Genomic DNA, 112301 nt, shown 5'->3' with positions numbered 1-112301 from the left:
CGTCCTGCGGCGAGCGCAGCTGGCCGAGCGCGCGCGTCATCGCGACCACGTGCATCAGCGTCACGCCCGGCTTGAGCTTGGCGTTGAGCATCACCGAGCTGGCCACCGTACCCACGGGCCGGTCGGCCGCGCGCTTGAGCACCTGCATCACGCGGTTGAAATGCATCAGCAGGAACATCACGATCGCACCGGCCGCCAGGGCCACGCCGCCCCAGCCATAGCTGCGCCAGGCCACGCCGAGCACGACGAGCGCCCCGACGGGCACGAGAAACTTCTGGAAATTCATGGCCCGCATTGTCGCCGCGCCGGCGCGCCGGGGTAGCGAGCCCGGCTACCGCCAGGCGCATCTCGCGCTACCGGGCCACAAAGCCGCCCGCGCCGCGGGCCGTCGCGGGCACATTTCGCCGCACGGGCATCGGCCCGGGCCCCGCGGACACCGCAGATGAACATTCCACGCTCCGTCACCTTCGTCCGGCTCAGCCTCGCCGCCCTGCGCGGCACCGGCGAATCCCGGCACGAACCAGGCGGCCGCGGCGGCCCACGTTGTCAGGGAGAGGCCGCCGTCGGCGGCCGGAACGCGATGAACCCGGCCCCGTCGCCCGGCGGCCAATGCCGGCGCGACGGCGGCCCGGCGTTCACGCCACGCAGCGACGCACGAATCAGGGGGTAGGAGGTTGGGAGCTCGCCGGGCGCGCCGCCACCGATGCGCCAGGCGTTTTTTCACGGGCCGTTGCGGCCCGTTTTTTTTGGGCGCTCGCTCACTCGAGCTCGCGCACCACGTCCATCGCCTCCTCGATGCGGTCCACCGCGTGGATCGTCAGGCCCTCGATGTCCTTCGTGCCCTTGCGCGGCGCATTGGCCCTGGGCACCACCGCGATGCTGTAGCCCAGCTTGGCGGCCTCGCGCAGCCGCTCCTGGCCGCGCGGCGCGGGCCGCACCTCGCCCGCCAGGCCCACTTCGCCGAAGGCGATGAAGCCCTTGGGCAGCGGCTTGCCGCGCAGGCTCGAGGTGATGGCCAGCATCACCGCGAGGTCGGCCGCCGGTTCGCTGATGCGCACGCCGCCGACCGCGTTGACGAACACGTCCTGGTCCATGCAGGCCACGCCCGCATGGCGATGCAGCACCGCCAGCAGCATCGCGAGCCGGTCGCGGTCCAGGCCCACCGACAGCCGGCGCGGGCTCGGCCCGCCGTCGTCGACCAGCGCCTGGATCTCGACCAGCATCGGCCGCGTGCCCTCGAGCGTGACCAGTACCACGCTGCCGGGCACCGGCTCGGTGTGCTGGCTCAGGAAGATCGCGCTCGGATTGGCCACGCCCTTCAGGCCGCGCTCGGTCATCGCGAACACGCCGATCTCGTTGACCGCGCCGAAGCGGTTCTTGATCGCGCGCACCAGGCGGAAGCTCGAGTGCGTGTCGCCCTCGAAGTACAGCACCGTGTCGACCATGTGCTCGAGCACGCGCGGCCCCGCGAGCGCGCCCTCCTTCGTGACGTGGCCCACCAGCACCACGGCCGTGCCGCTGGTCTTGGCGAAGCGCGTGAGGTGCGCCGCGCATTCGCGCACCTGCGCCACCGAACCCGGCGCCGAGGTGAGCTGGTCGGAGTAGACGGTCTGGATCGAGTCGATCACCGCGATGGCCGGGCGCGTGGCGTCGAGCGTGGCGATGATCTTCTCGAGCTGGATCTCGGCCAGCACCTGCACCTGCGAATGGTCCAGGCCCAGACGCTTGGAGCGCAGCGCCACCTGCGCGCCGCTCTCCTCGCCCGTGACGTAGAGCGCGTTCTGCCCCGCGCGCTGCAGCGCATCGACCGCCTGCAGCAGCAGGGTCGACTTGCCGATGCCCGGGTCGCCGCCGATCAGCGTGACGCCGCCGGCCACCACGCCGCCGCCGAGCACGCGGTCGAGCTCGTCGAGGCCGGTGGGCGTGCGCGCGACGTCGCTGGCCTCGATCTCCGAGAGCACCGCGAGTTCGGAAGCCCCGGCGAGCGACGCGAACTGCGTGCCGAAGCGGTTGTTGGCCGGGGCGTTCGCGCCGCCGGCCGCTTGTTCGATCAGTGTGTTCCAGGCGCCGCAGCTCGGGCACTTGCCGAGCCACTTGGCGCTGGTGCCGCCGCATTCGCTGCAGACGTAGATGGATTTGTCCTTGGCCATGGCCGGGAGTTTAGGGCGTGGCCCCGCGCCACCGCGGCGCGGGGACGCTCGCTCAGCACACGCGGTTGACCAGCGCGCCCACGTCGCCCGCCGCCAGGGCCGCCGCGTTGTCGAGCAGCATCGGCAGCACCTGCTGCGCATAGACGTCGCTCAGGCCGCCGATGTGCGGCGTGGCGATCACGTTCGGCAATCGGCGCAGCGGATGGCCGGCCGCGAGCGGCTCGGTCTCGTAGACGTCGAGCCCGGCACCGGCGATGGTCCCGCTCTCGAGCGCCGCGAGCAGCGCGTGCTCGTCGACCACGCCGCCGCGCGAGAGGTTGACGAGGAAGGCATGCGCCGGCATCGCCGCGAGCACCGGCGCATCGATCAGGTGGTGGGTGCGCGCATCGTGCGCGGTCAGCACCACCACGAAATCGGCCTGCGCCACCACCTGCGGCAGCCGCTCGCGCGCCTGCACGTCGTCGAAGCCGTCGATAGGCGCGGGCGTGGCCGAGATGCCGCTGACCCGCATGCCCATCGCCTGGCAGCGCCGCGCCAGCTCGCGCGCGACATGGCCGGTGCCGACCAGCACCGCGTGCCGGCGCCACAGCAGCGGCTGCGGCCAGCGGTGCCAGGCGCCTTCGCGCTGGTCGCGCAGCATGCGCGGCAGGTCGCGCGCCAGCGCCATCATCAGCAGCAGCGCGAGCTCGGACATCTGTGGGCCATGCACGCCGCGCGACGAGGTCACGAGCGTGCCGGGCCGCAGCGCGGGCGAACCGGTGATGGTGTCGGTGCCCGAGGTCAGCGCATGGACCCAGCGCAGCGCGGGCCCGGCCGCGAGCATCGCGTCGTCGACCCACGGTCCCGAGACCACCAGCGCCTCGACCTCGGCCAGCAGGCGCAGCGCCTCGGCGCGCTCGGTGGTGGCGTGCACGGCCAGCGCCGGGCAGCGCGCGCGCAGGGCCTGCGCATAGAACCCGGCCTCGCCGTTGAAGACCAGCAGCGAGCGCAGCGGCGGCGCCGTCATTCGAGCTTGATGCCGGCGGCCTGGATCACGGCGCGCCACTTGGCATTCTCCGAAGCGATGAACTCGGTGAAGCGGGCCTGCGAGGACGGCGCGGGCTCGACGCCGATGAGCGCGAGCTTCGCGCGCACGGCCGGATCGGCGATGACCTTGTTGAGCTCGAGCGCCAGCCGGTCGACGATGGGCTGCGGCGTGCCCTTGGGCACGGCCAGGCCGGCCCAGGTGTCGAAGTCGATCTCGCCGACGCCCGCCTCGGCCAGGGTCGGCGCCTCGGGATAGAGCGCCGAGCGCGTTTTGCCCGCGGTCGCGATGATCTTCGCGCGGCCGCCCTGCACGTGCGGCAGCGCGGCCGGCAGGTCGGCGAACATGAACGACACGCGGCCGGTGGCGACCTCGGGCGCGGCCTGCACCATGGCCTTGAACGGCACCGCCGTCATGTCGGCCTTGAGCTGGCGCTTCATCAGCTCCGAGCCCAGGTGGCCGCCGCTGCCGCTGCCGCCGATCGCGAACAGCAGCGGCTGGCTGCGCGCCGCCGCGAGAAACTTGGGCATGGTGTCGAGCGGCCCGCCGGCCTCGACCATCAGGAACAGCGGGAAGTGCACCAGCTGCGTCACCGGCGTGAGCGCATCGCTCGCATAGGGCAGCTTGTCGTAGAGGTTCGGGATCACGGCCATGGTCGACAGCGCCGCGAAGAACACGGTGTAGCCGTCGGGCGCCGCGGAAGCAGCCGCGGCCGCACCGATCACCGTGTTGCCGCCGGGCCGGTTGTCGATCACGATCGGCTGACCCAGTGCCACCGAGAGCTTCTCGGCAATGATGCGCGAGCTCTGGTCGGTGCCGCCACCGGGCGTGTAGGGCACCACCCAGCGGATCGGCTTGCTCGGCCAGACGGCCTGCGCACCGGCGCTCGTGGCGCCCGCTGCGAGTTGCAAGGCCACGGCGGCCATGCCCAGCAGCGCGGCCGCGCGGCGCGGCCATCCAACGGTCTTCTTCTTCGTCATCGTGTGTCTCCTGTCGTTCTCGTTGGGGCTGCCGGCTTCAGGTCGCGTACGACGGATCGATGCGGTCCAGCAGCCGGCGCAGCGCCGGCCAGTCGTTGTCGCGCGCCGAGCGGCCGGGCCGGTCGAGCGCCTGCGCCACCTTCTCGGCGATCTCGTCGCTGCATTCGATGAGTTCGGCGCCGCCCGACTGCGCGCGCACCTGCGCCTCGCAGGCGCGCTCGAGGTAGTAGAGGCGCTCGAAGGCCTCGCGGATGGTGTCGCCCGCGGCCAGCAAGCCGTGGTTGCGCAGGATCATCACGTTGTGCGGGCCGAGGTCGCGCACCAGCCGGTCCTGCTCGCTGAAGTCGAGCGCCACGCCTTCGTAGTCGTGGTAGCCGATGCGGCGATGGAAGCGCATGGCGTGCTGCGACAAGTTGAGCAGCCCGCGCCGCTGCGCCGCCACCGCGATGCCGGCGGCGGTGTGGGTGTGCAGCACCGCGTGCAGGTCGGGCCGCGCGCGATGGATGCAGCTGTGGATCAGGAAGCCCGCGGGATTGATGCCGATGCCGGTCGGGTCGAACACCACCTCGCCGTCGATGTCGACCTTGACCAGGCAGGAGGCCGTGACCTCGTCGAACAGCACGCCGTAGGGGTTGATGAGGAAATGCGCCTGCGTGCCCGGCACCTTGGCCGTGAGGTGGGTGTAGATCTGGTCCGTCATGCGGTAGTAGCCGGCCAGCCTGAAGGCCGCCGCCAGATCGACGCGCTGCTGCCACTCCGCGTCGGACACGGCGGCGCGCGTGTGCGCGAATGAAAAGCCCGAGCCGTTCATCGAGTCTCCTGTTGTCGTTGGCGCCCTCCGGATGCAGGGCATGGGCGCGATTGGAGCGGAGGACGCAGCGCGAGAGAATCGAAACTTATTTTGCAAGCGTCGAAATAAATTCATGAATCACGATGGCTCGATCCCCGGCACCAGCCTGCGCCAGCTGCGCGCCTTCGTGGAGGTCTATCGCTGGCGCAAGCTCAGCGCGGCGGCCGACCGGCTCTACCTCACGCACTCGGCCGTCAGCGTGCTGGTCCGCCAGCTCGAGGCCGCCACCGGCACCAGCCTGTTCGACCGCACCACGCGCTCGCTGAGCCCGACCGAGGCCGCGCACGAGATGCTGCCGATCGCGGAGCGCATCCTGCGCGACGTGCGTTCGCTCGAGACCGGCTTCCGCGGCCAGGCCACGCCCAGCGGGCGCATCGGCATCGCGGTCACGCCGACCATCGCGCTGACGCTGGTGCCGCCGGTGATCCGGCATTTCAACGACCTGCATCCGGGCGTGCGCGTGCAGCTGGTCGACTGCGAGACCGAGCAGTTCGTGCCGCGCATCCTCTCGGAGCAGGTGGACTTCGGCATCGGCTCGCCCGACCAGGAGGTGGCGGCGCTGAGCCAGCGCACGCTGATCCACGACCACCTCGCGCTGGTGTGCCTGCCCAGCCATCCGCTGGCGCGGCGCCGCCAGGTGCGCTGGAGCGACCTCGCGGGCCATGCGCTGATCACGGTGAAGGCCGGCTACGGCATCCGCAATGCCATCGACCGCACCGCGCGCGCGGCCAACGTGGCGCTCGACATCCAGCAGGAGGTGTCGCTGTTGACCACCGCGCTCGCGATGAGCGCCTCGGGCCTGGGCGCGTCGATCGTGCCGGCCGAGCTGGTGGCGCAGTGCGGTTTCAAGGAACTGGTGGCGCGCAAGATCCACGCGCCGGTGGTGACGCGCAACATCTCGGTGGTCGCCAAGCGCGACCGCACGCTCTCGGTGGCGGCCAAGACCTTCATCGAGACCATGCAGGCCTACCTGGCGCGGCCTCGCGCCTGAGCCTTCAGATCGCGAATTCGCTCGCCAGCAGGTCGGCGAAGGCGGCCGCGGCCGGCGACAGCGAACGGCCCTGCCGCGTGACCACCGCGATGTTGCGCGCCACGGTCGGCCGGATCAGCCGGCGCGCGACCAGCCGCGAGGGATCGGCATGCGCGAGGATCGAGGCCGGCAGCAGCGCCGGCCCGAGCCCGCCCGCGGCCATCGCGAGCGCGGTGGTCAGCAAGGTCACCTCGTAGGCGATCTCGAGCCGCACGCCGGCCTCGGCGGCCGCGGCATCGATGCTGTTGCGCACGCCGTAGCCGGGCTTGACCGTGATGAGCCGCAGCGCCGCGAGCTGGCGCCAGGTGATGCCCGCGGCGCCGCCGGGCAGCGGCAGGTCGCGGTCGGCGATCACGGCGAGGTGGTCGTGCACGAACACGCGCTCGTCCAGGCCCGGCGTGCGCGCCTGCAAGGTGCCGACGCCGAAGTCGACCTGGCCGCTCAGCACGGTCTCGACGAACTGGCTCGGCGCGCAGTCGTCGATCGCCACCTTCACCTCGGGATGCTGCTGCGTGTAGCGGCGCAGCGCGCGCGGCATCAGCGTCTGCGCGATGGTCGAGGTGACGGCGATGCGCAGGCGGCCGCGCCGCCCGGCCGCGAGCTCGGCCATGCCGCTGCCCAGCGCGTCGAGCTCGGCCAGCACGCGCTCGGCATGGCCGATGGCCTCGTCGGCCGCGGCGGTGCGATGCAGGCTGCGCGTGGTGCGGTCGAACAGCCGCACGCCGAGCCGGTCCTCGAGCTCGCGCAGCAGCACGCTGACCGCCGGCTGGGTGAGCGACAGCGCCGCGGCGGCGCTCGACAGCTGGCCGCTGTGATAGACGGCCGCGAAGGCGCGCAGCTGGCGCACCGAGGGCACGCCGCGCATTGATAAAGGCTTTTTATGAATGGCCATGAAAGTTTCACTTCTGTCGGATGGCACTTCGGCACTGTAATGGCCGCCGTCCACAACGAGAGACAAACGAACCCATGACAGAACCACTGCAGGCGCAGGTGCTGATCGTCGGCGGCGGGCCGGTCGGCCTCACGCTGGCCATCGACCTGGCGCAACGCGGCATCGACGTGCTGGTCACCGAGATCCGCCACCGCGGCGAGCCGCCGAACGTCAAGTGCAACCACGTGTCGGCCCGCTCGATGGAGATCTTCCGCCGGCTCGGCGTGGCGCAGGCACTGCGCGACGCGGGCCTGCCGGCCGACTATCCGAACGACGTGGCCTACCGCACCACGGTGACGGGACCCGAGCTCTCGCGCATCCCGATCCCCGCGCGGCGCGAGCGCTACACCGCCACCGGCGGCCCCGACACCTGGTGGCCCACGGCCGAGCCGCCGCACCGCATCAACCAGATCTTCCTCGAGCCGGTGCTGTTCGCGCATGCCGAGGCCACGCCGGGCCTGCGCATCCGCAACCGCACGCGCATCGACGATTTCGAGCAGGACGACGAGGGCGTGTGGGCGACCGGCGTCGACCTCGACGACGGCAGCGCGGTGCGCATCCGCTGCAGCCACCTGATCGGCTGCGACGGCGGGCGCTCGACGGTGCGCAAGAAGATCGGCGCCAACCTGCGCGGCACCGACGTGGTGGGTCGCGTGCAGTCGACCTACTTCCGCGCGCCCGCGCTGCTGGGCCTGCTGAAGAACAAGCCGGCCTGGGCCACCTTCGCGCTCAATCCGCGGCGCTGCGGCAACGTCTATGCGATCGACGGGCGCGAGACCTGGCTGCTGCACAACTACCTGCTGGCCGACGAGACCGACTTCGAATCGATCGACCGCGACTGGGCGATCCGCCAGATCCTCGGCGTGGGCCCGGACTTCGAGTACGAGGTGATCTCGAAGGAGGACTGGATCGGCCGCCGCCTGGTGGCCGAGCGCTTCCGCGATCGCCGCGTCTTCATCTGCGGCGACGCGGCCCACCTGTGGATCCCGATGGCGGGCTACGGCATGAACGCCGGCATCGCCGACGCGATGAACCTGTCGTGGCTGCTCGCGGGCCACCTGCGCGGCTGGCTCGCCGAGGTCGCGCTCGGCGCGCACGAGGCCGAGCGCCAGCCGATCACCGAGCAGGTCTCGAAGTTCGCGATGAACCATGCGCTGGCCCTGCAGAAGCAGCGCGAGGGCGTGCCCGAGGGCATCGAGGCACCGGGCCCCGAGGGCGACGCGTTGCGCGCCGCGCGCGGCCAGGCGCTGTACGACCTCAACGTGCAGCAGTACTGCTGCGGCGGGCTCAACTTCGGCTACTTCTACGATGCCTCGCCGCTGATCGCCTACGACGGCGAGGCCGCGCCGGCCTACACCATGTACGACTTCAAGCCGTCGACCGTGCCCGGCTGCCGCACGCCGCACCTGTGGCTGGCCGACGGCCGCTCGCTCTACGACGCGATGGCCGCGCTCGGCGAGGGCTACGTGCTGCTGCGGCGCGATCCGGCGCTCGATGTCGCGCCGCTCATGGCCGCGGCCGCCGCGCGCGGGCTGCCGCTGCGCGTGCTCGACATCGACGGCCCCGAGGCCGCCGCGCTCTACGACCGCGCGCTCGTGATCTCGCGCCCCGACCAGCACGTGGCCTGGCGCGGCGATGCCGTGCCGGCCGATCCCGAGGCGCTGGTCGATCTGCTGCGCGGCGCCACACCAGCCGCTGCTTCCGAATCCAACGAAGAAAGAGAGACATCCGCATGAACCGCCGCCACGCCCTGCGCCAGCTCGGTGCACTGTCCGCCGCCGCCTGCGCCGCCGGCCCGCTCGCCGCGCTGGCGCAGAACGACAGGCCCATCACCATCGTCGTGCCCTACGCGCCCGGCGGCACCACCGACATGCTCGGCCGGCTGATCGCGCAGCAGCTCGGCACGGCGCTCGGCCGCACCGTGATCGTCGACAACAAGCCCGGCGCAGGCACCGCCATCGGCGCCTCGCAGGTGGCGCGTTCGGCGCCCGACGGCTCGACCCTGCTGGTGGCCACCAGCACCACGCTCGCGATCAATCCGTGGCTCTACAAGAAGCTCTCGTACGACCCGGCGAAGGACTTCGCGCCCGTGGGCCTGATCGGCGCGGTGCCGCTGATGGTGGTGGTGCATCCCTCGGTGCCCGCGCGCACGTTGGCCGAGCTGGTGGCGCTCGCCAAGTCCAGACCCGAAGGCCTGAGCTACGGCTCGGCCGGCAACGGCAGTCCGCAGCACCTGGGCGCCGAGATGTTCAAGTTCGCCACCGGCACCGCGATGACGCACGTGCCCTACAAGGGCAGCGCGCTCGCGCTCACCGACCTGCTCGGCGGCCAGCTGCAGCTGATGTTCACCGACATCGCGCCGGCGCTGCAGCACGTGCGCAGCGGCAAGCTGCGCGCGCTGGCCGTGACCTCGAAGAAGCGCCAGCCCACCTTCCCCGACGTGCCGACGGTGGCCGAGTCGCGGCTGCCGGGCACCGCCGATTTCGAGGCCGTGGCCTGGCAGAGCATCGTCGCGCCCGCGGGCACGCCGGCGCCGGTGGTCGAGCGGCTGAGCCAGGAGATCGCGAAGGTGATCGCCCAGCCCGCGCTGCGCCAGAAGCTAGAGAACGACGGCTTCGAGCCCGGCTCGAGCACGCCCGCGCAGCTCGCGGCCTACATCCGCAGCGAATCGGAACGCTGGGGGCAGGTGATCCGCGCCTCGGGCGCGACCGTCGATTGACGCAAGCCACCCTGGCCCGCGCGGGCCAGGGTTATCCCGTAGCCGTGTTTTTTTGCCGATCATTTAACATGTTAAATAAATCGATCGACATGAGCACCGCCTTCACCCACCGCAACCTTCCGCGCCTGCTGCTGCAGGCGCGCGAAGCCGTCATGGCCCACACCCGGCCCAGCCTGCGCGTGCATGCGCTGTCGGACCAGCAGTGGCGCGTGCTGCGCGTGCTCGGCGAACACGGCGCGGTCGAAACCGGCCGCGTGGCGCGCGAGGCCTTCATCCTCGGGCCCAGCCTCACGGGCGTGCTCGCACGCATGGAGCGCGACGACCTGATCACGCGCAGCCGCGACCCGGCCGACCAGCGCCGCACCGTGGTCGAGGCCACGCCGCGCGGCATGAAGCTGGTCACCAAGCTGTCCTCGAGCATCGAGGCGCACTACCAGTGGATGGAGCAATCCCTGGGCAAGGACAAGCTCGGCCAGCTCTACGAGCTGCTCGACGAACTGATCGCACTGGAACAGCCATGAGCCCCCCTTCTTCACCTTCCCATTTCCTTCCCGCCGGCACCGTCTACGGCACGCTGCTCAACTTCCGCGCCGAGGTGGAAGCGCTCGCGCCGCAGATGAGCGCGCCGCCCTACAAGGCGCCGCCCAAGGCCCCGGTGCTCTACGTCAAGACCGCCAACACCTGGAGCCCGCATGGCGCCGCGATCCCCGTGCCGGCGAACGTGCCCGAGGTCGAGGTGGGCGCGAGCATCGGCATGGTGGTCGGCGCCGACGGCGACATCGAGGGCTTCGTGCCGATGAACGACCTGTCGGTGCCGCATGCCAGCTTCTTCCGCCCGCCCGTCAAGTTCAAGTGCCTCGACGGCTTCCTCGGCATCGGCCCCGCGCTGCGCGACGCGCAGGAGGTGGACGATCCCGCGGCATTCCGCGTCGAGGTGCGCATCAACGGCGAAGTCAGGCAGACGCTGGACTTCTCCACGCTGGTGCGCCCCGCGCGCCAGCTGCTGGCCGAAGTCGGCGAATTCATGACGCTGGCGCACGGCGACGTGCTGATGCTCGGCTGCGGCGCGGGCCGGCCGCTGGCGCGCGTGGGCGACCGCATCGAGATCTCGGCGCCGGGCTTCGAGACGCTCACCAACACCCTGGTTGCAGAAGAGACGGGAGCCGCCGCATGAAGCACGCACGCATCCGCTACGAGAACGCCGTGCACGAGGCCGTCGAACACGACGGCGCGCTGCGGCTGGCCGATGGCCGCGTGGTCGGCTTCGACGCCGTCGACTGGCTGCCGCCGCTCGCGCCCACGCCGCGCCCGCGCACCATCCTCGCGCTCGGCCTCAACTACGCCGACCATGCGAAGGAACTCGAGTTCAAGGCGCCCGAGGAGCCGCTGGTCTTCGTCAAGGGCCAGAGCGCGCTGATCGGCCACCGCCAGAAGACCTTCCGCCCGGCTGGCGTGCAGTTCATGCACTACGAGTGCGAGCTCGCGATCGTCATCGGCAAGACCGCGCGCCATGTGAAGCGCGACGACGCCTACGACTTCATCGGCGGCTACACCGTGGCCAACGACTACGCGATCCGCGACTACCTCGAGAACTGGTACCGCCCCAACCTGCGCGTGAAGAACCGCGACACCTGCACGCCGATCGGCCCCTGGCTGGTCGATGCGAAGGACGTGGCCGACCCGATGGCGCTCGCGCTGCGCACCACGGTCAACGGCCAGGTCACGCAGCAGGGCAACACGCGCGACATGATCTTCGACGCGCCCTTCCTGATCGAGTACTTCAGCCGCTTCATGACGCTGTCGCCGGGCGACCTGATCCTCACGGGCACGCCCGACGGCGTGGTCGACTGCCAGCCCGGCGACGAGGTCGTGACCGAGATCGAGGGCATCGGCGCGCTGGTCAACACCATCGCCGCGGCCTGATTTTTTCCAGCGCGCCGGCGCGGCGCGCTCTCCTTTTCCATTCACACGCCCAAGAAATCAGCGGAGACGACACGACATGATCACCGGCAAGAAGCTTCTCCAATCCGTGGCCACAGCCACGATGGCGCTGGCCGTCTCGGCCCTCGCCGTCGCGCAGACCGCCTACCCCGCCAAGCCGGTGCGCTGGGTGGTCGGCTATCCGGCCGGCGGCGGCACCGACTTCCTCGCGCGCACCGTGGGCGCGCAGGTGTCGCAGCAGCTGGGCCAGCCGGTGCTGGTCGACAACCGGCCCGGCGCCGGCGCGATCATCGCGTCGGAGAACGTGGCGCGCTCGGCCGGCGACGGCTACACCGTGTTCTCCGCCGACAACGGCGTGCTGGTCTACAACCCCGCGCTCTACAAGAAGCTGCCCTACGACGCCGAGAAGGACTTCGCGCTGGTCGGCATGATGGGCCGCTCGCCGCTGATCATCACGGCCGCGCCCAATGCGGGCATCGCCGATGCGAAGGCGCTGCTGGCCGCGCTCAAGGCCTCGCCCGGCAAGTACAGCATCGCGACGCCGGGCACCGGCAGTCCGCACCATCTCGCCTACGAACTGTTCCAGCGCGAAGCCGGGGTGTCGATGCTGCACGTGCCCTACAAGGGCGGCGCGCCCGCGCTGCAGGACCTGATGGGCGGCCAGGTCGCGCTGATGATGCTCGACCTGCCCAGTGGCGTGAGCGCGGTCAAGGCCGGCAAGGTGGTGCCGCTGCTCGCCATGTCGGCCGAGCGCGTGCCGCAACTGCCGAACATTCCCACCGCCAGGGAACTGGGCTTCGCCAACGTCGAGGCCTACACCTGGCAGGGCCTGGTCGTGCCCGCGGCCACGCCCAGGGAGGTGCAGGCGAAGCTCGGCACCGAGCTGCAGAAGGCCATGGCCGATGCCGGCGTGCGCCAGAAGCTCTACGACGCCGGCTGGGAGGCCCGCCCCGCCGACGCCACCGAAATGACGCGCTACACCGATGCGGAGCGCAAGAAATGGCATGCCTTGATCAAGGCGCGCGACATCAAACTGGACTGAACCGGATTCCCTCATGCAACAGATCGACCATCTCATCGGCGGCAAGTCCGTCAAGGGCTCGGACTACTTCGAGACCGTCAACCCCGCCACGCAGGAAGTGCTGGCCGAAGTCGCCTCCGGCGGCGAGGCCGAGGTGAACGCGGCCGTGGCCGCCGCCAAGGAAGCCTTTCCCAAGTGGGCCGGCATGCCCGCGCCCGAGCGCGCGAAGCTGATCCGCAAGCTCGGCGACCTGATCGCGAAGAACGTGCCCGAGATCGCACAGACCGAGACCAACGACTGCGGCCAGGTCATCGCGCAGACGGGCAAGCAGCTGGTGCCGCGCGCGGCCGACAACTTCTACTACTTCGCCGAGATGTGCACGCGCGTCGACGGCCACACCTATCCCACGCCCACGCACCTGAACTACACGCTGTTCCACCCGGTCGGCGTGTGCGCGCTGATCAGTCCGTGGAACGTGCCCTTCATGACCGCCACCTGGAAGGTCGCGCCCTGCCTGGCCTTCGGCAACACGGCCGTGCTGAAGATGAGCGAGCTCTCGCCGCTCTCGGCCGCGCGCCTCGGCGAGCTGGCGCTCGAGGCCGGCATTCCGCCCGGCGTGCTGAACCTGGTGCACGGCTACGGCAAGGAAGCGGGCGAGCCGCTGGTGGCGCACCCCGACGTGCGCGCGATCTCGTTCACCGGCTCCACCGCCACCGGCAACCGCATCGTGAAGAGCGCGGGCCTCAAGAAGTTCAGCATGGAGCTCGGCGGCAAGAGCCCGTTCGTGATCTTCGACGACGCCGACCTCGACCGCGCGCTCGACGCGGCCGTGTTCATGATCTTCAGCAACAACGGCGAGCGCTGCACGGCCGGCTCGCGCATCCTGGTGCAGCAGTCGATCTACGCCGACTTCGCCGCCAAATTCGCCGAGCGCGCCAGGCGCATCACGGTGGGCGATCCGCTCGACGAGAAGACCATCGTCGGCCCGATGATCTCGCAGGCCCACCTGGCCAAGGTGCGCAGCTACATCGAGCTGGGCCCGAAGGAAGGCGCCACGCTGCTGTGCGGCGGCCTCGAAGCACCGAACAACCTGCCCGACCGCGTGAAGAAGGGCAACTACGTGGTGCCCACGGTGTTCGCCGACGTCGACAACCGCATGAAGATCGCGCAGGACGAGATCTTCGGCCCCGTCGCCTGCCTGATCCCGTTCCGCGACGAGGCGCATGCCATCGAGCTCGCCAACGACATCCAGTACGGCCTGTCGAGCTACGTCTGGACCGAGAACATCGGCAAGGCGCACCGCGTGGCCGCGGCCGTGGAGGCCGGCATGTGCTTCGTCAACAGCCAGAACGTCAGAGACTTGCGCCAGCCCTTCGGCGGCACCAAGGCCTCGGGCACGGGCCGCGAAGGCGGCACCTGGAGCTACGAGGTGTTCTGCGAGCCGAAGAACGTGGCGGTGTCGCTGGGCTCGCACCACATCCCGCACTGGGGCGTGGCATGAGCCTGGGTCGCCGCACGTTGCTGCAAGGCACGGCCGCGCTCGCGGCACTGCCGATGCTGGCGCGCGCCCAGGCCGCGTGGCCGGCCCGGCCGGTGCGCATCGTCGTGCCCTTCCCGCCCGGCGGCACCACCGACTTCGTCGCGCGACTGGTCGGCACCGAGCTCGCGAAGACCTTGGGCCAGCCCGTGGTGATCGAGAACAAGCCCGGCGCGGGCACGGTGATCGGCGTCGACACGGTCGCCAAGGCCGCGCCCGACGGCTACAGCTTCGTCTGCGTGGCCAACAGTTTCGCGGCCAACCAGACGCTGGTGCGCAAGCTGCCCTACGACACGCTGAAGGACCTGCGCCCGGTGGCGCTGATGGGCATGTCGGAGCATGTGCTCGCCACCCATCCGGGCAGCGGCCTGAAGACGCTGGCCGACCTGCGCGACCAGGCCAAGGCCAGGCCCGGCACGCTGAGCTTCGCCTCCTTCGGCAACGGCACCTCGGCCCACCTCTCGGGCGAGATGCTCAAGCTGCAGATGGGCCTGGACATCGTGCACGTGCCCTACAAGGGCCAGGGCCCGGCGCTGACCGACCTGCTCGGCGGCCAGGTCACGATGATGTTCGGCAACTGGCCCGAGTTCCGCGGCCACGTCGAGGGCGGCAAGCTGGTGGCGCTGGGCATGGCGACCGCGCAGCGCTCGCAGTACGCGCCGAACATTCCCACACTGGCCGAACAGGGCGTGGCGATCGAGTCCAATTCGTGGAACGGCCTGCTGGCGCCCGCCGGCACGCCCGACGCCGTGGTGCAGCGCGTGAACGCCGAGGTCAACCGCGCGCTCGCGGGACCGGTGGTGACCGAGGCCTTCCGCAAGGGCGGCATCGCGTCGCTGTCGGGCTCGCCCGAGCGCTTCGCGGTCTTCGTCCAGAGCGAGATCGCGAAGTACGGCGACGTGATCCGCAAGGCCAACATCCAGATCGAGGGCTGACCATGAGCCTCTATGCGATGCAGAAATTCCTGTTCGCGCTCAACCGCGATGCCGAGGTGCAGCGGCGCTATGCCGAAGGCGGCGACACGCGCAAGGCGCTGCTCGGCGGCTACGACCTCAGCGACGAGGAGCGCGAAGCGATCGACGGCGGCGACGTCGGCAAGCTCTACGTGCTGGGCTGCAACGGGCAGCTCTTGATGCACTTCGCGCCGCTGCTGGGCATTCCGTGGGCCGACTACCTCGAGGCCATGCGCGAGGGCGTGCGCAAGTACGGGCCGGTGCGCGCCGGCATCTATGCAATGACGACAAGCACAGACGAAAAGGTGGCGGGCGTATGAGCCTCGTATTCGCAGGCGTGTGCAGCCACGCCCCCGGCATCACCGGCCGCGCGCATCTCGCCGACCCGGCGGTGAAGGACGAGTTCCACGCGCAGTTCCATCGCTTCGGCGAGGCCATGCGCGCGACCAAGCCCGACGCGGTGATCGTGATCGCGGCCGAGCACTTCGCGAACTTCTTCATGAACAACATGCCGGCCTATGCGATCGGCATGGCCGACAGCTACGAGGGCCCGATCGAGGACCCGAAGTGGCTCGGCATCGAGAAGCACACCATCCCGGGCGACGCCGCGCTGTCGCAGCGGCTGATCCGCGAGGTGATGCAGACGGTGGACGTGGCCTATGCCGAGGAGTGGAAGTTCGACCACGGCATCATGGTGCCGCTGAACTTCCTCACGCCGGACTTCGACACCAAGGTGATCCCGGTCAACATCAACTGCCAGGGCCCGCCGCTCACGCCGCTGCACCGCGCCTGGGCCTTCGGCGAGGCGCTGCGCCGCGCCTGCGACAAGGTGCCCGAGCGCATCGCGCTGGTGGGCACCGGCGGCATCTCGCACTGGCCGGCCACGCCCGATTCGGGCAAGGTCAACGCCGAGTGGGACGCCGAGTTCATGCGCCGCTGGTGCGCCAACGACCGCGAGGCGCTGCTGTCGCTCGACGACTACGGCGACGAGGCGACCTACCGCGAGGCCGGCCAGGGCGGCTTCGAGATCCGCACCTTCCTCAGCGTGGCCGCGGCCGCGCGCGGCCAGGGCGAGATCTTCCACATGAAGGCCATTCCGATCTTCGCGGTGACCTGCACGGCCGCGACGATGTCGGTGGTTTGAACGGAGCACGACCATGCCGCACCTGGTGATCCTCTACACGCCCAACATCGAGGCCGAGACCGACATGTCGGCGCTGTGCCGCACGCTGGCCGACACCATGCTCGAGCAGCGCGACGAGGCCGGCAAGCCCGTGTTCCCGATCGGCGGCACGCGCGTGCTGGCCTACCCGGCCGCGCACTACGCGGTGGCCGACGGCAAGGCCGACTACGCCTTCGTCTACCTCAACCTGCGCATGGCCGCGGGGCGCTCGGAGGCAGTGAAGAAGAAGGCCGGCGACGAGCTGCTGGCCAGGGTGCGAAGCCACTTCGAGCCCGTCTTCTCGCAACGCCACATCGGCATCACGCTGCAGATCGACGAGAGCCCCGGCCAGGTCTACGACGGCAAGCACAGCAACCTGCACCCCCTGTTCAACAAGAGCTGACCCCCACACACACCGCCATGCTTTCTTCCGACACCATCGCCCGGCTCGCGGCCGAACTGCACGAGAGCGAACGCTCGCGCGTGCAGGTCGAGCATTTCTCCAAGCGCTTTCCCGAGATGACCATCGAGGACGGCTATGCGATCTCGCGCGAATGGGTCCGGCAGAAGATCGCCGAGGGCCGCGTGGCCAAGGGCCACAAGATCGGCCTGACCTCGCGCGCGATGCAGCAGTCGAGCCAGATCACCGAGCCCGACTACGGCACGCTGCTCGACGACATGTTCTTCGAGCAGGGCTCCGACATCCCGTTCGCGCGCTTCATCGCGCCGCGCATCGAGGTCGAGCTGGCCTTCATCCTCGGCAAGCCGCTCAAGGGCCCGGGCGTGACCATCTTCGACGTGCTCGCGGCCACCGACTACGTGGTGCCGGCGATCGAGATCATCGATGCGCGCATCGAGCAGTTCGACCGCCACACCAAGGCGCCGCGCAAGGTCTTCGACACCATCGCCGACAACGCGGCCAATGCCGGCATCGTGATCGGTGGGCGGCCCGTGAAGCCCGACGCGGTCGACCTGCGCTGGGTCAGCGCGCTGCTCTACAAGAACGGCGTGATCGAGGAATCGGGCGTGGCCGCGGCCGTTCTCAACCATCCGGCCACCGGCGTGGCCTGGCTCGCGAACAAGCTCGCGCCCTGGGACGAACACCTGGAGGCCGGCGAGGTCGTGCTCGGCGGCTCGTTCACGCGCCCGACCACCGCGCTGCCCGGCGACACCTTCCATGCCGACTACGGCCCGCTGGGCGCCGTGTCGTTCCGCCTCGTCTGACCTTTTCGGAATCCTCCATGCACACCCCCATCAACCTGTTCAAGAAGGCCATGGCCGAGAAGCGCGCCCAGATCGGCCTGTGGGTCGGCCTGGCCGACGGCTACGCGGCCGAGATCCTGGCCGGCACCGGCTACGACTGGCTGCTGGTCGACGGCGAGCACGCACCCAACGACGTGCGCTCGGTGCTCGCGCAGCTGCAGGGCATCTCGAGCGCCTGGTCGGCGCTGCCCGAGGGCGCGACCCGGCCGCAGCCGATCGTGCGCGTGCCCGTGGGCGACACCACGCTGCTCAAGCAGTACCTCGACATCGGCGCGCAGACGCTGCTGGTGCCGATGGTCGACACCGCCGAGCAGGCCGCGCGCATGGTGCAGGGCATGCGCTATCCGCCCGAAGGCATCCGCGGCATGGGCAGCGCGCTCGCGCGGGCCTCGCGCTGGCAGGCCTATCCGAACTACCTGCACGAAGCCAATGCCCAGACCTGCCTGCTGGTGCAGGCCGAGACGGTGGAGGCGATGAAGAACCTCGACGCGATCGCGGCCACGCCCGGCGTCGACGGCGTGTTCATCGGCCCGGCCGACCTGTCGGCCTCGATGGGCTTCGTGGGCCAGCCGAACCATCCCGAGGTGCAGGCGGTGATCGCCGACGCGGTCGCGCGCATCCAGAAGGCCGGCAAGGCCGCGGGCATCCTCTCGACCACCGAGGAGCAGGCACGCAAGTGGCTCGCGGCCGGCGCCACCTTCGTGGCCGTGGGGGTGGACACCATCGTGCTGGCCGCGGCCGCGCGCCAGCTCGCCGCCAAGTTCAAGAACGGCGCCGCCCCGGCCGCGCCCGCTCCCAGCAGCTACTGAAGCAACGACAGGAGTCCGCATGCGCCGCCTCGCCCTCAAGTTCCTCGCCGCCGCCGCCGTGCTGGGCCTCGCGGCCTGCGCCCAACTCCCCGCCACCGGCCCCGGCGCGCAGCAGGAAGCCAACCGCCAGGCCGTGCTGGCCTTCTACGAGAAGGGCCTGAACCAGAAGGACGCCGAGGCCGCGCTCCAGTACGTGGGCAACCGCTACGTGCAGCACAACCCGACCGCGGCCGACGGGCCCGAGGGCTTCCGCAAGTTCATCGCCTTCCTGCGCGAGAAATTCCCGAACTCGAAAAGCGAGATCAAGCGCAGCTTCGCCGAGGGCGACTACGTGATCCTGCACGTGCACGCGGTGCGCGAGCCCGGCACGCGCGGCAACGCGATCGTCGACATCTTCAAGCTCGAGAACGGCAAGATCGTCGAGCACTGGGACGTGATCCAGCCGGTGCCCGAGACCGCCGCCAACAGCAACGGCATGTTCTGACCCTTTTCCCCCACCCGAGCCAGCCCGCCGCCAGCCGATGACCACGCCCACCGATCCCAAGCCGCCGCGCTTCCGTTCCGCCACCATCCGCGAGGGCACGATCCGCGCGACCACGCGCAGCTTCCTGCATGCGCTGGGCCAGGACGACGAGGACATCGAGCGCCCGCACGTCGGCGTGTTCCACACCGGCGGCGAGATGAGCCCGTGCAACCTGAACCTGCGCGAGCAGGCGCAGCATGCCAAGACCGGCATCTACGCGGGCGGCGGCACGCCGCACGAATGCCCGGTGGTGTCGGTCAGCGACGGGCTGACCATGGCGCACTCGGGCATGCGCTTCTCGCTGATCTCGCGCGAGCTGATCGCCGACAGCGTGGAAGCCTCGGTGCGCGGCCACCAGTGGGACGGCATCTTCGCGATCGGCGCCTGCGACAAGAACCTGCCGGGCCTGATGATGGGCATGGTGCGCTGCAACGTGCCGAGCGTGTTCGTGCACGGCGGCTCGGCGCTGCCGGGCCAGATGCCCGGGCCCGACGGGCGCGACCTCAACGTGGTCGACACCTACGAGACCATCGGCAAGGTGCTGGCCGGCACGGCCACGCACGACGAGCTCGACGCCATGAGCCGCGCCTGCCTGCCCACGGCCGGCGCCTGCGCGGGCCAGTTCACGGCCAACACCATGGGCATGGTGTCGGAGGCGCTGGGCCTCGCGCCGATCGGCTCGAGCATGGTGCCGGCCGTGTTCAGCGAGCGCGCGCCGCTGATGCGCCGCGCCGCGAAGACGCTGATGAAGGCCGTGATGGGCGACAGCCCGCTGCCGCGCGAGATCGTCACGCGCAAGGCGCTCGAGAACGCCTGCGCCGTGGTCTCGGCCACCGGCGGCTCGACCAATGCCGCGCTGCACCTGCCGGCGATCGCGCACGAGGCCGGCATTCGCTTCCACCTCGACGACGTGGCCGAGGTGTTCGCGCGCACGCCGCTCATCGCCGACCTGCGCCCGGGCGGGCACTACCTCGCGCGCGACGTGTTCTACATCGGCGGCGCCGGCGTGATCCTGCGCACGCTGCTCGAGCAGGGCTTCCTGCACGGCGACGTGCTCACCTTCACCGGCCGCACCATGGCCGAGGAACTGGCCGACGCGCTGGCGCCCGACGGCCGGGTGGTGCGCGAGGCCGGCAACCCGATCACGCGCGACGGCGGGCTGGCGGTGCTCAAGGGCAACCTCTGCCCCGACGGCGCGCTGCTCAAGACCGCCGGCCTGCAGACGCTGGTGCACCGCGGCCCGGCACGCGTCTTCGATTCGGAGGAACAGGCGCAGACGGCGGTGCAGAACCGGCTGTACGAAGCGGGCGACGTGATCGTGATCCGCAACGAGGGCCCGAAGGGCAGCCCCGGCATGCGCGAGATGCTGGGCATCACCGCCCTGCTCTACGGCCAGGGCATGGGCGACAAGGTGGCGCTGCTGACCGACGGCCGCTTCTCGGGCGCCACGCGCGGCCTGTGCATCGGCTATGCCGGGCCCGAGGCGGCCGACGGCGGCCCGATCGCGGCGCTGCGCGACGGCGACCTGATCGCGATCGACGCGCGCGCGGCGGCGCGCACCATTTCGGTGGAACTGACGGACGAGGAGATCGCGCGGCGCCTCGCCGGACGTGAGGTAAACGCGGGGGTCCCGCGCGGTGGCTTGCTGGAAAAATACGCGCTCACCGTGCGCCCGGCCCACCAGGGCGCGGTGACCCATTCGGGCGCGGTCACCTGGCTGCGCGACGAGTCCTGACCCCCAACCACCGTTACCCGGAGACAGAACCATCATGAGCTTCACCCGCCGCCAGCTGCTGCAGTCCACCGGCGCCTCCGCGCTGCTTGCCGGCATCGGCCAACGGGCCTTCGCGCAGGCCGGCATCGAGACCGCGACCATCGTCACCGGCTTCGCGGCCGGCGGCACCTCGGACACGATCTGCCGCCGGGTCGCGACCAAGCTGAGCCCCGACTACGCGCGCGCGGCGGTGGTGGAGAACCGCACCGGCGCGGGCGGCCAGATCGCGGTCGGCTACGTCAAGGGCCGGCCGGCCGACGGCACCACGATCCTGCAGACGCCGACCTCGATCCTCACGATCTACCCGCACATCTACAAGAAGCTGCCGTACGACCCGATGGTCGACCTCACGCCCGTGACCATCGGCTGCATCTTCGACTTCGGCTTCGCGGTCGGCCCGGCCGTGCCGGCCAGCGTGAAGACCGTGCCCGAATTCCTGGCCTGGGCCAAGGCCAACCCGGCCGGCGCCAACTACGGCTCGCCGGCCGCCGGCTCCACGCCGCACTTCATCGGCGCGCTGCTCGGCAAGAAGGGCGGCGTCGAGCTCAAGCACGCGGCCTACCGCGGCACGCAGCCGGCCATGCTCGACCTGCTGGGCGGCAACATCTCGGCGGTGTCGGGCCCGATCGGCGACATCACGCAGCACCTGCCCACGGGCAAGGTGCGCATCCTCGGCGTCTCGGGCGCCAAGCGCAGCCGCTTCGCGCCCGACGTGCCGACCTTCGGCGAGCAGGGCATCCAGGACATGGCGCACAGCGAGTGGTTCGCCTTCTTCCTGCCGGCCAAGGCCTCGCCCGAGCTGGTCGCGAGGCTCAATGCCTCGATGAAGAACGCGTTGGCGCAGAAGGACGTGGTCGACGGCCTCGGCACCTTCGGCCTGGAAGCCATGTCGTCCACGCCCGCCGAGCTGACCGAACTGTTGAAGAAAGACACCGCCAAGTGGGCGCCGATCGTCAAGGAAGTCGGCTTCACCGCGGAAGGCTAACCCCATGAAGGAACTGCAATGACCCCTCTCGCCACCACCACGCCGTCGTCCGCGTCGGCCCTGGTCCATCCCTCGATCCATCCCGACGAGCGCGCCGCGCGCGAGGAGCTCGCGGCCTGCTATCGCATCTTCGCGATGCTGGGCTGGACCGAGATGATCTACAACCACATCACGGTGCGGCTGCCCGACAGCGTGACCGGTGGCGAGAAGCAGTTCCTGATCAATCCCTTCGGCCTGCACTACAGCGAGGTCACGGCGAGCAACCTGGTGAAGATCGACCTGCAGGGCCGCGTGCTCGACGGCTCGACCTTCCCGGTCAACCCGGCCGGCTTCACGGTGCATGCCGCGATCCACGACGGCCTCGAGGGCGCGCACTGCGTGATGCACACGCACACCACCGCGGGCGTGGCCGTGGCCTGCCTGCAGGGCGGCCTGCAGCAGACCAACTTCTATACCGCGCAGCTGCACGGCATGGTGGCCTACCACGAGTTCGAGGGCATCACCATCCACGCCGACGAGGGCCCGCGCCTGCTGCAGAGCATCGGCGACCGCAACGCGGTCATCCTGCGCAACCACGGCCTGCTGGCCTGGGGCCAGACCTTGCCGCAGACCTTCGCGATCCTCTGGACCCTGCAGCGCGCCTGCGAGATCCAGATGGCGACCTTCTCGATGGGCGCCGCGATCCCCGTGAGCGAGGAGATCGCGCGCCGCTGCACGCGCGACGCGCTGCAGTTCAGCCCCGCGCATGGCGCCGGCCAGGACGTGTTCAATGCCCTGGTGCGCCAGGTCGACCGCATCGATCCTTCCTACCGCGCCTGACCGCTACGATCCGACCATGAAGATCTGCATTTACGGCGCCGGCGCGATCGGCGGATGGATCGGCGTCGGCCTCGCACAAGCGGGCCAGCGCCTCAACGTGGTGGCGCGCGGCGCCACGCTCGAAGCGCTGCAGCGCGACGGCCTCTCGCTGATGCGCGGCGACGTGCGCACGCGCGTGCCGGTGAACGCGGTGGCCGACCCGGAAGAACTCGGCGTGCAGGACCTGGTGGTGATCGCCGTCAAGGCGCCGGCGCTGGCCGGGGTGGCCGAGCGCATCGCGCCGCTGATCGGTGCCGACACCATGGTGCTGACCGCGATGAACGGCGTGCCCTGGTGGTTCCTCGAGGGCGGCTTCGGCGGCCCCATCGCGGGCCACCGCCTGGGCGCGGTCGACCCCGACGGCGCGATCGCGCGTGCCATTCCAGCGGCCAACGTGATCGGCGGCGTGGTGCACTGCAGCTGCTCGCTCGACGCGCCCGGCGTGGTGCGGCATCACTTCGGCAACGGCCTGATCGTGGGCGAGCCCTCGGGCGAGGCCACGCCGCGCGTGAAAAAGCTGGTCGAGCTGCTGCAGGCCACGGGCATCGAGACCACGCTGTCGCCGCAGATCCAGCGCGACGTCTGGTTCAAGCTCTGGGGCAACATGACGGTGAACCCGATCAGCGCGCTGACCGGTGCCACCACCGACCTGATCATGGGCGACGACTACGTGCGCGGCTTCATCTCGGCCGTGATGCTCGAGGCCAAGGAGATCGGTCGCCGCATCGGCATCGAGATCGCGCAGAGCCCGGAAGACCGCCACGCCGTCACGCGCAAGCTCGGCGCCTTCAAGACCTCGATGCTGCAGGACGTGGAGGCCGGCCGCTCGGTCGAGCTCGACGCCCTCGTGACCGTGGTGCGCGAGCTCGGCGAACTGACCGCCGTGGCGACGCCGTTCACCGATGCGCTGCTGGGGCTGGCGCGCCTGAAGACGCGGCAGCTCGGCCTGTACTGAGCTGTACTGAGCGGCGCTGGCCCTGGCGCTACGCCAGCGTGCGCAGCGCGGCCTCCAGCACGCGCGCGTGGTCCCGCGGATGCGCGGGCAGCCATTCGTGCAGCTTGTGGCCCGCGCCCGCGAGCCGCAGCACTTCCACGCTCTTCGCGCGCCGCGCCCGCTGCGCGTACTGCGCGAGCACCGCGGCGGGAATGACAGCGTCCTCGTCGCCGAGCACCAGCAGCAGCCGGCCCTCGAAGCGATCGAGCGCGGCGAAGGCCGGCGAGGCCGCGTAGTCCTCGTCGCGGGTCGCGCGCAATATGCCCTGGAAGCGCGGGCCGAAGGGCGCGCCCTCGGCCTCGGCCACGTAGGCGGCCGGGCAGAACAGCACCAGCGCGGACGGGTTCAGCACCGGGATCAGCGCGCAGGCGATGTGGCCGCCCATGCTGCTGGTGATCAGCGACATCGACCGGCCCGGTGCCACCCGCTCGGTGACCGTCCGCGCCTGCGCCACGCGGTGCGCGAGGCTCGAGCCCTCGAGCTGCCCATCGCTCTCGCCATGGCCGCAGAAGTCGAAGGAGGCGCAGGGCACGCCACCCTGCACCAGGCCGTCGAGCAGGTAGCGGATGCCGCGCCGCGAGGCCTGGACGCCGCCGCCATGCAGCGCCAGCACGCGCGGCGGCTCGCCCAATGCATTCGGAAGGATCGAGCCCCGCAGGGTGTGGGGGCCATGGGCCACGGAGAAATCGGTCATGCACGCCGAGGATGCCATGCCCGGCGGGCTCAAGCCCGGCGCGGCGGCAGCGTGACCCACCACGCGGCCGCGACGATCATCGCGCCGCCGATCCAGCCGCCGGGGCCGACCCGTTCGCCGAAGCCCCAGACCGCGATCAGCGCGCCGAACACCGGCTCGCTGCCCATCAGCAGCGACACCCGGCTCGGGCTGGTGCGCGAGGCCGCATGGTTCTGCGCGAAGAAGGCGAACACGGTGCACAGCAGCACGAGGTAGGCCATGCCCCACCAGAACGAGGCCGTGGCCGGCGGCACATGCCAGGCGCCGCCCGACACCGCGAGCGCCAGCACGGCCGCGCCCAGGGCCATGGTGCCCGCCTGCACCGCGGTCAGCGTGAGCGCCGGCAGCGCATGGCGGCCCGCGAGGCGGCGCGTCAGGCAGACCATGAGGGCGCGCAGCACGGCGGCCGCGACCATCAGCGCATCGCCCCAGCCCAGGCCAGCGGACGTCGCCGAGGCATGCGCGCTCAGCGACAGCAGCGCGGCGCCCGCGAGCGAGATCGCCGCGGCCGCGAACACGCGCGGCGCGGGCCGCTCGCCGAGCAGCCACCATTCGGCCAGCGGCGTGAAGGCCACGCACAGGCTGATCAGGAAGGCGGCGTTGCTCGCGCTGGTGAGCGAGACGCCGAAGGTCTCGCAGACGAAGATCGCGAGCAGGTTCGCGCCCAGCAGCCCGCCCACCGCGAGCCCCTGCCGCCATTGCGGCCCGACGAGCGGGCGCAGCGCGGGCAGCAGCACGAGGAAGGTCAGGCCGAAGCGCAGCGCGACGAACTCGAGCACCGGCAGTTGCAGCGTGGCCTGCTTGGCGACCGCATAGCTGCCGCCCCAGACCGCCGCCACCAGCAGCAGCATGAGTTCGGCCATGCCGAAGCCGGGCCGGGCCGGCACGCCGCCGGGGGTGAGGGCGACGCCGCCCGCGCGCTTTGAATCCATACTCCGCCTGTTCGATGCCGGTGCCCGCGCGCCATGCGCGGGACCGAGGCGGAATTGTTCCGGGCATCGATCGCGGCGAGTAGCCATCCGCAGGAACAGGACTGTTGCACCGTGGGACCGAATTCATTCCTCAAGGTACTGCCCGAGATGGTGGCCTTCCTGCGCGTGGCCGAGCTCGGCAGCTTCTCGGCCGCGGCCGAGCTGCTGGGCATCACGCCCTCGGCCGCGAGCCGGCAGGTGAAGCGGCTCGAGAAGGAGATCGGCGTGCAGCTGCTGCAGCGCACGACGCGCCAGCTGCGCCTGACCGAGGCCGGCGCCGAGGCCTTCGAGCGCTGCCGCGAACTGGCGGCCGCGGCGCAGGACACGATGGCGCTGGCGCAGCGCTTCTCGGCCGAGCCGCGCGGGCTGGTGCGGCTGAGCGCGCCCAAGGCCTTCGCGCGCCGGGTGCTGCATCCGCTGGTGCTGGACTTCCTCGCGCGCCATCCCGCGGTCGACGTGCAGCTGATCGTGGAGGACCGCGACATCGATCCGATCCGCGAGGGCGTCGACCTCGTGGTGCGGCTCACCACCGAGCCGCCCGAGGGGCTGGTGGCGCGGCGGCTGATGGCGGTGGCGCACATCCTGGTGGCCGCGCCCGCGTACCTCGAGGGCCATGCGGCCATCGCGCACCCGCGCGACCTCGCGGCCCACAGCTGCCTGTCGCTGGGCGAGCACGAGCGCGACAACCACTGGCGCTTCAGCCGCCCCGGCGAGGACGACGTGGAGGTGACGGTACATGGCCGCTACATCGCCAACCACAGCGAGATGCGCATGGAGGCCGCGACGGCAGGCCTGGGCGTGGCCTGCGTGCCGGCCTTCTCGGCGCAGCAGTCCCTGGGCGAGGGCCGCGTGGCGCGCGTGCTCGGCGACTGGGAGTTCCGCGGCAACTACCACGGCCATGCCTGGATCCTCTATCCGCCGAACCGCTTCACCGTGCCCAAGTGCCGGGTACTGATCGACCACCTCGTGGCGCACCTCGGCACCGAGGGCTGAGCCTCACTGCGGCTGCAGCCCCGCCTGCTTCATCATCGTCTCGGTCAGCGCCATCTCCTGCGTGAAGCCGCGCGTGTACTCGCGCGCGCCCTGCGGGCTGGCCAGGCCGCCGTTCTCGGCCAGCGTGGCCTGCACCGCGGGCTGCGCGAGCGCCTTCTCGAAGGCCGCGCGGATGCGCTCGGCGATCGCATCGGGCGTGCCGGCCGGCACCGAGATGCCGCCCCAGGAGGTCAGCTCGACGCCCTTCACGCCGAGCTCGGCCAGCGTGGGCACCTCGGGCAGTGTGGGGTTGCGGCGCGCGCCCGCGATCGCGAGCGCCTTGAGCCTGCCGGCCTGGATCTGCGGCGCGGCCACCGACAGGATCGGCGTGCCGAACACCACCTGCTGGCCGAGGATGGCGTTGACCAGCTCCGAGGCGCCCTTGTAGGGCACGTGCGTGGCCTGCGCGCCGAGCGCGTTCAGCAGCAGTTCCACGCCGAGGTGCGAGGGCGTGCCCACGCCGCCCGAGGCGTAGTCGAGCTTGCCGGGGTTCGCGCGCGCCTTCGCGGCCAGCTCGGCCAGGCTCGCGATGCCGGCGTTGGCGTTCACCACCAGCACGATGTCGGAGGTGGTGAGCCGCATGAGGTGGCGGAAGTCCTTGAGCGCGTCGTAGCCGGGGCTGCGGTACATGCGCATGTTGGCGGCCATCGGCGCGGCCGAGTAGATCCAGGTGTAGCCATCGGCCGGCGCGCGCGCCACCAGCCGCGCGCCGATGTTGCCGCCCGCGCCGCCCTTGTTCTCGATCACCACCGGCTGGCCCAGCAGCGGGCCCACGGCCTCGGCCAGCACGCGCGCCGTGATGTCGGGACCGGTGCCCGCGAGGTAGGGCACGACCCACTTGATCGGGCGCTCGGGCCAGGGCGCGGCGGCCGCGCGGGCGCGCGAGGCGGCCGGCAGCGCGAAGGCGGCCAGCGCGGCGGAAGCGGTGCCGAGGAAGCGGCGGCGGTCCGTGAAGCACATGGGGTTGTCTCCTTGTCGTTCTTGGTTGATGCGTTCAGCCCGGAAGCTCACCGAGCAGCTCGCGCGCGATGGTGTTGCGCTGGATCTCGCTGGTGCCGGTCAGCACGCGGTACATGCGCAGCATGCGGAACAGGAACTCCACGCGCCGGCCCTGCACGATGCCCTCGCCGCCATGGATCTGCACCGCGCGGTCGGCGATGCGGAAGGCCGACTCGGAGCAGAACAGCTTGGCCATCGAGGCCTCGGCGCGCGCCTCGGAGCCGGCATCGATCTGGCGCGCGGTCGCGAGCATCAGCGCGCGCGCGGCCGCCAGCTCGGTCGCCATGTCGGCCAGCAGGTGCTGGATCGCCTGGAACTGGCCGATGGCGCGGCCGAACTGGCGCCGCCGGCTCGCGTACTCGCAGGCATCGCGCAGCGCCACCGCGGCCAGCCCCACCATCGCGGGGCAGTGCAGCAGCCGGTTGACCGTGATGCGACCGAGCGCGAGCGCGAGGCCGCGGCCGGGTTCGCCCACGAGGTTCGCCACCGGGATGCGGCAGTCCTCGAGCACGATGTCGCCGGTGTGCGACTGGCCCGCCATGGTCTTGTAGCCGGCCTCCACGCGCACGCCGGGCTGCGCGAGGTCGACGAAGAAGGCGCTGACCTCGCGCTGCGCCGGGTCGCTCGCGGTGGAGGCCATCAGCACCGCGAAGTCGGCGAAGGGCGAGCCCGAGATGAAGCGCTTGCGGCCGTTGAGCACGAAGTGTTCGCCCTCACGCACGGCGCGTGTCTGCACCGCGCCCGCGTCGGAGCCGGCCTCGGCCTCGGTCAACGCGAAGCAGATCGCCTTCTCGGCGCGCGCCACCGGCACGATGAAGCGCTCCATGTGGTGCGGCGTGGCCTTGCGCACCAGCGCACCCACGCGCGGCGGGCCGCTGAGCTCGCCGAGCACGTGCGGCGCCAGCGGCGAGCCGCTCGCGTAGATCGCTTCCTTGACGAGCACGTGGTCGAGCACCGACAGACCGAGCCCGCCCATGGCTTCGGGCAGGGTCATGCCGTAGAAGCCCAGCGCCTGCGAGCGGCGCCAGACCTGCTGCAGCAGCTCGCGGCTCGCGCCGTGCTCGTGGTCGATGCCGTGCGCGCGCACCAGGTCGGCGAGTTCGCCGTGCAGGAAGTCCTCGATGCGCGCGATCAGCTCGGCCGCGCGCGCGGAACCTTCGAAGGGGCGCGCATGGGCGCCGGACGACGGGAGGGATGCGTTCATGTCCGTCCCCGCCTTCAGTTGACCATGCGGCTCTGGCCGGCCCAGTACGGCGCCTGGATCGCCTTGCGCGCGACCTTGCCGTTCGGGTTCTTCGGCAGCGCGCCCACGAACTCCACGCGGCGCGGCCGCTTGAAGCCGCCGAGCCGCTCGGCGCAGAAGGCATCGAGCGCGCCCGTGTCGAGCGCATGGCCGGGCTTGAGCACCACGTGCGCGGCCACGGCCTCGCCCCACTTGTCGTCGGGCACGGCGAACACGCAGGCATCGGCGACGGCCTCGTGCTGGTAGAGCACGGCCTCGACCTCCGAGGGATAGACGTTGAAGCCGCCGCTGATCACCATGTCCTTCTTGCGGTCGACGATGTAGACGAAGCCCTGGTCGTCGGCGCGCGCGAGGTCGCCCGTGTGGTAGCGGCCGTTCTGCAGCACCTCGGCCGTGAGCTCGGGCGCGCGCCAGTAGCCGGCGAACACGTCGGGGCCGCTGACCACGATCTCGCCGATCTCGCCGCGGGCCACGGGTTGGCCCGCGTCGTCGACGATCTCCACCAGCGACTCGAGGAAGGGCCGGCCGCACGAGGCCAGCCGCCCGGGCGCGGCGGCGCGCGCGAACAGGTGGTCCTCCACGCCGAGGCCGCAGACGCCCGAGGTGGTCTCGCCCGCGCCGTAGCCCTGCGACAGCACCGGGCCGAACACGTCCATGGCGCGCAGGATGCGCGCGGGCGCCATCGGCGCGGCGCCGTAGCCCAGGCGCTGCAGGTCGGGCAGCGGGCGGTAGCGGCCCTCGAGCTCGGCCAGCAGCATGTTGATCATGGTCGGCACCATGAAGGTGTGGGTCACGCGCTCGGCCTTCATGTCGGCGAGGAAGCGGCCGGGCTCGAAGCCCGCGAACAGCCGGATGGTGGCGCCGCTGCACAGCGCGGGCACGATCTGCATGCCCGAGGCATGGGTGACCGGACCGACCAGGCCCAGCAGGTGGCCTTCGCGCATGCCCTCGGAACGCACGAGGAACTTGCGCAGCTGCGCGAGCCGGTTGCCGAAGGTCTGCATCGCGGCCTTGAGCACGCCCGAGGAGCCCGAGGTGTAGTGCAGCACGGCGATCTCGTCGGCCTCGACGCTCGCGGCCTCGAAGGCATCGCTGGCGCGGCCGAGCGCGCCCTCGTAGGAAGCGGCGTCGCCTTCGGGCACGTCGACGAACAGCAGCATGGGGCGCGCGTCGCCCTTCAGGTGCGGCAGGAAGCTTTCGGCGCGTTCGGCCGTGGTGACGATCAGCGCGGCGCCGCTGTTGGCGACGATCTCGCCGACCTCGGCGGGCGAGAGCCGCGCATTGAACGGCGCCTTGACCAGCGCAGCCTTGTAGCAGGCCAGCTCGACCTCGACGATCTCGATGCAGTTCGGCAGGTAGATGCCGACGCGGTCGCCGCGCGCGAGGCCCAGCCCCAGCAGCGCGTTGGCGAGCCGGTTGGAACGGCGGTCGAGCGCCTCGTAGCTGAGGCTGCGGGATTCGGTGCGCAGCGCGATCCGCGGGCCGTGCAGGCGCGCGCAGCGCGAAACGAGTTCGCCGACGTTGGCGACCCGGGGGGTGGTCTGTGGCAAGGGGTGTCTCCTGGGGGCAGGCATGCGTTCGTGCATGCGATGCGCCACTGTCCGCCAAAGCGGCCCAGCACGGGAAATACCGTTTGCTGATGCCGAGCCATCAATCGCATTGATGGCCTCGGTTGCAAGACCGGCGCCGCGCTATGCCTCGGGCTCGACCTCGGCCAGCAGCTCGGCCTCCCAGCGGCCCTCGGCGATCAGCCGCGCGGCCTGCCGCACGAGGGCGCGCGCCACCACCTGGGCGGCGGGATCGGGGGCGCGGTCAGCCGGCGTGGCGATGGCGTAGCTGCGCTGCAGCGCGGGCCGCACCACGCGCGCCGCGATCCAGCCTTCGCCCGCGGGCGGGTTGTCCGACAGCGCGCAGGCCGGCGTGAAGGTGAAGCCGGCGCCGCAGACATAGAGCGAGCGGATCACGCGCGCCGAGTCGTGCTCGTGCGCGAGGTTGAGCGCCACGCCGAGCGTGGCCGCGGCCTCCTCCACGCGCTGGCGGATCGCGAAGCGGCGCGACTGCAGCACCAGCGGCAGCCGGGCCGCGTCGGCGAAGTCGATCTCGGGCCGCGGCGCGGGCCGGGCCTTGCTGCGCCGGCCGGCGCGCAGGCGCGGCGCCACGCTGCCGTCGCGGTCGAAGCCGCAGGCGAAGATGGCCTCGCGCGCGAGCGGGCGGCAGGCCAGGCCCTCGACCTGCGGCGTGTCGACCAGGATGCCGACGTCGGCGCGGCGGTCGAGCATGGCCTTCTTCACCATCAGGCTCAGGTCGTCGAGCACGAACACGCGGATGCGCGGATGCGAGGCCTTGAGCTCGGCCAGCACCGGTCCGAGCAGCAGCGAGGCCAGCAGGAAGGGCACGGCCACCGTGACCGAGCCCTCGGGGCCCTGGGGCAGCCGCTGGATGCGCTCGCGCACCGCGTCGGCATCGGACAGCAGGCGCCGCGCGTCCTCGTAGAGCTGCAGGCCCGCGGGCGTGGGCGTGACGCCCGCGTGCGAGCGGTCGAACAGCTGCGCGCCGAGCTCGGCCTCGAGCTTCTTGATCTGCGCCGTGAGCGCCGGCTGCGCGATGTAGAGCGTGCCCGCGGCGCGCGAGAGGCTGCCGGCCTCGAGCACGGCGATGAAGTAGCGCAGGGTGCGCAGGTCCACGGTGCGGGCCTCGCCTCAGCGCCCGAGCAGCATGCGCACCGCCTCGGGCAGGCTGCGCGCCTCGGGCAGGAAGTGGTCGAGGGTGGCGCCGAGGAGCACGGCGCAGGCGACCGCGCCCAGCAGCGGCTTCCAGGTCAGCCGCACCGCCGCCAGGAGCCAGCCCTCGCGCGCCACGCGCACCGCGGCGCGCGCCGAGACGTACGAGAACGCCACCTCGATCGCCACGGCCAGCAGCGCGTCCCAGCTGAAATACAGCAGCACCAGCGAGCCGGCGCCGAGCACGACGGCGATGCAGACCAGGAAGATCGCGACCACCGGCACGACCACCACGGCGCCCTCGTCGGCACCGCCGGCGACCTCGAGCGCGCCGCTGGCGGCATCGGACAGCAGGCCGCCGTCGGCCCTGGCACCCGAGCGCGCGAGCGCGCTGCCCGCGTCGAAGGCCAACTCGCCGGCATCGCCCGCATCGACCGCGTCACCGAGGTCGGCGCGCCCCTCCACCAGCCGCTGCGCCCACCAGCGCAGCACCAGCAGGTAGCCGAGGTAGCCCACGCCCAGGGTCATGAAGTAGCGCACCGCGAGCGACTGCACGCCCAGCAGGTGCATCTGCAGCGCCGAGGCGCCCCACATCAGCAGCAGCGTGAAGCTGCCGATCAGGATGCCGTGCGTGCGCAGGCTGTGGTGGCGGTGCAGGTCGCGCTCGACCTGCGTCTCCCAAAGGCGCACCGAGCGCCAGTTGGAGAGGACCTTCATCGGTCGTGGTCGACGGTCTCGGGTGCGAAGGGCACGCGCTGGGCCACCGCGCACATCAGCTCGTAGCCCACGGTGCCCGCGGCCCGCGCCACCTCGTCGATGGGCAGCACCGCATCGTTGACGGCCGAGCGGCCCCACAGCGTGACCTCGGTGCCGAACTGCGCGTCGGGCACGGGCGTGAGGTCGACCGTGATCATGTCCATGCTGACGCGCCCGACCATGCGCGTGCGCACGCCGTTGACCAGCACCGGGGTGCCGGTGTCGCAGTGGCGCGGATAGCCGTCGGCATAGCCGACCGCCGCGATGCCGATCCGAAGCGGCGCATCGGCCGTGAAGCGCGAGCCGTAGCCGATGGTGTCGCCGGGCTGCAGGGTCTGCACGCCGATCAGCTTCGTCGACAGCGTCATGGTGGGCTGCAGCTGCCAATGGGCGGCATCGTTGGCCGGGAAGTCGGGGGCGCTGCCGTACAGCACGATGCCGGGGCGCACCCAGTCGCCGCGCGTGCGCTCGGCATGACGCAGGGTGGCGGCGCTGTTGGCGATCGAACGCTCGCCCGGCAGGTCGCGCGCGGCGCGCTCGAAGACCTCGACCTGGTGCGCGATGCCGCGCTCGCCGTCGGCGTCGCTGAAGTGGGTCATCAGCGAGATCTCGTCGACCTGGGTCAGCGCGTTGAGGCGGGTCCAGGCGGCGGCGAAGCGCTCGGGCGTGAAGCCCAGGCGGTTCATGCCCGAGTTCATCTTGAGGAATACGCGGTGCGGCTGCAGGGTCTTGTGGGCCGCGAGCATGTCGATCTGCTCGTCGCAATGCACCGTGTGCCAGAGATCGAGCCGCGAGCACAGCTCGAGGTCGCGCGCCTCGAACACGCCCTCGAGCAGCAGCACCGGGCCGCGCCAGCCCAGCGCGCGCACGCGCTGCGCCTCGGCCAGGTCGAGCAGCGCGAAGCCGTCGGCGCCACGCAGCCCCTCGTAGACGCGCTCGATGCCGTGGCCGTAGGCATTGGCCTTGACCACCGCCCAGACGCGGGAATCGAGCGCATTGCGGCGCACGCGCTCGAGGTTGTGGCGCAAGGCAGCGGTGTGAACCGTGGCGAGAATGGGGCGGGGCATGGCGAAGGGTCTTTGAAAACGATTTGCAGACCACGTTTTAGCATCTTCGGGAATGGGGTCGAATACGCAGAAGCTGCCTGCAGGGCCTGTCGTACCCCCATGCTATAACCGCCCACTCGCCTTCCACGCGACACTTTTTCACTACTGCCAGCGACCCCCCTGGCCAGCCAGCCCATCGATGAAGCGCGGTTTCTACACGATCATGTCGGCCCAGTTCTTTTCGTCGCTGGCCGACCAAGCGCTCTTCGTCGTTGCGGTCGATCTCATGCGAAACGCCGGCGCGCCCGAATGGCAGCGCGCGGCGCTGGTGCCGATCTTCGCCGTCTTCTACGTGGTGCTCGCGCCGCTGGTGGGCGCCTTCGCCGATGCGCTGCCCAAGGGGCGGGTGATGTTCGTCAGCAACGCCATCAAGGTGTTCGGCTGCCTGATGATGCTGTTCGGCTCGCACCCGCTGTTGTCCTATTCGATCGTCGGCCTGGGCGCGGCCGCCTATTCGCCGGCCAAGTACGGCATCCTCACCGAGCTGCTGCCGGCCTCGCAGCTGGTCAAGGCCAACGGCTGGATCGAGGGTCTGACGATCGCCTCGATCCTGCTGGGCATCGTGCTCGGCGGCTCGCTGGTGGGGCACGCGGTGTCGAGCAAGCTGCTGGCCTTCGACATGCCCTTCATCGACACCGGCATCGATTCGCCGGCCGAGGCCGCTCTCTCGGTGCTGATCGTGGTCTACATGGTCGCGGCCTGGTTCAACACGCGCATTCCGCACACCGGCGTCGAGATGCGGCCGATGCGCTCCAACCCCGAGCACAGCCTGGCGCGCAACCTGGTCGGCCTGCTGCCCGACTTCTGGCACTGCAACGCCCGCCTGTGGCGCGACCGCCTGGGCCAGATCTCGCTGGCCACCACCACCCTGTTCTGGGGCGCGGGCGGCAACCTCAAGTACATCGTGCTGGCCTGGGCCTCGCTGGCGCTGGGCTACAACACCACGCAGGCCTCGATCCTCACGGGCGTGGTGACCATCGGCACCGCCGTGGGCGCCATCGTGGCCTCGATGCGCATGCGGCTGGACATGGCCACCCGCGTGATCCCCATGGGCATCGCGATGGGGCTGATGGTGATCTGCATGAACTTCATCGGCAACGTGTGGCTCGCGGTGCCCTTCCTCATCATCCTGGGCGGCCTCGGCGGCTTCCTGGTGGTGCCGATGAACGCGCTGCTGCAGCACCGCGGCCACAACCTGATGGGTGCCGGCCGCTCGATCGCGGTGCAGAACTTCAACGAGCAGGCCTGCATCCTGCTGCTCGGCGGCTTCTACAGCGTGTGCACCGGCCTGGGCCTGTCGGCCTACGGCGCGATCAGCGCCTTCGGCTTCGTGGTGGCGGGCTGCATGTGGATCATCAAGCGCTGGCACGAGAACAACCTCAAGAAGTACCCCGAGGAAGTCGAGCACCTCCTGGCCATCGCCCGCAGCGACAAGCACCACTGAGGGCCCGGCTATGCTCGGCGGTTTGCCCGCCCGATGCCCGCCCTCGCCCTGATCTTCAATGCCTTCGTCTGGGGGCTGTCGTGGTTTCCGTTCCGCCACATCGAAGGCCATGGCCTGCATCCGGTGTGGACCACCTGCCTGATCTACCTCGCGATCGCCACCGTGGTGGGCCTGCTGCGCCGCGGCGCCTGGGCCGGCTTCGCGGGCCATCCGATGCTGGTGCTGCTGGGCCTCGCGGCCGGCTTCACCAACGTGGGCTTCAACTGGGCCGTGACGCAGGGCGACGTGGTGCGCGTGGTGCTGCTGTTCTACCTGATGCCGCTGTGGAGCGTGCTGCTGGGCTGGGCCGTGCTGGGCGAGCGGCCCACGGGTGGATCGCTGGCGCGCGTGGCGCTGGCGCTGGCCGGCGTGGCGGTGGTGCTCAAGACGCCGGGCACCGACTGGCCCGTGCCCTCGAGCCTGCCCGACTGGCTCGGCGTGGCAGCGGGCTTCGGCTTCGCGGTCACCAACATCGTGCTGCGCCAGCTGCGCGCGGCGCCCGGCGAATCGCGCGCGCTCGCGATGTTCTGCGGCTGCGCGGTGGTGGCGGGCACGGCCGCGCTGACCGGCACCGCGCTCGGCGCCTTCGCGCCGCCGACCGCCGCCGCGCCGGGCTGGATCGGCTGGGCCGCGCTGCTGGGCTTCGGCTTCGTGATCGCCAACGTCTGCCTGCAGTACGGCGCCGCGCGGCTGGCGGCCAGCGCGACGGCGGTGATCATGCTGTCGGAGGTGCTGTTCGCGAGCGTGTCGTCGGTGGCGCTGGGCGCGGCCACGATGAACTCGCGCATCCTCGCGGGCGGCGCGCTGATCGTGGCGGCCGCGGTCTGGTCCTCGTTTGCGCGAACGCCCGCCGCGAGCGAAGATCGCGCTCCTTCGACCCCTTGAGGAAATCCCCATGACCAGCGTCTACGACTTCGAGGCCAGACAGATCGACGGCCAGCCGGTGAGCCTCGCCGCCTACAAGGGCAAGGTGCTGCTCATCGTCAACACCGCGAGCAAGTGCGGCTTCACGCCGCAGTTCGCGGGCCTCGAGGAACTGCACGAGAAGTACGCCGGCCAGGGCCTCGCGGTGCTGGGCTTCCCGTCGAACCAGTTCGGCGGCCAGGACCCGGGCACCAACGAGGAGATCGGCGCCTTCTGCATGAAGAACTACGGCGTGAGCTTCCAGATGATGGAGAAGATCGACGTCAACGGCAGCGGCGCCGCGCCGCTGTACCAGTGGCTGGTGAAGGAGAAGCCGGGCCTGCTGGGCAGCACCGCCATCAAGTGGAACTTCACCAAGTTCCTGGTCGGGCGCGACGGCCAGGTGCGCAAGCGCTATGCGCCGCTCGACACGCCGGCCTCGCTCTCGCGCGACATCGAGGCGGCGCTCGCCGCCTCCGCCTGACGCTCAGTACCTGAAGCTCGCGGTCGTCGAGCCGCTGCCGACCGTGACGGCCTGGCTCTTCGACTCGCCGCCCTGGGTGGTCGCGACCACCGTGTAGCGGCCCGCGGGAATGTCGACCAGACAGACCGGCCCCGAGGCGCGCAGCGAGAGCGCGGCGGCGCCGTCCGCGCCCTTGATCTCGACCTGCAGGTCGGCCAGGTAGGCGCCGTCGGCACGCGCGAACAGCAGCGCCAGCGGATGTTCCTTCATCGCGGCGCGCATGGCCTTCGACTCGTCGGAGCCGATGCCGCCGCAGACGTAGCGCGTGGCGCCCTCGCCCTTCCAGGCGGGCATGGCGGATTGCGCCTGGGCGCTGGTGAAGGCACCGGCCGCGAGCGACAGGAAGGCGGCCGCGAACGCGGCACGGGTGGGAAAGCGGGACATGGGACGTACTCCTTGGCGCGATGGATGCAGAAATGATGCGCCGGCGCCACAGTCGAGCGAGTCGGACCAGGGCGCGGCAGCGTGTGCGGCGGTGGCGCAGCCGGCCGGAAGCGCCAGGACGACCGGAACCGCTACAGTCGGCGCTCCCGCACTTCCACGCCGCCGTCCTGGCGCCCGTCACGCCATGCGCCATCGCGCCACTCCGCTGATCCTCCTGGCCCTGGCGGCCGTTCTCGCCGGCTGCGCGACCCGCACCGCGCCGCGCGTGACCATGCTCGGCGACGGCGTGCTGCGCTCGCCGAGCCCCGAGGAGGCCGAGGCCTACTGCCGCAACTTCGGCGCGCCGCTGCGCTTCGTGCCGCCGACCAAGGGCCGCGCGCCGCAGGGCGAGGTCACCTACCGCTGCGATTGAGGGCTCAGCCGGCCGGCTGCAGCGCCGCGTCGAGCAGCTCGACCCAGTGCCGCACCGGCAGCTCGCCGCTGCCGCTCTGCAGGTGCGTGATGCAGCCGATGTTGGCCGAAGCGATCGCCACCGGCTGCAGCTGCTTGAGGTGGCCCAGCTTGCGGTCGCGCAGCGGATAGGCGAGCTCGGGCTGCAGCACCGAGTAGGTGCCGGCCGAACCGCAGCACAGGTGCGATTCGTTCATCGCCACGCGCACGTCGAAGCCCAAGGCACGCAGATGGGTCTCGATGCCGCCGCGCAGCTTCTGGCCGTGCTGCAGGGTGCAGGGCGGGTGGTAGGCGATGGTGCCGGGCGTCGCGCGCACGCGTGGCTTGAGCGCGGGCACCAGGTCGGGCAGCAGTTCGCCGAGGTCGCGCGTGAGCTCGCTGATGCGCGCGGCCTTCAGCCCATAGGCCGGGTCGTTGCGCAGCACGTGGCCGTACTCGCGCACGGTGACGCCGCAGCCCGAGGCGTTCATCACGATGGCCTCCACCTCGTTGCGTTCGACCAGCGGCCACCAGGCGTCGATGTTGGCGCGCATCTGCGCCTTGCCGCCCTCCTGGTCGTTGAGGTGGAACTTCACCGCGCCGCAGCAGCCGGCCTCGGGCGCGAGCACGGCCTGGATGCCGCCCGCGTCGAGCACGCGCGCGGTGGCGGTGTTGATGTTCGGCATCATCGACGGCTGCACGCAGCCCGCGAGCATCAGCACCTTGCGCGCGTGCGTGACCGTGGGCCAGGCACCGGCCGCCTGCTTCGCGGGCACCTTGGCCTTCAATGCCTCGGGCAGCAGGCCGCGCACCGACTGGCCCAGCTTCATCGCGGGGCCGAACAGCGGCGAGGGCAGGCCTTCCTTGAGCACCCAGCGCGTGGCCGACTCCATCGCGGGGCGCGGCACCTTCTCGTCGACGATGCGCCGGCCGATGTCGACCAGGTGGCCGTACTGCACGCCGCTCGGGCAGGTGCTCTCGCAGTTGCGGCAGGTCAGGCAGCGGTCGAGGTGCAGCTGCGTGCTGCGCGTGGGCGCCTGGCCCTCGAGCACCTGCTTGATCAGGTAGATGCGCCCGCGCGGGCCGTCGAGCTCGTCGCCGAGCAGCTGGTAGGTCGGGCAGGTGGCGGTGCAGAAGCCGCAGTGCACGCACTTGCGCAGGATGGCCTCGGCCTCGCGGCCGTCGTCGGTGCCGCGGAATTCGGGAGCGAGCTCGGTTTGCATCGTGGGATCGGTTCTTGTCGTTGTCTCGTGAAACTCGCCGGCCTCAGGGGCCGGAGGACGCGTCGTTCTTGCGCCGCGGGCGGATCGCGCCGAGCAGCTGGCGCAGATGGGCCGAACGCCGCACGTCCTCGATGAAGGGCGGCAGCGACAGCGCCAGCAGCAACGCCGCCAGCGGCACCACGCAGACGAAGCCGACGTAGGTGAAGCCGGCCGCGCCGACGATGCCGCCCGTGACGAACATGCCGACCAGCCCCGCGAACAGCCGCAGCCGCGCGGCGTTGTGGCGCACCGGTCCCGCCAGGGTTTCGCCGGGCTTCGCGCGGCGGTTCCAGTACAGCAGCTTGCCGAGCTCGATGCCGAGGTCGGTGAGGTTGCCGGTCATGTGGGTGGTGCGGATGCGGCCGCCCGAGGTCTTGGAGCCCACCGCGTTCTGCAGCCCCATGATGAAGGACAGCAGCAGCACCGTGAGCGGCACCGCGAAGGGCGTGTGCCAGGTCAGCGTGATCGCGCCCATCAGGCCGAAGGGCAGCATCAGCGCCGACTCGAGCAGCAGCGGCAGCGCATAGACGCTGCGCAGGTGGTGCTGGCGCGCCCAGTTGACCAGCAGCGCCGAGACCGCCGCTCCCGCCACGAAGGCCAGGATCGCGCCCAGCGCATTGAGCAGCAGGGTCGCGTTGCCGAGCACCAGGCCGTCGGCCACCTGCGAGGTGAAGCCGGTCATGTGCGAGGTGTACATGTGCAGCACCAGGAAGCCGCCCGCATTGACGGCGCCGGCGTTGAACGCGAGCAGCAGGCCGAGCATGTGGTTGGTCGAGGGCGCGCGGTGGCGGCCGGTGAGAAAGCGCAGGCGCCGCATGGGGGTCGTTCAGTCGAAGGCGTGGAGCCGGCCGCGGTCGAACACGGCATGCGGATCGAACTCGCGCATCAGCGCGCGGTGGATGCGCTCGACCGCGGGCTCGAGCCGGTCGAAGCGCGGCGCCGCGGCCTCGTGAGCTTCGCCGTGCGCGGGCAGGCGGAACAGCGTCGCATGCCCGCCCGCCGCGCGCGCGGCCTCGCGGATGCGCGCGGCCGCGGCCGGCGTGGGCGGTGCCTTGTACCAGCGCTGGCCGCCATGCCATTCGACCAGCGGCGCGCCGAATGCCTCGAGCCCCAGCACCGGCGCGGTCTGCGGCACCGACAGGCGCCATAGCGCATCGGGCCCGGCCGCGGTGTCGAACCACGGCAGGCTCTGCTCGCGCAGCGACTGCCAGTCGGCCGCGGCGCGCTCCTTGTCCTTGCGTTCGCCGCCGAGGTGCGTGCACGCGGCCTCGACCGCCGCCACCGCGCCGCGCAGCCGCAGGTAGAGCGCGCCGGTGCCCGCGTACTCGAACCAGCAGCTCGCGTTGAGCGGCAGCGGCCGGCCGCCCCATTCGTTGAGCAGCCGCAGCGCATCGGCCTGGTCGCACGCGAACTCCAGCGTGGCCTCGGCCGGCGGCACCGGCAGCACCTTGAGGCTGACCTCGGCGATCAGGCCCAGCGTGCCGAGCGAACCCGCGAGCACGCGCGAGACGTCGTAGCCCGCCACGTTCTTCATCACCTGGCCACCGAAGCTCAACACCTCGCCGCGGCCGTTGACCAGCGTGGCGCCGAGCACGTAGTCGCGCACATTGCCCACGCTGGCGCGCGACGGGCCCGCGAGGCCCGCGGCGACCATGCCGCCGACGGTCGCATCTGCCGCGAAGTGCGGCGGCTCGAAGGCCAGGCACTGGCCCTTCTCGGCCAGCGCCGCCTCGAGCTCGGCCAGCGGCGTGCCCGCGCGCACGGTCACGACCAGCTCGCTGGGTTCGTAGCTCGCGATGCCCGCGAGCGCGCGCGTGTCGAGCAGCTCGCCGCGCGGCGCCTCGCCGTAGAAGTCCTTGCTGCCGCCGCCGCGGATGCGCAGCACGGTGCCGTCGGCGGCCGCGGCGCGGATGCGCTCGACGGCCTGGCCCAATGCGTGGTCGATGCCGCTGCTCATCAGAACCTCGGCAGCTCGGGATGCGGCAGCCGGCCGCCGCGCACCACCTGCTTGCCGTACTCGGCGCAGCGCTGCAACGTGGGGATCACCTTGCCGGGGTTCAGCATCCCCTCGGGATCGAAGGCGCGCTTGACGCCGAACATCTGCTCGTTCTCGGCGGCCGTGAACTGCACGCACATGCTGTTGAGCTTCTCCACGCCCACGCCGTGCTCGCCCGAGACGGTGCCGCCCATCGCGACGCTGGTCTCGAGGATGTCGGCGCCGAACAGCTCGCAGCGGTGCAGCTCGTCGGGGTCGTTGGCATCGAACAGCACCAGCGGATGCAGGTTGCCGTCGCCCGCGTGGAACACGTTGCAGCAGCGCAGGCCGTACTTCTGCTCCATCGCCTGGATCGCGAGCAGGATGTCGGCCAGCCGCTTGCGCGGGATGGTGGAGTCGAGGCACATGTAGTCGGGGCTGATGCGGCCCGAGGCCGGGAAGGCGTTCTTGCGCCCGCTCCAGAAGCGCATGCGCTCGTCCTCGCTGTTGCTGACCGCGATGGCGGTGGCGCCGCAGCCGCGCAGCACGGCTGTCATGCGGCCGATCTCCTCCTCGACCTCCTCGGGCGTGCCGTCGGATTCGCACAGCAGGATGGCGGCTGCGTCGAGGTCGTAGCCCGCGTGCACGAAGTCCTCGACGGCGGCGGTCATGGGCTTGTCCATCATCTCGAGCCCCGCGGGGATGATGCCCGCGGCGATCACCGCGGCCACCGCGTCGCCGGCTTTGCGCACGTCGTCGAAGCTGGCCATGATGCAGCGCGCCAGCTGCGGCTTGGGCACCAGCTTCACCGTGACCTCGGTGGTGACGGCGAGCATGCCCTCGCTGCCGATCACCAGCGCCAGCAGGTCGAGGCCGGCGGCATCGAGCGCCTCGCTGCCGAACGCCACCGGCTCGCCCTCGGCCGTGAAGCCGCGCACCTGGAGCACGTTGTGCAGCGTGAGGCCGTACTTGAGGCAGTGCACGCCGCCCGAGTTCTCGGCCACGTTGCCGCCGATCGAGCAGGCGATCTGGCTCGAGGGATCGGGCGCGTAGTAGAGGTTGTAGGGCGCGGCGGCCTCGCTGATGGCGAGGTTGCGCACGCCGCACTGCACGAGCGCGGTGCGCGCGACCGGGTCGATCTTGAGGATGCGATTGAACTTGGCGAGCGACAGGGTCACGCCCATCTCGTGCGGCATGGCGCCGCCCGACAGCCCCGTGCCCGAGCCGCGCGCCACCACCGGCACGCCCAGCCCGTGGCAGGTGCGCAGCACGGCCGCCACCTGGTCCTCGGTCTCGGGCAGTGCCACCACCAGCGGCCGCTGGCGGTAGGCCGTGAGGCCGTCGCACTCGTAGGGCGTGGTGTCCTCGGCATGCCAGATCAGCGCGTGCGCCGGCAGGTGGGCCTGCAGCGCGCGCACGACCTGCGACTGGCGTTCTGTCTTCTGGAGCGACGCATGCTGCGTCGGGCTCGGGGGCGCGTTCATGGGCGAAGTCTCTTCTCGGTGTTCTTCTGCGGATGGCTGGCGGGGGCCGGCCCCCCACTCTAAGGAAATGCGCGGCCTCCGGGTTGAAGGATTTTTGCGGCGGACTTGAGGAATCTTCGCCGCGCCGCACGGGCTCAGCGCAGCGCCTGCACCAGCCAGTCGGCGAAGGCCGCGCACTCCCAGCGCTCGAGCGCGCCCGGCTGCCAGCACAGCGTGTGGCGGTGCGGCGAGCGCACGGCATGCTCCGACAGCGCCACCAGCCGGCCCGACTCGAACCAGGCCGCGCCCATCTTCTGGCGCACCAGCGCAACGCCGAAGCCGCTGGCGGCCGCGTCGTAGACCAGGCCCAGGTCGTTGAACTGCGAGCCCAGCTGCGGCTCGGGCTGGTCGATGCCGCAGCTCGCGAACCAGGTGCCCCAGGGCTCGAGCGGGCTGCGGATCAGCCGCGCGGCCGCGATCTCGGCCGCGGTGCGGAAACCGTGGAACGGGCCGAACTCGTTGAGGTAGCTCGGGCTGCAGGCCGGCACCACCAGTTCCTCGAGCAGCGGGCGGTGCTCGCAGTCGGCGTAGTTGCCGCCGCCGTAGCGCACCTCGAGGTCGGCCGGCTCCGCGGTCACGTCGAGCAGCGGGATCGACACCTGCAGCACCAGGTCGATGTCGGGATAGATGTTGCGGAACAGTTCGAGCCGCGGCATGAGGAACTGGCGGCTGAAGGTCGGCGTGACCGCGAGCCGCAGCCGCGTGGCCGCGCGCTGGCCCGCCGCCGCGCTGGCGCCGCCCGCATGCGCCTGCAGCGCCGCCAGGCCGGTGCGCACGTTGGCGAGATAGGCCGCACCGTCGGCCGTGAGGCTGAAGTCGCCGCGGCCGAACAGCTTGAAGCCCACGTGCGACTCGAGCTGGCGGATGCGGTGGCTGACCGCGCTGGCGGTCACGCAGAGCTCGTCGGCCGCGCGGCCTGCATGGCGCAGCCGCGCCAGCGCCTCGAAGGTCACGAGGCACTGGATCGGCGGGATGTGCTGCAGGGCCATGCGGCGCGGGCTAGTCCTCGAAGAAATGGACCGGCAGGCCGGGCGTCTCGACGCGCATCGACAGCACCATGCCCGAGGCGGGTTTCTGCGCCAGTTCGGCATCGGGCCGGCCCTTGCGCGCGGTGGTGACGAACAGCGTGCGCAGGTCGTCGCCGCCGAAGCAGGGCATGGTCGGGCACTGCACCGGCAGCGCGAAGGCGGCCACGACCTCGCCCGAGGGCGCGAGGCGCAGCAGCTGCGCGCCCTCGAACATCGCGACCCAGTAGTGGCCCTCGGCATCGACCGTGGCGCCGTCGGGCCGCCCGCCGTAGGCCAGCGCCGAGCCGGGCGCCCAGCCTTCGGGCTTGGCGTCGAACCGCTTGAAGACGCGGCCGTGCGAGAGCGTGTTGTGCGCCGCGTCCCAGTCCCAGGCGCGCACCGCGTGGGCCGGCGTGTCGGCCCAGTAGAGCGTGCGCGCGTCGGGCGAGAACGCGAGGCCGTTGGCCGTGGTCACGCCCTCGGCCATCTGCGAGAGCATCGGCGACTGGCCGTCGTCGCGGCGCGCGTCGAGGCAGTAGAGCGCGGCATTGGCCCGGTCCTTCGCCTCGTTGATGCTGCCGGCCCAGAAGCGGCCGAGCGCGTCGCACTTGCCGTCATTGAAGCGCATGGTGGCCGCGTCGTGCTCCACGCGCGCGATCGCGGCCAGCGCGCCGCCCCATGCACGCGCGCGGTAGATGCCGTCGCGCAGCGCGATCACCAGGCCGCCGCTGCGCGCGGGCGCCATGCAGCCGGGTTCGGTCGGCAGGTCCCAGCGCTCGACCGCGCCGCCGGCGCCGATCTCGCCGCGCGTGCGCAGCACCGCGCGGCCGGGAATGTCGAGCCAGTACAGGGAACGTTCCTGCGGGTGCCAGAACGGCGATTCGCCGAGGGCGCTGAGGCTGTTGTCCAGGGGGGTCCACATGACGGGGATTGTGCCCCCGCGCCACGGTCCGCCGCTGTCGGACCGCACCGGGCCGCGCCGGGTCGAGGACAAAAAAAAGCCCGCTCGCACCGGAGTGCTTGCGGGCTGAACATCCAAAGGAGACTCTCGCTGAAAAAATGGGCTTCAGGAAACCTTGGAAGGACCTTGGAAGGACCTTGGAAAAACAGGGTGGTGGTCTGGTGGTGGACCGCGGGTCCCTTCCTCTGGAGCGAGGAACCCGCGGTGTCCTTGTCGCGTGTCGGAGCTTGTCCGATCAGCGGTTGTAGGCGGTTTCGCCGTGCGACGAGATGTCGAGGCCTTCGCGCTCTTCCTCTTCGGTCACACGCAGGCCGAGCACCAGGTCGGCGATCTTGAAGGCGATGAACGCCACGACGCCGGACCAGACGATGGTGAACAGCACGCTCTTGATCTGGATCCAGACCTGGGCGCCCATCGAGAAGGTGTCGGGGGTCAGGCCGCCGGTGCCGCCGAGGCCCTGGGCCGCGAACACGCCGGTCAGGATGGCACCCAGGATACCGCCCACGCCGTGGACGCCGAACACGTCGAACGCGTCGTCGGCACCGAGCATGCGCTTGAGACCGCCCACGCCCCAGAGGCAGACCAGGCCGGCCAGCAGGCCCAGCACGATCGAACCCATCGGGCCGACGAAGCCGGCGGCGGGGGTCACTGCGACGAGGCCGGCGACGGCGCCCGAGGCGGCACCCAGCATCGAGGCCTTGCCCTTGTGCAGGCTCTCGCCCAGGATCCAGGACAGCGCGGCGGCGGCGGTGGCGAGCACCGTGTTCACGAAGGCCAGGCCCGCGGCGGCGTTGGCGGCACCCGCCGAGCCGGCGTTGAAGCCGAACCAGCCGACCCACAGCAGCGAGGCGCCGACCATGGTGAGCGTGAGCGAGTGCGGCGTGAAGGCTTCCTTGCCGTAGCCGACGCGCTTGCCGATCATGTAGGCACCGACCAGGCCGGCCACGCCGGCGTTGATGTGCACCACGGTGCCGCCCGCAAAGTCGAGCGCGCCGTCCTTGCCGAGCAGGCCGCCGCCCCAGACGATGTGGGCCATCGGCACGTAGGCGAAGGTGAACCACAGCACCGAGAACAACAGCACGGCCGAGAACTTGGCGCGTTCGGCGAAGGCGCCGACGATCAGCGCCACGGTGATGGCGGCGAAGGTGCCCTGGAACGCGACGAACACGTACTCGGGGATCGTCGTGAGCGCACCGAAGGTCTCCTGCGACACGCCCTTGAGGAAGATCTTGTCGAAGGTACCGACGAAGCTTCCTTCACCCGTGAAGGCGAGGCTGTAGCCGTAGATGGCCCACAGGATGCTGATCAGCGAGAAGATCACGAAGACCTGCATCAGCACCGACAGCATGTTCTTCGAGCGGCCCAGGCCGCCGTAGAACAGCGCGAGGCCGGGGATGGTCATCAGGATCACGAGCAGCGTGGAGGTCAGCATCCAGGCGGTGTCGCCCGAATCGACCTTGGGTGCCGGTGCCGCGGCCGGTGCGGCGGCGGGCGCAGCGGCAGCCGGTGCCGCTGCGGCGGGCGCCGCGGCCGGTGCCGAGGCCTCGGCGGCCGGCGCCGAAGCGGCGGCGGCGGGCGCGGGCGTCTGCGCGAAGCCGGTGGTGCCGGCGGCAAGCACGCTCAAGCCGAGCGCGAGGGAGACAAGCAGTTTTTTCATGGACGTTGTTCTTTCGGGCCTGGACTCGATCAAAGGGCTTCGCGGCCCGTTTCGCCGGTGCGGATGCGCACGACCTGCTCGAGGTTGTAGACAAAGATCTTGCCGTCGCCGATCTTGCCGGTGCGCGCGGCGCCCTCGACGGCTTCGATCACGCGTTCGACGAGGTCATCCGAGACCGCCGCCTCGATCTTGACCTTGGGCAGGAAGTCGACGACGTACTCCGCGCCGCGGTAGAGCTCGGTGTGGCCCTTCTGGCGGCCGAAACCCTTGACCTCGGTGACGGTGATCCCCTGCACGCCGATGGCCGAGAGGGCTTCGCGCACTTCGTCGAGCTTGAACGGTTTGATGATGGCTGTGACCAGCTTCATGAGTTGCTCCTTTGGATGGAAAGAATTCGCGCGGCAGCATGGGCCGCGCCTCGTTGTGTTGCGTGCTTACAGCGTCTTCGTCAGCGTGAGGATGAAGCGCGGCTTGTTGGGCGAGTAGACCTGCTGCACGGTGTAGAAGCCGAAGTCGTACAGCGGGCCGGCCGCGACGTTGAACGCGTCCTTCTTGTTCGCGCCCTGCACCGAGCCGGTGAGCGTGAGACCGCCGCCGAAGTCGTAGGTGGCGCCGACGTTGTAGTCGACGTAGTTCTTCGCGGCCGTGTTGTGGCGGATGTCGCTGGAGAAGCGGGTGAAGCCCACGGCGGCCTTGAGCGTGACCTTGGGCACGATCTCCTTGCTGTAGCTCAGGTTCAGGTAGCCGGTGTTGCGGCCCTTGAGGCCCGAACCGTTCTTGTTGCCGGCGTAGCCGAAGTAGTCCTTCGACACCGTGTGCGAGTACTTGGCCGTGAACGAGCCGAAGGTTTCGTTGGCGTAGGTGGCCGCGCCGTAGAGCTCGGTGGTGTTGCCGAGGGAGTTGCCCGGGTAGATGTAGGTGAGCGCACCGACGTCCATGTCCAGCGGGCCGGCCTTGAACTTGTAGCCGCCGTACAGGTCGACCTCGACGCTGTTGCCCTTGAGCCAGTTGACGCTGGAGTTCCAGTTGCCGACATAGAAGCCGCTCTCGCCGAAGGCGTAGTCGAAGCCGCCCTGGATGGCGGGCTTCACGCCGCGGGTCTTGGCGAAGTCGTCCCGGCCGATCATGTCCTGGTCCTGGCCGCGGAACTTGTAGTTCGTGGTCAGCGAGATGTTGGCCGTGATCGGGGAAGCAGCGGGTGCCGCGGCAGGCGCCGCCGCAGCGTCTGGGGTGGCCTGCGCCAGGGCGGCGCCCGACGTGGTCAGGGCGGTGGCCAGGACGATCAGGGCCTGGGCGGCGGAACGGTGCGTCATCGGGAACTCCTCGCAAGTAGTGTTGTGGAACCTGATGACCCTCAAAGCAGGGAGCGTGCCAAAGTGCACATCCCCCGGTGACCGGTTGAAGCGCGCCCAAGGAAGCCAGCCAAAAATGGTTACAAGCGCAAGGCTTTGTGCCTTGCACCGAAAAAAGAACAAGACGCCCGCGACGACCGGAATCGGGCGCACCAATATAGGGAGGAAGCAGAGAATGAGTCTGTCTTTGGTGCAAAGCCGCGCCTTGCTCGGGCTGGAAGCGGCCAGTGTCACGGTCGAGGTGCATCTGGCCAACGGCCTGCCGAGCTTCACGCTGGTCGGGCTGGCCGAGACCGAGGTCAAGGAAGCGCGCGAACGCGTGCGCTCGGCCATCCAGAACGCCGGGCTGGAGTTCCCGCACAACAAGCGCATCACCGTCAACCTGGCGCCGGCCGACCTGCCCAAGGACTCGGGCCGCTTCGACCTGCCGATGGCGCTGGGCATCCTCGCGGCCAGCGGCCAGATCGAGGGCGCGCGGCTCGCGGGCCACGAGTTCGCGGGCGAACTCTCGCTGTCGGGCGAGCTGCGGCCGGTGCGCGGCGCGCTCGCGATGGCGCTCGCGCTGCACACGCGCGGCATCGCCACCCGGCTGGTGCTGCCCACGCCCAGCGCCGACGAGGCCGCGCTGGTGCCCGGCGGCGAGGTCTACGGCGCCAGGCACCTGCTCGACGTGGTGCGGCGCTTCCTGCCGGCCGACGCGCAGGCGGGCCTGGAGGCGGACGACGAGGGCTGGTCGCGCGCCCATGCGTCCACGCAAGCCCATGCCCCCGCCTATGCCGACATGGCCGACGTGAAGGGCCATGCCGGCGCCAAGCGCGCGCTCGAAATCGCCGCGGCCGGCGGCCACAGCCTGCTGATGATGGGCGAGCCGGGCTCGGGCAAGTCGATGCTGGGCCAGCGCTTCGCCGGCCTGCTGCCGCCGATGCGCATCGATGAAGCACTCGAGAGCGCCGCCATCGCGAGCCTCGGCGGCCGCTTCTCGACCGAGCGCTGGATGCACCGGCCGACCGCGTCGCCGCACCACACCTCGAGCGCGGTGGCGCTGGTCGGCGGCGGTTCGCCGCCGCGGCCCGGCGAGATCTCGATGGCGCACCACGGCGTGCTGTTCCTCGACGAATTCCCCGAGTTCTCGCGCGCCGCGCTCGAGGCGCTGCGCGAGCCGCTCGAGACCGGCACCATCACCATCGCGCGGGCCGCGCGGCGGGCGGATTTTCCGGCGCGCTTCCAGCTCATTGCCGCGATGAACCCCTGCCCTTGCGGTTTTCTGGGCGCGCCCACGAAAGCCTGCCGCTGCACGCCCGACCAGGTGGCGCGCTACCAGCGCAAGCTCAGCGGCCCGCTCCTGGATCGCATCGACCTGCACATCGAAGTGCCCGCGGTGTCGGCGCAGCAACTGCTCGATGCGCCCGCGGGCGAGACCACGGCCGCCATCCGCGCGCGCGCAGCCGCCGCGCGCGAACGCGCGATCGAACGCCAGGGCCGGCCCAACCAGGCGCTGCAGGGCGCCGACATCGATCGCCATGCGTCGCTCGGCGACGAGGCGCGCCGCTTCATGCACACGGCCGCCGCCCGGCTCGGCTGGTCGGCGCGCAGCACGCACCGCGCGCTCAAGGTGGCGCGCACCATCGCCGATCTCGCGGGAGCGGCAGTGATCGAGACGGCGCACGTGGCGGAGGCGGTGCAGTACCGGCGGGCGCTGCAGAAGGGCCTGTAGCGCCCCGCGCATCGCTTAGAGTGCGGCGCAGTCCCGCTCACTCCAGGCCCGCCATGACAAACCGCGCCCTCCTCGTCATCGACATGCAGAAAGGCATGCAGGAACCGCGCGCGGGCCGCCGCAACAACCCCGGCGCGGAAGCCCAGGTGCAGCGCCTGCTCATGCACTGGCGCGACAGCGGCCGCCCCGTGGTCCATGTGCGCCACATGTCGCGCTTCGCCGAGTCGGTGTTCTTCCCGGGCCAGCCCGGCGCTGAATTCCAGGACGCGCTGGCACCGCTGCGCGCCGAGCACGTGGTCGAGAAGAACGTGACCGATGCCTTCACGCACACGGGCCTCGAGCGCTGGCTGCGCGTGCGCGGCATCGAGGCGCTCGTGGTGGTCGGCGTGGCCACCAACATGTCGGTCGAGGCCACGGCGCGCACGGCGAGCTGCCTCGGCTTCGCGGTCACGGTGGTGTCCGATGCCAGCTTCGCCTTCGACCGCGCGGGCATCGATGGCGCCACTTTCGGCGCGGAGCAGGTCCACGCGATGGCGCTGGCCAACCTGCAGGGCGAGTACGCCCAGGTGGTGACGGCAGCCAGCCTGCTCGGCTGACCGCCGCCTTCGCCCCTTACTTGAACTCGTGGCTCACCACCGGCGCTGACTTGCTGTCCTGCACCGTCACGCGCTGCCGGTAGACCTCGAGGTCGCCGTTGCGCACCTCGATGTTGTAGATGCCGGGGCGCAGCGACAGCGACTTGAGCGGCGGGCTCACGCCGCGGTCGGCGCCGTCGACGAAGACCTGGCCCCAGGGCCGGATGTTGAGCGTCACGCGGCCCATGCCGGCCGCGGCGCCCGGCACCGGCGGAACCGCCGTGCCGCCCGCGACCGGAGGCACGGCACCCGGCGCACCCGGCACGCCGGGCGTGCCCGGCGGCACGGTGCCCACCACCACGGGCTGCGTGGAGGCCGGCTGCGCGAGCCGGTTGAGTTCGGCGATGGCATTGCGCGCATCGCGCGCATGCGGGCCGCGGCGGTAGCGGCGCAGGTAGGCCTCGTAGCCCTCGCGCGTGTTCTCGGCCTGCGCGAGGTTCCAGTCCTCGGCCTCGCTGATCGCCAGCGCGGGCTCGGGCGGCGGGCTCGCGGGCGTCACGGGCACGTTGTCGAGCGGGCTCAGCGCGCCGTTGCTGCCCGGCGCGGTGGCCGGCGGCACGGCGGTCGGCGAGTTGCCGCCGGTGGGCGCGGCCGCGACGCCGGCACCGCCATCGGTCGACGGCGGCTGCGAGGCGGCGGGCACCGTGGCCGAGGCCGGCGCGGCGGGCGGCATCACGGCGGGCGGCGAGGCGGGGTTCGACATCGGCGCGCCCGGCGGCGGCACCGGCGGTGCCATCGCGGTGCTGGTGGGCGGCGGCGACTGCGTGATGCGCAGGCCGATCCAGCTGCCGACCGCGACCAGCGCCACCAGCAGCACGCCGACCAGGCCCCAGCGCGGCAGCGCGGACTTCTTCGCGGGCCGGCGCGCGGCCGGCGCGCGGGCCGGCGGCGCGACCGGCGGCGGCGCCTCGAAGGGCGCGGGCGCGGAGACCGGCGCATACGACTCGGGCAGCGCGACGGGCACCACGGGCGCCGCTGCCGGCGCAGGCACCGCGGCCACGCCCGCCGCGTGCACCGGCGCCGCGAGCCCGCCCACGTAGATGTCGCCGAGCTTGGTGAGACCGAGTTCGGCCGCGAAGGCCGCCACGGTCTGCGTGCGGTCCTTGCTGTGCACGGCCAGCGTGTGGTCGACCGCGGCGCAGAAGGCCGGGCTCAGGTCGGGCCGATTCAGGCTCGCGAGCGGCACGTAGGCGTCCTGCACGCTGCGCACCACGGCCGAGGGCGGCGGGTGGCCGGTGACGGCGCGATAGAGCACCGCGCCCAGCGCGTAGAGATCGGTCCAGGCGCCCTGCAGCAGCGTGTTGTCGTCGGCGTACTGCTCGATCGGCGAGTAGCCCGACTTCACCATCACCGCCACCTCGTCGACCAGGTCGGCGATCGACTTGCGCGCGGCGCCGAAATCCAGCAGCACCGGCAGGCCGTCCTGCTGGATGAAGATGTTGTCGGGCGCGATATCGCGGTGGAAGCAGCCGCTGCGGTGCAGCGTCTCGAGCGCGCCGAGCAGCGGCCCGAGCATGCCGAGCAGCCAGGCTTCGGAGATGGTGCCGGGCTCCTCGTCGGCCAGCCGGCGCAGGGTGCGGCCCTTGTAGAGCTGGATCGCCATGTAGGCGGTCGAGTTCGATTCCCAGAAGCGATGCACGCGCACCAGCGCCGGGTGGCTGAACTGCGCGAGCGTGCGCGCCTCGTTGATGAAGCTGCGCAGCCCGGCCTGGAAGGTGGCCGTGAGCCGGTCCGAACGCACGTGCACGCTGTCGTCGCCGATGCGCCGCGCGAGCATCGAGGGCATGTACTCCTTGATCGCAACCTCGCGCTGCAGCGAGTGGTCGTAGGCCCGGTAGACGATGCCGAAGCCGCCTTCGCCGATCACCTCGAGCAGCTCGAACTCGTCGAGCCGGTGGCCAATGGCCAGCGGGTGGGGCCGCTCCTGCGGGTCGGTGCCCACCGGAGGGCCGGTGCGTCCTTCCGTCGTCATTCTTGTTCCTCCTCATGCATCGGGACTCTCACGCCCATGGCACGTGCCCCTGGGAAAAAAGCTTCGAGAACAGCGGCGTGTTGAGCCCGCCGCCATGCGCCGCGGTCCGCAGCGGCGAGCCGTCGGCCTGGTTGGTCCACCAGTAGCTCGTGCTTCCGAACGCGTCGAAGCACAGTGGAAGCTCCGGCCAGCCCAGCCGCTGCTGGGCGCCCTCGCCCGCCGACGTAGGCCCGAGGATCGAAAGGATGTCGTCCGAGCCGCCACTGGCCGGCTGGAAGCCACCATGGCCCGCGGCCAGCACCTGCGCGTCGAACTGCTCGGGCGCCACGCCATGGCGGATCGCCTGCAGCATGGCGTTGCCGCAGCGCCAGTACCAGGCGGCCGCGCCCTCGAGCACCGCGGGCCGGTAGGCGCGCGTATCCACCTGCAGGCTCACGCACACCGGGTAGTAGCGGCCCACGCGGTCGCAGCTCGGCGCGATGCAACCGAACTGCACCGCGTTCACGCCCTGCGTGGCGGGGATCGCGAAGTTCCACACCGGCGCCACCGCGTAATGCCGCGTCATGGCGTCGGGCCAGCGCTTGAAGGCGCCCAGGCCGTTCTGCATCCAGCGATCCCACCAGGCTTGCAGCTCGCGCGACATGCGCCGGTGCAGGAAGTCGCCGGCCGCAGGCAGCTTGCCGTACCAGCCGACCTGCTCGTCGCCCGGCACCCAGGCCGGCTGCGCCGCCGCGCCGGAGTTCATCACGAGCGCCCCGGGCACGAGAAGCCGCTCATCTGCGACAGCCGCAGCGGGTTGTAGACGCTGTTGGCGGTCACGTTGAGCACCACCTTGCGGCCCTGCAGGTCGAAGCTGGCATTGAACGACTCGCTCGAGCCGCCCGGCGAGATCGAGGCCTTGTCGAACAGCCGGTGCAGCGCCCACGGGCCCTCGGTGACGATGCCGCCGGCCGGCGTGCCGCTCGAGGTCGTGACCTGCAGCCGCACCTGGTTGCTGTTGCGCGGACCGGGCCACTTGACGGTGGTGGGCGCCTGCGGCCCGTGCGCGTAGCGCACCGTCTGGCCGTCGATGTCCAGCGTCATCTGCGTGAGGCCGGCGTCCATGTCCTCGGGCCGGATGTCGATCGAGAACGAGGGCGTGCGCCCGCCCGCCATGCCCGAGAAGAACACGTCGCGGATCGCCTGCGCCTTCTGGAACGCATCGAGGTAGGACGAGCGGCCCGAGGCGCTGCCGTCGACGCCGCGCTTCCAGGTCCACGGGTTGCTCGAGGTGTCGACCTGCGTCATGAGGTTCTTCTGGAAGAAGTCGTCCATCATCCCGCCCGGCGCGAACAGGTTGGCGAAGTCGCCCGCGGCCACGTCGCGGCTGGAGCCGCGCGAGAACGGATAGCGCCCCGCGATCGCCTGGTTGCAGAAGTTGCCGATGGTGGCGGCCGCGTTCTGCCCGATGTTCTGGCGCGTGACCGCGGCCGCCTTCGACGAGGCGGTGGCCGAGAGGTCGTTGAGCATGCCCTGGAACGGCACCGGCATGCGGCCGGCCTCGGCCTGCACCTTGGTCACGGCGTCGCTGGTCGGCGGGATGTTGCCGCTGCGCAGCGCGGTGTCGGTGGCCGTGAGGTAGTTGTAGAGCTCGTTGATCAGCGCGGCGGTGGCATCGATCGGTGCCTGCCCGCCCTGCTTGGGCGCGGTCACCATGCGGCGCAGCGGCTCGAAGTGGTTGTCCACCAGCGACTCGGGCCGGTCGGGCACGGTGTTGCGGCGCTGGCTGCCGTCGGGCTGGCCGATCAGCTGCTCGATGCGCTCGCGCGTGGTCTGCACGCGGTTCTGCGCCTGGTCGAGCAGGCTGCGCGCGGCCTCGTCGTGGTTGCGCAGCAGGTCGGTCTCGCGCGCGGCGCCGCGGATGATGCGCGACATCGGCGACTCCGAGGTCGAGAGCACGCGCGTCATCTGGATGCTCTGCAGCAGCGAGCGGCTGTCGGCCAGCCGGATGTCGGCCAGGTAGTCGTCCCAGACCCGGATGTAGTCGGTGAGATAGAGCCGGCGCACCTCGCGCAGCAGCAGTTCGCGCGAGGTGATGTCGGTGATGCCGGGCGCGCGGATCTGCAGCACCCAGCGGTCCTCCTGCTCGAGCGCGAGCGTGGTCTCGGCCATGCGCTTGTCGAAGATGTCCCAGTAGCCGCGGTAGGTGAACAGCGTGGGGATGCCGTCGGTCAGCGGCTTGCCGCTGGCGCGCCGCACCACCAGCGCCGACTCGGCGCCGCCGGCCTCGGCGATGGTGAAGGCATTGGGCTGGCTGGTCTGCAGCAGGATGCGGCGCAGCCGCGCGTACGAGCGCTGCGCCAGCGGCACGCCCGCGAGGCGCTCGCGCGTCTCGGTGATCAGGCGCTCGTCCTTGGCGAACGGCGAACTCACGACGCGGCCGCCGAACAGCGCCTTCAGGTGCGACTCGAGGTTGGTGCGCTGCTCGCGCGTGAGCGCGGCGCCGACCTTGCGGTCCACGTCGGTCAGCAGCCAGGCCTGCAGGAAGTCGGCGTCGTAGCGCTCGGCGTCGTACAGCATCAGGTAGGCCTTGAGCGCCTCGTAGCTGTACTCGGGGTTGTTCTTCGAGGCCTCGCGCAGCGACTGCTCCACGCGCTGCGCGGCCTGCGGCAGCAGCACGCTCTCGAGCGCGCGCTGGTAGACGCCATCGGTCGCGGCCTGCAGCTTCTCGCCCTGGTAGAGGCCGAAGCGGTAGCTGACGGGCGGATCGCCGATGTCGAACTTCTCCGACTTCGGCAGGTCGCGCAGCCGGTCGAGGATCAAGAGCGAACTCGCGAGGTCGCCGCTCGAGTCGACCACGGTCGGCAGCTCGCCGCGCGCCGCGGCGCGGTTGAAGGACTTCGCGTTGCCGTCGACCTCGGCCACGTACTCCTTGTTGTTGTGCCAGCTGTTGACGCAGGCGCCCAGCAGCGCCACCAGCAGCACGCCGATCACGCTGTAGCCCACCAGGTCGGCCGCGCGCTTGCGCCGGTACCAGCGCAGGTTGGTGCCGGCCACGCCCGCGTCGCGGAAGATCACCTGCTGCAGCAGCTCCTTGAGGAAGTAGCTCTTGCCCGGGCCCGGCGGCGGCGCCGGCGGCGCGTTGACCTGCAGGTAGCGCTTGATCGCGCCCATCACGCGGTCGAAGGCCGTGCCCTCCTGCGTGCCGCTGGTGAAGTAGACGCCGCGCAGCATCGGCGCGGTCTCGAACTTGGACGGGTTGAAGACGTCGGCCAGGAAGGTGCCGAGGATGTCCTCGAAGCTCGCGAACTGCTGCGGCAGCAGGTAGGCCTGCGCGCGGCGCATCGGGTCGGGCTCGGCGGCCAGCAACTCGGGCAGGCGCTCGTCGAGCCGCTGGTGCAGCAGCCGGTACTCCTGCTGGAAGCGCTCGCGCAGGTCGCTGCCCTCGAGCGTGGTGGCGGTGCCCGCGCGCTGGTCGCCCTTGGCGGGTTTGGCACTGGCGGCGCTCGCATCGATCGGGAAGGTGAAGCCCCAGACCTGTGCGCGCTCGGCGCGGCTCAGGCCGCCGAAGTACTCGTTGAAGCCGGCCAGCAGGTCGGCCTTGGTCACCATCACGTAGACCGGGAAGTTGATGCCCAGGTCGTTGCGCAGCTCGAGCAGCCGCTTGCGCAGCGCCATCGCATGGCGCGCGCGCTGCGCGTCGTCGGCCAGCGGCAGGTCGGCGATGCTGATGGTGAGGATCGCGCCGTTAATCGGCTGGCGCGGACGGAACTTCTTGAGCAGCTCGAGGAAGCCCTTCCACTCGCCCTCGTCGGTCTCGCGGTTGCTCTCGTGCGTGGTGTAGCGCCCCGCCGTGTCGATCAGCACCGCGTCGTTGGTGAACCACCAGTCGCAGTTGCGCGTGCCGCCGATGCCGCGCACCGCGGCCTTGCCGAGCTGGTCGGCGAGCGGGAAGTCGAGGTCGGAGTTGACCAGCGCCGTGGTCTTGCCCGAGCCCGGCGCGCCGATGAAGATGTACCAGGGCAGCTGGTAGAGGTACTGGCGGTCGAAGATCGAGAAGCGGCCCGCGGCCTTGCCCTCCTCGCCCGGCCCGAAGCGCATGTTGCGCAGGATCGAGGTGGCGTCGTTGAAGCCGGTCTGCAGCTCCTTGATCTCGGGCGCCTCCTCGGGCTTGGCCTCCTTCTCCTTCTTGGAGGGCGTGCGCAGCTGGTTCAGCAGCTGCGCGTTGAGGCGGCGCTCGCGCCACTTTCGGTAGGCCACGCGCACCAGCCAGATCGCGAACATCAGCGCGATCACGACGATGCGCACGAACTCGCTCTCGAGCGGGCGGTAGCGGCCGACCGCGATCACCGGGCCGATGATCCAGATCAGGAAGGCCAGCGCGACCAGGCCGAAGAAGACCCAGAGGTCGCGGCTGATCAGGAAACGGAAGAACGCGCGCAGCATCTCAGCGTCCTCCCTGCGGTGCCACCGGCGCGACCAGCAAGGTCACTTCCACGCGGCGGTTGCGCGCGCGGTTGGCCGGCGAGTCGTTCGGCACGATCGGGTCGGCATCGCCGCGGCCCTCGGCGCGCAGCCGGTCGGGGCGCGTCATGCGCGCGCCGATCATCTTGCGCACCGAGTCGGCCCGCGCCTGCGACAGGTGCCAGTTCGACGGGAAGCGCACGCTGCGGATCGGCTGGTCGTCGGAGTAGCCGTTGATCAGCACGCTGCCATCGACCGCGTTGAGCGCCTCGGCCACGCGGTTGAGCACCGGCACGTAGCGGTCGAGCACCTTGTCGGCGCCCGAGGCGAACAGGCCGTCGCCGCGCAGGATCACCACGCTGCGGTCGGCCTCGTCGCGCACGCTGACCAGGCCCTCGCGGATCTCGGCCTCGAGGAAGCGCTGCAGCCGCGGCTGCGGCGCGGGCTGCGCCACCGCGCGCTGCGTCTGCGGCAGGCGCACCGCGTTGATCGCCGAGAAGGCGCCATCAGAGGCGCCGCCGAGGTTGAAGGTCAAGAGCGCGAAGGCGATCATCAGCAGCACCGCGGCCACCGCGCCCACGGCCCACACCGGCAACCAGTTGCGCGTGCGGCGCACCGGCGCGCTGGTGTCCTGCCAGTGCGGCGACAGCGGCTGCGCGATCTCGCCGCGCGTCTGGCGGATGATCTGCAGCAGGCGCTGCTTGAGGGTCTCGAGCTGCGAGCGGCCGTTGTCGATGACACGGAAGCGCCCCTCGAAGCCCATCGCGAGGCAGAAGTAGATCAGCTCGATCAGCTGCAGGTGCTGCTGCGGGTTCTGCACCAGGCGCGAGAGCAGCTGGAAGAACTTCTCGCCGCCCCAGGTCTCGTTGTGGAACATCACCAGCAGGCTCTGCGAGGACCAGATGCTGCCGCCCCAGGGCGTGAGCGCGGCCGCCTCGTCGACGGCGGTGCACAGGCAGTAGCGCGCGCCGATGATGACCTCGGGCGAGATGCCGCTGTGCTGCGCGCGCGTCTCGAAGCGGCGCACCTCGTCGACCAGGTGCTCGCGCAGCTGCGCGGGCGAGTCGTGATGGCCGGTGGCGCGGATCTGCGGGATCAGGTCGAGCAGCGGATTGGCCGCGGCCACCAGCGGGTTGTTGCCGGCCAGCGCGGTGTCGCCCGCATGCGGGCGCCGCGTGTCGTGGAAGGCGGTGAAGGCCTGCGGCTGCTCGCCGAGGCCGCGCGGCGCGTTCAACGGGTTGTTGCCGCCGTTGCTGCCGCCGCCCGGATTCGGCGGCACGAAGCCGCCCGGCCCAACGGCCACGTCGTTGATGCCGTTCATGCGATCGCTCACGGACGGATGGCCCAGAACTCCATGGCCAGGCCGGGGAACTCGCCGGCCAGGTGCATGGCCACGCCGCCCGACTTCTCGAGCTGGCGCCACATGTCGCCGCTCTTGTCGAGCTCGAAGTAGTGGTAGCCCGCGTTGTAGGGAATCTGCCGCGGCGCCACCGGCAGCGGCCGCACGGTCACGCCCGGCAGCTGCAGCTGCACCAGGTCGCGGATGCGCTCGACCGAGCCGATCTTCACCTGCGTGGGGAAGCGCTGCTGGATCGCATCGGCCGGCAGGTCGGCATGCACCGCGAGCACGAAGCCGGCGTTGCGCACCAGCACCGGGTCGGGCATGCGGCCCACGCGCACGCCGTGGCTGCGTTCCTCGAGCTCGATCGCGATCGCGCTCTGCTCGAGCACCGCCGACAGCGAGCGGCGCAGCTCCTCCATCAGCGGGCGGATGCTCTCGTTGAGGTTGTCGTGGTCGTACACCGGCCACACCACGGGCCGCCGCGTGGGCGAGGTGTGCGTGGCCAGGTGGCAGGCGAGCTTGAACCAGTCGATGAACAGTTCCTCGGGATGCACCTGCACCGCCTGCTGCGCGTGCCAGGTGAGCGCGAGGTATCGGTTCACGAGCTCGAGCAGCAGGAAGTCGGAGACCTCGCTGACGCCGCCGCGCCCCGGCTGCGACAGGCGCGAGGCCAGCGCCTCGGAACGCTGCGTGAGCAGGCCGTGCAGCTCGGCCACCATGCTGCGCAGCATCGGCTGCGCCGACACGTCGAGCACCGGCGGGATGTAGTTGGCGTCGATCACCAGCTTGTGGTCGGTGCGGCGCTCGATCACGCGCAACGCGCCGATCGCCTGCCACTCCGCGGTGAGCGACGAGGCGCGCACCAGCCGCAGCCGCGGCGCCGCGAGCTGCAGCACCGCCGGGCCCAATGCAACTGCGTTGCCATCGGCGACTTCGCGCTCGACCACGTGGAAGCGCGCGGCCGAGGTCGTGTCCTCCGCGAAGATGACTTCCTCGCCGCCGGGCCGGCGCAGCGGCAGCGCGAGCACCACGAGTTCGTCGGTCAGGTCGCCGGGCACGTCGTAGGGAACGGGCGCGTCCTCGACGCCGAAGGAGAACGGCGTGCCATCGGGCATCACGCCCGCGCCGCCGAGCAGCGAGACGCGGCCCAGCGCATGCGCATCGCGATCGATGTCCAGGTGCAGCCAGCCCCAGTACGCACCCTGCAGCCCCGCGGTGCGGCGCGTCACGTACTGCTCGACATAGCGCTCCAGTTGCTGGAAGTGCTGCGGCCGCAGGTACATGCCCTCGGACCACACCACGCGATTCGCCAATGCCTGCGGATGGGCGCCCGTTCTGCTGATGGCGCCCGGATTGCGAACTGTCACCAAAGAAAACCTCCTGGAGTGCGGCCACTGTCGTGCGGGCGGTCCATCGTTGCGACGGCCTCCCTGCATGGGCGCAATGCGTGTCGATGCTACACGGCGATGTTTACGATTTGCACCGTTTTTGCAGCGTCGAGGTGTCGGCCTACGTGCGGCGCACTTTCGTACTAGGGCGTGCGCGCAAGTGCTACGAAATCACGTAGTCGGCAACAGTTCGATACCGCTCTTGCGGATCACGATGCGAACCTTTTGTTCACTCGGAGAGAACTGCCAGACCTTGTAGAGGTTCGTCTGCTTGGGCTCCTTGAGCGGCAGCACGAGGCGCCAGCGTGCGTTCTCGAGCTTGCGGTAGCCCGCGATCACGCCGATGGCGCGCGAATCGAGGCCGGCCTCGCGCTTGAAGGTGCGCTCCTCGCCGCTGCGCAGAATGGCCTGGTCGGCATTCACGAGTTCGGCCGCGAGCGTCTCGCGATCGCGGTCCTGCAGTGCAAAGTAGTCAGCCGTTTCGAAGTTGCCCGAGGACTTGAGCTCGAAGACCTTCACGAGGATCGGCGCGGCCTGCCCGCGGCCATCGGGATTGACGCCGTCGTCGACCTTGATCGACACCGCGTAGGGCGTGGGCATGGACTTGGCCGTCGATGCACAGCCGCCGAGTCCGGCGAGCCATGGCGACGTCACGATCGCACTTCGCAACAGGGTTCGTCGATGCATGGGTTCTCCATCGAAGTTCGCACCTATAGTATCGAGACGTCATGCAGGGCCGATGTCGGCCGACGTGCCGTCATATCGATGCGGCACAGTATCCAGGCTTAACTTTGCAAGGCAGGAGAGAAGATTGAAGTCATTGCTGTGCGCTCTGTTGATCCCGCTCTTTCTGATCGCAGGCTGCGACACCACGCCGAAGGCCCCCGTCGATCCAGGCCCGCCGCAACCCGAACGCCTGAGCCAGCAGGTCGCGCGCACCACGCTCGAACGCGCGCAGCAGGCCTATGACGACGGCGACTACGCGAAGGCCATCTCCACGCTCAAGAGCGGCGGCGTGTCGGTGTTCGATGCGGCCGAGCCCACCACGCGGCTCGCCGCGATGAAGCTCGAGGCCTTCAGCTATTGCGTGGCCAACCAGTTGCCCGAGTGCCGCACGCAGTTCCTCAAGATCCTCGACGCCTTCCCCTCCTTCGATCTCAGCATCGCCGAGCGCAAGCATCCCGTGTGGGGCCCCGCGTTCGAAGCCGCCAAGAAGATGAAGCGCTGACGGGCCTCCCGCGCCAGGAGCCCGTTTCATGAATTGGGAGATGCCATGCGTTGGACGGTGATCGAACATGCGGGCAGGCCGGTGGCCGCGGGCCCGTCGGCCCTGCTCGCGGCCCCGGGCGGCACCATCGGCCGCAGCCCCGACAACCACCTCGTGCTGCCCGACGAACAGCGGCAGATCTCGCGCCTGCAGGCCACGGTGCGCTTCGACGACGAAGGCCGCGCGGTGCTGCGCAACATGAGCGCGGTGCTGCCGATCAGCGTGAACGGACAGACGCTGCGGCACGACCAGGAGTCGCCGATCGCCGAGGGCGATCGCGTGACCATCGGCAGCTACGTGCTCGAGGCCGCGCCTGCGAGTGCAGCAGCCACGAGCCGCGCGGCGCCATCGATCGCGGCCGCCGAGCCCACCATCGCATGGCCGCCCGCGATCGAGCCCGCGAGTTCGCGCCTGGCGTCGGCGCCCGTGAGCTCGCGCATCGCATCGACACCGGACTTCGGTGCGCAGGCCGCGTCGCTGCCGACATCGATGCCACCGCCCGCACCGGCCCATCCATCACCGATGCCCGCGGCAGCGCCGCTCGATGCGCTGCTGCCGCAGGCACCGGTGTCCGATGTGTTCGCCGACCTGTTCGGCGCGGGCGCGCTGCCGATCGGGGACACGCATGCCGCGCCACCGCGCGAAGTGCCCGCGCCGCAACCGGTGCCGCCACCGGTGCAGCGGCCGTCTGCGCCCGCGCCCGTGGCCGCACCGGTCTTCGCGCCGGCGCCGCCCCCCGCGTTCGCGCCTCCGCCCGCCGCAACGCCGTCGCCCTTCGCGGTGCCCGCACCGGCACCGGCCGCGCGCTCGGCCATGCCCACCGCGGCCGACTGGGACGCGATCCTCGCCAACGCGCCGCGCCGCGTCGACAGCACGCCCGAGCCCATGCCCGACCCGTTCGCGCACGAGCCCTTCGAGTTGCCCTCGCAGGCGCGCAGGAACCCGGCCGATCCGCTGGCACAGCTGAATCCCGGCGCCACCACCGACGTGTCCGACTTCGCGCTCAAGCGCGGCATCGATCCGCTGTCGCTGTTCGCGGCCGACCAGCACGCGCCCTCGCCGCTGTCCGATCCGCGCCCCACCGCGCTGACGCATGCGCCCGCGCTCGAGGACGTGCATCCCGCGATGGACCTGCTCGAGAAGCGGCCGACGGTGCCGGGCTACAGCCAGTCGAACCATGCGCGCGAGGTGTCGGGCCAGTTCCGTCCACCGACGCCGATGCCGCTGCCCGTGGCGCAGCCGCCCGCGCGCATGGTCGAGCCCGAGCCCGTGCGCGAGGCAGCGCCCGCGACGCCGGTCGCCGCGCCGCCCACCGCATCGATGCAGGGCGCGCCCGTCGAGGCCGCGCTCGCGTCGATGCCGACGCGCGCACCCGCCACGCCCGCCGAAGCACCGCTGCCGGCGGCGCTCTCGACCATGGCCCCGGTGGCGGCGCCCGTGGTGGCACCCGCGCCGGCCGTGGTCGAGGTGCCCATTGAAGTCGTCGCTCCGAAGGCGACCCCCGAACCGGTCGCCGTGGTTGCGCCCCCGAGCCCCGCGGCCGACACCGCGCCCGCGCTGCCCGCGGCCTCCTGCGAGGCGCTGTTCCGCGCCTTCCTCGATGGTGCCGGCGTGCCCGACGTCGCGGGCCAGCAGCAGCTCGATGCCGAGATGATGCGCAGGCTCGGCCGGCTGATGCGGGCCTTCACCGACGGCACCATCGAGCTGCTGTCCTCGCGCGCGATGCTCAAGCGCGAGGTGCGCGCCGAGATCACGATGATCGTGGACGAGGAAAACAACCCGTTCAAGATCCTGCCCAACGGCCGCGCGGTGCTGATGCAGATGTTCGGCGCGCGCATGCCGGGCTTCCTGCCGCCCGAGGCCGCGGTGCACGACGCGCTCGGCGACCTGCAGTCGCACCAGCTCGGCATGGTCGCGGGCATGCGCGCCGCGCTGCTCATGGTGCTGCAGCGCTTCGACCCCGAGGCGCTCAAGAAGGACACGCCGCACGACGGCGGCCTCGGCGAGAAGCTGCTGCCCGGCGGGCGCGAGGCGCGCCTGTGGCGCCAGCTGCAGCAGTTGCACGCCGAGACCACGGCTGCGGTCGAGGACGACTTCCAGGCCGTGTTCGGCCGGGCCTTCCAGCAGGCCTACGACCGGGAAATGGAACGATTGAAGGAGGCACGCCGTGCTTGAAGCGACCCGCACGACCCCGTTCGCCGTCCCGCTGTCCACGTCGCAGTTCTCCTGCGTGGGCGAGCGCAGCGGCAACCAGGATGCGATCGGCTACCACCTCGACGACTGGTTCGGCTGCTTCGTCGTGAGCGACGGCGTGGGCGGCAATGCCGGCGGCGAGCAGGCCGCGCGCACCGCGGTCGACACCGCGCTCAATGCCTTCGTCGCCAACCCCTCGGTGGCCGCCGAGGACATCCAGCAGTGCGTGACGCGCGCCAACGACGCGATCCTCGCGCGCCAGCGCGCGCAGGCCGAGCAGGGAAAGATGAGCGCGACCTTCGTCTCGCTGTTCGTCGACCGCAGCAACGGCCAGGCGCGCTGGGCCCACGTGGGCGACAGCCGCCTCTACTGGTTCCGTCGCGGCGTGCTGATGGAACGCACCGAGGACCACAGCCTGTCGCAGCGCTCGCGCGAAGGCATGGCGCAGGGCGAGGCCGTGCCCGCCAACGGCGCGCAGGCCCTGATCCAGAGCAACCTGCTCTACCGCGCGCTGGGCGCGCGCGAGCGCGCCGAGGCCACCGTCTCGGGCACGCAGCGGCTGGCCGACGGCGATGCCTTCCTGCTGTGCACCGACGGGCTGTGGCAGCTGATCTCGCAGCAGGTCATGGAACGCTCGCTGCAGCTGGCCGACAGCGCCGAGGAATGGCTCGCGCTGCTGCGCCGCGCGGCCGAGGCCAAGGCCGACGAGTCGCGCGACAACTTCTCGGCGCTCGCGGTGTGGGTGGGCTTTCCGCAGCAGGTGACGCTGGCGGGCACCGCCACGCCGCGCTGAGCGCGAGGCCCTGCGGCTTCAGGCCGCGAGCACCAGCACCTTGAGCTGGCTCGGCACCAGCCGCATGCCGACGATGTTGCAGCGGTTCTGCAGCGTGATGCTGGTGACGCGCGTCGCGGGCGTGCCCTTGAGCAGCACCGTGAAGGCACCCGTCAGGTGGCGCGACTGCTGCATGAAGGTCTGCGAGATCATGCCGCCGAGCACCCCGGGCTGGTCGCCCAGCGTGATCGGCGTGACGGTCGCCATGTTGTGGGCCGGCATGCCCATGAACAGGATGTTCCAGGCATTGGGAATGGCCATCGGCCCCAGCGCCATGTTGGGAAAGGGAATGGGCACCGGTGTGCGGCACACGTCGGGGAACGCGAGGTCCATCCCGAACAGCTGGCAATTGGCGAACATGCGGCCTCCCTCCTCAACCCATGTGAATCTGCGCGGCATCGACCTTCACCAGGTCCTGCCCGGTGACGGTCGTGTGCCGGCCGTGGATGCGCACCGTCTCGCTGGCCTTGCAGTCGAGGTGGCGCACGCGCGACTGGTCCATCTCGTCGACGATGCGCAGCGTGTTGCGCGCCATCTGCACGATGCGGTCGGCCACGGTCTCGAAGACCTTGCCGAACAGCTTCGCCGTGCCGGTGGTCGCCTCGACCTCCTTCGCCGTGAGGCGCAGCGCGTCGGTGCGGCAGTCGGCCCTGTCGGCCTGCATCGACCACTGCTCGGCGCTCATGGCGAGCCGCGTGCCGCTGCGCAGCCGCACCTCGCCCTCGCTCTCGATCGCGACCGGGTGCGCGTTGCCGCCGAGCACCAGCGCGCCGTCGACCTCGATGCGGCTGACGGCGGCATCGGCCTGCTCGAGCACGGCGATCAGGAACACGCGGTAGGCGTCCGGCCCCGAGACCAGCACGGTGTCGCCGAGCTGCGGTTTGAGCAGGCAGCTGGCCGCGCGGCGGCAGGTGCGCAGGCCGCCGGCCTCGTCCTCGATGGCGAACTGCCCGTCGGCCAGCAGGCTGCGAACCGTGCCGATCGAATGAACCGGGGACGAGGCGTCGGAGGCGACGCGCAGCGGAACGACGTTCATGGTGATTTCCCTTTTCGAGCTCGGATGAAACGATGGCGCGGCATCAGCGGGCGTCGGACCACGACTGCGCGCGGTGCAGGTCCGGGTCGTTTTCGATGATGCCGCCGCGCCTGGAGAAACGGGTGCCTTGCTGGATGGCGCGGTGCATGCGGGTGCGCAGAAAGTGCGCATCGACCAGGTCCGCATCCGTGAGGTCGGCATAGGAGAAGTCGGCGTCCTCCAGCCCGGCCTGCGCGAAGCTCGCGCCCCGGCAGCGCGCGCGATGGAAGACGGCGAGCGGCAGCCGGGCCTGCGCGAAGTTCACGCCCTCGAGCGTGGCATCCACCCACAGCGACTGGTCGAAGCGCCCCGCGCCGCAGTCGGCGCCGGCCAGGTCGGCCTCCGCGAAGATGGTCATGCAGGCCTCGGCCCCGCCGAAGCGCGCGCCGCGCAGCGAGGCGCCCTTGAAGTTGCTCTGCGTCAGCGTGGCCTCGCGGAAGTCGACCTCGTCGAGCCGCGAGTCGGTGAACTGGCAGCGCGGCAGCACCAGCCCGGCGAAATGCTGGCGCGCGAGCTCGCATTCGAGGAACACCACGCCGTCGCCCTGGAACTGCGCGAAGACGGTGCTGCGCAGGTCGAGCTTGAACATCGTCACGGACTGCAGGCTGGCGCCGGTGAAGTCGCAGCGCGCCAGGTTCGATTCCGTGACGGTGGCCTGCGCCATGCGCCGCGTGCGCAGCGAGGCCTCGGTCAGGTCGCAGCGGAAGAAGGTGACGCGGTCGAGCAGCGCGTCGTCGAAGCGCGCGAGCGCCAGGTGCGACTCGACGAACCCGGCCTGCTCGAGCAGGGCGCCCGAGAAGTTCGCGCGCTCGAAACGCCCGCGGAACAGCTGCAGCTGCCCGCCCTTGGCGCCCGCGAAGTCGCAGTCCGCCATCGTGCAGTGGCTGAGGATGCTGCCCGAGAGGTCGGCGCCGCGGAAATCGGCACCGGTGAAGTCGATGCGGTCCCACAGCGCGCCCGACAGGTCGAGCCCGCGCAGGTCCCAGCCGCGGCAGTCGAGGCCCTGGAGCTGCACGCCGTGGCGCACCGCATCGAGCAGTTCGTCGAGGGTCATGGCGTGGCCTCCGGATCGCGCCGCGGCCAGACCTTGGCATGCTGGGTGTAGGCGTCCTCGAGCAGCGTGGTGGCATCGATGAAGGCCTGCGACACGTCGGCGCGGAACAGGTTCGCCTCGCGCAGGTCGCTGCCCAGCAGGTTCGACTTCGAGAAGTTGGCGTCGATCAGGTTGGCCCCGCGCAGCGAGGCGCGCGCGAGGTTGGCGCGCACGAACAGGCTCTCGCCCGCGACGAAGCCGTCGAGCCGCGCGTCCGACAGGTCGCATTCCGACAGGTCGCAGTTCTCCAGCCGCACCGCGCTCAGGTCCGCGCCCGCGAAGGAGGTGCCGCGCATGCCGCACTGCTTCATGAAGGCGCCCACCGCCGTCACGCCCGCGAACGCGCTGCCCAGCGCGATGCTGCAGGCATCGAAGCGCGCATGCGAGAGATCGACCTGCGCCACCAGCCGCACCGTGACGAAGCCGCAGCGCACCAGCCGCGCGGCATTCAGCGACACGCGCTCCAGGCTGCATTCGAGCAGCAGCACCTGGTTGAGTTCGGCCTGGTCCAGCACCAGGTCGCGCAGCGTCATGCGGCGCAGCGCGACCTGCGTCCAGCGCGAGGACTGCATCGCGCACTCCACCAGCTCGGTCTCGTGCAGCTGGGTCTGGTCGAGCTGCGCGCCGCGCAGGTTGCAGCCCGTGAAGCGCGTGCCGTGGCACAGGGTCTCGCGCAGGCTGGCCGACGAGAGGTCGCAGTCCTGCAGGTGCGCGCCGCCGAGGTTGGCCTTGTCGAGCCGGCTGCCGGCCAGCAGCGTGCCGGTCAGCAGCGCGCGCGCGAGCACGGCTTCGGTGAAGTCGCAGCCCTCGAGGTTGGCGCCCTGCAGGTTCGCGTCGGCCAGCACCGCGTGGCTGAAGTCGGCGCCGCGCAGGTCCATGCCCGAGAGGTCGGCGCCCGTGAGGTTCATCTTCGAGAAGTGGCGCGCCTCGGGCCCGGCCGCGGCGAGCCGGCGCCGCAGCTTGGCGGCGCGGAAGCTGGTCACGCGCGGGGCCTCGGGCGCCAGGTGCGCCGAGTACAGGCGGCCCTGCAGCTTCAGCGGATCGGTCTCCAGCGGCGGGTCGGCGTCCTCGTCGCCCGGGCCTTGCTCGTCATCCCCGAAGGCCGACGGCGCCGGGTCCTGAGGCGCCGTCGCGCGCTCGGCCTCGACGCGCGCCGCCTCGCCCTCGAGCCGTTCGCGCGCCTGCTGCGCCTGCGCCTCGGCCCGCTCGAGGTACTCGGGCAGGTCGTCGAAGCCCGGCAGCACCTCGGGCACCGGCAACGGCGCGAGGTACTCGGCGGGGTCGAGCCCCTGCGCGAGCAGCTCGGCGCGCTGCTGCTCGTGGTGCCGGCGCATGCCGGCCTGCAGGTTGCGCGGCAAGGGCTCGGCCAGGGTGTCGGGCATGCGCATCGCGGTCCATTCCGCGAGCAGCGCGCGCGGCACCAGGTCGCTGTCGCGCAGCACGTGGACGGCGCTCTTCTCCGGATCGATGCGCTTGCGCAGCACGTCGGCGTAGTGCGCGTCCGTGCGCGGCGCATCGGGCAGTTCGAGCGACGGCATGATGTGCTTCACGTCGGCCGCATCGTCCTCGCGGATCGGCGTCGAGCCGTGCCACACCAGCACCACGCGCTCGCGGTCGGGAAAGAACCAGGCGGTGCTGAGCCCGAGCTCGACCCGGCGCAGCGCGCCGACCTCCTTGTCGAAGTTGAGGTGGCACACGGCCTGCCACGGCGGCAGGTGGCCGCGCAGCACCGGGATGCTCGGGTGCATGTTCCAGATCTCGTAGGGCGCGCCCGCGGGCAGCGCCGGCTGGCCGAAGCGCTGCTCGGGGCCGGCGGCATTGAAGAAGCGCCAGTCGAGGTCGTCGGCGAAACCCGGGAAGCCGTTCTGCAGCCAGGCATCGTCGTAGCGCGTGCCGACCAGCGCCATGCGCTGCGGCGCATCGGGCAGCAAGCCCGAGAACGAGGCCGGCCGCGGCCGCTGCCCACGGCGCTGGATCTGCTGCCCCACCACCTCGACGTTGGGCAGCCGGCAGGTCGGCACGCCGTTGACGAGCTCGTCGACCGTGCCCAGGCCCAGCGGATTCTCGGGCACGTCGGGACCGCCGAAGGCATGGCGCCAGTCGAGCGGCATCCGCTCGAACGCGGCCGGCTCGGTGATGTGGCCGCCGAGCCAGAAACGGTCGCCGAACACGGCCAGCGAACGATCGACCGTGCCCACGCGCAGCCGCGCCGCGCAGCGGGTCTTGTCCTCCTGGTGCGCGGTGTAGGCGAAGCCGCTGGCCAGCACCTCGGCCTCGCCCTTGGGCATGCTCATGTCGAGCACGCTGCCGGGGTCGAGCACCTCGCCCGCCATCTGCCAGAGCTCCTGCTCGGGCTGCAGGCGCGGCTCGGCCTCCAGGCTGGCGCAGGCCAGCACGGCGATGCCCAGGTGATTGCCGGAGCGCCAGCGGTAGGGGCGGGTGAGCAGGCTGAGGCGAAAGGGCTTGACGATCTTCAAGGGTCGGCTTCGGAAGGGAAGGCAGCGCGCGATGCCGGCGCGGGATCAGAAGGAAAAGCCGGCCGGCCCGGCGATCGGCGAGATCACCAGGTCGGTGGCGGGCGAGGCGGAGGCGAAGCGCACGAGCACGGGCCGGCCCACCGCGTACAGCGGCAGCTCGTTGAGCATCACCACCTGCTGCACGCCGACCTGGCGCTCGATGCCGCCGCGGTCGGCGAAGCGCACGGTGAGGTTCATCAGCGGGCTGGTGTCGCTGTAGGCATCGCCGATCTCGCTGCCGACGATCACGCCCTGCGCCTGCGCGTCGAAGCCGCGGCTGCGTGCCTCGCGGCGGCGGATCTCGAGCAGCTCCCAGGCGCCGCACAGCAGCGCCGAGCCCGCGAACATCAGCGCGATGCAGGGCAGCGCCAGCCACATCGGGAAGGTTTCCAGCGGCACCAGCATCGGCAGCAGGCCCGCGGCCACCAGCACGGCACCCAGGACCCGGATCCAACGTCGGCGGGGCATGGCGGTCGCTGCCATCACATGATCAGCACCAGGATCTTGATGTCCACGTAGATCGGGCCGATCGAGATCTTGGTTTCGGTCTTCTGGTTCAGCGCGCGGTTCGACCAGCGGTAGGCCTTGATGTCGAAGCTCGCGCCGCCGATGTTGGTGGAGGCCAGGTTGAAGGTCTCCGACAGCGAGGCGTAGGTGAAGGAGTTCACGAACGCGATCGAGAACAGCAGCGGCGCCTGCGAGCGGATGTAGCTCGAGGCCTTGGTGGTGGCGCTGCCGCCGGCCACGGTCTCGATGCTGCCGTCGTACTTGTTGGTGTGCTTCTCGGTCGAATGCAGCAGGATCTTCTTGGCCTTGACGTTGAAGTCGGTCTCGGCCTCGATCGACACGTTCTTGGCCCAGCCCTTGTAGTCGCCGGCCGAGACGGTGGAGGTGTGGTTGCCGGTCGAGATCGTCTCCGTGAGGCCGTCCTTGATCGTGTCCTTGCCGCCGCCGCTCAGGATGTCGCGCTCCCACCCGGTCTTGTAGCTCTCGAAGCGCTTGCCGGTCCAGGTCTCCAGCCTGGAGTCGCCGGTCTTGACGTGCTCGATCATGCCCTCCTTCACGTCCACGTGCAGCGCCTGGTCGAAGGTCTCCTGCCGCAGGTCGGCCATCACGTGCACCTCGGAGCGCCCGGTCTCGACCGTTTCCTTGGCGCCTTCCTTGGTCGTGATCTCGATGCTGTTGTTGAAGAAGTGCTCGGTCTTCTTCGTCACCTCGAGCTTCGAGCCCGACTTGTAGATCGCGTGGTCGAGGCCCTCGTTGACCGTGGTGGTCCGCGCCTGGTCCACGGTCAGCTCGTCGTTCTTCTGGACGTGGGTGGTGCGGTTGCCGTCCACCGTGTGGGTCTCGTCGTTCTCGACCTCGATGACGAAGTCCTTCTGCGCATGGATCTTGATCGACTCGTTGCTCGGGTCGTCGTCGATCACGAAGTGGTTGGCCAGCTCGCCGTTGCCCTTGATCGTGCGGCTGATGAAGCCGCTGACCGTGGCCTTGGCCGGCAGCTCGAGCGGCGGCATCTGGTCGGCGTTGTAGACGCGGCCGATGATCAGCGGCCGGTCGGGACAGCCGGCGATGAAGTCGACCACCACCTCCTGGCCGATGCGCGGATGGTTGACCGCGCCGAAGTTCGAGCCGGCCCAGGCGCTCGACACGCGCACCCAGCACGAGCTGTCCTCGTTGCGCTGGCCGTAGCGGTCCCAGCGGAACTGCACCTTCACGCGGCCGTACTTGTCGATCCAGATGTCCTCGCCGGCCGGCCCCACCACGGTGGCGGTCTGCGGCCCGTTGGTGGTCGGGATGCGCGTCACGCGCGGCGCGCGGTAGGGGAACGAGGTCGGCTGCACGCCGAACTGGAAGCCGTAGTCGCCGTCGCCGTTGCCCGAGGCGTAGCCGCCCTCGCGCAGGTTGTAGAGCACCGAGACGATCAGGTACTCGCGGTTGTCCTCGTCGCGCGGCGCGTTCTGCATCGTGAAGCGGTAGCCGGGCGCCATGCCGCGCACGGTGGCGTGGCCGATGTCGAGCTCGGCCTGGGCCTGCGCCTCCTCGAGCCGGATGCGCGCGTAGTGCTCGCCCTGGCCGGCGTCGCTGTAGCCGCCGAGCCATTCATACATCTCGTACTGGCCGTGGTCGTTGCCGCGCGGCTGGCTGCGCGTGGTGAGCAGGTCGGCCTTGGGCTTCTTGAAGTCGAAGTCGTCGACCACGTAGGTGCCGGGACGGATCTCCTCGGTCACCTCCCACTGGTCGATGGCCTCGCGGCCCGGATCGCCCACGCGGTCGGTCGAGACGTAGCTGATCCTCGGGTACTCGGGCAGCGTCTCGTGCGCGCTCATGTCGTCGGCCAGCACCAGCGTGTGCTGGTTCTTCTCGTGCTTGAAGAAGTAGTAGATGCCCTCGTGCTCCATGAGCCGGCTCACGAACGCGAAGTCGGTCTCCTGGTACTGCACGCAGTAGTCCCACTGCCGGTACGAGGCCGTGAGCTTCTTCTCGAGCGCGAAGCCGTACTCGCCGAGCACCTCCTCGAGGATCTCGACCACCGACTTGTTCTGGAAGATCTTGCAGTCGCTGGTGCGCGTGAGATACCACAGCCACGGCCGCACCGAGGCGCGGTACACCATGTAGCGCGACGAGGCCGCGTCGCGCCCGACCAACGTGAAGCGCGTGATCTGGCCGTTGAGGTAGCGCGGCGTGCCGGTGAGCGTGCGGATCTCGAGCGTGAGCGGCTTGCCGAGCATGGCCTTCATGTCGACCGAGGTGTTCGGACTCAGCAGGTCGACCTCGAACTCGAACAGCTGGGACAGGCCCTCGCTGCCGTGCATCGAGCGGAACAGCAGCTGGTCTTCTGCGAGCGGTGTGTGGGCGGTGACGACACGGGCCATGGCAACTCCCTTCGCTTAGCTGGCTTCGGAAAATTCGTAGTGGAAGTCGTCGCCCTGCGCCGAGAGTTCGACGCCCGCGAGCTTGCGCGCACTGACCGTGGCGCCGATGACTTCCTCGCTCAATCGCGGCAGGATGGTGTGCGTGAGGATCGCATCGATCATCCGTCCGCCCGACTCGATGGCCGTGCACCGGCGCGCCACCAGCGCCACGGCGCTGTCGGTGTAACCCAGGGCAATGCCGTGGTTGGCCTGCAGGCGCGCGGCCACCCGGTCGAGCTGCAGCCGGATGATGCGGTGCAGCGCATCGGCATGCAGCGGGTAGTAGGGCACCACCACCAGCCGCCCGAGCAGCGCGGGCGCGAACACCTTGAGCAGCGGCTCGCGCAGCGCCTGCGCCAGCGGCTCGGGGTCGGGACGCAGCACCGGGTCCTCGCACAGCTGCATGACCAGGTCGGTGCCGACGTTCGAGGTCATGATGATCACGGTGTTGCGGAAGTCGATGTGGCGGCCCTCGCCGTCCTCCATCCAGCCCTTGTCGAAGACCTGGAAGAAGATCTCGTGCACGTCGGGGTGGGCCTTCTCGATCTCGTCGAGCAGCACCACGCTGTAGGGTCGCCGGCGCACCGCCTCGGTCAGCACGCCGCCTTCGCCGTAGCCCACGTAGCCGGGCGGCGCGCCCTTGAGCGTGGAGACGGTATGCGACTCCTGGAACTCGCTCATGTTGATGGTGACGAGGTTCTGCTCGCCGCCGTACAGCGCCTCCGACAGCGCGAGCGCGGTCTCGGTCTTGCCCACGCCCGAGGGGCCGCACAGCAGGAACACGCCGACCGGCTTGTTGGGGTTGTCCAGCCGCGCGCGCGCGGTGCGGATGCGCCGCGCGATGGTGTCGAGCGCATCGGTCTGCGCGACCACGCGCTGCGACAGGATCTCGCCGAGCCGCAGCACCGACTGCGCATCGTCGCGCACCATGCGCCCGATCGGGATGCCGGTCCAGTCGGCCACCACCGTGGCCACGGCCTGCGCGTCGACCGCGGCGAGGATCAGCGGCGATTCGCCCTGCAGCTGCGAAAGCTTCTGCTGCGCCGCGTCGAGCTCGGCGCGCATCTGCTCGGGCGAGGCCTCGGGCTCGGCGGGCACCGCCTCTTCTTCGCTTTCTTCATCGCCGTCTTCGGCGACCTCTTCAGCCTGCACCGGCACCGCCGCCGGCGAGAGCCGACGGCGCAGCGCCACGATGCGCTCGACCAGCTCGGCCTCCTCGATGCGCCTTTGCTCGAGCGTCGCGAGCTCGGCCTTGGCGGCATCGATCTGCGCCGCGATGTCCTGCACGCGCTGCGCCTCGCCCACGCCGATCGCGGCCTCGCGCTGCGCGATGCCCGACTCGATGCCCAGCACCTCGATGCGCCGCTGCAGGTCCTCGAGCGCGGCCGGCAGCGCATGCTGGCTCAGCGCCACGCGCGCGCAGGCGGTGTCGAGCAGGCTCACGGCCTTGTCGGGCAGCTGGCGCGCGGGGATGTAGCGGTGCGACAGGCTCACGGCGGCCTCGAGCGCGGCGTCGAGGATCAGCACGCCATGGTGCTTCTCGAGCTCGGCCGAGATGCCGCGCAGCATGATCACGGCCTTGTCCTCGGTCGGCTCCTGCACCTGGATGGTCTGGAAGCGCCGCGTGAGCGCCGGGTCCTTCTCGATGTACTTCTTGTACTCCGACCAGGTGGTGGCGCCGATGGTGCGCAGCCGGCCGCGCGCGAGCGCGGGCTTGAGCAGGTTGGCGGCATCGCCGGTGCCGGCGGTGCCGCCCGCGCCCACCAGCGTGTGGACCTCGTCGACGAACAGCACGATCGGCTTCGGGCTCTTCTCGACCTCGTCGATGACCTGCCGCAGCCGCTGCTCGAACTCGCCCTTGACGCCCGCGCCGGCCTGCAGCAGCGTGGGATCGAGCACCCACAGCGAGACCTCGCGCAGCGAGGGCGGCACGTCGCCCGCGGCCAGGCGCTGGGCCAGGCCCTCGACCACCGCGGTCTTGCCGACGCCGGCCTCGCCCGTGAGCAGCGGATTGTTCTGGCGCCGCCGCATCAGGATGTCGACGATCTGGCGGATCTCGTCGTCGCGGCCGTAGACCGGATCGAGCTCGCCCGCGCGCGCCTTGGCCGTGAGGTCGCTCGCGTACTTGGCGAGCGCCGAGCCGCCCGCGGCCTGCGGCGCGGCACCAGCCTGAGCCGGCGCGCCACCTGTCGCCGGTTCGGGCGCGATGTCGTAGTCGTCCTCGGGCGAGCCCTCGGTCCAGGCCGGCAGCTGCGCGATCAGCACGTCGGGCACCAGCTTGTCGAACTCGCGCGAGATGCCCGAGAGCACCTGGCGCAGCCCCGGCGTCTTGACGATGCCCGCGAGCAGGTAGGCGCCGCGGATCGAGGTCGCCTCGAAGCGCAGGCTCGCATAGACCCAGGCCCGCTCGACCGCGCTGTCGACGTGCTCTGAGATGTCGCTGATCGAGGTCGCGCCGTGCGGCAGCCGGTCGAGCGCGCGCACCAGGTCCTGCTCGACCGCGTCGAGGTTGAGGCCGGCGCGCTTGACGATGCGCAGCAGGTCGCTGTCCTGCAGCTGCAGGATCTGGTGCAGCCAGTGCACGAGTTCGACGTAGGCATTGCCGCGCAGCTTGGCGAAGGCGGTGGCGGTCTCCAATGCCTTGTAGAGCATCGGGTTGAGCTTGGAGAACAGCGAGACGCGGCGGATGTCGGTCATGAGGCCTGGGTGAAGGAAGCGGAGGTGTGGGAAGCGGTGGCTGCGGAACGCGAATGCAGGGCCTCGGGCGCGAACACCAGGTCGCCGGCGTCGGTGTCGGACAGGCGGGTGCCGAGCCAGCTGCCCCAGCCCAGGCGCTGGCCGCCATTGAGCTGCATGCCGCCGGCCTCCTCCTTGCGCAGCACGAGCCGCAGCTCCCACGCGAATTCGATGCCGACGTACTGGCGCACCCAGTCGACCACCTGCTGCAGCCGCTGGCTGCCGGGCAGGAAGGCGCGGTACTGCTCGAGCGTGAGCGGCCCGAGCTCGAGGCGGAACTTGCTCTGCGCATCGCGCACGGCGAGGCCGATGGTGGCGCCGGCGCCGAGCCGGTGGTTGCGCCCGAACAGGCCGATGCGGCTGACCTGCGGTTCGTCGATGGTCACCCAGTCGCTCACGAATTCCTCGATGCGCACCGGCAGGTCGAAGTACAGGCGCAGGATCTGGATCAGGCCCTCGGGGTTGCGCGTCTGGCGCACCAGGTGGCCCGCCATGTGGGTGCGCGCATGGTCGGCGATGCGGTCGCGCTCCTTGAGCCCGGGCTGGCCCATGTTCATGAGGCTCGCGACGTACTCGACGAAGCGGTGGCCGTCGGGCCGGTCGAGGCTGTTGACCGACTGGGCATCGGCCCAGGCGCGGTAGAACAGCAGGATCAGCCGGTGGTGGAACAGGTCGGCGAAGGCGCTGAGCGTGTGGTCGTTGTGGTGCCGCTTGCGCTCGCGCGCGTACTCGGTCAGGTGCAGCGGCAGCGGGCCGTTGGGGCCGAACAGGCCGAAGCCGTAGATCGAGATCTGCGGCGGGCCGTCGCGGCTGTCGTCCACGCCCGAGACGTTCGAGGGCGCGAAGGCCATCGAGGGCTCCTGGCCGAGGCGCAGCGGCTCGTCGAGCGGGCGCGGCGCGCGGCCCAGCAGCGGATGGTCGCCGTGCGCGTCGAGCCGGCGCAGCAGCATGAAGAGGTCGTGCTCGAAGGGCTGCTCGACCAGGCCGGCCCACAACACCGGATCGACCTGCGGCAGGCCGCGCGCGGGCGGCGGCGCGGCCTCGGTCCGCACCTCGTGCACCACCGCCCGATCCACCGCGTCGCTCGCCTGCGCGTCCTGCGCGGCGTCCGAGTCCTCGCGGAGGTCGGTGGTGCTGTTCATACGGCGGGTCGGCGTCCGATGCGCGGCGTCCAGCGCGCGATCTCGCCGCGCTGCAGGCTGGCCAGCGCGAACTCGGTGAAGGCGTTGAGCGACACGTGGCGGCTGAAGAACTGCTCGAGCACGGCGCCGAACAGGTACGGGCTCGCGCCCGAGAACGCGGTCTCGTCGAGCTTCAGCGCGATCTCCACGCCGCGGCCGAAGACGATCGGGCCCGGCTCGGGCAAGCGGCGGAACACCGGCGCCAGCTTCATCGAGCGCACGCCCTGGATCTGCCGGCGCACCGCGGGATCGGCGAGGTTGCCGTAGAGGTCGAGCATCTCGCGCAGCGCGGCCGCGCCCTGGTCGGCATCGACGTCGGTGAGGCTCAGGTAGTTGAGGCCCAGGTGGCTGATGAGGCGCCAGGTCAGCGCGCCCTCGGCCAGCGCCGGGTAGGGCCGCGAGGGCCCGCGCAGGATGCGGATCGCGCGCACCGGTGCCGACACGCGCAGCGTGAAGTCCGACTCCAGCCCGGTGGGCAGCAACAGCGGCAGGTCGCGGTTGGTGCACAGCGCATCGAGCGTGATGTGGCGCAGGCTGTGTGGAAAGGGCGCGTCGTGCTGGTCCACCAGCGAGACGTAGACCTCGCTGCCGGTGTAGCTGGTGCGCGTGCCCTGCGCGCGTGCGCGGTCCGACACCAGCCGCGGTTCGCGCCGCACCGAGAAGTAGGCGCCGAAGTCGCCGTCGTCGGAGGCGAAGGAGCCGAGGAAGGGCCGGAACTCGCGCTCCTCGGAGCCGTTGCTCATGTGGCCGACCACGCGCTCGACGGTGAAGATCTCGAAGTCGCGCGGCCGCGTGCGGTCGATCACCGCATGGTGCTCGTGCTGGCCCGGGCCCACCGGGATGCGGTCGCTGCGGCGCGGCACCAGGTTGACGATCGGCGTGCAGAACAGCGAGAACTGGCGCGCGTCGATCAGCCGCTCGAGGTCGCCGTCGGCGCGGTCGAGCAGGATCACGATCTCCATCGTGGTGCCGCTCATCGCCGCGGCCGCGGCACGCAGCTTGTTGACGCTGAAGAACAGGTAGCGGTCGGGAAAGGCGAAGTACTCGTGCAGCAGCCGGTAGCCCTGGAACGAGCGCGCGTCGTAGGGCAGCAGCGCCTGGTCGGGATCGAAGCCCTCGTGGCGGATCGCCTCCTCGCCCAGCGGCACGATGCGCGCGCCCTGGCCCGCGGTGCCGGGCCCGCTGCGGCAGACGGTGCCGATCGAGTGGTGCACCGCGAGCTCGAGCACGCGCAGCGCATGCAGCTCGGCGCCCGAGAGGAAGAACTCGAGCCGATCGAGCGGCATCTCGGCGAAGCGCGCGCCGCCCACGGCCTCGAGCTTGATCGTGATCGCGCTCTTGGCCTGCCGCGCGACGATCGGCAGCGCATGCAGGATCTCGGCCGGCACCGGTCCCAGGCTGGCCTCGGCGATGCGGATCGGCCACAGCGTGACCGCGTGGCCGGTGCGGAACTCGCAGGCCGTCTGCTCGCCCTTGATCATGCGGCCGCGCAGGATCGTGTGGCGCGGCAGCTCGTAGCCGGCCTTCAGCGAGCCCTCGTTGAGGTTGCCGTCGATCTGCACCACGCCCATGGCGGGCAGCGGCGCGAGGAAGTTCGGATAGACCACCTCGAGCAGCCGCTGCGAGAAGCGCGGGAACTCCGCGTCCATCTTGAGCTGGATGCGCGCCGTGAGGAAGCTGAAGCCCTCGAGCAGCCGCTCGACGTAGGGATCGCTGACCTCGATGCCGCGCATGCCCAGGCGGCCCGCGATCTTCGGATAGCGCTGCGCGAACTCGGCACCGAGCTCGTGCATGTAGGTGAGTTCGCGGTTGTAGTAGTCGAGCAGCCGCGCGTCCATCAGAGGCCTCCGGTCGGGCGCAACATCATGTGGCCGCTTTCCAGGTCCAGCTCCGAGCGCAGGATGAACTCGATCGGATAGGGCACCGACCACAGCGTGCCGCGGATCTCGAGCGCGAGCAGGTTGTGGTGCTCGAGCTCGGTGGCGTCGGTCACGCAGCGCACGTCGATGCTGTCCTTCATGATGCGCGGCTCGAAGTCGATGATGGCGGTGCGGATGGCGGCCTCGACGTCGGCGAAGTCGACCTCCGACATGCGCCCGCCGGCCCAGCCGCGCACGCCGTAGTTGACGACCGAGCGGCGCGCGCGCGGCAGGTCCTGGATCGAATGCGCGGTGCCGAAGTTGGTGGTGTTCAACAGCCACTGCAGGTCGCGCAGCACCGAGTCGCGCAGCAGCTTGCCGCTCATCAGGAAGGCGCCCGCGCGCTCCTGGCGGTTGCTCGGCTGCTTGTCGGTCAGGCGGTCGAGCAGCACCGGCTGCAGCCGGTCGCGCGCGACGCTCTCCTGCTCGCCCTCGACATCGGGGCCCGACCAGGCGGAGGCGCCGGCCGTGGCCATCAGGCGGCCTCCCCGGCGGTGAATTCGACGGTGCGCAGCTCGAGCAGCGCATGGTCGCCCGCGTCGCTGATCAGGGTGCGCTGGCCCGCGCCCGCGAACGCGGCCTCGCCGGGCAGCGGCAGCCAGTCGGTGCGGCGCGCGAGCGCGAGGCCGTCCTCGAGCGCGGCGAGCTCGCCCGCATAGCGCACCGGCACCAGCACGGCCAGGCCGCGGCCATCGGCCAGCTCCACCTGCACCGGCGACCACAGCAGGTCGACCAGGTGCTGCGGCCGCTGGAAGCTCAGGCGGCGCACCGAGGGCAGCGGCAGCCAGCCATAGCCCGCGGGCGTGATGACCTCGAGCGCGGCGCCCAGGCGCGCATCGCCGTCGCAGAGCCAGTCGAAGTCGATGCGCTCGAGCGCTTCGCCATCGACGCGTTCGCTCGCCGCATCGCCCGAGCGGTCCACGGCCTGCAGCAGGCCGCGCAGCGCGGGCGTGGCATCGCGCGCCGACTCGCGCAGCCGGGTGGCCTCGTCGGCCTGGTCGGCCGGCAGCGCTGCGGCCGCGATCAATGCATCGACCCAGTCCGCGCCGTCGCCGAGCACCGCGGGCGCGCGCGCCGCATCGCCGGCCCAGAAGGCGCTGCGCTGGCGCTCGCCGGCCAGCGCCATCGAGCAGGTGGCGCTCGCGGGCGTGAACGAGGGATCGAACTTGACGGCCGCCTTGAGCTGGTCCTCGGCGCGCTGCCATTCGCCGCGCAGCGCGAGGAAGTGGCACAGCGCGAGCCGCAGGCTGGCGTTCTGGGGATCGGCGCGGATCTGCCGCTGTATCCCCTCGGTGTGCTCGGCCACCGAGCGCTCGCCCAGCACTGCAAACGCATCGCCCATGAAGCAGCTTCCTCTGTCGTTTCGCCAATGCGCGGTCCCGGCCCTGATGAAGCCAGAGCCGCCGCCGTGGTCGGTGGTTGGATATCGCTCGTGGCCGCCGGCGCCCGCCTCGCGGGGTCGCGGCCCTGTCGCGGATGGCGGCGGGATGCGCCGCCTTCGCCGCTCGGCCTTCGGCTGGCGGCCCGAAGACCGTCAGCCGGAGACCGGCTCGCGCGCGGCGCCGAGGCACCGCCCGCAAGCCCGGCCGGGCCCGCGGATCAGGCTTCCTTGTTTTCCTTGATGTTCCAGCCGAGCTGGGTTTCGGCGCCCTTGCCGCCCTTGTCGGTCTGTTCCCAGTACTGCTGCTTGACCTTGGCGGCCTGGAACGCGTACTGCACGAACACCGCGTCGCTGCCCTGCTCGGCCGTGTACTGCACCGAGGTGACCAGCACTTCCTCGAGCGTCACGCGCGTGTATTCGATCTGTCCGCCGCCGGCCTTGCAGACCGAGACCTCGACCTTGCTCAGGTGCTTGCCGCTGGCGCAGTTCTTCATGACGGACGGGGCCGCCTTGTCGATGCGCGCGAGCACCTGCAGATCGTTGAAGCTGGCCTTGCCCACGCCACCACCACCACCGCTGACCATGTTGCCAGGCTGCGTCGCACCCCATGCGAACGACTTGATATCCGTCCAGTCCTTGTGGTTCGAGTCCTTGGATTCGCCGTTCGCGCCTTCGACGCGCATGAACATGTCTACTGCCATCATTAACCCCCGGAGTTGTGCGTGCCCCATCGAGGCACTGTTGAATTAGCTGCTGTCCTTCTTGTTGGACGGCAACTTCGAAACCAGCCGCAAAGACACCGTGAGCCCTTCGAGCTGGTAGTGCGGCCGGAGAAAAAACTTGGCGGCGTAGTAGCCGGGGTTGTCCTCGATCGGTTCCACCTGGACCTCGGCGGCCGCCAGCGGCTTCATCGCCTTGGTGTCCTGCGACGAGGTGCCGGGGCTGCCGTCGACGTAGTTCATGATCCAGTCGTTGAGCCAGCGCTCCATGTCCTCGCGCTCGCGGAACGAGCCGATCTTGTCGCGGACGATGCACTTGAGGTAGTGCGCGAAGCGGCAGCAGGCGAACAGGTACGGCAGGCGTGCCGCGAGGTTCGCGTTGGCCGAGGCATCGGCGTCGTAGTACTCGGCCGGCTGCTGCAGCGACTGCGCGCCGATGAAGGCCGCGAAGTCGGAGTTCTTGCGGTGCACCAGCGGCATGAAGCCGTTCTTCGCGAGCTCGGCCTCGCGCCGGTCGCTGATCGCGATCTCGGTCGGGCACTTCATGTCGACGCCGCCGTCGTCGGTCGGGAAGGTGTGGGTCGGCAGGTTCTCGACCGCGCCGCCCGATTCCACGCCGCGGATCGAGGTGCACCAGCCGTACTGTTTGAACGAGCGGTTGATGTTCACGCCCATCGCATAGGCCGAGTTGGCCCAGGTGTAGCGGCTGTGCGCGGCCGAATCGGTCTCTTCCTCGAACTCGAACTCGTCGACCGGGTTGGTGCGCGCGCCATAGGGCAGGCGCGCGAGGAAGCGCGGCATCGCCAGGCCGATGTAGCGCGCGTCTTCCGAGTCGCGCAGCGAGCGCCACGCGGTGTGCTCGGTGTTGTGGAAGATCTTGGTCAGGTCGCGCGGGTTCGACAGCTCCTGCCACGAGTCCATCTGCATCACGGTCGGCGAGGCGCCCGCGATGAAGGGGCAGTGCGCGGCCGCGGCGATCTTGGCCATTTCGCCGAGCATCTCGACGTCGGGCGGGCTGTGGTCGAAATGGAAGTCGCCGATCAGCGCGCCGAAGGGCTCGCCGCCGAACTGGCCGTACTCGGCCTCGTAGATCTTCTTGAACAGCGGGCTCTGGTCCCAGCCGATGCCCTTGTGGCGCTTGAGCGAGCGCGCCACTTCGCGCTTGGAGGCGCACATCACGCGGATCTTGAGCTGCTCGTCGGTCTCGGTGTTGTTCACGAGGTAGTGCAGGCCGCGCCAGGCGCCCTCGAGCTGCTGGAAGTCCTCGTGGTGCAGGATCTGGTTGATCTGCTCGGAGAGCTTGCGGTCGATCTCCGTGATGATGGCCTGCACCGTGCGATAGGCATCGTTGGAGATGGTGACGGAGCTCTCGAGCGCCTGCACCGCCAGCGTCTTGACGGCGTTCTGCACCGCCTCGCGCGCCTGGTCGGTCTTGGGCTTGAACTCGCGCTGGAGCAGGTCCGAGAACTCGTTCGGCTCGAGCGCCTCGACGGTCTGCTGCGCGCGCGCGGATTGTTTTTGCACGGTACTCATGGTGGTGGTCCTGTCGACGTGATCGGCTCGCGCCTTATTCGGAACTGCCGGCCGGCTTCTCGCTGGCCGCCGCCGCATCCAGCGCACCGGCCACGGCCGGGTTCGGGCTGGTGGCCAGCGACTTCAGCAACGCCGGGTTCTGCAGCGCCTGCGCGATGAGCTGCTCGGCGCCGTTCTTGCCGTCCATGTAGGACAGCAGGTTCGACAGTTCGGTGCGCGCATCGAGCAGCTGCTGCAGCGCGTCGACCTGGCGCGCGATGCGCGCGGGCGAGAAGTCGTCCATGCTGTCGAAGGTGATGTCGACGTTGAGCTGGCCGTCGCCGGTCAGCGTGTTGGGCACCTGGAAGGCCACGCGCGGCTTGATCGACTTCATGCGGTCGTCGAAGTTGTCGATGTCCACCGCCATGAACTCGCGCTCGGCGAGATCGGGCATTGGGTCGACCTGCTTGCCCGCGAGGTCGGCGATCACGCCCATCACGAAGGGCAGCTGGATCTTGCGTTCGCTGCCGTAGATCTCGACGTCGTACTCGATCTGCACGCGCGGCGCGCGATTGCGCGCGATGAACTTCTGACCACTGTTCCTGACACGGTTGTCTGCCATAAAGCTTCCTCTTGATTCTTCGATCGAATGCGTGCGGACCGCGTGCGCCGGCCGCCGGCGCCTACTGCGATGCGTCGGACCCCGAAGGCCGGCCCGCCAGGCTCTCCAGCTTCTGCAGTCCCTCGGGCATGAGCTCCTCGATGATCTGGAAGAAGTTGAGCGCCAGCAGCTTCTGCGCCCTGCGTATCAACAGGGGCGCGGGATGGCTGGGCTCCGCGCGCTCCAGATACCGGCACGCCTTTTCCAACAACACCTGCACATCTTCGCGGCTCGTTATTTCAATATCGTTGATACCGATCGCGCGTAGGCCGGGACCGCCACTTGCAGCGGTCTCGATCGCGCCCGGAGACGAAGCCATCGCGGCCGGATCGCTCGCCGATGGGCTCTGGCGTGCGGTCTGTGGCACCTCGACCGCGCTCTGCAATGCCTGCTCGGGCAGCAGTTGCGCCACCGTGCGCATCGATCGTTCGAGGCGCGAGAAATCGGGGGCCCAGCTCTGGCCCAGTGCACGTTCGGAGGTCTCGCGGATGCGCTGCAGCAGCGCGAGCGCCGCGCGCAGCGCGACGATCGGCGGTGCGTCGTTGTCATAGGCGCGGCGCGCGGCCTCGCGCAGGCGGCCCACGCCGCCCGGGTAGTCGATCTGGTCGGCCTTGCTCGAATCGAGCAGCGCCTCGACCTGCCGCAAGGTCATCGTCACGCCACCGTCATCGAGCAACCGCGCATCGCGCACGCTGCGCCCGATGCCTTCGCTCTCGGCCAGCGCGGCCAATGCATTCATGCGCGGCAGCGGGTCCTCGTCGCCACCATCGACCACGCGCGGATGCACGTCGTCCCAGTAGGTCTGCAGCACCACGTCGACCAGTTGCAGGCCCTCGACATAGCCCGGCAGGCCGCGGTTCTCGGTCCATGCGAGCGTGAGCGGCACCAGCACGCGCAGGTCGCGCGTGCGTTCGCACAACTGCCTGGCGATGCGCTCGACCTTGGTCCAGTCGGGCGGCTCGGCCGGAATAATGGTGTTGCCGAACTGCTGCTCGCGCTTGCCGAGCGTTGCCTGCTGCAACGCCATGAAATCGGCGTCGTATTCCAGATCCTCACCGCACGGAAGCGGGCCCTCGACGGGCTTTTGCAAAAGCTCGATCTCTGCCTGCGACACCCGATCTCCCTCGTTCAACCAATCAAAACATTAACGAATCATTAGTTATCTTGAGTGGAAGCGAGGAGCCGGTCAACTACATCAGAGGTCATCATGCCGTCTCTGAATCACAAAGAAGTACATCTTCCATTAACGTTACACAGTACGGCTTAACGGTGCATGACGGCACCATGACAGAACTCAGCGCAACAGGCCGCGCGCGCCCAGGTTGCGCATCAGCGCGCCGATGCCGAAGGTCCAGCGCGGGGCCTTGTCGGCATGCGCGACGCGATTGACGAGCGCGCCGAGTTCGGGCGCCGCGATGCGCACGATGTCGCCGACCGTGTGCGTGAAGCCCTGGCCCGGACCGTGGCGGTCTTGCGTCGGCGCGAACATCGTGCCGAGGAACAGCATCAGGCCGTCGGGGTAGTCGTGATGGATGCCGATGGCCTGCGCCACGAGGTCGAGCGGATCGCGGCTGATCTTCGCGAGCGAGCTCGAGCCCTCGAGCACGAAGCCCTCGGGCCCGCGCACCTCGAGCGCGACCGTGATGCGGCGCACCTGCGCGATGCCGAAGTGCGCATCGAACAGGCGGATGAACGGACCGATGGCGCACGAGGCGTTGTTGTCCTTCGCCTTGCCCAGCAGCAGTGCGCTGCGGCCTTCGAAGTCGCGCAGGTTGACGTCGTTGCCGAGCGCGGCGCCCAGCGTCTCGCCGCGGCTGTTGACGGCGAGCACGACCTCGGGCTCGGGGTTGTTCCACACCGAGGCCGCATGGATGCCGATGTCGGCCCCCGTGCCCACCGACGAGAGCACGGGCGCCTTGGTGAAGATCTCCGCATCGGGCCCGATGCCGACCTCGAGGTACTGCGACCACGCACCCTGCGCGATCAGCACCTCCTTGGCCTTCATCGCCTCGGGCGAGCCCGGCACGATGTCGGCGAGGTTGTCGCCGAGCACGCCGCCGAGCGCCGCGCGCGTGGCCTCGGCCTTCGATGCGTCGCCACGCGCCTGTTCCTCGATCACGCGCTCGAGCAGGCTCGCGACGAAGGTCACGCCGCTGGCCTTGACGGCCTGCAGGTCGCAAGGCGCGAGCAGCCAGGGCCGGTCTTCGTTGCGCGCGCCGCCGTCGCTGTTGGCGAGCACCTCGGCCAGCGCCGCGATGCGCGGTGCCTGGCCGCTGCGCAGCACGCGCCGCACGGCATCGGCGGGCGACTCCTGCAGCTCGAGCAGGTCGCTCATGGTGGGCGCGAGCCGCGAGAGGTCATGCAGGCCGTCGCCCTGCACGGCCACGAGCACGGGGCCCACGCCCGGTTGCCAGAGGCGGCCGACGAGGGTGGCCTGGTCGGCGTCTTGCGGGAGGCTGGTGGCGGTCTGGAGATCGAGTGGCATGGCGTTGGTTGTCTCTGGAGGTTGGAAGGAATGCGCGGGCATCGTAGCGCCGTGCGGGCGCTTACGAAATGCGGGCAGCCGAACGCAGAGGTCGCGAAGGTTGCGCAGAAGTCGCAGAAGAACAGCCAGAAAAATTGGCTTTCTCTTCTGCGACTTCTGCGCTCCTTTGGTATTCCTTCTGCGTTCGGCTGCCCGTATTCGGCTGTCAGTGCCCTGGCGCAGCGCGCACGCGCGCGACCTCGGCCTGCAGGTCGGGCCAGGCGGGCTCCTGCGGCGCGAAGCGTGCGCGCATGTAGCCCGCGAGCTCGGCGATCTGGCGGTCGTCGAGCGCGTCGCGGAAGGCGGGCATGAAGCCGATGTCGCGCGTCGCGGGATGGCGCACGCCATCGAGGATGGTGCGCAGCAGGTTGTCGGGCTTCGCGCTCGCGAGGTTGCCGTTGAGCGCGAGCGGCGTGTTCACGCCCAGCAGCGTGGGACCGTCGCCGTCGTGGTGGCAGGCGGCGCAGGCGCTGTCGAACATGCGCTGCGCGGGGCCGAGCAGTTGCCCCTGCGTGCGCGCCGCCGTGTCGACGATGCGCCGTGCCTGGGCCTGTGCGGCGGCCTCGGGCAGTGGCTCGGGATTGAACGAGGCGAGGTAGGTCGCCATCGCGCGGATGTCGGCATCGGGCACGGCGCCGAGCTCGCGCACCACCTCGGCCATCGGGCCGCCCGCGATGCCATGGCGCGGCGAATGGCCGTCGCGCAGGTAGCGGTAGAGCGAATCGGCGTCCCAGGGCATGGCGGACTTCGAACGTGCCGTAAGCGACGGCGCTTCCCAGCCATCGACCATCGCGCCCGACAGGAAGGCGCTGCCGCCCTGCTCCGCGCCGAGTGCGTTGCGCGGCGTGTGGCAGGCGCCGCAATGGCCGAGGCCGTTGACGAGATAGGCACCGCGGTTCCACTCGGCGCTCTGCGTGGCCACGGGCGCGAGCGGCGCGGGATCGTGGAAGAGCGCGTTCCATCCGGCCATCAGCGGCCGCAGGTTGAACGGGAACTTGAGTTCGGACTTCGGCGTTTCGGCGCGCACCACGGGCATCGCCATGAAGTAGGCATAGAGCGCCTGCAGGTCGTCGTCGCTGGTCTTCGCGAAGGCCGTGTAGGGGAAGGCCGGATAGAGGTGATGGCCGTCGCGCGACACGCCCTCGCGCATCGCGCGCTGGAAGGCGCTGAAGGACCAGCGGCCGAGGCCGGTCTCGGCATCGGGCGTGAGGTTGGTGGTGTAGAGCGTGCCGAAGGGCGTGTCCATCGCGCGGCCGCCGGCGTTGGGCGCGCCGCCCGGCGCGGTATGGCAGACCGCGCAGTCGCCGAGCGCCGCGAGCACGCGGCCGCGCTCGATGGTGGCTTCGCTGTAGACCGGCGCGGTGAGCGACACCGGCGCGATCGCCGAGCGCCAGCCGAGCAGGCCCGCGACGACGCCGATGCCGCCGACCACGAGCGCGGCGCCCGTGGCCCACAGGCTCTTGCGCGTCGGCCATGGCGCATCGGCCTTGCTCCTTCCCCCTCTGGGGGAAGGCCGGGATGGGGGCACGCCGGCATCGCCATCGCCCGGCGGCTTGCCGTCGCCCTCTCCGGGCGGCGGCGGCAACAGCCCCCGATTCAACTCCGCCAGCACCGTCTCCGGCGTGAACGGCGGCGCCCTGAAGCGCACGCCCGTCGCATCGAAGATCGCATTCGCGATCGCCGCCGTGCCCGGCACCGACGAGGACTCGCCCGCGCCCAGCGAAGGCTCGCCAGGACGCGGCATGTGCATCACCTCGATCACCGGCACTTCGCGGAAGTTGATGATCGGGTAGCTGCCCCACTCGCGGCTCGCGACCACGCCCGAGGGCAGCACGCCGGGCAGGCGTTCGCCCCCCTCGGCCGGCCCGGACTGCGGCGCGAACTGCACCTGCTCCTTGAGCGCGCGGCTCGTGGTCTGGATCACGTTGCCGTGCACCTGGTGCTCGACGCCCGCGGGATTGACCAGCAGGCCCGCGTCGTGCCCCACCACCACGCGGCGCACGTGCACCTCGCCGGTCCGGCGGTTGACCTCGACGTCGGCCACCCAGGCGGCCCAGGCGGCGCCGAAGCCGGGCCACTTGCTGTGCACGTAGCGCGCATAGGCGAAGCCCTGGCCGAACAGGATGTCGCCGCCGGCACCGAGCCCGCCATCGGCGTTCTCCTGCGGGCCGGTGCGCAGCCGCCAGCCGGCCTTTTGTGCCGTGGCCTGCACCAGCTCGATCGCGCGCGGATCGTCGAGGTGGCGCAGCCGGAACTGCACCGGGTCGACGCCGGCCGCGGTCGCGAGCTCGTCGATGTACGACTCGTGCGCGAACGAGCTCGGCAGCGCCGACACGCCGCGCAGCCACGAGGCGCGCACGATCGGCGCCATGTCGTTGACCTTCACGCGCAGGTTGTCGTAGCCGTAGGGCGGGCGCGCGGTGCGGTCGCCCATCTCGTAGGCCTGCGCCACCGGCTCGATGGCGCGCGTGAGCAGCAGCGCGAGCGTGGGCGCGCCGTTCGACGGATAGGAAGTCTGGAAGTCGTAGGCCGCGACGCTGCCATCGGCCGCGAGGCCGCCGTCGATCTCCATCAGTTGCGCGGCGCCCTTGGGCTCCCACGCATGCTCCTGCTCGCGCGTGAGCTGCACGCGCACCGGCGCGCCCACCGCGCGCGCGAGCAGCGCGGCATCGGCGGCCACGTCGTCGGCGCCGTTGCGGCCATAGCAGCCCGCGGCCTCCATGCGCACCACGTCGACCTGCAGGTCCTGCACGCCGAGCAGCTTCGCGAGATCGGCGCGCAGAACGTGAGGGTTCTGCGTGCCGGCCCAGCAGCGCAGTTGGATGCCGCTGCCACCGTCGTCCGCGGGCTGCCATTCGGCCAGCGCGCACGAGGGTCCGATCGAGGCATGCATCTGGTAGGGCCAGACATAGGTGCGCGGCATCGGATGCGCGGCGCGCGCGATCGCGCCGTCGACGTCGCCCTCGTCGACCAGCAGGCGCTGCGTCGAGGGGTTGTCGCGCAGCGCCTGTGCGAGGTCGTCGAGGCCGGGCATGCCGGGCCAGGGCTTCCAGCGCACGCGCAGTTCGCGCAGCGCCTGCTCGGCGTGCTCCTCGCGCTCGGCCACGATGCCGACGAAGTCGCGGATCACCACCACCGCGCGGATGCCGGGGATGTGGGCGATCGACGATTCGTCGACCGACTCGAGCGTGTTGCCGATGAAGTCGCCATGGTCGGCGCCCGCGTAGGGCGGGCGCACCACGCGGCCGTGCAGCATGCCGGGCACGCGCATGTCGTGCACGAAGACCAGTTCGCCCGCGAGCTTGGCCGGGATGTCGACGCGCGCCTGCCGCGTGCCGACCACGCGGTAGTCGGCCGGGTCCTTGATGGCGGCCTTCGCATCGAGCCTGAGCACGGTGCGCTGGCCCGCCACCAGTTCGGCATAGCTCAGGTGCCGCTCGGGCGCCTCGGCCACACGCACGATGCCGTTGCGCGCCTGCAATGCCTCGACGGCCACGCCCAATTTCTCGGCCGCGCTCGCAAGCAGCCAGGCGCGCGCCTGCGCGGCCGCGAGGCGCAGCGGCTGCGCATGGATCTGGATCGAGGCGCTCGCGATGGTCGCGCCCTGGTTGGGCGCGCGCGCGGTGTCGCCGAGCATCACGCGCACGCAGGGCATGCCGAGCTCGAGCTCCTCGGCCACGATCTGGCCCAGCGCGGTCTGGATGCCGGTGCCGAGGTCGACGTGGCCGTTGAGCGCCGAGGCGCTGCCGTCGTCCCACACCGCGAGCAGCACCTCGTCGCCCTCGGCCGGGTTGCCCGCGATGAAGGCCGGCTGGCCCTGGGCCGGCGGCGGAGCCGGCGGGGTCTCGCGCACCACCAGCAGCACGCCTTCGGCGGCGAGGAACTCCGCGCGCGTGCGCGGCAGATCGGCGCGCCGCGTCATGGCTGTGCCGCCCGCAGCTGGCGGGCCGCGCGCTGCGCCGCGTCGAGGATCTCGATGTGCGTGCCGCAACGGCACAGGTTGCCCGAGAGCTCGCTGCGGATGCGCGCCTCGCTGGCGCCCGGCTCGCGCGCCAGCAATGCCGCCACCTGCATCACCATGCCGTTGAGGCAGTAGCCGCACTGCGCGGCCTGCGCCTGCTCGAAGGCGGCCTGCACCGGGTGCCAGTCGCCGCGCGTGCCCAGGCCCTCGAGCGTGGTGATGGCGCGGCCCGCCACGCCGTGCGCGGGGATCACGCAGGCGCGGGCGGCCATGCCGTCGACATGCACCGTGCAGGCGCCGCACTGGCCGAGGCCGCAGCCGTACTTGGGACCGTTGAGCCCGAGGTCGTTGCGCAGCACCTGCAGCAGCGAGGCCTCGCGCGGCACGGCGAGCGCGCGCGCGTGGCCGTTGACCCTCAGTTGCAGCGGCTCGGCACGGCCCTCAGCGCCGCAGCTGGCCGTCACGGGTGTACATCTCCAGGTCCACGAAGTTCGAGCCGTTGTGGTTCTTCGGCCCGTACTCGATCGGGAAGTCGCCGAAGCGCGTGCTGCCGATGCTCTCGAGGCCCGCGACGAAGCTCTCGCGCGTGAGCGCCTTGCCGCCGCGGCGCAGGCCCTCGGCCATCACGCGCGCGACGATGTAGCCCTCGAGCGCGGTGTAGCTGTCGATCTTCTCGCCGAACTCGGCGCGGTCGCGCTGGTAGTCGGCCACGATGGGCACGCGCACGGCCTGCGGCGGCGGCACGATGCTGGCCGTGACCAGGCCCGCGAGCTTGCCCTCGAGCCGCTGCGCCGAGCCGGCCGCGTCGGTGATGCCGACCGACAGCGTGTACAGCGGCGCGCCGCCCGCGCTCGCGCGGTAGTCGCGCATGAAGACCTCGACCTGGCGCCCGGCCATGATCATCACGACCGCGCCCGGTTTGGCCTCGGCGAGGCCCGCGACCACGGGCTTCGCATCCTCGGCGGCGATCGCCAGCGGGAAGGTCTTGACCACCTTCACCTTGTAGTCGGCCGCGAGCTCCTCGCAGGTCGCGAGGTTCGACTTGCCGAAGGCGCTGTCCTGGTGCACCACCGCGATCGACTGGATGCCGATGGTCGACAGGTGGCTGATGATCTTGCGCAGCTCGAGGTCGTAGCCCGCGCGCACGTGGAACAGCAGCCGGTTGGTCTTGGTGCGGAACGAGGTGGTGCCCACCAGCGGCGCGAACATCGGCACGCCCGCCTTCTCGGCCAGCGGCATCGCGGCCGCGAGGTTGCCGGTGGCGACGTAGCCGGTGAGCGCGAACACCTTGTCCTCGTCGATCAGCTTCGCGGTGTTGAGCGCGGTCTTCGCGGGTTCGTAGACGTCGTCGTAGCTCACCAGCTCGAGCCGGCGCCCGTTGATGCCGCCGCCCTTGTTGACGCGGTCGAAGTGCAGCTTGATGCCCGCGCGGTAGTCGATGCCGAAGTCCTTGGCCGGACCGCTGAACACGGCCGACTGGCCGATGCGGATGGCGCCGTCGCTCACGCCGTTCTCGGCGCGCGCGGCGGCCAGCAGGCCGAGGCCGAGCGCGAGGGCTGCGCCGCCGGCCACCAGGGAGCGCCTGGAGAGGGAAATCGTCATGGGGTCGTCTTGTCTCGGAGTTGTGTTGTGCCGATGCGCGGCGGGGGCCCGCGCATCGCCGGGCTTCCCTGTCGTCTTCTCAGGCGCCCTGGATGTCGGCCGACTGGATGCGCTTCACGCCCTTGGCGCTCATCTGCTTCCAGGCCGCGGCCAGCGAGCCGTTGAGGTCGATGGCGCGCGTGGCGTCCTCGATCACGTAGGCATCGAAGCCGGCCTTGCGCGCATCGAGCGCGGTCCAGGCGACGCAGAAGTCGGTCGCCAGGCCGGTCACGAACACGGTCTTGATGCCGCGCGCCTTGAGGTAGCCGGCCAGGCCGGTCGAGGTCTTGCGGTCGGCCTCCTCGAAGGCCGAGTAGCTGTCGACGTCGGCGTGGAAGCCCTTGCGGATGATCAGCTGCGCGGTCGGCAGCTTGAGGTCCTTGTGCAGCGCCGCGTCGTCCGTGCCCTGCACGCAGTGGTCGGGCCACAGCACCTGGTTGCCGTAGTTCAGCTTGATGCTGCTGAAGGGCTTCTGGCCCGCGTGCGCGCTCGCGAACGAGGCATGGCCCTGGGTGTGCCAGTCCTGCGTGACCACGATGTTCTGGAACGAGGCCGCCAGCTGGTTGATGACCGGCACCACGTCGGCACCGCCTTTCACCGGCAGCGTGCCGCCGTCGATGAAGCAGTTCTGCACGTCGACCACGATCAGCACGGCCTTGTCGCCGGGCTTGATCTTCGCGCCGGCGGCGAAGAGCGCGCCCGAGGCGCCGAGCAGGCCGAGGGCGGCCGTGGATTGGAGGAAGCGTCTGCGGTGCGTGTCGTTCATGGTCTGTGCTCCGTGCTTGCGTTGATGGAAACGAAACCCTGCAAGGAATGCGCCCGAAGGCGCATCGACTGACTGACTAGACGCTCAGGTACGCGCGCCGCACTTCCTCGTTGGCCGCGAGCTCGGCCATGGTGGCGTGGTAGCGGATCTGGCCCTTCTCGAGCACGTAGGCACGGTCGGAGACCAGCTCCGCGAAGTGCATGTTCTGCTCCGACAGCAGGATGCTCACGCCCTGCGCCTTGAGCTCGAGGATCATGTTCGCCATCTGCTCGACGATGACCGGCGCCACGCCCTCCGAAGGTTCGTCGAGCAGCACCAGGTAGGGGTTGCCCATCAGCGTGCGCGCCACGGTCAGCATCTGCTGCTCGCCGCCGCTCATGCGACCGCCGGGGCGGTGGGGCATCTCGCCGAGGTTGGGGAACAGCTTGAACAGCCGCTCGGGCGTCCACAGCGGCGCCTCGCTGCCGTCGGCCCAGCGGCGCGCGGCCTGCTTGCCGACCTCGAGGTTCTCCATCACCGTGAGGTCGGTGAACACGCGCCGGTCCTCGGGCACGAAGCCCAGGCCCAGGCGCGCCGCGTGGTGCGGCTCGCTCTTCGAGATGTCGTGGCCCAGGAAGCGCACCGCGCCGCGGCGCTTGCCGAGCATGCCGATCAGCGCCTTGAGGGTGGTCGACTTGCCGGCGCCGTTGCGGCCCATGAGCGCGACCACCTCGCCGCGCCGCACCTCGAGGTCGACGTCGTAGAGGATCTGGGCGGCGCCGTACCAGGCGCACAGGGCCTTGGCCTGGAGCAGGGGTTCGGAGGCGTTCGTCGTGTTCATGCCGCTGCTTTCTCGAAGGTCTTGCCGCTGCCGAAGTACACCTCCTGCACCTTGGGGTGGTCGCGGATCTCGAGCGGCTTGCCCTGCGCGATGAGGCGGCCGCGCGCCAGCACGATCATGCGGTCGGCATAGGCGAACACCACGTCCATGCTGTGCTCGGTGAACAGCACGGCCATGCCGCGGTCGATGACCAGCTGCTTGGTGAGCGCCATCAGCGAGTTGCGTTCCTTCGGCGCCATGCCGGCCGTGGGCTCGTCCATCAGCAGCAGCTTGGGGCTGTTGGCCATCGCGATCGCGAGCTCGACGCGCTTGACGTCGCCGTAGGCCAGCACGCTGCAGGGCCGGTCGGCCTGCGACTTCATGCCGACCTGGTCGAGCAGCGCCAGCGCCTCGTCGCGCTGGTGCTCGGCGGCGCGGCGCCACATCGAGAACAGCTTGCGGTCGTGCGAGAGCAGCGCCATCTGCACGTTCTCGACCACCGTGAGCGAGGCGAAGGTCTCGGCGATCTGGAAGGTGCGGCCCACGCCCATGCGCCAGATCTCGCGCGGCTTGCGGCCCACGAGTTCCTGGCTGTCGAGCGTGATCGAGCCCTGGTCGGCCTTGAGCTGGCCGTTGACCATGTTGAAAGTGGTGGACTTGCCGGCGCCGTTGGGGCCGATCAGCGCCAGCAGTTCGCCCGGGGGCAGCTCGAAGCTGATGCCGTCGACGGCCTTCACGCCGCCGAAGGACTTGCCGAGGTTGTTGACCTTGAGCAGGCTCATGCCTTCACCTCCTCGAGCTTGGCATCGGCGGCTTTCTCTTCCTTGGGCGCGCGCAGGCGCTCCACGAGCTGCTTGATCGATCCCGCGATGCCCTGCGGGAACAGCAGCACCAGGATCAGGATGATGGCGCCGAGCATCGCGCGCCAGTAGTCGGTGTTGCGCGCCACGGTGTCGTGCAGCCAGGTGAAGGTGACGGCGCCGACCACCGGGCCCGCGAGCGTCTGGATGCCGCCGAGCAGCACCATCACGAGGCCGTCGACCGACTTGCCGACCGACAGCGTCTCGGGCGAGATGCTGCCCTTGGAGAACGCGAACAGCGCGCCGGCCAGGCCCGCCACCGCGCCCGCGATGACGAAGGCGGCCCACTGCATGCGCTTGACGTCGATGCCGATGGCGTCGGCGCGCAACACCGAGTCGCGGCCCGCGCGCAGGGTGTAGCCGAAGGGCGAATACAGCACGCGGCGCAGCCACCAGACGCCGGCCGACACCAGCACCAGCGTGAGCCAGTAGTAGGCGCGCTTGTCCGACAGCCAGGCCGAGGGCCAGACGCCCGTGAGGCCGTTGCTGCCGCCCGTGAAGCTGTCCCACTGGTAGGTGATGGCCCAGGTGATCTGCGCGAAGGCCAGGGTGAGCATCGCGAGGTACACGCCCGACAGCCGCACCGCGAACCAGCCGTAGACGAAGGCGCCGAGCGCGGCCACCAGCGGCGCGACCACCAGCGTGAGCTCCATCGGCAGGCCCAGCGAGCGCGCGAGCAGCGCGGCGCCGTAGGCCCCGAGGCCGAAGTAGGCGGCATGGCCGAACGAATGCATGCCGGCCGGGCCCATGATGAAGTGCAGGCTGGTGGCGAACAGGGCCGCGATCAGCAGGTCGATCATCAGCACCAGGGTGTAGGGCGAACCGGCCGTCAGCACCGGCAGCGCGGCGAGCACCAGCGCGAGCACCGCGGCACCGGCCAGGTAGAGGTTGCCGGGACGGCGCAGCGGTTCCTCCTGCATGCCGACGTAGCGGCTCGGCGCCTGCGCGCGGCCGAACAGGCCCCACGGGCGCCACACCAGCACGGCCGCCATCACGAGGAAGTCGACCATCAGCGTGAGCTTGGAGAAGGACACGTCGATGCCGAAGATCTGCACCACGCCGAGCCAGATGCACACGGCCTTGATCTCGGCGATCAGCAGCGCGGCCACGTAGGCGCCGGGCAGCGAGCCCATGCCGCCGACCACCACCACCACGAAGGCGGCGCCGATGGTGTTGAGGTCCATCTCGAGCGTGGCGGGCTCGCGCGGCAGCTGCAGCGCGCCGCCCAGGCCCGCGAGCAGCGCGCCGAGCGCGAACACCGCGGTGAACAGCCAGGCCTGGTTGACGCCCAGCGCGCTGACCATCTCGCGGTCCTGCGTGGCGGCGCGCACCAGCGTGCCGAAGCGCGTGCGCGTGAGCAGCAGCCAGACCAGGCCCAGCACCACCGGGCCGACCACGATCAGGAACAGGTCGTACGAGGGGAACTGGCGCCCGAGGATCTCGACCGAGCCCTTGAGGCCGGGCGCGCGCGGGCCCAGCAGCTCGTCGGGGCCCCAGAGCCACAGCACCGCGTCCTTGATGACGAGCACCAGCGCGAAAGTGGCGAGCAGCTGGAACAGCTCGGGCGCCTTGTAGATGCGGCGCAGCAGCAGCACCTCGATCAGCGCGCCGAGCACGCCGACCGCGACCGCCGCGATCAGCAGCGCGGGCCAGAAGCCCAGGCTCGCGCCGAGCTTGTCGACCAGCGTGTACGCGAGGTAGATGCCGACCATGAAGAAGGATCCATGGGCGAAATTGACGATGCGCGTCACGCCGAAGATCAACGAGAGGCCGGCCGCCACGAAGAACAGCGACGAGGCGCCGGCCAACCCGTTGAGCAACTGAACAACGAAGCCTGAAAAGCTCATTCAAGGATCCCGAGGAACTGGAAACTCCCGCCCCCGCCAGGCGCCCGAGGCGCATGGCTGAAGCGGTGGTGGTGCCACCTGCTGCCCATGCCGTGCACGCGCGGACCGTTGGGGCAATGCCCGCGGTCCGCGCGCAGCGGCATCAGTCGGCGGGGCGCATCTTCTTGACTTCGTCGTCGCTCGGCTGGAACTTGGCGCCGTCGAGGTAGACGTAGTCCACCATCACGCCCTTGCCGCCGTCGTTCTTGGTCTTGCCCACGTAGGCGCCCATGGTCGACTGGTTGTCCTGCGCGCGGTAGCTGATCTTGCCGAAGGGGCTGTCGAGCTGCAGGCCCTTGAAGGCCGCGACCAGCTTCTCGGTGTCGGTGCTGCCGGCCTTCTGGATGCCGGCCGCGATCGAGTGGATGGCGCTGTAGCCGACCACCGAGCCCAGGCGCGGGTAGTCCTTGAACTTGGCCTGGTAAGCATCGAGGAAGGCCTTGTGCTCGGGCGTCTTGATGCCGCTCCACGGATAACCGGTCACGATCCAGCCGTTGGGCGCCTCGTCCTTCAGTGGATCGAGGTACTCGGGTTCGCCGGTCAGCACGCTGACCACTTCACGGTCCTTGAACAGGCCGCGGGTGTTGCCCTCGCGCACGAACTTCGAGAGGTCGGCGCCGAACAGCACGTTGAAGATCGCGTCGGGCTTGGCATCGGCGAGCGCCTGCACCACGCTGCCCGAATCGACCTTGCCCAGCGGCGGCGCCTGCTCGGCGACGAACTCCACGTCGGGCTGCGCGGCCTTCAGCAGGGTCTTGAAGGTCGCGACCGAGGACTGGCCGTACTCGTAGTTGGGGTAGACGATGGCCCAGCGCTTCTTCTTGAGCTTGGCGGCCTCGGGTACCAGCATCGCGACCTGCATGTAGGTCGAGGGACGCAGGCGGTAGGTGTAGCGGTTGCCGTTGCTCCAGACGATCTTGTCGGTCAGCGGCTCGGCGGCCAGATAGAAGAACTTCTTCTGCTTCGCGAAGTCGGTCAGCGCCAGGCCGGTGTTCGAGAGGAAGGCGCCCGCGAGCACGTCGACCTTCTCGCGCGAGATCAGCTCCTCGGCCACGCGCACGGCGTCGCCGGGGTTGGCGTTGTCGTCGCGGCTGATCAGTTCGATCTTCCGGCCGTTGACCCCGCCCTTGGCGTTGATCTCGTCGACCGCGAGTTCCATGCCCTTCTTGTAGGGCTCGAGGAAGGCCGGCTGCGCCTTGTAGCTGTTGATCTCGCCGATCTTGATCACGCCCTGGGCGTGCGCGGGAACGAGGGCGCAGGTCAGGGTCAGGACGGAAGCCGCGCTGAAAACATGGCGCAAGGGGATCATCGGGAAGCTCCTGGTGGGGTTCGAGAAAAACGGGAAAGGAACGAGGAAATCGGTGGAAAGGTGGAGTGTCGCCTCAGCGCAGGCCGTCTTCGCCCTTGATCTCGCCGGCCTGCAGGCCGCCGATGCGCGGCAGTGGGCGGCCACTGTCGGTGACCGCCACGGCCACCACGATCTCGCCGGCGCGCGGGGCGTCGGAGACGCGGGCCTCGATGGCGTCGAAATGGCTGCGCACGAAGGCCGCGTCCTTGTGGCCCAGCGGCACGTCGATGGCGGTGCCGAGGGTGCCGAGCTTCTTGGCCGAGGGCACGAGCGCCGCGCCCTTCTCGACCGCCACGCGCAGCGGCGCGCCGAGCTTGGGATGCAGGATCGCGGCCGCGTGTTCGAGCTCGCCGCCTTCGCCGACGATCGCGGCCTTGCCGTAGCTCTGCGCCTGGCCGGGCTCGATGCCCAGCGCCTTCACGGCCTTCTGGCCCAGCAGCGCGCCGAGTTCCTCGCCGATCGCGATCAGCTCGTCGAGGTTCTCGCTGTAGCGGCCCGCGTAGGGGTTGGCGATCACGGCGATGGCGACGGCGCGGCGCGTGGGCGGCGCGATGTCGCGGCCCATTTCCTTGCGGGTTTCGTCGACCTGGACGACGAGCTTGCGGATGTTGGCGGTCATGTCTGGATTTCCTTTGGCTTCTCTTCTTGTCTCTTCGTACACGGGCTCAGCGCAGGCCGTCCCACTTGGCGATGTTCTCTGCCAGCAGGCCGCCGACGCGCGCATGCACGCGGTAGCCGGTGCTCATCGCGAGGATGAACACGATCTCGTCGGCCGCGGGCGCGCCAGGCACGCGCACTTCGATCGCATCGAACTGGCCGCGCACGTAGCTGGCGTTGATGTTGGTCAGCGGCACGTCGAGCGTGGTGCCGGGCGCGCCGACCTTCTTGGTCGAGGGCACGATCGACAGCGCATTGCCGGGCTGGCCGGTCTTCTTCTCGTCGACGGTGCCCTTGGCATAGGCGACGCGGTCGCCCTTCCAGCCGAGCAGCTCGCGCATCGCATAGCCGCCGGGCACGTGCCACAGCGCGCCATGCTCGAGCTCGCCCGCGGCACCGACGATGGCGCCCTTGCCGTAGGTGGCGAGCTGCTCGAGCGGCACGTCCATCGCGGCGTGCAGCTTGTGCGCCATCTCGAGGCCCACCGGATCGAGCAGGCTCATCATCGGCAGGATGTCGGGCTCGTAGCGGCCCGCGAAGGGATTGGTCAGCACGGCGGCGATGGCACCACGCACCAGCGGCGTCTGGGCACGCGGCCCGAACTCGTGGTGGATGTGCTCGACCTGGGTGAAGACTCGGCGGATATCGATCATGAAAAAGAACCTTGCTTTTCGTTAAGCAATTACTGAACCAACTGCGCGCGGGAGTCTGGCTCCAAGCGGCTTCGAGCATAAGGGCTCGACCAGCCGCCACTGCCCCTGGCAAACGAGCAGAGCGGCCCATGCGAGCCCGCCTTTTTGCAGGACGCGGGCGCACACCGCGCCCGTATCGAGTGCGCTGCGCACCTGCGCGGGGGGCAGTGGCGGCACATCGACGGTGACCAGCGTGTCGCCGAGGTCGCTGTTGTCCTTGCGCTCGCTCGCGGGCACGCGGCGGATCGCCTCGTTGTCGACGTCGACCGCATTGGCGATCACGGTCGCGGCCGCATCGGCCTGCGCCGCGGTGGCCGCCAGCACCGTCACGCTGTCGGCGATGCCGAGCGAGAAGCTGCGCCCGCGCCAGCCGCTGGTGGCGACGCCGCGCACCGGCTGGTCGGCGCGCAGTTCGAACTGGCCGTCGGTGTCGACGAGGCCGTTGGCATCGCGCCAGTCGAAGCGCGCGAGGTCCGCGTAGACGCCCACGCGCGCGGTCTGGCCCGGCGCCAGATGCACGGCGATGTCGCCGCCGTTGTTGACCCAGGCGCGCTCGATGCCGGGGCGCTGGTAGAAGGCGATCAGCTCCTGCGCCACCGCGCCCGCGACCGCGGCCATCGGCGTGATGAAGGTCGGCGCGAACGCCGCGCAGGCATCCCACATGCGGCGCGCCACCACGCCGCGCGGGCGCATCTTGTCGGTGACCGGCAGCCGCAGCAGCGGCAGTTCGTGCACCAGTTCGTCGAGCACGTGCGCGAAGCGCGCCCAGGCCGCATCGTGCGCGGCCGCCACCGCGTAGCGGTCGCCGTGCGCCTCGGCCACGATGTCGATCGGGCCGTGGTTGAAGTGCCAGCGGTGCTCGTCGAGCGCCGTGCGTTGGGCGGACATGGTTATCCCAGCATGGGGGCGTGGCCCAGCGGCCACGGGTTGGCTTCGTCGATGACGAGCCATTGGCGCGCGAGCGGCGCGCCGTCTTCCTGCCAGGCACCGCGCGCGAGCGCCTGCTCGAGCGGGAAGACATGCTCCATGTGGCCGCCGAGCGCCTCGTAGTCGGCGCGCCGCATGCTGAACTCGATGGGCGCGACGATCGCGGGCGTGGGCACGGTGCCGAAGCTGTTGTCGGGCATGCGCATGACGTCGGCCATCACCGTGATGCCGCCGCCCGGCCACACATAGGCCGGCGCGCCGCCGCAGGTGACGTTGACCAGCGCGCGCTTGATGGCGCGCGTGAGCAGCACCGGGTTCTCGGTGACGCCCGCGCGCAGGCTGCCGCCGGCACCGCCGAGGAACAGCACGGTGCACAGCGAAGGCTCGCAGTTCTCGCCGATGCGGTCGACGATGCGCTTCACTTCGCTCGGCATCGGCTGCTCGACGGGCTGCAGCGCGTCGTCGAGCACGTACCACTGCGCATGCTCGCCAGTGGTCGAGGTCATGAGCAGGCGCAGGCCGGGCTTGGCCACGCCCTCCTCCCAGCCCTCGATGATCGACAGCGGATCGGCGATGTCGGTGCCGCCCCAGCCGTTGCCCGGGTTCGCGACCTGGAAGTAGCGCCCCGGTGTCGACTTGCGGCCCAGCATCTGGATGCCCGAGGGCGGCATGTCGAGGCAGCGGCCGGCCTGGTGCTCGGTCAGCACGCCGGTGATGTGGTCGTCGACCACCACCACCTCGTCGGCCACGCCCGCGAACTGGCGCGCGAAGATGCCGACCGCCGCCGAGCCGCAGCCCACGCGCATGCGCTGCTCCTCCACGCCGTTGACGATCGGCGCCTTGCCGGCCTGGATCACCAGGCTGGCGCCGCCGTCGATGGTGCATTCGATGGCCTTCTTGTTGCCCAGCAGCTGCATCAGCTCGGCCGTCATGCGGCCTTCCTTCTTGCTGCCGCCCGTGAGGTGGTGCACGCCGCCCAGCGACAGCATCTGCGAGCCGTACTCGGCCGTGGTGACGTGGCCCACCACCTCGCCGCGATAGCGCACGTTGGCCTGCTCGGCGCCGAGGAAGCGGTCGGTGTCGATCTTCACCTTGAAGCTGCAGTAGCTGAAGATGCCCTCGGTGACCACGGTGACCATGTCCACGCCCTGCGCCTTCGAGGCGACGATGAAGGGCGCGGGCTTGTAGTCGGGGTAGGTGGTGGAGGAACCGACGCCGGTGACGAAGACCTCGTCGGCATGCAGCAGATCGCCGTTCCAGTCGGCCGAGGGTGCGTCGACGAGCTTGCCGTCTTCAGCCGCCGCCGTGCGGTCGAACGCCACCAGCGCGGGCGCATCGCTCGCGAGCTGGCGGCGCAGCAGCACGACGGGATCGACGCGCACCAGCACGCCCTCGCGGTTGGCATAGCGGTCGCAGGCGCCGGTGCGCCCGTCGGAGATCTGGCACAGCACCGGGCAGGCATTGCATTCGACCTTGGCCGCGCTCATGCGCTCGTTGCGCAGCGGCGCCTTGCCGAAACCGCCGGGGCCGGCCTCGGCGACCACCGGCACGTCCATGCCCGGCAGTCCGTCTGTCTTCGTGTGTTCCGTCATCGGGGGCGACCTCTTCTTGGCTGCAAATCGTGGTGGCGGGGTTTGCAACAAACGTGCCGCATGTCCGCTTGTGCCGGGGCTTTCGTTTGTGTAGCATCCCCTACACTTTCATGTTGCATTCACTACATTGAGAGTCAATGTAGCAAACGGGCCCGATGCTTGCAATGGTGTTTTCTCGCGATGTTCATCGGGGTTTTTCCGACCAACGACAATGGAGGGTTCGGAGCCGGCCGGCAGCTGGCGCCCCAAGGGCGTGCATCCCGGCTCAGCCAACCCCCCGTCATTCACCACTATTGAGTTCCGTATGAGTGCATTCAGCGAAGAGAAGGTCCTGAGCGTCCACCACTGGACCGACCGCCTGTTCACCTTCACCACCACGCGCGATCCGGCGCTGCGTTTCTCCAACGGCCACTTCACGATGATCGGCCTGCGCGTCAACGACAAGCCGCTGCTGCGCGCCTACAGCATCGTGAGCCCGAACTACGAGGAGCACCTCGAGTTCCTGAGCATCAAGGTGGAAGACGGCCCGCTGACCTCGCGGCTGCAGCACATCCAGGTGGGCGACACCATCATCGTGGGCCGCAAGCCCACCGGCACCCTGCTGATCGACTACACGCTGCCCGGCAAGCGCCTCTACCTGTTCGGCACCGGAACCGGCCTGGCACCGTTCATGAGCGTGATCCGCGACCCCGAGACCTACGAGAAGTTCGAGCAGGTCATCCTGGTGCACGGCGTGCGCCAGGTCGACGAGCTGGCCTACCACGACCTCGTGACCGACCACCTGCCCAAGCACGAGTTCCTCGGCGAGATGGTCGCCAAGCAGCTGCTGTACTACCCCACGGTCACGCGCGAGGAGTTCCGCAACCAGGGCCGCATCACCGACCTGATCGCGAGCAACAAGCTCACCGACGACCTCGGCCTGCCGCCGATCAACGCCGCCGAGGACCGCGTGATGCTGTGCGGCAGCCCGGGCCTCCTGGTCGACCTCAAGCACATCCTCGAGGCACGCGGCTTCAAGGAAGGCAACACCTCGACGCCGGGCGACTTCGTCGTCGAACGCGCCTTCGCCGAGAAGTAAGCAGGACGCCGCGCGATCGATGGCCGACAGCCGCTCCATCACCAAGCCCAAGCCCCAGCGCCGCACCGGCGTGCGCGAGGCCGCGGCCCAGGCCACGCGCGACAGCATCCTCAAGTCGGCGACCAAGGTGTTCGCCAAGTACGGCTACGACGGCGGCAGCGTGGAGAAGATCTCCAAGGCCGCCAAGTCGTACGACCGGATGATCTACTACTACTTCGGCAGCAAGGAAGGCCTGTTCATCGCGGTGCTCGAGGGCATCTACCAGCGCATGGACGACGCCGAGGCCGCGATCGCGCTCGATGCCTCGCGCCCGGTGGAGGCGCTCACCGAGGTGATCCGCTTCGTGCTCGGCTACTACCGCAAGAACCCCGAGTTCGTGACGCTGCTCAACACCGAGAACCTGCACAAGGGCCGGCACATCTCGAAGTCGCTGCGCGCGCGCGAGTATTCGTCGCGGGCGGTGGCGATCATCGCGGAAATCCTCGCGAGCGGCGCGGCCCAGGGGCTGTTCCGCAAGGACCTCGTGGCGCGCGACATCTACCTGCTGATCGCGTCCACCGGCTATTTCTACACCTCCAACCGCCACACGCTCACGGCCTTCCTCGGCGAGCCGCTGGAGTCGCCGGACGCGATCCGGCACTGGGAAGACTTCGTGATCGAGACCGTGCTGCGCACCGTGCGCGCGGACGATCTGCAGGACAACAACACTCCCACCCACGACGAGGACAACACGAAATGGCAGAAATCGCGAGCAGCGGAAAGTCGGGCAAGGTCGTCATCCAGAACATAGGGCTGCTGCTCTCGGGCGACATCGACAAGCCCATCCTCGACGCCGACACCATCGTGGTGAACGACGGCCTGATCGTCGCCATCGGCAAGCAGAAGGACTGCGACCTCGAGGGCGCGAAGACCGTCATCGACGCGCGCCGGACCTGCGTCGCGCCCGGTCTGATCGACAGCCACGTGCACCCGGTGTTCGGCGACTGGACGCCGCGCCAGGGCCAGATCGGCTGGATCGACTCCACCATGCACGGCGGCGTGACCACCATGATCTCGGCCGGCGAGGTGCATCTGCCCGGCCGCCCCAAGGACATCGTGGGCCTGAAGGCCCTGGCCATCACGGCGCAGCGCGCCTTCGACAACTTCCGCCCCGGCGGCGTGAAGGTGCTGGCCGGCGCGCCGGTGATCGAGAAGGGCATGGTCGAGAGCGACTTCAAGGAACTCGCCGAGGCCGGCGTGGGCCTGCTCGGCGAGGTCGGCCTGGGCTCGGTGAAGGCCGGCTACGAGGCCAAGGAGATGGTGGCCTGGGCGCGCAAGTACGGCATCCAGAGCACGATCCACACGGGCGGCCCGTCGATCCCGGGCTCGGGCCTGATCGACAAGGACGTGGTGCTCGAGGCCGACGCCGACGTCATCGGCCACATCAACGGCGGCCACACCTCGCTGCCCGAGGCCCATGTGTGCGAGCTCTGCGAGAAGAGCTCGCGCGCGATCGAGATCGTGCACAACGGCAACGAGAAGGTGGCGATCGCGGCGGCCAAGGCGGCGCTCGAGCTCAAGTGCCCGCACCGCGTGATCCTCGGCACCGACGGCCCCGCGGGCTCGGGCGTGCAGCCGCTGGGCATCCTGCGCATGGTCGCGATGCTGTCGTCGATCGCGAACATCCCGGCCGAGCTGGTGTTCTGCTTCGCCACCGGCAACACCGCGAAGATCCGCAAGCTCAACTGCGGCCTGATCGAGGTCGGCCGCGATGCCGATTTCGTGTTCATGGACCGCGCGCAGCATTCGCCCGCGCCGGGCCTGCTCGAGAGCGTGCAGCTCGGCGACATCCCGGGCGTGGGCATGGTGATGATCGACGGCATCGTGCGCTGCGGCCGCAGCCGCAACACGCCGCCGGCGACCGAGATTCCGGTGGTGGTGTCGGGGGCGCACTGAGGCGCGCCGCGCTCAGGGCGAGCGCCGCGCCTTGAAGACCAGGTAGCGCGCGGCGAGGAAGTTCACGACCATGCCCGCGCCGCTGCCCGCGGCCACGCCGAGCATCGGCGCCCAGCGGCCGCTCACCGAATGCAGCACCAGCACGTAGGCGCCGTAGTTCACGACCGCGCCGCCGAGCATGGTCGCGAGGTAGCTCGCATATTCACGCCACACCGTGGTCTCGGAATGACGGTCGCCGAAGGCCAGGTGGCGGTTCATCACCCAGGTGGTGGTGGCGGCCGCGAGGAAGGACAGCACGCGCGCGCCATACCAGCCCAGCAGCGGCGCGGCGAAGTACAGCACCGCCACGTCGACGCCGAAGCCCACCACGCCGGCCACGGCGAACAGCAGGAACTGGCGCCCGGCCTGCTTCATCGGCTCAACCGCAGGCGCCGTCTTGCCACGAGGCCGACCCGGCTGCGGGCATGGCGAGGTAGCGCAGCCGCTTGGCCTCCTGGCGCCCGATGGTCACGGTGTGCAGCACCGCGCCGCAGACCAGCGCGAGCATCGCGCTGAGCATCAGGCCGGTGGCCAGCACGGCCGTGGGCAGGCGCGGCACCAGGCCGGTCTCCCAGAAGGTCATCGCGAGCGGGATCGCGAGCCCCACCGCGGCCAGCGCGAGCAGGCCCGCGAGGATCGCGAAGAACATCAGCGGCCGCTCGCTCACGAACAGCTTGGAGATGGTGACGAGGATGCGCCAGCCGTCGCGGTAGGTCGACAGCTTGCTCACCGAGCCCTCGGGCCGCGAGCGGTAGACCGAGGGCACCTCGGCATAGGGCATGCGCAGTTCGAGCGCGTGCACGGTCAGCTCGGTCTCGATCTCGAAGCCCTTGGCCAGCGCGGGGAAGGACTTCACGTAGCGGCGCGAGAACACGCGAAAACCCGACAGCATGTCGGTGAAGCTGCCGCCGAACAGGCCCGCGACCGCGCCGGTCAGCATCTGGTTGCCCAGCCGATGGCCGCGGCGGTAGGTCTGGGCATCGGTCTGGTCGTCGACGCGCGCGCCCACCACCATGTCGAGCTTCTGCTCGACCAGCATGCGGATCATCTCGCGCACCGTCGAGAGGTCGTAGGTGGCGTCGCCGTCGACCATGACGTAGATGTCGGCCTCGACGTCGGCGAACATGCGCCGCACCACATTGCCCTTGCCGCGCAGCGGCACGTGCACGACGTGCGCGCCATGGGCGCGCGCGACCTCGGCGGTGCCGTCGCTCGAGTTGTTGTCGAAGATGTGGATCTGCGCCTCGGGCAGGTCGGCGCGGAAGTCGGCCACCACCTTGGGGATGGCCAGCGCCTCGTTGTAGCAGGGGATGATGGCGGCGATGCGCAGCGCCGGCGGCAGCGGCGAGAGCGCGGCGGCGGCCGTGGGGGAAGCGAGGCGGTCGGCGGTCGTCATGGCGTGGGCGCGAGTATGCGGTAGGCCTTCACACCGTCCTTCTCGACGATCAGGCTGAAGTACTTGTCGAAGTCGGGCTTGGTGTGGACGTAGGGCGCGAGCGCGGTCTGGATCACGATCGAGCCGAACTGCTGCGAGGCCAGCTTGCGCGCGAGCTGGTCGGCCGGCAGGTACAGGTAGTCCGAATAGCGGAAGGGCCCGAAGATGTCGCCCCACACCGGGTTGGGCGCGAAGTAGATCGAGTCGTTGAGGCCGACCTGGTAGAGCCGGCCCACGGGGTTGGCGCGCAGGTGGCTCAGCACCTCGTAGCCGGGCACGCGTTGGGTGAGGAAGGCTTCGCGCGAGGCGGGCGTGGGCGAGATCATGCGCACATCGCGCACCGAATGCGCGAGCGCGAAGCCCGCGAGCACCACCATCAGCAGCCCGCCGAAGACGCCCGGCGTGCGCCCGCGCGCGAGCGCCGGCAGCCGGCGCCGCACGAAGCTACCGGCCCAGCCCAGCAGCGTGTGCCAGCCCACGGCGGCCATCAGCGCGAGCAGCGGGAACGAGGCCATCATGTAGCGCGGATAGCGCGAGGTCGCGACCCAGATCACCAGCGAGTAGAGGCAGAACACGAAGGCCGCGCGCACCGGGCCCGGGCGCCACAGCGGGCTGAACGGCACCAGCAGCAGCGGCCAGAACAGGCCGTTGGGCATGTTGGCGTGGTCGCGCACGTCGGCCAGCTGCTGCGTGTAGTCGGCCATGTTCCAGTTGGTGAAGCCGAACACGCGCGCGCCGATCGGGTTGAACGGATCGCCGGTCTGCAGGTAGTTGCGCGCATACCAGTAGATGCACGGCACGAGGAACAGCGCGAGGGCCGCGAGCCACGGCAGCGGCCGGCGCTCGCGCCGCGCCACGAACACCGCCACCAGCGGCAGGAAGATCAGCGCCTGGTACTTGGAGCCCGCCGCCACGCCGAGGAAGAAGGCGGCCAGCAGCAGCCAGCGCGCGCGCCCGTGGCGCGCTGCGCCGGGCGCCGGTTCGAGCACATGGCCCTCGTCCCACCACCACAGCGCGACGAAGGCCGCGAGCACGAACAGCGCCACGCCCATGTCGATGTACGAGTTGGGATAGTCGCCCAGCGCGAGCCAGATGCCGGCGCCCAGGCAGGCGATGTAGCGGTTGGCGTGCAGCCGGCCGAGGCGATGGATCATCAGCACCGACAGCCAGCCCGCGAGGCCGTGGATGAAGTGGGTGAAGACGTCGTCGTAGACCGTCAGCGCGGCGGCGTAGAGCAGGTCGTAGTTGTAGGGGAACCAGGGGTAGCGCAGCCACTCGTAGACGCCCAGCGTGCCGCTTTGCGCGACCTGGCGCGCATAGGGCAGGTGGTACATCACCTCGTCGAAGGCCACCGGCGGCGCCAGCGGCGAGAACAGCGTGGGCAGGCCCACGAGCAGCAGCGCGGCGAACGCGCATTTCTCGCCGAGGGTCGGCGCCGGCTGCGCGGGCGCGAGCGCGGCGCGCGCCTTCAGCTCGCGGCGCCAGCCGGGCAGCCGCAGCAGCGCCAGCACGATGCCGGCACCCAGCAGCGCGAGCACCGTGCCCTGGCGCAGCGCGCCGGCGATCGCCAGCGCCTGGAAGGCCACGATGAACAGGCCGACGCCGAGCGTGGTCGCGATCGCGCCCTCGAGCCAGGCGTCGCGCCGCGCGGGCGCCCCGAAGCGCGCCAGCACGGTGGCGCCGAAGCCCCAGGCGCCGGCCACGAAGAGGGCCAGCGCCGCGTGGTGCGCGAGGATGAAGAGCAGTGTCTGAATGGGAATCCCCCGGAAGCCTGGATCGGTTCACCGGCCCGCGGGGCGGGCGGCGTGGATGGCGGCGGCGCGGGGGAACGGAAGGGCCCGCCGCGCGCCGTCAGAGGTTGGGCGCCAGCAGCCGTTCCAGTTCGGATTCGCTCGCCTTGCGGCGCACCGCCTGGTCCTGCAGCTGGTCATGGCCGATTTTGCCTACGTTGAAGTACGTGCTGTCGGGGTGCCCGAGGTAGAACCCCGACACGCTGGCGGCCGGCATCATAGCGAGGCTTTCGGTCAGGCTCATGCCAATGTCCGTGCAGTTCAGGAGGTCGAACATCGGCTTCTTCACGCTGTGGTCGGGGCAGGCCGGGTAGCCGGGCGCGGGGCGGATGCCGCGGTACTTCTCGGCGACCATCTGCTCGTTGCTCAGCGCCTCGTCGGCCGCGTAGCCCCAGAGGTCGGTGCGCACGCGGTGGTGCATGGCCTCGGCGAAGGCCTCGGCCAACCGGTCGGCCAGCGCCTTGAGCATGATCGCGGAGTAGTCGTCGAGGTCGTCGACGAAGTACTTCTCCTTCCTCTCCACGCCCAGGCCCGCGGTCACGGCGAACATGCCCACGTAGTCCTTCAGGCCGCTCTCGCGCGGCGCGACGAAGTCGGCCAGGCAGCGGCTCGGGCGCATCGTGCCCTCGATCTCCTGCTTCTCGGTCTGCTGGCGCAGGCCGTACCAGGTGAGCGCGGCCTCGCTGCGCGACTCGTCGGTGTAGAGCACGATGTCGTCGTCGTTCTCGGTGTTGGCCGGCCAGAAGCCGATCACGCCGCTCGCGCTGAGCCAGCGACCCTCGATCAGGCGCTTGAGCATGCGCTGGCCGTCGGCGTAGACGCGCACGGCCTCGGTGCCGACGATCTCGTCCTTGAGGATGGCCGGGAACGGCCCCGCGAGGTCCCAGGTCTGGAAGAACGGGCCCCAGTCGATGTACTTGGCGAGCTCGGTCAGGTCGAAGTTGCGGAACACGCGCCGGCCGATGAACTTGGGCACGGGCGGCACGTAGCTCGACCAGTCGACCGGCGTCTTGTTGGCACGCGCCCTGGCCAGCGGCCACAGCGGCACCTGCTTCTTGTTGGCGTGCTGCGCGCGCACCTTCTCGTAGTCGGCGTTGATCTCGCCGATGTAGGCCGCGGCCTGGTCGCTCAAGAGCGACTGCGCCACGCTCACGCTGCGCGAGGCATCGGGCACATAGACCACCGGGCCTTCGTAGTGCGGCGCGATCTTCACGGCCGTGTGCACGCGGCTGGTGGTGGCGCCGCCGATGAGGAGCGGGATCTTCCTGATGCGGAAGTGGTCGTCCTTCTGCATCTCGCCGGCCACGTACTGCATCTCTTCCAGGCTCGGCGTGATCAGGCCCGACAGGCCCACGATGTCCGCGCCCTCGACCTTCGCCTTGGCGAGGATCTCGTGGCACGGGACCATCACGCCCATGTTCACCACCTCGAAGTTGTTGCACTGGAGCACGACGGTGACGATGTTCTTGCCGATGTCGTGCACGTCGCCCTTCACGGTGGCGATGATGATCTTGCCCTTGGTGCGCACGTCGCGGCCCGCGGCCTCGTCCTGGCGCTTCTCTTCCTCGATGTAGGGGATGAGGTGGGCCACGGCCGACTTCATCACGCGCGCCGACTTCACCACCTGCGGCAGGAACATCTTGCCCTGGCCGAACAGGTCGCCCACGATGTTCATGCCGTCCATCAGCGGCCCCTCGATCACGTGCAGCGGACGGCCGCCCTTGGCGAGGATCTGCTGGTAGGCCTCCTCGGTGTCCTCCACGATGAAGTCGGTGATGCCGTGCACCATCGCGTGCGACAGCCGCTGGTTGACATGCACCGGCTGCTCGGGCGTGCCGCGCCACTCGAGCTTCTTGCTGTCGTCCTTGGCGCCGCTCTTGGCGCTCTCGGCCACTTCGACGAGGCGCTCGCCGGCGTCGGGCCGGCGGTTGAGCACCACGTCCTCCACGCGCTCGCGCAGCTCGGGCTCGAGGTCGTCGTAGACGCCAACCATGCCGGCGTTGACGATGCCCATGTCCATGCCGGCCTGGATCGCGTGGTACAGGAACACGGTGTGGATCGCCTCGCGCACCGGGTCGTTGCCGCGGAAGCTGAAGCTCACGTTCGACACCCCGCCCGAGACCTTGGCGCCCGGCAGGTTCTGCTTGATCCAGCGCACGGCGTTGATGAAGTCGACCGCATAGTTGTCGTGCTCCTCGATGCCGGTGGCGATCGCGAAGATGTTCGGGTCGAAGATGATGTCCTCGGGCGGGAAGCCCACCTCGTCGACCAGGATGCGGTAGGCGCGCTCGCAGATCTCGACCTTGCGCTCGTAGGTGTCGGCCTGGCCCTTCTCGTCGAAGGCCATCACCACGGCGGCCGCGCCGTAGCGCTTCACGAGCTTCGCCTCGTGCTTGAACTTGTCCACGCCCTCCTTCATGGAGATCGAGTTGACGATGCCCTTGCCCTGGATGCAGCGCAGGCCGGCCTCGATCACTTCCCACTTCGAGCTGTCGACCATCACCGGCACGCGCGCGATGTCGGGCTCGCTGGCGATCAGGTTGAGGAAGCGCACCATCGCGGCCTTGCTGTCGAGCATGGCCTCGTCCATGTTGATGTCGATCACCTGCGCGCCGTTCTCGACCTGCTGGCGCGCGACGGCCAGCGCCTCCTCGAACTGGCCGTTGAGGATCATGCGCGCGAAGGCCTTGGAGCCGGTGACGTTGGTGCGCTCGCCGATGTTGACGAACAGGGATCCCTCGCCGATGGCCACCGGTTCGAGACCGGAAAGCTTCATGGGAGAAACGAAAGGCGCGGGGACATCGCTCATGGGGCTCACCTGGGCAGGGGAAGACACGTCAGGTGAGCGTCGTTGCAACCGGGCCTTCCGGGCAGGTTCTGCGAGAAGGCGCCTTCCAAGCCTGACGGCGGGTGCGCGGACCCGAGCCGGGTCTCGCGCGCCGCCGCTGCAACGCTCCTTGGAAGGGGTGGCGATTTTACCGGCTGCCGGCCGTGCCAACGGCCCGCGGGTGTATCCGCGGGCCGCCGGGAAGGCTCAGGCCGCCTGCGCGACCGGCGCCGCCGAGGCCGGCAGCCCGAAGGCGCGGTCGAAGGCCCAGTTGAAGACGAAGGTGTAGACCAGGAAGAAGACCACCAGCCCCAGGTCCATCACCAGCGCCTGCCACAGCGAGATGCCCAGGCCCCAGGCGAACATCGGCACCAGCAGGCCGATCAGGCCGCCCTCGAAGCCGATGGCATGGGCGATGCGGCGCTTGAGGCTGCGCCCGCGCACCGCCTGGCGCGCCTCCCAGCGCTCGAACAGGCTGTTGAAGATCAGGTTCCAGATCACCGCGATGACCGAGGCCGCCACCGCCAGCGCGCCCGAATGGCCGAGGCCGGCGCCCGTCAGCAGCGCCAGCCCGGCGCTGGCGGCCACGATGGCGATCCCTTCGTAGAGGGTGATGTAGACGATGCGACGCTGGATTCCCTGCATGACGGACTCTCTTGGCTTGTTGTGTGACTGCGATCCGTGGACTTTATGTGTCTCTTGCTGATATAAAAAGTCAACTTGTTTCAGTTTTATTGAAAGATCGACCCCCCCATGAGGCGGCCATGAGCTTCTCCAGCGACAGCGTCGAGGTCTTCCTGGCCGTGATCGACCACGGCTCCTTCTCGGCCGCCGCCCGCGCCCTGCGCCGCGTGCCGTCGGCGGTCAGCATGGCCATCGCCCACCTCGAGGCCGAGCTCGACCTACAGCTGTTCGACCGCAAGGGCCGCGAGCCCCGGCCCACGGCCGCCGCGCGCTCGCTCGAGCCGCAGGCGCGCTCGCTGGCCGCACAGCTGCGCCAGCTCGACGCGCAGGCGCTGGCGCTCACGCAGGGGCTGGAGGAACGGCTCACGCTCGCGATCGCGCCCGAGCTGCTGGCCGCGCCCTGGAGCGGCGCGCTGGCCGAGCTGGCGCACGAGTACCCGCTGCTGCAGGTCGAGGTGCTGGCCGCGCCGCAGGCCGATGCGCTGGCGCTGCTGCACAGCGGCCGGGCCCAGCTCGCGCTGGTGTTCGAGCGGCCCAGCCTCGACGGGCGCGAGGGCTTCCAGGAGGTGGGCAGCGACACCATGGTCGCGGTGATGGCGCCGGGCCACCCGGTGCTGGCCGCCGCGCCCGGCGGCCGCCTGCGCGAGGAGCACTTGATCGCCACCCGCCAGATCGTGGTGGCCGGCCGCGACCTGGTCACGGCCATGGACCCGCGCAGCGTGTTCGCGCGCCACCTCTGGCGCACCGACAACGCGCTGGCCGCCCTGAGCCTGATCACCGCCGGCGTCGGCTGGGGCTGGCTGCCGCGCAATTTCGTGCGGCCACACGTGGCGGCGGGCGCGCTGGTCGAGATCCCGCTCGAGAACCTCAGCAACGGCCTGAACCTGTGGGTGGACGTGGTGTGGTCGCGCGAACGGCCGCTGGGACTGGGGGCGCAGCGCTTCGTGGCGCTGATTTCGCGCGAGCGGGTGGCGGCCAAGTCGATGGGGGTGGATTGACGCGCGCCCACTGATTGTCATAACATACAAACAAACTAGACCAGGGAGCTGCCATGACCATCACCAGCATTTCCAGCCGGGACTTCACCCGCGACGTGGCCGCCGCCAAGCGTGCGGCCACCCACGGGCCGGTCTACATCACGAACCGCGGCGTGCCCGAGTACGTGCTCCAGCGCATCGAGGACTACCGCCGCGAAAGCGGAGAAGCCGAGGAGTCCTTGCTCGCCCTCATGGACAGCCTGCCCGCCACGGACGACGAACCCTTCGATCCGCCGCGCGCCGAGATCGTGCCGAAGACACCGGACCTCGGCTGATGTACGTCCTCGACACCAACGTCGTGTCGGAACTCCGGCACGGCAAGCCGAACCCGTCGCCCGCCGTGCGCGAATGGGCCGCCTCGATCCCGCAGCGCCACTTCTTCCTGAGCGCGATCACCGTGCTGGAGATCGAGACGGGCATCCTGCGGATGGAGCGCCGCTCGCCGCCGCAGGGCGGATCGCTGCGCCGATGGTTCGACGCCCTGCGCGAAGCCTTCGACGGCCGGATTCTTCCTTTCGGGGCGGAAGCCGCGCTGCTGTGCGCGCCGATGCACGTTCCCGATCCGCGCAACTACCGCGATTCGATGATCGCGGCCACGGCGCTGGCGCACGGCTTCACGCTGGTCACGCGCAACCTGTGCGATTTCGAGAGAAGCGGCGCGAAGCTGCTCAACCCCTGGCCGGCCGAAGGCTGAGCGCCCCGGTCCGCGAAGGGCTCAGGCGGCCTCCTTGTAGAACCCCGCCGCATTGTTCAGCAGCCGCCCCGCCACCGGCGACACCGCGCGCCCAATGGCCGCGATGTGGTCGGGCGTGGTGCCGCAGCAGCCGCCGACGATGTTGACCAGCCCCTCGGCCGCGAACTCGTGCAGCAGGCGCGAGGTCACGTCGGGCGTCTCGTCGAAGCCGGTGTCGCTCATCGGGTTGGGCAGGCCCGCGTTGGGGTAGCAGCTGATGAAGGTGTCGTCGGCCACGCGCGCCAGCTCCCGGATGTAGGGGCGCATCAGCGCCGCGCCCAGCGCGCAGTTCAGGCCGATGGCCAGCGGCCGCGCATGGCGCACGCTGTGCCAGAAGGCGGTCACGGTCTGGCCGCTGAGGATGCGGCCCGAGGCGTCGGTCACGGTGCCGCTGATGATCAGCGGCAGCCGCTCGCCGCTGTTCTCGAAGTACTCGTCGACCGCGAACAGCGCGGCCTTGGCGTTGAGCGTGTCGAAGATGGTCTCGACCAGGATCACGTCGGCGCCGCCCTCGACCAGCGCTTCGGTCTGCTCGTAGTAGGCGGCGCGCAGGGCCTCGAAATCGACATTGCGCGCGCCCGGATCGTTGACGTCGGGGCTGATGCTCGCGGTCTTGGGCGTCGGGCCGAGGGCGCCGGCCACGAAGCGCGGCTTGTCGGGCGTGGAGTACTTGTCGCAGGCCGCGCGCGCCAGCTTCGCGGACTCGAGGTTCATCTCGCGCGCCAGGTGCGCCATCTTGTAGTCCTCCTGCGCGATGGTGGTCGCGCCGAAGGTGTTGGTCTCGATCAGGTCGGCGCCGGCCGCGAGGTAGCCCTCGTGGATGTCGGAGATGACGTCGGGCCGGGTCAGCGACAGCAGCTCGTTGTTGCCCTTCACGTCGCGTTCGAAGTCCTTGAAGCGCTCGCCGCGGTACTGGGCCTCGGTGAGCTTGAAGCGCTGGATCATGGTACCCATGGCGCCATCGAGGATGGCGATGCGGCGCCCGAGGATCTCGGGCAGTTGCTGGGCACGGGTGTAGACGATCGGCTTCATGGGTCCGGATTGTAGAAAACGCGCCCCGCCGCACCGCCGAAGCGGTCTTCGGGACTTCAGCCCGGCGCGTGCCGCGCCGCGCGCGCCAGGCAGCCGACCGACAGCAGCGCCAGCAGGCCGCTGGCGCCGATGGCCAGGTCGTAGCTGCCGCGCAGGTCGAACAGCAGGCCGGCCGCGCTGGCACCGATCGAGGCGGCCACGCCGACCGCGATGTAGAGCGTGCCGAGGATGGCGCCCAGCGCGCGCGTGCCGTACCAGCGCGCCGCCAGCGCCGGATAGAGCGCGATGCAGCCGCCGTTGGCCGCGCCGAACAGCAGCGCGAACAGCGCCAGCGCCGCGAAGCCGCCGGCCGCCCACCACAGCAGGTGCAGCGCGGCCAGCGCCAGCGTGAGCAGCGAGAGCAGCCGGCGCGCGCCGAGCCGGTCGCCGAGCCCGCCGAGCACCAGCCGGCCGCCGACGTTGCCCACGCCGATCAGTCCGATCAGCAAGGTGGCATCGGCCGCGCCGATGCCCAGTCCCTGCGCCGCCGGCGCCACGTGGACCAGCGCGACGAACAGCCCGATCGAGCCCCAGCCGATGGCCGCGAAGTACCACCAGAAGCAGGCGCCGCGCACCGCCTCGCGCCAGCGCAGGCCGGTCTCGACCGGCGCGCCCGCCGACGCGGACACCCGATCGCCGTCGGGCAGCAGGCCGAGCTCCTGCGGCCGGGCCCGGATCGCGCAGGCCGCCACGCCGCCGAGCAGCAGGATGCCGAGCGCGAACAGCTGCATCGTGGCCTGCCACGACAGGTGCTGTTGCAGCGCGCCGGCCGTCACCGGCCCGACGAAGGTGCCGAGCCCGGTGCCGGCCAGCGCCAGCCCCGAGGCCCGGCTGCGCCGGCGCACGAACCAGCGCTGCACCGCGGCCACCGCCGGCACGTAGACCAGCCCGACGCCGAAGCCGACGAACAGGCCGAACAGCGCGAACAGCACGGCCAGCGACGGCGCCAGGCTGGCCAGCGCGAAGCCGGCCGCGAGCAGCACGATGCCGGTGCCGACCACCGCGCGCAGCGGGAAGCGGTCGGCCAGCGCGCCCGAGAAGGCGCCGACGATGTAATAGAGCAGCGCGGTGGCCGAGAACAGCGAAGCGACCGGAAAGCGGCCGGCGCCGAAGCTGGCCTGGATGCCGGCGAAGAAGGCGCCGAAGGAATAGGCGGCGCCGAACACCAGCGCCAGCAGCACATGGGCCGCCGCGACGACGCCCCAGCCGCGAAAGAGCCTCATGGCGCCTTCGACATGATCGCGTCCATCGCGGCGACGAAGCGCTCGAGCTCGTGCGGCGCGCCGACCGAGACGCGGATGAAGCGCTCGAAGCCCGGCTCCTTCCACGGCTTGACGATGATGCCGCGCGCCAGCAGCGCCTCGTTGACCGGCCCGTTCGGCCGGCCCAGGTCGATGAACAGGAAGTTGGCCGCCGAGGGCGCGATGCGCAGCCCCGGCCAATCGCGCGCGCGCAGCTGCGCGGCCAGCGCGTCGCGCAGCCGCACCGTCTGTTCCACGACCGCCTGCATGCAGGCCTCGTCACCCCAGGCCGCGAGCGCCGCGGCCTGCGCCGCGAGGTTCACGTTGAAGGGCGTGCGCACGCGGTCGAGCAACTGCACCAGCGCCGCGTCGGACGCGATGCCGTAGCCCACGCGCAGGCCCGCCAGGCCCCAGGCCTTGGAGAAGGTGCGCAGCACGATCCACGGAAAGGCCACCGCTTCGCCGCGCAGCCGCGCGAGCACGTCGGGGTAGCCGCTCGCGAGCCGCGCGTATTCGTAGTAGGCCTCGTCGACCACCAGCAGCGTGCCCGCGGGCACGGCGGCCAGCAGGCGCTCGAAGTCCCGCGTGTCGAACATGCAGCCGACCGGGTTCGAGGGATTGGCCAGCATCACCAGCTTGGGGCCGCGGGCGAGCGCCGCGCACCAGGCCTCGATGTCGAAGCCCAGTTCGGGCGTGAGCGCGAGCAACTCGACCTGCGCGCCCATCATGCGCGGATAGATCTCGTGCAGGCCGAAGGCCGG

Annotated in this window: 101 protein-coding genes and 1 riboswitch (2 of these 102 only partly in view); of the genes, 35 read left to right on the top strand and 66 right to left on the bottom strand. The window is 70.5% G+C overall.

Features of this window, described 5'->3' with window-relative positions; genetic code table 11:
* From AC07PU_RS15205 to AC07PU_RS15185, 5 genes are all read right to left on the bottom strand, one after another.
* Positions 1 to 295, bottom strand: the 5' portion of a protein-coding gene (locus AC07PU_RS15205) for a glycerate kinase (protein ID WP_495318523.1). The gene continues 146 nt to the left of window position 1, outside the view; the window shows 295 of its 441 coding nt (coding positions 1-295); its start codon is at positions 293 to 295; its stop codon lies off the left edge, out of view.
* 463 nt (positions 296 to 758) lie between these two features.
* Positions 759 to 2150: a DNA repair protein RadA gene (gene radA, locus AC07PU_RS15200; RefSeq protein ID WP_093344005.1), complete on the bottom strand. Its 1392-nt coding sequence runs from the start codon at positions 2148 to 2150 to the stop codon at positions 759 to 761.
* 52 nt (positions 2151 to 2202) lie between these two features.
* Positions 2203 to 3156 carry a D-2-hydroxyacid dehydrogenase gene (locus AC07PU_RS15195; protein WP_495318521.1) on the bottom strand — a complete coding sequence of 318 codons (954 nt, stop codon included), beginning with the start codon at positions 3154 to 3156 and terminating at the stop codon, positions 2203 to 2205.
* On the bottom strand, positions 3153 to 4154 hold the full coding sequence (locus tag AC07PU_RS15190) for a Bug family tripartite tricarboxylate transporter substrate binding protein (RefSeq protein ID WP_490876687.1): 1002 nt from the start codon (positions 4152 to 4154) through the stop codon (positions 3153 to 3155). The genes AC07PU_RS15195 and AC07PU_RS15190 overlap by 4 nt, the downstream gene beginning before the upstream one ends.
* A gap of 37 nt (positions 4155 to 4191) precedes the next feature.
* Positions 4192 to 4965 carry a class II aldolase/adducin family protein gene (locus AC07PU_RS15185; RefSeq protein ID WP_203203739.1) on the bottom strand — a complete coding sequence of 258 codons (774 nt, stop codon included), beginning with the start codon at positions 4963 to 4965 and terminating at the stop codon, positions 4192 to 4194.
* 112 nt (positions 4966 to 5077) lie between these two features.
* Between AC07PU_RS15185 and AC07PU_RS15180 the strand changes: the two genes are divergently transcribed.
* Positions 5078 to 5995 carry a LysR family transcriptional regulator gene (locus AC07PU_RS15180; RefSeq protein ID WP_203203738.1) on the top strand — a complete coding sequence of 306 codons (918 nt, stop codon included), beginning with the start codon at positions 5078 to 5080 and terminating at the stop codon, positions 5993 to 5995.
* 4 nt (positions 5996 to 5999) lie between these two features.
* On the opposite strand, the gene AC07PU_RS15175 is transcribed toward AC07PU_RS15180, so the two are convergent.
* Positions 6000 to 6926, bottom strand: a complete 927-nt coding sequence (locus tag AC07PU_RS15175) for a LysR family transcriptional regulator (RefSeq protein ID WP_296774573.1) — start codon at positions 6924 to 6926, stop codon at positions 6000 to 6002.
* A gap of 74 nt (positions 6927 to 7000) precedes the next feature.
* Between AC07PU_RS15175 and AC07PU_RS15170 the strand changes: the two genes are divergently transcribed.
* From AC07PU_RS15170 to AC07PU_RS15085, 18 genes are all read left to right on the top strand, one after another.
* On the top strand, positions 7001 to 8701 hold the full coding sequence (locus AC07PU_RS15170) for an FAD-dependent oxidoreductase (protein ID WP_495318518.1): 1701 nt from the start codon (positions 7001 to 7003) through the stop codon (positions 8699 to 8701).
* Positions 8698 to 9684: a Bug family tripartite tricarboxylate transporter substrate binding protein gene (locus tag AC07PU_RS15165; RefSeq protein WP_495318516.1), complete on the top strand. Its 987-nt coding sequence runs from the start codon at positions 8698 to 8700 to the stop codon at positions 9682 to 9684. Before AC07PU_RS15170 ends, AC07PU_RS15165 begins: the two co-directional genes overlap by 4 nt.
* A gap of 89 nt (positions 9685 to 9773) precedes the next feature.
* On the top strand, positions 9774 to 10205 hold the full coding sequence (gene hpaR, locus AC07PU_RS15160) for a homoprotocatechuate degradation operon regulator HpaR (protein ID WP_203203734.1): 432 nt from the start codon (positions 9774 to 9776) through the stop codon (positions 10203 to 10205).
* Positions 10202 to 10858: a fumarylacetoacetate hydrolase family protein gene (locus tag AC07PU_RS15155; RefSeq protein ID WP_057592755.1), complete on the top strand. Its 657-nt coding sequence runs from the start codon at positions 10202 to 10204 to the stop codon at positions 10856 to 10858. The genes hpaR and AC07PU_RS15155 overlap by 4 nt, the downstream gene beginning before the upstream one ends.
* Complete coding sequence (locus AC07PU_RS15150; RefSeq protein ID WP_057592754.1) at positions 10855 to 11607, top strand: fumarylacetoacetate hydrolase family protein; 753 nt, start codon at positions 10855 to 10857, stop codon at positions 11605 to 11607. The genes AC07PU_RS15155 and AC07PU_RS15150 overlap by 4 nt, the downstream gene beginning before the upstream one ends.
* A gap of 76 nt (positions 11608 to 11683) precedes the next feature.
* Complete coding sequence (locus AC07PU_RS15145) at positions 11684 to 12667, top strand: Bug family tripartite tricarboxylate transporter substrate binding protein (protein WP_495318513.1); 984 nt, start codon at positions 11684 to 11686, stop codon at positions 12665 to 12667.
* Positions 12668 to 12680: 13 nt separating this feature from the next.
* Entirely contained in the window at positions 12681 to 14147 is a 1467-nt protein-coding gene (gene hpaE / locus AC07PU_RS15140; protein WP_495318511.1) for a 5-carboxymethyl-2-hydroxymuconate semialdehyde dehydrogenase, read from the top strand.
* A complete protein-coding gene (locus AC07PU_RS15135; RefSeq protein WP_495318509.1) occupies positions 14144 to 15118 on the top strand; it encodes a tripartite tricarboxylate transporter substrate binding protein in 975 nt (324 codons plus the stop codon). Before hpaE ends, AC07PU_RS15135 begins: the two co-directional genes overlap by 4 nt.
* A gap of 2 nt (positions 15119 to 15120) precedes the next feature.
* Positions 15121 to 15456 carry an aromatic ring-opening dioxygenase subunit LigA gene (locus AC07PU_RS15130; RefSeq protein ID WP_489041056.1) on the top strand — a complete coding sequence of 112 codons (336 nt, stop codon included), beginning with the start codon at positions 15121 to 15123 and terminating at the stop codon, positions 15454 to 15456.
* Positions 15453 to 16280 (top strand): DODA-type extradiol aromatic ring-opening family dioxygenase, encoded by an 828-nt coding sequence (locus AC07PU_RS15125; protein ID WP_057592750.1) that lies wholly within the window; start codon positions 15453 to 15455, stop codon positions 16278 to 16280. Before AC07PU_RS15130 ends, AC07PU_RS15125 begins: the two co-directional genes overlap by 4 nt.
* A 13-nt stretch (positions 16281 to 16293) precedes the next feature.
* On the top strand, positions 16294 to 16701 hold the full coding sequence (locus AC07PU_RS15120) for a 5-carboxymethyl-2-hydroxymuconate Delta-isomerase (protein ID WP_495318506.1): 408 nt from the start codon (positions 16294 to 16296) through the stop codon (positions 16699 to 16701).
* A gap of 17 nt (positions 16702 to 16718) precedes the next feature.
* Positions 16719 to 17522: a 2-oxo-hept-4-ene-1,7-dioate hydratase gene (gene hpaH / locus AC07PU_RS15115; protein ID WP_413761803.1), complete on the top strand. Its 804-nt coding sequence runs from the start codon at positions 16719 to 16721 to the stop codon at positions 17520 to 17522.
* A gap of 17 nt (positions 17523 to 17539) precedes the next feature.
* A complete protein-coding gene (gene hpaI, locus AC07PU_RS15110; RefSeq protein ID WP_495318503.1) occupies positions 17540 to 18370 on the top strand; it encodes a 4-hydroxy-2-oxoheptanedioate aldolase in 831 nt (276 codons plus the stop codon).
* A 19-nt stretch (positions 18371 to 18389) separates the two neighbouring features.
* A complete protein-coding gene (locus AC07PU_RS15105; protein ID WP_495318501.1) occupies positions 18390 to 18854 on the top strand; it encodes a nuclear transport factor 2 family protein in 465 nt (154 codons plus the stop codon).
* 37 nt (positions 18855 to 18891) lie between these two features.
* The gene (gene ilvD / locus AC07PU_RS15100; RefSeq protein ID WP_495318499.1) at positions 18892 to 20628 is read left to right on the top strand and encodes a dihydroxy-acid dehydratase; all 1737 of its coding nucleotides are present in this window, start codon (positions 18892 to 18894) and stop codon (positions 20626 to 20628) included.
* 34 nt (positions 20629 to 20662) lie between these two features.
* Complete coding sequence (locus AC07PU_RS15095; protein ID WP_208510155.1) at positions 20663 to 21652, top strand: Bug family tripartite tricarboxylate transporter substrate binding protein; 990 nt, start codon at positions 20663 to 20665, stop codon at positions 21650 to 21652.
* Positions 21653 to 21670: 18 nt separating this feature from the next.
* Positions 21671 to 22471: a class II aldolase/adducin family protein gene (locus AC07PU_RS15090; protein ID WP_490876533.1), complete on the top strand. Its 801-nt coding sequence runs from the start codon at positions 21671 to 21673 to the stop codon at positions 22469 to 22471.
* A 16-nt stretch (positions 22472 to 22487) separates the two neighbouring features.
* Entirely contained in the window at positions 22488 to 23465 is a 978-nt protein-coding gene (locus AC07PU_RS15085) for a 2-dehydropantoate 2-reductase (protein WP_495318497.1), read from the top strand.
* 28 nt (positions 23466 to 23493) lie between these two features.
* On the opposite strand, the gene AC07PU_RS15080 is transcribed toward AC07PU_RS15085, so the two are convergent.
* Both AC07PU_RS15080 and AC07PU_RS15075 read right to left on the bottom strand, forming a co-directional pair.
* A complete protein-coding gene (locus tag AC07PU_RS15080; protein WP_495318495.1) occupies positions 23494 to 24198 on the bottom strand; it encodes an alpha/beta hydrolase in 705 nt (234 codons plus the stop codon).
* Positions 24199 to 24227: 29 nt separating this feature from the next.
* Positions 24228 to 25169, bottom strand: coding sequence for a DMT family transporter (locus AC07PU_RS15075; protein ID WP_495318493.1), 942 nt, complete (start codon positions 25167 to 25169; stop codon positions 24228 to 24230).
* 111 nt (positions 25170 to 25280) lie between these two features.
* Here AC07PU_RS15075 and AC07PU_RS15070 point away from each other — a divergent pair, with 111 nt between their 5' ends.
* Positions 25281 to 26201: a LysR family transcriptional regulator gene (locus AC07PU_RS15070; RefSeq protein ID WP_495318491.1), complete on the top strand. Its 921-nt coding sequence runs from the start codon at positions 25281 to 25283 to the stop codon at positions 26199 to 26201.
* A 3-nt stretch (positions 26202 to 26204) separates the two neighbouring features.
* On the opposite strand, the gene AC07PU_RS15065 is transcribed toward AC07PU_RS15070, so the two are convergent.
* The 6 genes from AC07PU_RS15065 to alr form a co-directional block, all read right to left on the bottom strand.
* Positions 26205 to 27200: a tripartite tricarboxylate transporter substrate binding protein gene (locus tag AC07PU_RS15065; RefSeq protein ID WP_093343960.1), complete on the bottom strand. Its 996-nt coding sequence runs from the start codon at positions 27198 to 27200 to the stop codon at positions 26205 to 26207.
* Between the two features lie 34 nt (positions 27201 to 27234).
* Positions 27235 to 28443, bottom strand: a complete 1209-nt coding sequence (locus AC07PU_RS15060; protein ID WP_495318489.1) for an acyl-CoA dehydrogenase family protein — start codon at positions 28441 to 28443, stop codon at positions 27235 to 27237.
* Between the two features lie 14 nt (positions 28444 to 28457).
* A complete protein-coding gene (locus AC07PU_RS15055) occupies positions 28458 to 30068 on the bottom strand; it encodes an AMP-binding protein (protein ID WP_495318487.1) in 1611 nt (536 codons plus the stop codon).
* 105 nt (positions 30069 to 30173) lie between these two features.
* Positions 30174 to 31166 carry a LysR family transcriptional regulator gene (locus tag AC07PU_RS15050; RefSeq protein ID WP_495318486.1) on the bottom strand — a complete coding sequence of 331 codons (993 nt, stop codon included), beginning with the start codon at positions 31164 to 31166 and terminating at the stop codon, positions 30174 to 30176.
* A 15-nt stretch (positions 31167 to 31181) separates the two neighbouring features.
* A complete protein-coding gene (locus AC07PU_RS15045) occupies positions 31182 to 31919 on the bottom strand; it encodes a hypothetical protein (protein ID WP_495318484.1) in 738 nt (245 codons plus the stop codon).
* Complete coding sequence (alr, locus tag AC07PU_RS15040) at positions 31916 to 33025, bottom strand: alanine racemase (RefSeq protein ID WP_495318482.1); 1110 nt, start codon at positions 33023 to 33025, stop codon at positions 31916 to 31918. Before alr ends, AC07PU_RS15045 begins: the two co-directional genes overlap by 4 nt.
* A 178-nt stretch (positions 33026 to 33203) precedes the next feature.
* Between alr and lplT the strand changes: the two genes are divergently transcribed.
* The 3 genes from lplT to AC07PU_RS15025 are packed head-to-tail and all read left to right on the top strand — an operon-like array spanning position 33204 to position 35934.
* Complete coding sequence (lplT, locus tag AC07PU_RS15035; RefSeq protein ID WP_093343952.1) at positions 33204 to 34508, top strand: lysophospholipid transporter LplT; 1305 nt, start codon at positions 33204 to 33206, stop codon at positions 34506 to 34508.
* Between the two features lie 33 nt (positions 34509 to 34541).
* On the top strand, positions 34542 to 35432 hold the full coding sequence (locus AC07PU_RS15030) for a DMT family transporter (protein WP_495318480.1): 891 nt from the start codon (positions 34542 to 34544) through the stop codon (positions 35430 to 35432).
* A gap of 10 nt (positions 35433 to 35442) precedes the next feature.
* Positions 35443 to 35934, top strand: a complete 492-nt coding sequence (locus AC07PU_RS15025; RefSeq protein ID WP_208509048.1) for a glutathione peroxidase — start codon at positions 35443 to 35445, stop codon at positions 35932 to 35934.
* A 3-nt stretch (positions 35935 to 35937) separates the two neighbouring features.
* Here the strand turns inward: AC07PU_RS15025 and AC07PU_RS15020 are convergent, their stop codons facing one another.
* On the bottom strand, positions 35938 to 36357 hold the full coding sequence (locus tag AC07PU_RS15020; RefSeq protein ID WP_495318478.1) for a carboxypeptidase regulatory-like domain-containing protein: 420 nt from the start codon (positions 36355 to 36357) through the stop codon (positions 35938 to 35940).
* 184 nt (positions 36358 to 36541) lie between these two features.
* Here AC07PU_RS15020 and AC07PU_RS15015 point away from each other — a divergent pair, with 184 nt between their 5' ends.
* Positions 36542 to 36769, top strand: coding sequence for a hypothetical protein (locus tag AC07PU_RS15015; protein ID WP_208509050.1), 228 nt, complete (start codon positions 36542 to 36544; stop codon positions 36767 to 36769).
* A gap of 4 nt (positions 36770 to 36773) precedes the next feature.
* Here the strand turns inward: AC07PU_RS15015 and glcF are convergent, their stop codons facing one another.
* The 9 genes from glcF to AC07PU_RS14970 form a co-directional block, all read right to left on the bottom strand.
* Positions 36774 to 38009: a glycolate oxidase subunit GlcF gene (gene glcF, locus AC07PU_RS15010; protein WP_495318476.1), complete on the bottom strand. Its 1236-nt coding sequence runs from the start codon at positions 38007 to 38009 to the stop codon at positions 36774 to 36776.
* Between the two features lie 43 nt (positions 38010 to 38052).
* Positions 38053 to 38865: a YoaK family protein gene (locus AC07PU_RS15005; protein WP_490879628.1), complete on the bottom strand. Its 813-nt coding sequence runs from the start codon at positions 38863 to 38865 to the stop codon at positions 38053 to 38055.
* A 9-nt stretch (positions 38866 to 38874) separates the two neighbouring features.
* A complete protein-coding gene (gene glcE, locus AC07PU_RS15000) occupies positions 38875 to 40005 on the bottom strand; it encodes a glycolate oxidase subunit GlcE (protein WP_495318473.1) in 1131 nt (376 codons plus the stop codon).
* On the bottom strand, positions 40005 to 41507 hold the full coding sequence (locus tag AC07PU_RS14995; protein WP_495318471.1) for an FAD-linked oxidase C-terminal domain-containing protein: 1503 nt from the start codon (positions 41505 to 41507) through the stop codon (positions 40005 to 40007). The genes glcE and AC07PU_RS14995 overlap by 1 nt, the downstream gene beginning before the upstream one ends.
* Before the next feature lie 134 nt (positions 41508 to 41641).
* The gene (locus AC07PU_RS14990; protein ID WP_057597344.1) at positions 41642 to 42535 is read right to left on the bottom strand and encodes a LysR substrate-binding domain-containing protein; all 894 of its coding nucleotides are present in this window, start codon (positions 42533 to 42535) and stop codon (positions 41642 to 41644) included.
* A gap of 10 nt (positions 42536 to 42545) precedes the next feature.
* Complete coding sequence (locus AC07PU_RS14985; protein ID WP_495318469.1) at positions 42546 to 43475, bottom strand: SMP-30/gluconolactonase/LRE family protein; 930 nt, start codon at positions 43473 to 43475, stop codon at positions 42546 to 42548.
* Positions 43476 to 43749: 274 nt separating this feature from the next.
* On the bottom strand, positions 43750 to 45171 hold the full coding sequence (locus AC07PU_RS14980; protein ID WP_495318467.1) for an ammonium transporter: 1422 nt from the start codon (positions 45169 to 45171) through the stop codon (positions 43750 to 43752).
* A gap of 29 nt (positions 45172 to 45200) precedes the next feature.
* Positions 45201 to 45539: a P-II family nitrogen regulator gene (glnK, locus tag AC07PU_RS14975; RefSeq protein ID WP_057597341.1), complete on the bottom strand. Its 339-nt coding sequence runs from the start codon at positions 45537 to 45539 to the stop codon at positions 45201 to 45203.
* Positions 45540 to 45605: 66 nt separating this feature from the next.
* Positions 45606 to 46484, bottom strand: a complete 879-nt coding sequence (locus tag AC07PU_RS14970) for a TorF family putative porin (RefSeq protein ID WP_093343929.1) — start codon at positions 46482 to 46484, stop codon at positions 45606 to 45608.
* 214 nt (positions 46485 to 46698) lie between these two features.
* Here AC07PU_RS14970 and AC07PU_RS14965 point away from each other — a divergent pair, with 214 nt between their 5' ends.
* On the top strand, positions 46699 to 48237 hold the full coding sequence (locus AC07PU_RS14965; protein WP_495318464.1) for a YifB family Mg chelatase-like AAA ATPase: 1539 nt from the start codon (positions 46699 to 46701) through the stop codon (positions 48235 to 48237).
* 53 nt (positions 48238 to 48290) lie between these two features.
* Complete coding sequence (locus AC07PU_RS14960; RefSeq protein WP_495318462.1) at positions 48291 to 48833, top strand: cysteine hydrolase family protein; 543 nt, start codon at positions 48291 to 48293, stop codon at positions 48831 to 48833.
* Positions 48834 to 48849: 16 nt separating this feature from the next.
* Here AC07PU_RS14960 and AC07PU_RS14955 read toward each other — a convergent pair whose 3' ends face one another.
* The 6 genes from AC07PU_RS14955 to tssJ all read right to left on the bottom strand — a co-directional run bounded on the left by AC07PU_RS14955 (position 48850) and on the right by tssJ (position 58704).
* Positions 48850 to 50844 carry a serine/threonine-protein kinase gene (locus tag AC07PU_RS14955; RefSeq protein ID WP_495318460.1) on the bottom strand — a complete coding sequence of 665 codons (1995 nt, stop codon included), beginning with the start codon at positions 50842 to 50844 and terminating at the stop codon, positions 48850 to 48852.
* 28 nt (positions 50845 to 50872) lie between these two features.
* Positions 50873 to 51589 carry a type VI secretion system-associated protein TagF gene (tagF, locus tag AC07PU_RS14950; RefSeq protein ID WP_495318458.1) on the bottom strand — a complete coding sequence of 239 codons (717 nt, stop codon included), beginning with the start codon at positions 51587 to 51589 and terminating at the stop codon, positions 50873 to 50875.
* Positions 51589 to 55269 (bottom strand): type VI secretion system membrane subunit TssM, encoded by a 3681-nt coding sequence (gene tssM / locus AC07PU_RS14945; RefSeq protein ID WP_495318456.1) that lies wholly within the window; start codon positions 55267 to 55269, stop codon positions 51589 to 51591. Before tssM ends, tagF begins: the two co-directional genes overlap by 1 nt.
* Before the next feature lies 1 nt (position 55270).
* Complete coding sequence (locus AC07PU_RS14940; protein ID WP_495318923.1) at positions 55271 to 56608, bottom strand: DotU family type VI secretion system protein; 1338 nt, start codon at positions 56606 to 56608, stop codon at positions 55271 to 55273.
* An 8-nt stretch (positions 56609 to 56616) separates the two neighbouring features.
* Positions 56617 to 57999: a type VI secretion system baseplate subunit TssK gene (tssK, locus tag AC07PU_RS14935; RefSeq protein ID WP_398494808.1), complete on the bottom strand. Its 1383-nt coding sequence runs from the start codon at positions 57997 to 57999 to the stop codon at positions 56617 to 56619.
* Positions 58000 to 58188: 189 nt separating this feature from the next.
* A complete protein-coding gene (gene tssJ / locus AC07PU_RS14930) occupies positions 58189 to 58704 on the bottom strand; it encodes a type VI secretion system lipoprotein TssJ (RefSeq protein ID WP_093343917.1) in 516 nt (171 codons plus the stop codon).
* A gap of 124 nt (positions 58705 to 58828) precedes the next feature.
* Here tssJ and AC07PU_RS14925 point away from each other — a divergent pair, with 124 nt between their 5' ends.
* Genes AC07PU_RS14925 through AC07PU_RS14915 form a run of 3 tightly spaced genes read left to right on the top strand, consistent with a single transcriptional unit; the run spans position 58829 to position 62270 of the window.
* The gene (locus AC07PU_RS14925) at positions 58829 to 59245 is read left to right on the top strand and encodes a TssQ family T6SS-associated lipoprotein (protein ID WP_093343915.1); all 417 of its coding nucleotides are present in this window, start codon (positions 58829 to 58831) and stop codon (positions 59243 to 59245) included.
* Positions 59246 to 59290: 45 nt separating this feature from the next.
* Positions 59291 to 61459 (top strand): type VI secretion system-associated FHA domain protein TagH, encoded by a 2169-nt coding sequence (gene tagH / locus AC07PU_RS14920; protein ID WP_495318452.1) that lies wholly within the window; start codon positions 59291 to 59293, stop codon positions 61457 to 61459.
* The gene (locus AC07PU_RS14915; RefSeq protein WP_296774505.1) at positions 61452 to 62270 is read left to right on the top strand and encodes a PP2C family protein-serine/threonine phosphatase; all 819 of its coding nucleotides are present in this window, start codon (positions 61452 to 61454) and stop codon (positions 62268 to 62270) included. Before tagH ends, AC07PU_RS14915 begins: the two co-directional genes overlap by 8 nt.
* 18 nt (positions 62271 to 62288) lie before the next feature.
* Here AC07PU_RS14915 and AC07PU_RS14910 read toward each other — a convergent pair whose 3' ends face one another.
* From AC07PU_RS14910 to AC07PU_RS14775, 28 genes are all read right to left on the bottom strand, one after another.
* The gene (locus AC07PU_RS14910; protein WP_093343911.1) at positions 62289 to 62669 is read right to left on the bottom strand and encodes a DUF4150 domain-containing protein; all 381 of its coding nucleotides are present in this window, start codon (positions 62667 to 62669) and stop codon (positions 62289 to 62291) included.
* Positions 62670 to 62682: 13 nt separating this feature from the next.
* Positions 62683 to 63345, bottom strand: a complete 663-nt coding sequence (locus AC07PU_RS14905) for a DUF3540 domain-containing protein (RefSeq protein WP_495318450.1) — start codon at positions 63343 to 63345, stop codon at positions 62683 to 62685.
* Positions 63346 to 63388: 43 nt separating this feature from the next.
* Entirely contained in the window at positions 63389 to 64438 is a 1050-nt protein-coding gene (locus tag AC07PU_RS14900) for a pentapeptide repeat-containing protein (RefSeq protein ID WP_495318448.1), read from the bottom strand.
* Positions 64435 to 66954 (bottom strand): DUF2169 family type VI secretion system accessory protein, encoded by a 2520-nt coding sequence (locus AC07PU_RS14895; RefSeq protein ID WP_495318446.1) that lies wholly within the window; start codon positions 66952 to 66954, stop codon positions 64435 to 64437. Before AC07PU_RS14895 ends, AC07PU_RS14900 begins: the two co-directional genes overlap by 4 nt.
* 45 nt (positions 66955 to 66999) lie before the next feature.
* Positions 67000 to 67461 carry a hypothetical protein gene (locus AC07PU_RS14890; protein WP_296774499.1) on the bottom strand — a complete coding sequence of 154 codons (462 nt, stop codon included), beginning with the start codon at positions 67459 to 67461 and terminating at the stop codon, positions 67000 to 67002.
* Between the two features lie 14 nt (positions 67462 to 67475).
* Entirely contained in the window at positions 67476 to 69869 is a 2394-nt protein-coding gene (locus AC07PU_RS14885; RefSeq protein ID WP_143129169.1) for a type VI secretion system Vgr family protein, read from the bottom strand.
* A gap of 15 nt (positions 69870 to 69884) precedes the next feature.
* Positions 69885 to 72605 (bottom strand): type VI secretion system ATPase TssH, encoded by a 2721-nt coding sequence (tssH, locus tag AC07PU_RS14880; RefSeq protein ID WP_495318443.1) that lies wholly within the window; start codon positions 72603 to 72605, stop codon positions 69885 to 69887.
* Complete coding sequence (gene tssG, locus AC07PU_RS14875; RefSeq protein ID WP_495318441.1) at positions 72602 to 73786, bottom strand: type VI secretion system baseplate subunit TssG; 1185 nt, start codon at positions 73784 to 73786, stop codon at positions 72602 to 72604. Before tssG ends, tssH begins: the two co-directional genes overlap by 4 nt.
* Complete coding sequence (tssF, locus tag AC07PU_RS14870) at positions 73783 to 75663, bottom strand: type VI secretion system baseplate subunit TssF (RefSeq protein ID WP_208511656.1); 1881 nt, start codon at positions 75661 to 75663, stop codon at positions 73783 to 73785. The genes tssG and tssF overlap by 4 nt, the downstream gene beginning before the upstream one ends.
* Positions 75663 to 76220 (bottom strand): type VI secretion system baseplate subunit TssE, encoded by a 558-nt coding sequence (tssE, locus tag AC07PU_RS14865; protein WP_495318439.1) that lies wholly within the window; start codon positions 76218 to 76220, stop codon positions 75663 to 75665. The genes tssF and tssE overlap by 1 nt, the downstream gene beginning before the upstream one ends.
* Positions 76220 to 77086 carry a type VI secretion system accessory protein TagJ gene (locus AC07PU_RS14860; protein WP_495318437.1) on the bottom strand — a complete coding sequence of 289 codons (867 nt, stop codon included), beginning with the start codon at positions 77084 to 77086 and terminating at the stop codon, positions 76220 to 76222. The genes tssE and AC07PU_RS14860 overlap by 1 nt, the downstream gene beginning before the upstream one ends.
* A 257-nt stretch (positions 77087 to 77343) precedes the next feature.
* Positions 77344 to 77826 carry an Hcp family type VI secretion system effector gene (locus tag AC07PU_RS14855; RefSeq protein WP_057593445.1) on the bottom strand — a complete coding sequence of 161 codons (483 nt, stop codon included), beginning with the start codon at positions 77824 to 77826 and terminating at the stop codon, positions 77344 to 77346.
* Positions 77827 to 77871: 45 nt separating this feature from the next.
* The gene (gene tssC, locus AC07PU_RS14850; RefSeq protein WP_093343894.1) at positions 77872 to 79377 is read right to left on the bottom strand and encodes a type VI secretion system contractile sheath large subunit; all 1506 of its coding nucleotides are present in this window, start codon (positions 79375 to 79377) and stop codon (positions 77872 to 77874) included.
* A gap of 34 nt (positions 79378 to 79411) precedes the next feature.
* Positions 79412 to 79978: a type VI secretion system contractile sheath small subunit gene (gene tssB / locus AC07PU_RS14845; protein ID WP_093343892.1), complete on the bottom strand. Its 567-nt coding sequence runs from the start codon at positions 79976 to 79978 to the stop codon at positions 79412 to 79414.
* Between the two features lie 61 nt (positions 79979 to 80039).
* Positions 80040 to 81131, bottom strand: a complete 1092-nt coding sequence (gene tssA, locus AC07PU_RS14840) for a type VI secretion system protein TssA (RefSeq protein ID WP_495318434.1) — start codon at positions 81129 to 81131, stop codon at positions 80040 to 80042.
* A gap of 180 nt (positions 81132 to 81311) precedes the next feature.
* On the bottom strand, positions 81312 to 82502 hold the full coding sequence (locus AC07PU_RS14835; protein WP_495318432.1) for a fumarylacetoacetate hydrolase family protein: 1191 nt from the start codon (positions 82500 to 82502) through the stop codon (positions 81312 to 81314).
* A gap of 205 nt (positions 82503 to 82707) precedes the next feature.
* Positions 82708 to 86463: a molybdopterin cofactor-binding domain-containing protein gene (locus AC07PU_RS14830; RefSeq protein WP_495318430.1), complete on the bottom strand. Its 3756-nt coding sequence runs from the start codon at positions 86461 to 86463 to the stop codon at positions 82708 to 82710.
* Positions 86460 to 86966 (bottom strand): (2Fe-2S)-binding protein, encoded by a 507-nt coding sequence (locus tag AC07PU_RS14825; protein ID WP_093343886.1) that lies wholly within the window; start codon positions 86964 to 86966, stop codon positions 86460 to 86462. The genes AC07PU_RS14830 and AC07PU_RS14825 overlap by 4 nt, the downstream gene beginning before the upstream one ends.
* A complete protein-coding gene (locus AC07PU_RS14820) occupies positions 86944 to 88104 on the bottom strand; it encodes an ABC transporter substrate-binding protein (RefSeq protein ID WP_495318427.1) in 1161 nt (386 codons plus the stop codon). Before AC07PU_RS14820 ends, AC07PU_RS14825 begins: the two co-directional genes overlap by 23 nt.
* 79 nt (positions 88105 to 88183) lie before the next feature.
* The gene (pncA, locus tag AC07PU_RS14815; protein ID WP_057593414.1) at positions 88184 to 88909 is read right to left on the bottom strand and encodes a bifunctional nicotinamidase/pyrazinamidase; all 726 of its coding nucleotides are present in this window, start codon (positions 88907 to 88909) and stop codon (positions 88184 to 88186) included.
* Between the two features lie 76 nt (positions 88910 to 88985).
* Positions 88986 to 89729 carry an ABC transporter ATP-binding protein gene (locus AC07PU_RS14810; protein WP_057593415.1) on the bottom strand — a complete coding sequence of 248 codons (744 nt, stop codon included), beginning with the start codon at positions 89727 to 89729 and terminating at the stop codon, positions 88986 to 88988.
* The gene (locus tag AC07PU_RS14805) at positions 89726 to 90490 is read right to left on the bottom strand and encodes an ABC transporter ATP-binding protein (RefSeq protein WP_495318425.1); all 765 of its coding nucleotides are present in this window, start codon (positions 90488 to 90490) and stop codon (positions 89726 to 89728) included. Before AC07PU_RS14805 ends, AC07PU_RS14810 begins: the two co-directional genes overlap by 4 nt.
* Entirely contained in the window at positions 90487 to 92415 is a 1929-nt protein-coding gene (locus AC07PU_RS14800) for an ABC transporter permease (RefSeq protein WP_203203671.1), read from the bottom strand. Before AC07PU_RS14800 ends, AC07PU_RS14805 begins: the two co-directional genes overlap by 4 nt.
* 142 nt (positions 92416 to 92557) lie before the next feature.
* The gene (locus tag AC07PU_RS14795) at positions 92558 to 93763 is read right to left on the bottom strand and encodes an ABC transporter substrate-binding protein (protein WP_093343883.1); all 1206 of its coding nucleotides are present in this window, start codon (positions 93761 to 93763) and stop codon (positions 92558 to 92560) included.
* Between the two features lie 73 nt (positions 93764 to 93836).
* Complete coding sequence (locus AC07PU_RS14790; RefSeq protein ID WP_057593419.1) at positions 93837 to 94421, bottom strand: amino acid synthesis family protein; 585 nt, start codon at positions 94419 to 94421, stop codon at positions 93837 to 93839.
* A 46-nt stretch (positions 94422 to 94467) separates the two neighbouring features.
* A complete protein-coding gene (locus AC07PU_RS14785; RefSeq protein WP_057593420.1) occupies positions 94468 to 95112 on the bottom strand; it encodes an amino acid synthesis family protein in 645 nt (214 codons plus the stop codon).
* 21 nt (positions 95113 to 95133) lie between these two features.
* Positions 95134 to 96039: a UPF0280 family protein gene (locus AC07PU_RS14780; protein ID WP_495318422.1), complete on the bottom strand. Its 906-nt coding sequence runs from the start codon at positions 96037 to 96039 to the stop codon at positions 95134 to 95136.
* 2 nt (positions 96040 to 96041) lie between these two features.
* On the bottom strand, positions 96042 to 97670 hold the full coding sequence (locus tag AC07PU_RS14775; protein ID WP_495318420.1) for a 6-hydroxynicotinate reductase: 1629 nt from the start codon (positions 97668 to 97670) through the stop codon (positions 96042 to 96044).
* Positions 97671 to 97974: 304 nt separating this feature from the next.
* Here AC07PU_RS14775 and AC07PU_RS14770 point away from each other — a divergent pair, with 304 nt between their 5' ends.
* From AC07PU_RS14770 to AC07PU_RS14760, 3 genes are read left to right on the top strand one after another with little or no spacing between them, the layout of a single operon-like run.
* Positions 97975 to 98748: a ferredoxin--NADP reductase gene (locus tag AC07PU_RS14770; protein WP_093343879.1), complete on the top strand. Its 774-nt coding sequence runs from the start codon at positions 97975 to 97977 to the stop codon at positions 98746 to 98748.
* Between the two features lie 19 nt (positions 98749 to 98767).
* On the top strand, positions 98768 to 99538 hold the full coding sequence (locus AC07PU_RS14765) for a TetR/AcrR family transcriptional regulator (RefSeq protein ID WP_495318418.1): 771 nt from the start codon (positions 98768 to 98770) through the stop codon (positions 99536 to 99538).
* Complete coding sequence (locus AC07PU_RS14760) at positions 99484 to 100683, top strand: amidohydrolase family protein (protein WP_296742063.1); 1200 nt, start codon at positions 99484 to 99486, stop codon at positions 100681 to 100683. The genes AC07PU_RS14765 and AC07PU_RS14760 overlap by 55 nt, the downstream gene beginning before the upstream one ends.
* Positions 100684 to 100695: 12 nt before the next feature.
* On the opposite strand, the gene AC07PU_RS14755 is transcribed toward AC07PU_RS14760, so the two are convergent.
* The 5 genes from AC07PU_RS14755 to AC07PU_RS14735 form a co-directional block, all read right to left on the bottom strand.
* Positions 100696 to 101097 carry a GtrA family protein gene (locus AC07PU_RS14755; RefSeq protein WP_495318415.1) on the bottom strand — a complete coding sequence of 134 codons (402 nt, stop codon included), beginning with the start codon at positions 101095 to 101097 and terminating at the stop codon, positions 100696 to 100698.
* Between the two features lie 4 nt (positions 101098 to 101101).
* Positions 101102 to 102118, bottom strand: a complete 1017-nt coding sequence (locus tag AC07PU_RS14750; protein ID WP_495318413.1) for a glycosyltransferase family 2 protein — start codon at positions 102116 to 102118, stop codon at positions 101102 to 101104.
* Entirely contained in the window at positions 102115 to 103860 is a 1746-nt protein-coding gene (locus tag AC07PU_RS14745; RefSeq protein ID WP_495318411.1) for an ArnT family glycosyltransferase, read from the bottom strand. Before AC07PU_RS14745 ends, AC07PU_RS14750 begins: the two co-directional genes overlap by 4 nt.
* 148 nt (positions 103861 to 104008) lie before the next feature.
* A complete protein-coding gene (metH, locus tag AC07PU_RS14740; protein ID WP_495318406.1) occupies positions 104009 to 106723 on the bottom strand; it encodes a methionine synthase in 2715 nt (904 codons plus the stop codon).
* A 60-nt stretch (positions 106724 to 106783) separates the two neighbouring features.
* A riboswitch (S-adenosyl-L-homocysteine riboswitch) is annotated at positions 106784 to 106912 on the bottom strand.
* Between the two features lie 69 nt (positions 106913 to 106981).
* A complete protein-coding gene (locus AC07PU_RS14735; RefSeq protein ID WP_093343867.1) occupies positions 106982 to 107419 on the bottom strand; it encodes a PACE efflux transporter in 438 nt (145 codons plus the stop codon).
* Positions 107420 to 107538: 119 nt separating this feature from the next.
* Here AC07PU_RS14735 and AC07PU_RS14730 point away from each other — a divergent pair, with 119 nt between their 5' ends.
* From AC07PU_RS14730 to AC07PU_RS14720, 3 genes are read left to right on the top strand one after another with little or no spacing between them, the layout of a single operon-like run.
* Positions 107539 to 108456, top strand: coding sequence for a LysR family transcriptional regulator (locus AC07PU_RS14730; protein WP_296781953.1), 918 nt, complete (start codon positions 107539 to 107541; stop codon positions 108454 to 108456).
* Positions 108457 to 108509: 53 nt separating this feature from the next.
* Entirely contained in the window at positions 108510 to 108770 is a 261-nt protein-coding gene (locus AC07PU_RS14725; RefSeq protein ID WP_495318403.1) for a prevent-host-death protein, read from the top strand.
* Positions 108770 to 109189 carry a type II toxin-antitoxin system VapC family toxin gene (locus AC07PU_RS14720; RefSeq protein ID WP_495318401.1) on the top strand — a complete coding sequence of 140 codons (420 nt, stop codon included), beginning with the start codon at positions 108770 to 108772 and terminating at the stop codon, positions 109187 to 109189. Before AC07PU_RS14725 ends, AC07PU_RS14720 begins: the two co-directional genes overlap by 1 nt.
* A gap of 21 nt (positions 109190 to 109210) precedes the next feature.
* Here AC07PU_RS14720 and AC07PU_RS14715 read toward each other — a convergent pair whose 3' ends face one another.
* The 3 genes in view from AC07PU_RS14715 to AC07PU_RS14705 are tightly spaced (at most 56 nt apart) and all read right to left on the bottom strand, a layout consistent with a single transcriptional unit that may run on beyond the window.
* Positions 109211 to 110260, bottom strand: coding sequence for a homocysteine S-methyltransferase family protein (locus tag AC07PU_RS14715; protein ID WP_495318399.1), 1050 nt, complete (start codon positions 110258 to 110260; stop codon positions 109211 to 109213).
* A gap of 56 nt (positions 110261 to 110316) precedes the next feature.
* On the bottom strand, positions 110317 to 111522 hold the full coding sequence (locus tag AC07PU_RS14710) for an MFS transporter (protein ID WP_495318397.1): 1206 nt from the start codon (positions 111520 to 111522) through the stop codon (positions 110317 to 110319).
* On the bottom strand, positions 111519 to 112301 hold the 3' portion of the coding sequence (locus AC07PU_RS14705) for a histidinol-phosphate transaminase (RefSeq protein WP_495318395.1). 357 nt of this gene lie beyond the right edge of the window; 783 of the gene's 1140 nt are visible here — the last part of the coding sequence; its start codon lies beyond the right edge, outside the window; the stop codon is at positions 111519 to 111521. The genes AC07PU_RS14710 and AC07PU_RS14705 overlap by 4 nt, the downstream gene beginning before the upstream one ends.

It is taken from the genome of Variovorax sp. GW821-FHT10D07, assembly GCF_059415325.1.
The sequence above is the reverse complement of the archived record's forward strand: the minus strand, read 5'-3'. Positions and strand labels throughout refer to the sequence as shown.

Bases quoted from the DNA above. Each gene is read 5' to 3' on its own strand.
- AC07PU_RS15155 (WP_057592755.1), top strand. From the start codon at position 10,202: ATGAGCCCCCCTTCTTCACCTTCCCATTTCCTTCCCGCCGGCACCGTC.
- glcE (WP_495318473.1), bottom strand. From the start codon at position 40,005: ATGAGCAGCGGCATCGACCACGCATTGGGCCAGGCCGTCGAGCGCATC.
- AC07PU_RS14885 (WP_143129169.1), bottom strand. From the start codon at position 69,869: ATGGCCCGTGTCGTCACCGCCCACACACCGCTCGCAGAAGACCAGCTG.
- tssM (WP_495318456.1), bottom strand. From the start codon at position 55,269: ATGCTGCGCGCGTTCTTCCGTTTCCTGATCAGCCGCGACCTCTGGGTC.
- AC07PU_RS15080 (WP_495318495.1), bottom strand. From the start codon at position 24,198: ATGACCGATTTCTCCGTGGCCCATGGCCCCCACACCCTGCGGGGCTCG.
- lplT (WP_093343952.1), top strand. From the start codon at position 33,204: ATGAAGCGCGGTTTCTACACGATCATGTCGGCCCAGTTCTTTTCGTCG.
- AC07PU_RS14900 (WP_495318448.1), bottom strand. From the start codon at position 64,438: ATGACCCTCGACGAACTGCTCGATGCGGTGCGCCACGGCGTGCAGCTC.
- AC07PU_RS15105 (WP_495318501.1), top strand. From the start codon at position 18,390: ATGCGCCGCCTCGCCCTCAAGTTCCTCGCCGCCGCCGCCGTGCTGGGC.
- AC07PU_RS14755 (WP_495318415.1), bottom strand. From the start codon at position 101,097: ATGAAGCAGGCCGGGCGCCAGTTCCTGCTGTTCGCCGTGGCCGGCGTG.
- AC07PU_RS15185 (WP_203203739.1), bottom strand. From the start codon at position 4,965: ATGAACGGCTCGGGCTTTTCATTCGCGCACACGCGCGCCGCCGTGTCC.
- AC07PU_RS15145 (WP_495318513.1), top strand. From the start codon at position 11,684: ATGATCACCGGCAAGAAGCTTCTCCAATCCGTGGCCACAGCCACGATG.
- AC07PU_RS15170 (WP_495318518.1), top strand. From the start codon at position 7,001: ATGACAGAACCACTGCAGGCGCAGGTGCTGATCGTCGGCGGCGGGCCG.
- AC07PU_RS14760 (WP_296742063.1), top strand. From the start codon at position 99,484: ATGGCAGAAATCGCGAGCAGCGGAAAGTCGGGCAAGGTCGTCATCCAG.
- metH (WP_495318406.1), bottom strand. From the start codon at position 106,723: ATGAAGCTTTCCGGTCTCGAACCGGTGGCCATCGGCGAGGGATCCCTG.
- AC07PU_RS14960 (WP_495318462.1), top strand. From the start codon at position 48,291: ATGACAAACCGCGCCCTCCTCGTCATCGACATGCAGAAAGGCATGCAG.
- AC07PU_RS15085 (WP_495318497.1), top strand. From the start codon at position 22,488: ATGAAGATCTGCATTTACGGCGCCGGCGCGATCGGCGGATGGATCGGC.
- AC07PU_RS14855 (WP_057593445.1), bottom strand. From the start codon at position 77,826: ATGGCAGTAGACATGTTCATGCGCGTCGAAGGCGCGAACGGCGAATCC.
- AC07PU_RS14985 (WP_495318469.1), bottom strand. From the start codon at position 43,475: ATGTGGACCCCCCTGGACAACAGCCTCAGCGCCCTCGGCGAATCGCCG.
- AC07PU_RS14775 (WP_495318420.1), bottom strand. From the start codon at position 97,670: ATGACGGAACACACGAAGACAGACGGACTGCCGGGCATGGACGTGCCG.
- hpaR (WP_203203734.1), top strand. From the start codon at position 9,774: ATGAGCACCGCCTTCACCCACCGCAACCTTCCGCGCCTGCTGCTGCAG.
- AC07PU_RS15030 (WP_495318480.1), top strand. From the start codon at position 34,542: ATGCCCGCCCTCGCCCTGATCTTCAATGCCTTCGTCTGGGGGCTGTCG.
- AC07PU_RS15095 (WP_208510155.1), top strand. From the start codon at position 20,663: ATGAGCTTCACCCGCCGCCAGCTGCTGCAGTCCACCGGCGCCTCCGCG.
- AC07PU_RS15090 (WP_490876533.1), top strand. From the start codon at position 21,671: ATGACCCCTCTCGCCACCACCACGCCGTCGTCCGCGTCGGCCCTGGTC.
- AC07PU_RS14795 (WP_093343883.1), bottom strand. From the start codon at position 93,763: ATGATCCCCTTGCGCCATGTTTTCAGCGCGGCTTCCGTCCTGACCCTG.
- AC07PU_RS14765 (WP_495318418.1), top strand. From the start codon at position 98,768: ATGGCCGACAGCCGCTCCATCACCAAGCCCAAGCCCCAGCGCCGCACC.
- hpaH (WP_413761803.1), top strand. From the start codon at position 16,719: ATGCTTTCTTCCGACACCATCGCCCGGCTCGCGGCCGAACTGCACGAG.
- AC07PU_RS14965 (WP_495318464.1), top strand. From the start codon at position 46,699: ATGAGTCTGTCTTTGGTGCAAAGCCGCGCCTTGCTCGGGCTGGAAGCG.
- tssB (WP_093343892.1), bottom strand. From the start codon at position 79,978: ATGGCAGACAACCGTGTCAGGAACAGTGGTCAGAAGTTCATCGCGCGC.
- AC07PU_RS14805 (WP_495318425.1), bottom strand. From the start codon at position 90,490: ATGAGCCTGCTCAAGGTCAACAACCTCGGCAAGTCCTTCGGCGGCGTG.
- tagF (WP_495318458.1), bottom strand. From the start codon at position 51,589: ATGAACTCCGGCGCGGCGGCGCAGCCGGCCTGGGTGCCGGGCGACGAG.
- tssH (WP_495318443.1), bottom strand. From the start codon at position 72,605: ATGACCGACATCCGCCGCGTCTCGCTGTTCTCCAAGCTCAACCCGATG.
- AC07PU_RS14720 (WP_495318401.1), top strand. From the start codon at position 108,770: ATGTACGTCCTCGACACCAACGTCGTGTCGGAACTCCGGCACGGCAAG.
- AC07PU_RS14860 (WP_495318437.1), bottom strand. From the start codon at position 77,086: ATGGGCGATGCGTTTGCAGTGCTGGGCGAGCGCTCGGTGGCCGAGCAC.
- hpaE (WP_495318511.1), top strand. From the start codon at position 12,681: ATGCAACAGATCGACCATCTCATCGGCGGCAAGTCCGTCAAGGGCTCG.
- AC07PU_RS14715 (WP_495318399.1), bottom strand. From the start codon at position 110,260: ATGAAGCCGATCGTCTACACCCGTGCCCAGCAACTGCCCGAGATCCTC.
- AC07PU_RS15015 (WP_208509050.1), top strand. From the start codon at position 36,542: ATGCGCCATCGCGCCACTCCGCTGATCCTCCTGGCCCTGGCGGCCGTT.
- tssG (WP_495318441.1), bottom strand. From the start codon at position 73,786: ATGAACAGCACCACCGACCTCCGCGAGGACTCGGACGCCGCGCAGGAC.
- AC07PU_RS14785 (WP_057593420.1), bottom strand. From the start codon at position 95,112: ATGATCGATATCCGCCGAGTCTTCACCCAGGTCGAGCACATCCACCAC.
- glnK (WP_057597341.1), bottom strand. From the start codon at position 45,539: ATGAAGCTGGTCACAGCCATCATCAAACCGTTCAAGCTCGACGAAGTG.
- AC07PU_RS14750 (WP_495318413.1), bottom strand. From the start codon at position 102,118: ATGACGACCGCCGACCGCCTCGCTTCCCCCACGGCCGCCGCCGCGCTC.
- AC07PU_RS15020 (WP_495318478.1), bottom strand. From the start codon at position 36,357: ATGTCCCGCTTTCCCACCCGTGCCGCGTTCGCGGCCGCCTTCCTGTCG.
- AC07PU_RS15065 (WP_093343960.1), bottom strand. From the start codon at position 27,200: ATGTGCTTCACGGACCGCCGCCGCTTCCTCGGCACCGCTTCCGCCGCG.
- AC07PU_RS14835 (WP_495318432.1), bottom strand. From the start codon at position 82,502: ATGCCACTCGATCTCCAGACCGCCACCAGCCTCCCGCAAGACGCCGAC.
- AC07PU_RS14790 (WP_057593419.1), bottom strand. From the start codon at position 94,421: ATGACCGCCAACATCCGCAAGCTCGTCGTCCAGGTCGACGAAACCCGC.
- AC07PU_RS14905 (WP_495318450.1), bottom strand. From the start codon at position 63,345: ATGAACGTCGTTCCGCTGCGCGTCGCCTCCGACGCCTCGTCCCCGGTT.
- AC07PU_RS15175 (WP_296774573.1), bottom strand. From the start codon at position 6,926: ATGGCCATTCATAAAAAGCCTTTATCAATGCGCGGCGTGCCCTCGGTG.
- AC07PU_RS14980 (WP_495318467.1), bottom strand. From the start codon at position 45,171: ATGAAAAAACTGCTTGTCTCCCTCGCGCTCGGCTTGAGCGTGCTTGCC.
- AC07PU_RS14955 (WP_495318460.1), bottom strand. From the start codon at position 50,844: ATGACGACGGAAGGACGCACCGGCCCTCCGGTGGGCACCGACCCGCAG.
- AC07PU_RS14940 (WP_495318923.1), bottom strand. From the start codon at position 56,608: ATGAACGGCATCAACGACGTGGCCGTTGGGCCGGGCGGCTTCGTGCCG.
- AC07PU_RS15180 (WP_203203738.1), top strand. From the start codon at position 5,078: ATGAATCACGATGGCTCGATCCCCGGCACCAGCCTGCGCCAGCTGCGC.
- AC07PU_RS15060 (WP_495318489.1), bottom strand. From the start codon at position 28,443: ATGAACGCATCCCTCCCGTCGTCCGGCGCCCATGCGCGCCCCTTCGAA.
- AC07PU_RS15195 (WP_495318521.1), bottom strand. From the start codon at position 3,156: ATGACGGCGCCGCCGCTGCGCTCGCTGCTGGTCTTCAACGGCGAGGCC.
- alr (WP_495318482.1), bottom strand. From the start codon at position 33,025: ATGCCCCGCCCCATTCTCGCCACGGTTCACACCGCTGCCTTGCGCCAC.
- AC07PU_RS15190 (WP_490876687.1), bottom strand. From the start codon at position 4,154: ATGACGAAGAAGAAGACCGTTGGATGGCCGCGCCGCGCGGCCGCGCTG.
- AC07PU_RS14800 (WP_203203671.1), bottom strand. From the start codon at position 92,415: ATGAGCTTTTCAGGCTTCGTTGTTCAGTTGCTCAACGGGTTGGCCGGC.
- AC07PU_RS14995 (WP_495318471.1), bottom strand. From the start codon at position 41,507: ATGAACGCGCCCCCGAGCCCGACGCAGCATGCGTCGCTCCAGAAGACA.
- AC07PU_RS14725 (WP_495318403.1), top strand. From the start codon at position 108,510: ATGACCATCACCAGCATTTCCAGCCGGGACTTCACCCGCGACGTGGCC.
- tssE (WP_495318439.1), bottom strand. From the start codon at position 76,220: ATGGCCACGGCCGGCGCCTCCGCCTGGTCGGGCCCCGATGTCGAGGGC.
- AC07PU_RS14780 (WP_495318422.1), bottom strand. From the start codon at position 96,039: ATGTCCGCCCAACGCACGGCGCTCGACGAGCACCGCTGGCACTTCAAC.
- AC07PU_RS15165 (WP_495318516.1), top strand. From the start codon at position 8,698: ATGAACCGCCGCCACGCCCTGCGCCAGCTCGGTGCACTGTCCGCCGCC.
- AC07PU_RS15130 (WP_489041056.1), top strand. From the start codon at position 15,121: ATGAGCCTCTATGCGATGCAGAAATTCCTGTTCGCGCTCAACCGCGAT.
- tssJ (WP_093343917.1), bottom strand. From the start codon at position 58,704: ATGCATCGACGAACCCTGTTGCGAAGTGCGATCGTGACGTCGCCATGG.
- AC07PU_RS15055 (WP_495318487.1), bottom strand. From the start codon at position 30,068: ATGCACGAACGCATGCCTGCCCCCAGGAGACACCCCTTGCCACAGACC.
- AC07PU_RS14990 (WP_057597344.1), bottom strand. From the start codon at position 42,535: ATGGCCCTGCAGCACATCCCGCCGATCCAGTGCCTCGTGACCTTCGAG.
- AC07PU_RS15120 (WP_495318506.1), top strand. From the start codon at position 16,294: ATGCCGCACCTGGTGATCCTCTACACGCCCAACATCGAGGCCGAGACC.
- AC07PU_RS14820 (WP_495318427.1), bottom strand. From the start codon at position 88,104: ATGACGATTTCCCTCTCCAGGCGCTCCCTGGTGGCCGGCGGCGCAGCC.
- AC07PU_RS14910 (WP_093343911.1), bottom strand. From the start codon at position 62,669: ATGTTCGCCAATTGCCAGCTGTTCGGGATGGACCTCGCGTTCCCCGAC.
- AC07PU_RS14770 (WP_093343879.1), top strand. From the start codon at position 97,975: ATGAGTGCATTCAGCGAAGAGAAGGTCCTGAGCGTCCACCACTGGACC.
- AC07PU_RS14735 (WP_093343867.1), bottom strand. From the start codon at position 107,419: ATGCAGGGAATCCAGCGTCGCATCGTCTACATCACCCTCTACGAAGGG.
- AC07PU_RS15125 (WP_057592750.1), top strand. From the start codon at position 15,453: ATGAGCCTCGTATTCGCAGGCGTGTGCAGCCACGCCCCCGGCATCACC.
- ilvD (WP_495318499.1), top strand. From the start codon at position 18,892: ATGACCACGCCCACCGATCCCAAGCCGCCGCGCTTCCGTTCCGCCACC.
- AC07PU_RS15150 (WP_057592754.1), top strand. From the start codon at position 10,855: ATGAAGCACGCACGCATCCGCTACGAGAACGCCGTGCACGAGGCCGTC.
- AC07PU_RS14830 (WP_495318430.1), bottom strand. From the start codon at position 86,463: ATGACGCGGCGCGCCGATCTGCCGCGCACGCGCGCGGAGTTCCTCGCC.
- radA (WP_093344005.1), bottom strand. From the start codon at position 2,150: ATGGCCAAGGACAAATCCATCTACGTCTGCAGCGAATGCGGCGGCACC.
- AC07PU_RS15025 (WP_208509048.1), top strand. From the start codon at position 35,443: ATGACCAGCGTCTACGACTTCGAGGCCAGACAGATCGACGGCCAGCCG.
- hpaI (WP_495318503.1), top strand. From the start codon at position 17,540: ATGCACACCCCCATCAACCTGTTCAAGAAGGCCATGGCCGAGAAGCGC.
- AC07PU_RS14710 (WP_495318397.1), bottom strand. From the start codon at position 111,522: ATGAGGCTCTTTCGCGGCTGGGGCGTCGTCGCGGCGGCCCATGTGCTG.
- tssC (WP_093343894.1), bottom strand. From the start codon at position 79,377: ATGAGTACCGTGCAAAAACAATCCGCGCGCGCGCAGCAGACCGTCGAG.
- AC07PU_RS15045 (WP_495318484.1), bottom strand. From the start codon at position 31,919: ATGAAGGTCCTCTCCAACTGGCGCTCGGTGCGCCTTTGGGAGACGCAG.
- AC07PU_RS14890 (WP_296774499.1), bottom strand. From the start codon at position 67,461: ATGCCCCGCCGACGTTGGATCCGGGTCCTGGGTGCCGTGCTGGTGGCC.
- tagH (WP_495318452.1), top strand. From the start codon at position 59,291: ATGCGTTGGACGGTGATCGAACATGCGGGCAGGCCGGTGGCCGCGGGC.
- AC07PU_RS15005 (WP_490879628.1), bottom strand. From the start codon at position 38,865: ATGCGGCGCCTGCGCTTTCTCACCGGCCGCCACCGCGCGCCCTCGACC.
- AC07PU_RS14810 (WP_057593415.1), bottom strand. From the start codon at position 89,729: ATGAACACGACGAACGCCTCCGAACCCCTGCTCCAGGCCAAGGCCCTG.
- glcF (WP_495318476.1), bottom strand. From the start codon at position 38,009: ATGCAAACCGAGCTCGCTCCCGAATTCCGCGGCACCGACGACGGCCGC.
- AC07PU_RS14970 (WP_093343929.1), bottom strand. From the start codon at position 46,484: ATGACGCACCGTTCCGCCGCCCAGGCCCTGATCGTCCTGGCCACCGCC.
- AC07PU_RS15075 (WP_495318493.1), bottom strand. From the start codon at position 25,169: ATGGATTCAAAGCGCGCGGGCGGCGTCGCCCTCACCCCCGGCGGCGTG.
- tssF (WP_208511656.1), bottom strand. From the start codon at position 75,663: ATGGACGCGCGGCTGCTCGACTACTACAACCGCGAACTCACCTACATG.
- pncA (WP_057593414.1), bottom strand. From the start codon at position 88,909: ATGAACGACACGCACCGCAGACGCTTCCTCCAATCCACGGCCGCCCTC.
- AC07PU_RS15135 (WP_495318509.1), top strand. From the start codon at position 14,144: ATGAGCCTGGGTCGCCGCACGTTGCTGCAAGGCACGGCCGCGCTCGCG.
- AC07PU_RS14730 (WP_296781953.1), top strand. From the start codon at position 107,539: ATGAGCTTCTCCAGCGACAGCGTCGAGGTCTTCCTGGCCGTGATCGAC.